Source organism: Planococcus sp. 1R117A (assembly GCF_051417975.1).
Classification (GTDB): Bacteria; Bacillota; Bacilli; order Bacillales_A; family Planococcaceae; genus Planococcus; species Planococcus shenhongbingii.
Map to the genome: position 1 here is coordinate 288,063 of NZ_JBPRLO010000002.1, position 114,559 is coordinate 402,621.

General features: G+C 41.6%; 119 protein-coding genes, 2 pseudogenes and 2 riboswitches (2 of these 123 only partly in view). Of the genes and pseudogenes, 33 read left to right on the top strand and 88 right to left on the bottom strand.

Annotation, left to right across the window (positions count from 1 at the left end):
- Positions 1-353, top strand: partial view of an HAD-IA family hydrolase gene (locus tag ACSFXN_RS06835; protein ID WP_437149427.1) — the 3' portion only. It extends 277 nt beyond the left edge of the window; only the last 353 of its 630 coding nucleotides appear in the window; its start codon lies off the left edge, out of view; its stop codon occupies positions 351-353.
- Positions 354-480: 127 nt separating this feature from the next.
- On the opposite strand, the gene ACSFXN_RS06840 is transcribed toward ACSFXN_RS06835, so the two are convergent.
- The 13 genes and pseudogenes from ACSFXN_RS06840 to ACSFXN_RS06900 form a co-directional block, all read right to left on the bottom strand.
- The gene (locus ACSFXN_RS06840) at positions 481-4,659 is read right to left on the bottom strand and encodes a tetratricopeptide repeat protein (protein ID WP_437149428.1); all 4,179 of its coding nucleotides are present in this window, start codon (positions 4,657-4,659) and stop codon (positions 481-483) included.
- 77 nt (positions 4,660-4,736) lie between these two features.
- Entirely contained in the window at positions 4,737-4,889 is a 153-nt protein-coding gene (locus ACSFXN_RS06845; RefSeq protein WP_437149429.1) for a hypothetical protein, read from the bottom strand.
- Positions 4,890-5,025: 136 nt separating this feature from the next.
- The gene (locus ACSFXN_RS06850) at positions 5,026-5,586 is read right to left on the bottom strand and encodes a hypothetical protein (protein ID WP_437149430.1); all 561 of its coding nucleotides are present in this window, start codon (positions 5,584-5,586) and stop codon (positions 5,026-5,028) included.
- A 234-nt stretch (positions 5,587-5,820) separates the two neighbouring features.
- Positions 5,821-6,240 (bottom strand): annotated as a pseudogene (locus ACSFXN_RS06855) (diguanylate cyclase domain-containing protein); the annotation flags it as partial.
- Between the two features lie 70 nt (positions 6,241-6,310).
- Entirely contained in the window at positions 6,311-6,499 is a 189-nt protein-coding gene (locus ACSFXN_RS06860) for a hypothetical protein (RefSeq protein ID WP_437149431.1), read from the bottom strand.
- 119 nt (positions 6,500-6,618) lie between these two features.
- Entirely contained in the window at positions 6,619-6,993 is a 375-nt protein-coding gene (locus tag ACSFXN_RS06865; RefSeq protein ID WP_437149432.1) for a DMT family transporter, read from the bottom strand.
- Positions 6,994-7,410: 417 nt separating this feature from the next.
- Positions 7,411-8,004 carry an NADPH-dependent FMN reductase gene (locus tag ACSFXN_RS06870; protein ID WP_437149433.1) on the bottom strand — a complete coding sequence of 198 codons (594 nt, stop codon included), beginning with the start codon at positions 8,002-8,004 and terminating at the stop codon, positions 7,411-7,413.
- Between the two features lie 14 nt (positions 8,005-8,018).
- Entirely contained in the window at positions 8,019-9,002 is a 984-nt protein-coding gene (locus ACSFXN_RS06875) for a ring-cleaving dioxygenase (RefSeq protein ID WP_437149434.1), read from the bottom strand.
- 333 nt (positions 9,003-9,335) lie between these two features.
- On the bottom strand, positions 9,336-9,899 hold the full coding sequence (locus tag ACSFXN_RS06880; RefSeq protein WP_437149435.1) for an NADPH-dependent FMN reductase: 564 nt from the start codon (positions 9,897-9,899) through the stop codon (positions 9,336-9,338).
- Positions 9,900-10,112: 213 nt separating this feature from the next.
- Positions 10,113-10,955, bottom strand: coding sequence for an ABC transporter permease (locus ACSFXN_RS06885; RefSeq protein ID WP_437149436.1), 843 nt, complete (start codon positions 10,953-10,955; stop codon positions 10,113-10,115).
- Positions 10,952-11,959 carry an ATP-binding cassette domain-containing protein gene (locus ACSFXN_RS06890; RefSeq protein ID WP_437149437.1) on the bottom strand — a complete coding sequence of 336 codons (1,008 nt, stop codon included), beginning with the start codon at positions 11,957-11,959 and terminating at the stop codon, positions 10,952-10,954. The genes ACSFXN_RS06885 and ACSFXN_RS06890 overlap by 4 nt, the downstream gene beginning before the upstream one ends.
- A gap of 397 nt (positions 11,960-12,356) precedes the next feature.
- Positions 12,357-13,835 (bottom strand): cardiolipin synthase, encoded by a 1,479-nt coding sequence (cls, locus tag ACSFXN_RS06895; protein ID WP_437149903.1) that lies wholly within the window; start codon positions 13,833-13,835, stop codon positions 12,357-12,359.
- Positions 13,836-13,937: 102 nt separating this feature from the next.
- Entirely contained in the window at positions 13,938-14,312 is a 375-nt protein-coding gene (locus tag ACSFXN_RS06900; RefSeq protein WP_437149438.1) for an enoyl-CoA hydratase, read from the bottom strand.
- 203 nt (positions 14,313-14,515) lie between these two features.
- On the opposite strand from ACSFXN_RS06900, the gene ACSFXN_RS06905 reads away from it, so the two are divergent.
- Both ACSFXN_RS06905 and ACSFXN_RS06910 read left to right on the top strand, forming a co-directional pair.
- Positions 14,516-15,025, top strand: coding sequence for a cysteine hydrolase family protein (locus ACSFXN_RS06905; protein ID WP_437149439.1), 510 nt, complete (start codon positions 14,516-14,518; stop codon positions 15,023-15,025).
- A complete protein-coding gene (locus ACSFXN_RS06910; protein ID WP_437149440.1) occupies positions 15,025-15,768 on the top strand; it encodes an alpha/beta hydrolase in 744 nt (247 codons plus the stop codon). The genes ACSFXN_RS06905 and ACSFXN_RS06910 overlap by 1 nt, the downstream gene beginning before the upstream one ends.
- A 775-nt stretch (positions 15,769-16,543) precedes the next feature.
- On the opposite strand, the gene ACSFXN_RS06915 is transcribed toward ACSFXN_RS06910, so the two are convergent.
- The 5 genes from ACSFXN_RS06915 to ACSFXN_RS06935 all read right to left on the bottom strand — a co-directional run bounded on the left by ACSFXN_RS06915 (position 16,544) and on the right by ACSFXN_RS06935 (position 22,000).
- A complete protein-coding gene (locus ACSFXN_RS06915) occupies positions 16,544-16,909 on the bottom strand; it encodes a hypothetical protein (protein WP_437149441.1) in 366 nt (121 codons plus the stop codon).
- 40 nt (positions 16,910-16,949) lie between these two features.
- Entirely contained in the window at positions 16,950-17,411 is a 462-nt protein-coding gene (locus ACSFXN_RS06920) for a hypothetical protein (protein WP_437149442.1), read from the bottom strand.
- A gap of 301 nt (positions 17,412-17,712) precedes the next feature.
- The gene (locus tag ACSFXN_RS06925) at positions 17,713-19,008 is read right to left on the bottom strand and encodes a M48 family metallopeptidase (RefSeq protein ID WP_437149443.1); all 1,296 of its coding nucleotides are present in this window, start codon (positions 19,006-19,008) and stop codon (positions 17,713-17,715) included.
- Positions 19,009-19,500: 492 nt separating this feature from the next.
- The gene (locus ACSFXN_RS06930; RefSeq protein WP_437149444.1) at positions 19,501-20,772 is read right to left on the bottom strand and encodes a hypothetical protein; all 1,272 of its coding nucleotides are present in this window, start codon (positions 20,770-20,772) and stop codon (positions 19,501-19,503) included.
- A 799-nt stretch (positions 20,773-21,571) separates the two neighbouring features.
- The gene (locus tag ACSFXN_RS06935) at positions 21,572-22,000 is read right to left on the bottom strand and encodes an OsmC family protein (RefSeq protein WP_437149445.1); all 429 of its coding nucleotides are present in this window, start codon (positions 21,998-22,000) and stop codon (positions 21,572-21,574) included.
- A 114-nt stretch (positions 22,001-22,114) separates the two neighbouring features.
- On the opposite strand from ACSFXN_RS06935, the gene ACSFXN_RS06940 reads away from it, so the two are divergent.
- Together ACSFXN_RS06940 and ACSFXN_RS06945 are read left to right on the top strand one after the other, a co-directional pair.
- The gene (locus ACSFXN_RS06940; protein ID WP_437149446.1) at positions 22,115-22,312 is read left to right on the top strand and encodes a hypothetical protein; all 198 of its coding nucleotides are present in this window, start codon (positions 22,115-22,117) and stop codon (positions 22,310-22,312) included.
- A gap of 355 nt (positions 22,313-22,667) precedes the next feature.
- On the top strand, positions 22,668-23,579 hold the full coding sequence (locus ACSFXN_RS06945; RefSeq protein WP_437149447.1) for a 1,4-dihydroxy-2-naphthoate polyprenyltransferase: 912 nt from the start codon (positions 22,668-22,670) through the stop codon (positions 23,577-23,579).
- 119 nt (positions 23,580-23,698) lie between these two features.
- Here ACSFXN_RS06945 and ACSFXN_RS06950 read toward each other — a convergent pair whose 3' ends face one another.
- On the bottom strand, positions 23,699-24,457 hold the full coding sequence (locus ACSFXN_RS06950; protein WP_437149448.1) for a hypothetical protein: 759 nt from the start codon (positions 24,455-24,457) through the stop codon (positions 23,699-23,701).
- Between the two features lie 253 nt (positions 24,458-24,710).
- On the opposite strand from ACSFXN_RS06950, the gene ACSFXN_RS06955 reads away from it, so the two are divergent.
- Complete coding sequence (locus ACSFXN_RS06955) at positions 24,711-25,577, top strand: STAS domain-containing protein (RefSeq protein ID WP_437149449.1); 867 nt, start codon at positions 24,711-24,713, stop codon at positions 25,575-25,577.
- A gap of 112 nt (positions 25,578-25,689) precedes the next feature.
- On the opposite strand, the gene ACSFXN_RS06960 is transcribed toward ACSFXN_RS06955, so the two are convergent.
- Positions 25,690-27,624: a fructose-1,6-bisphosphatase gene (locus tag ACSFXN_RS06960; protein ID WP_437149450.1), complete on the bottom strand. Its 1,935-nt coding sequence runs from the start codon at positions 27,622-27,624 to the stop codon at positions 25,690-25,692.
- Positions 27,625-27,907: 283 nt separating this feature from the next.
- Here ACSFXN_RS06960 and ACSFXN_RS06965 point away from each other — a divergent pair, with 283 nt between their 5' ends.
- Together ACSFXN_RS06965 and ACSFXN_RS06970 are read left to right on the top strand one after the other, a co-directional pair.
- A complete protein-coding gene (locus tag ACSFXN_RS06965) occupies positions 27,908-28,483 on the top strand; it encodes a TetR/AcrR family transcriptional regulator (RefSeq protein ID WP_437149451.1) in 576 nt (191 codons plus the stop codon).
- 61 nt (positions 28,484-28,544) lie between these two features.
- On the top strand, positions 28,545-29,723 hold the full coding sequence (locus ACSFXN_RS06970) for an MFS transporter (RefSeq protein WP_437149452.1): 1,179 nt from the start codon (positions 28,545-28,547) through the stop codon (positions 29,721-29,723).
- A gap of 79 nt (positions 29,724-29,802) precedes the next feature.
- Here the strand turns inward: ACSFXN_RS06970 and ACSFXN_RS06975 are convergent, their stop codons facing one another.
- The 3 genes from ACSFXN_RS06975 to ACSFXN_RS06985 all read right to left on the bottom strand — a co-directional run bounded on the left by ACSFXN_RS06975 (position 29,803) and on the right by ACSFXN_RS06985 (position 33,013).
- Positions 29,803-30,516 carry a S26 family signal peptidase gene (locus ACSFXN_RS06975; protein WP_437149453.1) on the bottom strand — a complete coding sequence of 238 codons (714 nt, stop codon included), beginning with the start codon at positions 30,514-30,516 and terminating at the stop codon, positions 29,803-29,805.
- 488 nt (positions 30,517-31,004) lie between these two features.
- Complete coding sequence (locus tag ACSFXN_RS06980) at positions 31,005-31,439, bottom strand: hypothetical protein (protein WP_300993180.1); 435 nt, start codon at positions 31,437-31,439, stop codon at positions 31,005-31,007.
- A 188-nt stretch (positions 31,440-31,627) separates the two neighbouring features.
- Positions 31,628-33,013: an LLM class flavin-dependent oxidoreductase gene (locus tag ACSFXN_RS06985; protein ID WP_437149454.1), complete on the bottom strand. Its 1,386-nt coding sequence runs from the start codon at positions 33,011-33,013 to the stop codon at positions 31,628-31,630.
- A gap of 193 nt (positions 33,014-33,206) precedes the next feature.
- A riboswitch (SAM riboswitch) is annotated at positions 33,207-33,315 on the bottom strand.
- A gap of 363 nt (positions 33,316-33,678) precedes the next feature.
- Between ACSFXN_RS06985 and ACSFXN_RS06990 the strand changes: the two genes are divergently transcribed.
- Complete coding sequence (locus ACSFXN_RS06990) at positions 33,679-34,257, top strand: YkuS family protein (RefSeq protein WP_437149455.1); 579 nt, start codon at positions 33,679-33,681, stop codon at positions 34,255-34,257.
- 89 nt (positions 34,258-34,346) lie between these two features.
- Here the strand turns inward: ACSFXN_RS06990 and nikE are convergent, their stop codons facing one another.
- From nikE to ACSFXN_RS07020, 6 genes are all read right to left on the bottom strand, one after another.
- Positions 34,347-35,168 carry a nickel import ATP-binding protein NikE gene (nikE, locus tag ACSFXN_RS06995; protein ID WP_437149456.1) on the bottom strand — a complete coding sequence of 274 codons (822 nt, stop codon included), beginning with the start codon at positions 35,166-35,168 and terminating at the stop codon, positions 34,347-34,349.
- 34 nt (positions 35,169-35,202) lie between these two features.
- Positions 35,203-36,030: a nickel import ATP-binding protein NikD gene (gene nikD / locus ACSFXN_RS07000; protein ID WP_437149457.1), complete on the bottom strand. Its 828-nt coding sequence runs from the start codon at positions 36,028-36,030 to the stop codon at positions 35,203-35,205.
- 15 nt (positions 36,031-36,045) lie between these two features.
- Positions 36,046-36,879 carry a nickel ABC transporter permease subunit NikC gene (nikC, locus tag ACSFXN_RS07005; protein WP_437149458.1) on the bottom strand — a complete coding sequence of 278 codons (834 nt, stop codon included), beginning with the start codon at positions 36,877-36,879 and terminating at the stop codon, positions 36,046-36,048.
- Positions 36,876-37,820: a nickel ABC transporter permease subunit NikB gene (gene nikB, locus ACSFXN_RS07010; protein WP_437149459.1), complete on the bottom strand. Its 945-nt coding sequence runs from the start codon at positions 37,818-37,820 to the stop codon at positions 36,876-36,878. The genes nikC and nikB overlap by 4 nt, the downstream gene beginning before the upstream one ends.
- A 19-nt stretch (positions 37,821-37,839) precedes the next feature.
- On the bottom strand, positions 37,840-39,459 hold the full coding sequence (gene nikA, locus ACSFXN_RS07015; RefSeq protein WP_437149904.1) for a nickel ABC transporter substrate-binding protein: 1,620 nt from the start codon (positions 39,457-39,459) through the stop codon (positions 37,840-37,842).
- A 620-nt stretch (positions 39,460-40,079) separates the two neighbouring features.
- Positions 40,080-40,463, bottom strand: coding sequence for a DUF302 domain-containing protein (locus ACSFXN_RS07020; RefSeq protein WP_437149460.1), 384 nt, complete (start codon positions 40,461-40,463; stop codon positions 40,080-40,082).
- Between the two features lie 293 nt (positions 40,464-40,756).
- Between ACSFXN_RS07020 and ACSFXN_RS07025 the strand changes: the two genes are divergently transcribed.
- The gene (locus tag ACSFXN_RS07025; protein ID WP_437149461.1) at positions 40,757-41,050 is read left to right on the top strand and encodes a hypothetical protein; all 294 of its coding nucleotides are present in this window, start codon (positions 40,757-40,759) and stop codon (positions 41,048-41,050) included.
- Positions 41,051-41,147: 97 nt separating this feature from the next.
- Here ACSFXN_RS07025 and ACSFXN_RS07030 read toward each other — a convergent pair whose 3' ends face one another.
- The gene (locus ACSFXN_RS07030; RefSeq protein WP_437149462.1) at positions 41,148-41,963 is read right to left on the bottom strand and encodes an undecaprenyl-diphosphate phosphatase; all 816 of its coding nucleotides are present in this window, start codon (positions 41,961-41,963) and stop codon (positions 41,148-41,150) included.
- A 381-nt stretch (positions 41,964-42,344) separates the two neighbouring features.
- Here ACSFXN_RS07030 and ACSFXN_RS07035 point away from each other — a divergent pair, with 381 nt between their 5' ends.
- The gene (locus ACSFXN_RS07035) at positions 42,345-42,617 is read left to right on the top strand and encodes an AbrB/MazE/SpoVT family DNA-binding domain-containing protein (protein WP_437149463.1); all 273 of its coding nucleotides are present in this window, start codon (positions 42,345-42,347) and stop codon (positions 42,615-42,617) included.
- Positions 42,618-43,020: 403 nt separating this feature from the next.
- Positions 43,021-43,242, top strand: coding sequence for a hypothetical protein (locus ACSFXN_RS07040; protein ID WP_437149464.1), 222 nt, complete (start codon positions 43,021-43,023; stop codon positions 43,240-43,242).
- 158 nt (positions 43,243-43,400) lie between these two features.
- Here the strand turns inward: ACSFXN_RS07040 and ACSFXN_RS07045 are convergent, their stop codons facing one another.
- Positions 43,401-46,448, bottom strand: a complete 3,048-nt coding sequence (locus ACSFXN_RS07045) for a cell wall-binding repeat-containing protein (protein ID WP_437149465.1) — start codon at positions 46,446-46,448, stop codon at positions 43,401-43,403.
- A 367-nt stretch (positions 46,449-46,815) separates the two neighbouring features.
- On the bottom strand, positions 46,816-46,941 hold the full coding sequence (locus tag ACSFXN_RS07050; RefSeq protein WP_437149466.1) for a hypothetical protein: 126 nt from the start codon (positions 46,939-46,941) through the stop codon (positions 46,816-46,818).
- Between the two features lie 141 nt (positions 46,942-47,082).
- Here ACSFXN_RS07050 and ACSFXN_RS07055 point away from each other — a divergent pair, with 141 nt between their 5' ends.
- Complete coding sequence (locus ACSFXN_RS07055; RefSeq protein ID WP_437149467.1) at positions 47,083-47,745, top strand: class I SAM-dependent methyltransferase; 663 nt, start codon at positions 47,083-47,085, stop codon at positions 47,743-47,745.
- A 321-nt stretch (positions 47,746-48,066) separates the two neighbouring features.
- Here ACSFXN_RS07055 and ACSFXN_RS07060 read toward each other — a convergent pair whose 3' ends face one another.
- The gene (locus ACSFXN_RS07060) at positions 48,067-48,372 is read right to left on the bottom strand and encodes a hypothetical protein (protein WP_437149468.1); all 306 of its coding nucleotides are present in this window, start codon (positions 48,370-48,372) and stop codon (positions 48,067-48,069) included.
- Positions 48,373-48,498: 126 nt separating this feature from the next.
- Positions 48,499-48,948, bottom strand: a complete 450-nt coding sequence (locus ACSFXN_RS07065; RefSeq protein ID WP_437149469.1) for a DUF5063 domain-containing protein — start codon at positions 48,946-48,948, stop codon at positions 48,499-48,501.
- A gap of 824 nt (positions 48,949-49,772) precedes the next feature.
- Here ACSFXN_RS07065 and ACSFXN_RS07070 point away from each other — a divergent pair.
- Positions 49,773-50,021, top strand: a complete 249-nt coding sequence (locus ACSFXN_RS07070; protein WP_437149470.1) for a hypothetical protein — start codon at positions 49,773-49,775, stop codon at positions 50,019-50,021.
- Between the two features lie 630 nt (positions 50,022-50,651).
- On the opposite strand, the gene ACSFXN_RS07075 is transcribed toward ACSFXN_RS07070, so the two are convergent.
- Positions 50,652-50,993: a hypothetical protein gene (locus ACSFXN_RS07075; protein ID WP_437149471.1), complete on the bottom strand. Its 342-nt coding sequence runs from the start codon at positions 50,991-50,993 to the stop codon at positions 50,652-50,654.
- Between the two features lie 216 nt (positions 50,994-51,209).
- On the opposite strand from ACSFXN_RS07075, the gene ACSFXN_RS07080 reads away from it, so the two are divergent.
- Positions 51,210-51,677, top strand: a complete 468-nt coding sequence (locus ACSFXN_RS07080; protein WP_437149472.1) for a DUF4288 domain-containing protein — start codon at positions 51,210-51,212, stop codon at positions 51,675-51,677.
- 70 nt (positions 51,678-51,747) lie between these two features.
- Here ACSFXN_RS07080 and ACSFXN_RS07085 read toward each other — a convergent pair whose 3' ends face one another.
- Positions 51,748-52,203, bottom strand: coding sequence for a hypothetical protein (locus ACSFXN_RS07085; RefSeq protein ID WP_437149473.1), 456 nt, complete (start codon positions 52,201-52,203; stop codon positions 51,748-51,750).
- A 307-nt stretch (positions 52,204-52,510) separates the two neighbouring features.
- On the opposite strand from ACSFXN_RS07085, the gene ACSFXN_RS07090 reads away from it, so the two are divergent.
- Positions 52,511-52,921, top strand: coding sequence for a hypothetical protein (locus ACSFXN_RS07090; protein WP_437149474.1), 411 nt, complete (start codon positions 52,511-52,513; stop codon positions 52,919-52,921).
- Positions 52,922-53,459: 538 nt separating this feature from the next.
- On the opposite strand, the gene ACSFXN_RS07095 is transcribed toward ACSFXN_RS07090, so the two are convergent.
- Entirely contained in the window at positions 53,460-53,738 is a 279-nt protein-coding gene (locus ACSFXN_RS07095; RefSeq protein ID WP_437149475.1) for a hypothetical protein, read from the bottom strand.
- A 164-nt stretch (positions 53,739-53,902) separates the two neighbouring features.
- Here ACSFXN_RS07095 and ACSFXN_RS07100 point away from each other — a divergent pair, with 164 nt between their 5' ends.
- A complete protein-coding gene (locus ACSFXN_RS07100) occupies positions 53,903-54,541 on the top strand; it encodes a hypothetical protein (protein ID WP_437149476.1) in 639 nt (212 codons plus the stop codon).
- Between the two features lie 137 nt (positions 54,542-54,678).
- Here the strand turns inward: ACSFXN_RS07100 and ACSFXN_RS07105 are convergent, their stop codons facing one another.
- The 9 genes from ACSFXN_RS07105 to ACSFXN_RS07145 form a co-directional block, all read right to left on the bottom strand.
- Positions 54,679-54,966 (bottom strand): hypothetical protein, encoded by a 288-nt coding sequence (locus ACSFXN_RS07105; RefSeq protein ID WP_437149477.1) that lies wholly within the window; start codon positions 54,964-54,966, stop codon positions 54,679-54,681.
- A 95-nt stretch (positions 54,967-55,061) separates the two neighbouring features.
- Positions 55,062-55,574 carry an ankyrin repeat domain-containing protein gene (locus ACSFXN_RS07110; RefSeq protein WP_437149478.1) on the bottom strand — a complete coding sequence of 171 codons (513 nt, stop codon included), beginning with the start codon at positions 55,572-55,574 and terminating at the stop codon, positions 55,062-55,064.
- 221 nt (positions 55,575-55,795) lie between these two features.
- The gene (locus ACSFXN_RS07115) at positions 55,796-56,578 is read right to left on the bottom strand and encodes a hypothetical protein (protein WP_437149479.1); all 783 of its coding nucleotides are present in this window, start codon (positions 56,576-56,578) and stop codon (positions 55,796-55,798) included.
- Between the two features lie 141 nt (positions 56,579-56,719).
- Positions 56,720-57,226 (bottom strand): hypothetical protein, encoded by a 507-nt coding sequence (locus ACSFXN_RS07120; protein ID WP_437149480.1) that lies wholly within the window; start codon positions 57,224-57,226, stop codon positions 56,720-56,722.
- Between the two features lie 82 nt (positions 57,227-57,308).
- Positions 57,309-58,226: a tetratricopeptide repeat protein gene (locus tag ACSFXN_RS07125; RefSeq protein ID WP_437149481.1), complete on the bottom strand. Its 918-nt coding sequence runs from the start codon at positions 58,224-58,226 to the stop codon at positions 57,309-57,311.
- Positions 58,227-58,504: 278 nt separating this feature from the next.
- Positions 58,505-58,972, bottom strand: a complete 468-nt coding sequence (locus ACSFXN_RS07130) for a hypothetical protein (RefSeq protein ID WP_437149482.1) — start codon at positions 58,970-58,972, stop codon at positions 58,505-58,507.
- A gap of 24 nt (positions 58,973-58,996) precedes the next feature.
- Positions 58,997-59,428: a DUF4304 domain-containing protein gene (locus ACSFXN_RS07135; RefSeq protein ID WP_437149483.1), complete on the bottom strand. Its 432-nt coding sequence runs from the start codon at positions 59,426-59,428 to the stop codon at positions 58,997-58,999.
- Positions 59,429-59,766: 338 nt separating this feature from the next.
- Positions 59,767-60,453 (bottom strand): ankyrin repeat domain-containing protein, encoded by a 687-nt coding sequence (locus ACSFXN_RS07140; protein WP_437149484.1) that lies wholly within the window; start codon positions 60,451-60,453, stop codon positions 59,767-59,769.
- Between the two features lie 283 nt (positions 60,454-60,736).
- Positions 60,737-61,222, bottom strand: a complete 486-nt coding sequence (locus ACSFXN_RS07145; protein ID WP_437149485.1) for a hypothetical protein — start codon at positions 61,220-61,222, stop codon at positions 60,737-60,739.
- Positions 61,223-61,609: 387 nt separating this feature from the next.
- On the opposite strand from ACSFXN_RS07145, the gene ACSFXN_RS07150 reads away from it, so the two are divergent.
- Positions 61,610-62,815 (top strand): SAP domain-containing protein, encoded by a 1,206-nt coding sequence (locus ACSFXN_RS07150; RefSeq protein WP_437149486.1) that lies wholly within the window; start codon positions 61,610-61,612, stop codon positions 62,813-62,815.
- Between the two features lie 292 nt (positions 62,816-63,107).
- Positions 63,108-63,998: an AlbA family DNA-binding domain-containing protein gene (locus ACSFXN_RS07155; protein WP_437149487.1), complete on the top strand. Its 891-nt coding sequence runs from the start codon at positions 63,108-63,110 to the stop codon at positions 63,996-63,998.
- Between the two features lie 48 nt (positions 63,999-64,046).
- On the opposite strand, the gene ACSFXN_RS07160 is transcribed toward ACSFXN_RS07155, so the two are convergent.
- The 3 genes from ACSFXN_RS07160 to ACSFXN_RS07170 all read right to left on the bottom strand — a co-directional run bounded on the left by ACSFXN_RS07160 (position 64,047) and on the right by ACSFXN_RS07170 (position 65,952).
- The gene (locus ACSFXN_RS07160; RefSeq protein ID WP_437149488.1) at positions 64,047-64,172 is read right to left on the bottom strand and encodes a hypothetical protein; all 126 of its coding nucleotides are present in this window, start codon (positions 64,170-64,172) and stop codon (positions 64,047-64,049) included.
- A 605-nt stretch (positions 64,173-64,777) separates the two neighbouring features.
- Entirely contained in the window at positions 64,778-65,032 is a 255-nt protein-coding gene (locus ACSFXN_RS07165) for a hypothetical protein (protein WP_301724939.1), read from the bottom strand.
- Positions 65,033-65,055: 23 nt separating this feature from the next.
- Positions 65,056-65,952, bottom strand: coding sequence for an acyl-ACP desaturase (locus tag ACSFXN_RS07170; protein ID WP_437149489.1), 897 nt, complete (start codon positions 65,950-65,952; stop codon positions 65,056-65,058).
- A 324-nt stretch (positions 65,953-66,276) separates the two neighbouring features.
- On the opposite strand from ACSFXN_RS07170, the gene ACSFXN_RS07175 reads away from it, so the two are divergent.
- Positions 66,277-66,705 (top strand): hypothetical protein, encoded by a 429-nt coding sequence (locus ACSFXN_RS07175; RefSeq protein ID WP_437149490.1) that lies wholly within the window; start codon positions 66,277-66,279, stop codon positions 66,703-66,705.
- A gap of 239 nt (positions 66,706-66,944) precedes the next feature.
- Here ACSFXN_RS07175 and ACSFXN_RS07180 read toward each other — a convergent pair whose 3' ends face one another.
- The 11 genes from ACSFXN_RS07180 to ACSFXN_RS07230 form a co-directional block, all read right to left on the bottom strand.
- The gene (locus tag ACSFXN_RS07180; RefSeq protein WP_437149491.1) at positions 66,945-67,271 is read right to left on the bottom strand and encodes a hypothetical protein; all 327 of its coding nucleotides are present in this window, start codon (positions 67,269-67,271) and stop codon (positions 66,945-66,947) included.
- A gap of 309 nt (positions 67,272-67,580) precedes the next feature.
- A complete protein-coding gene (locus ACSFXN_RS07185) occupies positions 67,581-67,847 on the bottom strand; it encodes a hypothetical protein (protein ID WP_437149492.1) in 267 nt (88 codons plus the stop codon).
- A gap of 288 nt (positions 67,848-68,135) precedes the next feature.
- A complete protein-coding gene (locus ACSFXN_RS07190) occupies positions 68,136-68,603 on the bottom strand; it encodes a hypothetical protein (protein ID WP_437149493.1) in 468 nt (155 codons plus the stop codon).
- Positions 68,604-68,803: 200 nt separating this feature from the next.
- A complete protein-coding gene (locus ACSFXN_RS07195; protein WP_437149494.1) occupies positions 68,804-70,036 on the bottom strand; it encodes an MFS transporter in 1,233 nt (410 codons plus the stop codon).
- Between the two features lie 137 nt (positions 70,037-70,173).
- Positions 70,174-70,482 carry an ArsR/SmtB family transcription factor gene (locus ACSFXN_RS07200; RefSeq protein ID WP_437149495.1) on the bottom strand — a complete coding sequence of 103 codons (309 nt, stop codon included), beginning with the start codon at positions 70,480-70,482 and terminating at the stop codon, positions 70,174-70,176.
- 263 nt (positions 70,483-70,745) lie between these two features.
- The gene (locus ACSFXN_RS07205; RefSeq protein ID WP_437149496.1) at positions 70,746-71,123 is read right to left on the bottom strand and encodes a hypothetical protein; all 378 of its coding nucleotides are present in this window, start codon (positions 71,121-71,123) and stop codon (positions 70,746-70,748) included.
- Between the two features lie 903 nt (positions 71,124-72,026).
- Entirely contained in the window at positions 72,027-72,395 is a 369-nt protein-coding gene (locus ACSFXN_RS07210; RefSeq protein ID WP_437149497.1) for a hypothetical protein, read from the bottom strand.
- Positions 72,396-72,650: 255 nt separating this feature from the next.
- Positions 72,651-73,160: a hypothetical protein gene (locus tag ACSFXN_RS07215; protein ID WP_437149498.1), complete on the bottom strand. Its 510-nt coding sequence runs from the start codon at positions 73,158-73,160 to the stop codon at positions 72,651-72,653.
- 283 nt (positions 73,161-73,443) lie between these two features.
- A complete protein-coding gene (locus ACSFXN_RS07220) occupies positions 73,444-73,944 on the bottom strand; it encodes a HEAT repeat domain-containing protein (RefSeq protein ID WP_437149499.1) in 501 nt (166 codons plus the stop codon).
- A gap of 93 nt (positions 73,945-74,037) precedes the next feature.
- The gene (locus ACSFXN_RS07225) at positions 74,038-74,400 is read right to left on the bottom strand and encodes a hypothetical protein (RefSeq protein ID WP_437149500.1); all 363 of its coding nucleotides are present in this window, start codon (positions 74,398-74,400) and stop codon (positions 74,038-74,040) included.
- 58 nt (positions 74,401-74,458) lie between these two features.
- Positions 74,459-74,890 (bottom strand): SMI1/KNR4 family protein, encoded by a 432-nt coding sequence (locus tag ACSFXN_RS07230; protein WP_437149501.1) that lies wholly within the window; start codon positions 74,888-74,890, stop codon positions 74,459-74,461.
- Between the two features lie 180 nt (positions 74,891-75,070).
- Here ACSFXN_RS07230 and ACSFXN_RS07235 point away from each other — a divergent pair, with 180 nt between their 5' ends.
- The gene (locus ACSFXN_RS07235) at positions 75,071-75,481 is read left to right on the top strand and encodes a hypothetical protein (RefSeq protein WP_437149502.1); all 411 of its coding nucleotides are present in this window, start codon (positions 75,071-75,073) and stop codon (positions 75,479-75,481) included.
- A 14-nt stretch (positions 75,482-75,495) separates the two neighbouring features.
- Here ACSFXN_RS07235 and ACSFXN_RS07240 read toward each other — a convergent pair whose 3' ends face one another.
- The 6 genes from ACSFXN_RS07240 to ACSFXN_RS07265 form a co-directional block, all read right to left on the bottom strand.
- Positions 75,496-75,999 carry a HEAT repeat domain-containing protein gene (locus tag ACSFXN_RS07240; RefSeq protein WP_437149503.1) on the bottom strand — a complete coding sequence of 168 codons (504 nt, stop codon included), beginning with the start codon at positions 75,997-75,999 and terminating at the stop codon, positions 75,496-75,498.
- A 180-nt stretch (positions 76,000-76,179) separates the two neighbouring features.
- Positions 76,180-76,650, bottom strand: a complete 471-nt coding sequence (locus ACSFXN_RS07245; RefSeq protein ID WP_437149504.1) for a DUF4288 domain-containing protein — start codon at positions 76,648-76,650, stop codon at positions 76,180-76,182.
- 686 nt (positions 76,651-77,336) lie between these two features.
- Entirely contained in the window at positions 77,337-79,055 is a 1,719-nt protein-coding gene (acsA, locus tag ACSFXN_RS07250; RefSeq protein ID WP_437149505.1) for an acetate--CoA ligase, read from the bottom strand.
- 1 nt (position 79,056) lies between these two features.
- On the bottom strand, positions 79,057-79,770 hold the full coding sequence (locus tag ACSFXN_RS07255) for an ABC transporter ATP-binding protein (protein WP_437149506.1): 714 nt from the start codon (positions 79,768-79,770) through the stop codon (positions 79,057-79,059).
- Positions 79,771-79,784: 14 nt separating this feature from the next.
- Entirely contained in the window at positions 79,785-80,624 is an 840-nt protein-coding gene (locus tag ACSFXN_RS07260) for an ABC transporter permease (protein ID WP_437149507.1), read from the bottom strand.
- Positions 80,625-80,636: 12 nt separating this feature from the next.
- Positions 80,637-81,626: an aliphatic sulfonate ABC transporter substrate-binding protein gene (locus ACSFXN_RS07265; protein WP_437149508.1), complete on the bottom strand. Its 990-nt coding sequence runs from the start codon at positions 81,624-81,626 to the stop codon at positions 80,637-80,639.
- Positions 81,627-81,783: 157 nt separating this feature from the next.
- Positions 81,784-81,896: riboswitch (SAM riboswitch) on the bottom strand.
- Positions 81,897-82,107: 211 nt separating this feature from the next.
- Here ACSFXN_RS07265 and ACSFXN_RS07270 point away from each other — a divergent pair.
- On the top strand, positions 82,108-82,737 hold the full coding sequence (locus ACSFXN_RS07270) for a homoserine/threonine efflux transporter (protein ID WP_437149509.1): 630 nt from the start codon (positions 82,108-82,110) through the stop codon (positions 82,735-82,737).
- Between the two features lie 213 nt (positions 82,738-82,950).
- On the opposite strand, the gene ACSFXN_RS07275 is transcribed toward ACSFXN_RS07270, so the two are convergent.
- Complete coding sequence (locus ACSFXN_RS07275; RefSeq protein WP_437149510.1) at positions 82,951-83,295, bottom strand: CPCC family cysteine-rich protein; 345 nt, start codon at positions 83,293-83,295, stop codon at positions 82,951-82,953.
- A gap of 162 nt (positions 83,296-83,457) precedes the next feature.
- Between ACSFXN_RS07275 and ACSFXN_RS07280 the strand changes: the two genes are divergently transcribed.
- A complete protein-coding gene (locus tag ACSFXN_RS07280; RefSeq protein WP_437149511.1) occupies positions 83,458-84,126 on the top strand; it encodes a DNA alkylation repair protein in 669 nt (222 codons plus the stop codon).
- 163 nt (positions 84,127-84,289) lie between these two features.
- Here the strand turns inward: ACSFXN_RS07280 and ACSFXN_RS07285 are convergent, their stop codons facing one another.
- The 3 genes from ACSFXN_RS07285 to ACSFXN_RS07295 all read right to left on the bottom strand — a co-directional run bounded on the left by ACSFXN_RS07285 (position 84,290) and on the right by ACSFXN_RS07295 (position 86,371).
- A complete protein-coding gene (locus ACSFXN_RS07285; protein ID WP_437149512.1) occupies positions 84,290-84,973 on the bottom strand; it encodes a hypothetical protein in 684 nt (227 codons plus the stop codon).
- Positions 84,974-85,096: 123 nt separating this feature from the next.
- The gene (locus ACSFXN_RS07290) at positions 85,097-85,402 is read right to left on the bottom strand and encodes a hypothetical protein (RefSeq protein WP_437149513.1); all 306 of its coding nucleotides are present in this window, start codon (positions 85,400-85,402) and stop codon (positions 85,097-85,099) included.
- A gap of 213 nt (positions 85,403-85,615) precedes the next feature.
- Positions 85,616-86,371 carry a hypothetical protein gene (locus ACSFXN_RS07295; protein ID WP_437149514.1) on the bottom strand — a complete coding sequence of 252 codons (756 nt, stop codon included), beginning with the start codon at positions 86,369-86,371 and terminating at the stop codon, positions 85,616-85,618.
- Positions 86,372-86,698: 327 nt separating this feature from the next.
- Here ACSFXN_RS07295 and ACSFXN_RS07300 point away from each other — a divergent pair, with 327 nt between their 5' ends.
- Positions 86,699-87,262, top strand: a complete 564-nt coding sequence (locus tag ACSFXN_RS07300; RefSeq protein WP_437149515.1) for a hypothetical protein — start codon at positions 86,699-86,701, stop codon at positions 87,260-87,262.
- A gap of 125 nt (positions 87,263-87,387) precedes the next feature.
- Here ACSFXN_RS07300 and ACSFXN_RS07305 read toward each other — a convergent pair whose 3' ends face one another.
- Together ACSFXN_RS07305 and ACSFXN_RS07310 are read right to left on the bottom strand one after the other, a co-directional pair.
- Positions 87,388-87,885 (bottom strand): N-acetyltransferase family protein, encoded by a 498-nt coding sequence (locus ACSFXN_RS07305; protein ID WP_437149516.1) that lies wholly within the window; start codon positions 87,883-87,885, stop codon positions 87,388-87,390.
- A gap of 89 nt (positions 87,886-87,974) precedes the next feature.
- On the bottom strand, positions 87,975-88,196 hold the full coding sequence (locus ACSFXN_RS07310; RefSeq protein WP_437149517.1) for a hypothetical protein: 222 nt from the start codon (positions 88,194-88,196) through the stop codon (positions 87,975-87,977).
- 306 nt (positions 88,197-88,502) lie between these two features.
- Between ACSFXN_RS07310 and ACSFXN_RS07315 the strand changes: the two genes are divergently transcribed.
- Complete coding sequence (locus ACSFXN_RS07315; RefSeq protein ID WP_437149518.1) at positions 88,503-88,904, top strand: YidH family protein; 402 nt, start codon at positions 88,503-88,505, stop codon at positions 88,902-88,904.
- Positions 88,905-89,371: 467 nt separating this feature from the next.
- Here the strand turns inward: ACSFXN_RS07315 and ACSFXN_RS07320 are convergent, their stop codons facing one another.
- Positions 89,372-90,574 (bottom strand): PLP-dependent aminotransferase family protein, encoded by a 1,203-nt coding sequence (locus tag ACSFXN_RS07320; protein ID WP_437149519.1) that lies wholly within the window; start codon positions 90,572-90,574, stop codon positions 89,372-89,374.
- A gap of 441 nt (positions 90,575-91,015) precedes the next feature.
- Here ACSFXN_RS07320 and ACSFXN_RS07325 point away from each other — a divergent pair, with 441 nt between their 5' ends.
- Positions 91,016-92,014 carry a TRM11 family SAM-dependent methyltransferase gene (locus ACSFXN_RS07325; RefSeq protein ID WP_437149520.1) on the top strand — a complete coding sequence of 333 codons (999 nt, stop codon included), beginning with the start codon at positions 91,016-91,018 and terminating at the stop codon, positions 92,012-92,014.
- A 139-nt stretch (positions 92,015-92,153) separates the two neighbouring features.
- Here ACSFXN_RS07325 and ACSFXN_RS07330 read toward each other — a convergent pair whose 3' ends face one another.
- The 4 genes from ACSFXN_RS07330 to ACSFXN_RS07345 form a co-directional block, all read right to left on the bottom strand.
- Positions 92,154-93,266 (bottom strand): glycosyltransferase, encoded by a 1,113-nt coding sequence (locus ACSFXN_RS07330; protein ID WP_437149521.1) that lies wholly within the window; start codon positions 93,264-93,266, stop codon positions 92,154-92,156.
- Positions 93,267-93,305: 39 nt separating this feature from the next.
- Positions 93,306-94,832 (bottom strand): phytoene desaturase family protein, encoded by a 1,527-nt coding sequence (locus tag ACSFXN_RS07335; protein WP_437149522.1) that lies wholly within the window; start codon positions 94,830-94,832, stop codon positions 93,306-93,308.
- The gene (locus ACSFXN_RS07340) at positions 94,829-94,936 is read right to left on the bottom strand and encodes a hypothetical protein (protein WP_437149523.1); all 108 of its coding nucleotides are present in this window, start codon (positions 94,934-94,936) and stop codon (positions 94,829-94,831) included. Before ACSFXN_RS07340 ends, ACSFXN_RS07335 begins: the two co-directional genes overlap by 4 nt.
- 217 nt (positions 94,937-95,153) lie before the next feature.
- Entirely contained in the window at positions 95,154-96,653 is a 1,500-nt protein-coding gene (locus tag ACSFXN_RS07345; RefSeq protein ID WP_437149905.1) for a phytoene desaturase family protein, read from the bottom strand.
- 339 nt (positions 96,654-96,992) lie between these two features.
- On the opposite strand from ACSFXN_RS07345, the gene ACSFXN_RS07350 reads away from it, so the two are divergent.
- A complete protein-coding gene (locus tag ACSFXN_RS07350) occupies positions 96,993-97,814 on the top strand; it encodes an alpha/beta hydrolase (protein WP_437149524.1) in 822 nt (273 codons plus the stop codon).
- Between the two features lie 1,168 nt (positions 97,815-98,982).
- On the opposite strand, the gene ACSFXN_RS07355 is transcribed toward ACSFXN_RS07350, so the two are convergent.
- The 3 genes from ACSFXN_RS07355 to ACSFXN_RS07365 all read right to left on the bottom strand — a co-directional run bounded on the left by ACSFXN_RS07355 (position 98,983) and on the right by ACSFXN_RS07365 (position 102,035).
- On the bottom strand, positions 98,983-99,411 hold the full coding sequence (locus ACSFXN_RS07355) for a hypothetical protein (RefSeq protein ID WP_437149525.1): 429 nt from the start codon (positions 99,409-99,411) through the stop codon (positions 98,983-98,985).
- 804 nt (positions 99,412-100,215) lie between these two features.
- On the bottom strand, positions 100,216-100,623 hold the full coding sequence (locus ACSFXN_RS07360) for a hypothetical protein (protein ID WP_437149526.1): 408 nt from the start codon (positions 100,621-100,623) through the stop codon (positions 100,216-100,218).
- Between the two features lie 1,112 nt (positions 100,624-101,735).
- Positions 101,736-102,035 (bottom strand): sodium:solute symporter family transporter, encoded by a 300-nt coding sequence (locus ACSFXN_RS07365; RefSeq protein ID WP_437149906.1) that lies wholly within the window; start codon positions 102,033-102,035, stop codon positions 101,736-101,738.
- On the opposite strand from ACSFXN_RS07365, the gene ACSFXN_RS07370 reads away from it, so the two are divergent.
- Positions 101,974-102,405 carry a hypothetical protein gene (locus ACSFXN_RS07370; protein WP_437149921.1) on the top strand — a complete coding sequence of 144 codons (432 nt, stop codon included), beginning with the start codon at positions 101,974-101,976 and terminating at the stop codon, positions 102,403-102,405. The genes ACSFXN_RS07365 and ACSFXN_RS07370 overlap by 62 nt on opposite strands.
- Before the next feature lie 73 nt (positions 102,406-102,478).
- Here ACSFXN_RS07370 and ACSFXN_RS07375 read toward each other — a convergent pair whose 3' ends face one another.
- Positions 102,479-102,727, bottom strand: coding sequence for a hypothetical protein (locus ACSFXN_RS07375; protein ID WP_437149527.1), 249 nt, complete (start codon positions 102,725-102,727; stop codon positions 102,479-102,481).
- Positions 102,728-103,332: 605 nt separating this feature from the next.
- Here ACSFXN_RS07375 and ACSFXN_RS07380 point away from each other — a divergent pair.
- Positions 103,333-103,989: a GntR family transcriptional regulator gene (locus ACSFXN_RS07380; protein WP_437149528.1), complete on the top strand. Its 657-nt coding sequence runs from the start codon at positions 103,333-103,335 to the stop codon at positions 103,987-103,989.
- 132 nt (positions 103,990-104,121) lie between these two features.
- Here the strand turns inward: ACSFXN_RS07380 and ACSFXN_RS07385 are convergent, their stop codons facing one another.
- Positions 104,122-104,886: an SDR family NAD(P)-dependent oxidoreductase gene (locus ACSFXN_RS07385; RefSeq protein WP_437149529.1), complete on the bottom strand. Its 765-nt coding sequence runs from the start codon at positions 104,884-104,886 to the stop codon at positions 104,122-104,124.
- 655 nt (positions 104,887-105,541) lie between these two features.
- Here ACSFXN_RS07385 and ACSFXN_RS07390 point away from each other — a divergent pair.
- Positions 105,542-106,012 (top strand): DinB family protein, encoded by a 471-nt coding sequence (locus tag ACSFXN_RS07390; RefSeq protein ID WP_437149530.1) that lies wholly within the window; start codon positions 105,542-105,544, stop codon positions 106,010-106,012.
- A 119-nt stretch (positions 106,013-106,131) separates the two neighbouring features.
- Here ACSFXN_RS07390 and ACSFXN_RS07395 read toward each other — a convergent pair whose 3' ends face one another.
- The gene (locus ACSFXN_RS07395) at positions 106,132-106,878 is read right to left on the bottom strand and encodes an alpha/beta hydrolase (RefSeq protein WP_437149531.1); all 747 of its coding nucleotides are present in this window, start codon (positions 106,876-106,878) and stop codon (positions 106,132-106,134) included.
- A 698-nt stretch (positions 106,879-107,576) separates the two neighbouring features.
- Here ACSFXN_RS07395 and ACSFXN_RS07400 point away from each other — a divergent pair.
- Positions 107,577-108,038: a MarR family winged helix-turn-helix transcriptional regulator gene (locus ACSFXN_RS07400; RefSeq protein WP_437149532.1), complete on the top strand. Its 462-nt coding sequence runs from the start codon at positions 107,577-107,579 to the stop codon at positions 108,036-108,038.
- A 43-nt stretch (positions 108,039-108,081) separates the two neighbouring features.
- Entirely contained in the window at positions 108,082-108,774 is a 693-nt protein-coding gene (locus tag ACSFXN_RS07405; RefSeq protein WP_437149533.1) for a GAP family protein, read from the top strand.
- 697 nt (positions 108,775-109,471) lie between these two features.
- Here the strand turns inward: ACSFXN_RS07405 and ACSFXN_RS07410 are convergent.
- Together ACSFXN_RS07410 and ACSFXN_RS07415 are read right to left on the bottom strand one after the other, a co-directional pair.
- The gene (locus ACSFXN_RS07410) at positions 109,472-109,612 is read right to left on the bottom strand and encodes a hypothetical protein (protein WP_437149534.1); all 141 of its coding nucleotides are present in this window, start codon (positions 109,610-109,612) and stop codon (positions 109,472-109,474) included.
- 242 nt (positions 109,613-109,854) lie between these two features.
- Positions 109,855-110,190 carry a hypothetical protein gene (locus tag ACSFXN_RS07415; protein WP_437149535.1) on the bottom strand — a complete coding sequence of 112 codons (336 nt, stop codon included), beginning with the start codon at positions 110,188-110,190 and terminating at the stop codon, positions 109,855-109,857.
- Between ACSFXN_RS07415 and ACSFXN_RS07420 the strand changes: the two genes are divergently transcribed.
- Positions 110,130-111,119: a hypothetical protein gene (locus tag ACSFXN_RS07420; protein WP_437149922.1), complete on the top strand. Its 990-nt coding sequence runs from the start codon at positions 110,130-110,132 to the stop codon at positions 111,117-111,119. The two genes, ACSFXN_RS07415 and ACSFXN_RS07420, sit on opposite strands and share 61 nt — an antisense overlap.
- 245 nt (positions 111,120-111,364) lie before the next feature.
- Here ACSFXN_RS07420 and ACSFXN_RS07425 read toward each other — a convergent pair whose 3' ends face one another.
- From ACSFXN_RS07425 to ACSFXN_RS07435, 3 genes and pseudogenes are all read right to left on the bottom strand, one after another.
- Entirely contained in the window at positions 111,365-112,312 is a 948-nt protein-coding gene (locus tag ACSFXN_RS07425; RefSeq protein ID WP_437149907.1) for an LLM class oxidoreductase, read from the bottom strand.
- Between the two features lie 82 nt (positions 112,313-112,394).
- Positions 112,395-113,386: pseudogene (locus tag ACSFXN_RS07430) on the bottom strand (LLM class flavin-dependent oxidoreductase).
- A gap of 57 nt (positions 113,387-113,443) precedes the next feature.
- Positions 113,444-114,559: the 3' portion of an NtaA/DmoA family FMN-dependent monooxygenase gene (locus ACSFXN_RS07435; RefSeq protein WP_437149536.1), read on the bottom strand. It continues 15 nt past the right edge of the window; the window shows 1,116 of its 1,131 coding nt (coding positions 16-1,131); its start codon lies off the right edge, out of view — the gene reads right to left on this strand; the stop codon is at positions 113,444-113,446.

The window sequence follows — 114,559 nt, forward strand, 5'->3', positions numbered from 1 at the left end:
TGGCGCGCAACGGCTATAAAATTGTCATCATTTCTTCGAATGCGCAAGAGAACATTGAGTTGTTTCTGCGGCAGGAAGGGATTGACACGGTATCGCAAGTATTGACTTCAAGCCGGATTTTCGGCAAAGATACCGTCATCCGGAAATTTATGAAGCAGCAGAATCTGACGGCCGACCAATTATTGTACGTCGGCGACGAAGTACGGGACATTCTCGCCTGCAACAAAGTTTCTGTGCCTTTTGCCTGGGTCAGCTGGGGACTTGATGGCTATGAATTGATCGAAAAAGAAAAACCGAGATTCGTCGTCCATTCGCCGCAGGAACTGATGTCGGCATTGAAGCTGGAAGGCTGATTTAAACTGCATCATCCAATAAAAGTGTCCGCTTTTTCCGGCAGACAGCCAAAAAGAGCAAGGGCCGGCAAATGCTGGCCCTTGCTCTTTTCCATTTATTTACAAAAGACTTCCCTTGAATTTCCGATCAGGCATACTCGCCGATTAAGGCTTCCAGTTCATCGAGAATCGGTTCGAACAGCGGTTCTTCAGCTGCTGTGTGGATGTAATGTGCCCCTTCTTCCATCCTGAACAAATGCTGGAGATGATTTTTCGCCGCTTGTTGATCGCCTAGCAGCATTTCACTGCGGGCCAGTTCATAATAGCCAGGCAAGTAGTCAGGTTCTTCTTGGATTAAAGAACTTAAAATGCCGCGTGCCATTTTCCCTTCATTCGCTTCAATATACACCATCCCAAGAGAAAGCCGGATCCATTCATGGTCTTTCAGCTCTTCCGGCAGACGGTTTTCAAATCCTTTCACTTCTTTCGGGCGCCGGTCAGCCAAAAGATGCATCAAGTGAATATAGCCTTCCGCATGGTAAGGTTCAAGGTGGGTGACATGTTCATATTGCTCCAGCGCTTTCTCGGTTTCGTCTATTGCCGCCAGCGCTTCCCCTCTCAACAGCAGAACCCGGGCATCGAACGGCTGTTGCTCATGGAGTTTTCGCGCCTGGACAGCGGCTGCACGGGCAAGCTTATAAGACTCTTTTTCTTCCGCCAATTGAAGATTCGCTTGGATCTGCATCACCGCCGCTGCGTAATTGCCGGTCCGTTCGATAAAAGGCTTTAGTTCATCAAGAGCTTCTTTTGCCATTCCCCTCGACAAGTAGAGGCTAGCCAGCTGCATGACCGGCCGATCGTTTTCCGGTAGGCGTTTGATCGCTTCTTCATACAAAGAGATGATGTGGCTGATGGTGCGCAATGCCCGCGAATTATGCCGGAACTTTGAAATAAAGCCTTTGGGCTCTTCTTGCTCAAATTCTTCGTACCAAAGCGCCAGATAATCGGCGCAATACATTTTAGCGATGGCCAGTTCTTCACCGGACAGTTTTTGTTTCAGTCTTTTATCGATTTCGTTCGTTTTGCCGATTTTACTGAGCATGAAGACATACTTCTCGTATAGCCCTTTCAAATTTGGATATTCGACCATCATGTCTTCCAATAAAGCAGCAGCCCGTTTAAAATTGCCTCTGCGTTCGCAAAACTCCACATGCTCAAAATGAGAGGTATAAGCTCCGCTTACTGCTTTCGCTTGTTCAAAAAGACGGTCTGCGTCTTTTAATCGGCCTTCTTTTTCCGCACAATGGGCTTTGGCAGATAGCAGCCATTCTTCCGGCACTTTCTCAGAGATTTTCACTAGGGCTTTCGAGATGATTCGAACAGCTTCTTCACTATCGACAAGCGAGAAAAATTCTTCGAAATCAAGTTCCAACGGATCATTTTCAAAAATAGTCATGGCTGCCGTAAACGCGTGTGCCTGATTGTCCAAAGCCATATAGGCGCGCATCAAGGCGCCGCGGGCAGCAGTGAATGCCGGGTCCAACTCTGTACAGCGGATATAGTTCACAATGGCTTCTTCATATTTGCCTCTGTTTGCTTCCAACAGCCCCAAGCGATAATAAGCTTGCGGGTATTCCGCTTTTTCGATGGCTTGCTGGTACAAACGGCGGGCATAGCGATGGTTCTCGGCATGTTCATGCAGCTGCCCTTCCAGGCAAAGCAGGATTGCGTCTGATTCAGTGCCTCTGATTTCTTTGATTTTTTGCAGCACCCGCGTCCGGAAAAGAGCTTCTTCCCCGCAGTCCGCATATTTTTCTGCCAGGTCGTGGAACCTTTCACGGTCCCGGTTTTCCAGGCCTTTTTCAAGCAGAGACAAGGCTTGTTGTTTCCCTGAGAATTCTGGCCACTCTTCCCAAAGCATCGAAGCGGTTCGGATGAAATAGCTGGTATCTTCTGTGTCGGCATGCGCCATCATCCACTCACTGGCTTCCATAAACCGCTGTTGTTTGATTAGTGCATGGGCGATATGCGTCACTGCCAAGAAATCCTCCGGATCAAGTTCCAGCGCTTTCCGGTATTCCGTTTCCGCTACGTTGAACTTTTGCTGCTCCATCGAAACGTGGCCCCGGTACACATGCAGTACATCAGGCGTTTCGACCATTTCGATTCCTTTATCGAGGATTTTCAAGGCTCTTGGCCATGCTTCAGCATCCATATGGATCTCCGCTATCCTCAAATAAGGATACGGCTGATTGGGATCCATCTGGATGGATTGTTCAAAAGACTTGATCGCCTCTTCATCTTTTCCAAGCTGTTGCTGGCAGCAGCCCATTTGGTAGACAAAAAATTCATCATCAGGCTCTTCCTCAGCCAGTTTCCGAAAACGCTCCAGCGCTTTTTCATAAGCTCCGGTTTCATACTGGATCAAGCCATGGGTGATTTGGACGGGAATATCGGACGACAGCTGATCTAAGGCGATTTTCGACCATTTATAGGCCTGATAGGTCTTTCCAATCTCAAGGTAGCAGCGGGCGAGGCGGCTATACGCTGCCGGCTGGTAATGGTCCATTTCGATGGATTGCTTTAACAGTGGAATCGCTTGCTGGTAAGTATCTTGTTTCATGAAAATAGCGCCTTTTAAATACAAGGCATACGGACTCTTTTTTCCATTCACATGGACTAGCCTTGCAAGCGCCTCCGGCAGCTGGTCTTTCAAATAATGCATATGGGCAGCCAAAAGCGCCACTTCTTCGTCTGTTTCCCCAAACTCTTTCTGCAGGCGTTCCAGCCACTGTTCGTGCATTGCTTTGGCTTCTTCTGAAAACAGTGAAGCCAGTCCGATGACAGCCGCATAACGCTCTTCAATATGGGCATTCAAAAAAGCGATAAAAGCCGGGCTTTCTTCTTCTGATTCCTCTTCTTCATCCAAGTATCTGTAAAGCTCACTAAAGAAGCGGTGCTCGTTTTCATCAAGCAGCGGCAACAGGTGCTTTTGTTCCGCTTTTAGAAAAACCATGCTAAGGGAATCGGACATTTTATAAGTTGCTTTCAACTCCGAGTAGGGCAGCAGAAACGGCGCCATATCGTTTGGATCTTGGATGATCAGGCCTTGTAAACGGTCATCGTAGCCGATGACCGTTTGGACATGGGCGCTGTTCTCGACCATCATGCTGAGGAGGACCGGAAGACCATTGTCTATAAACTGCTTATACACTTCCAATGAGCCTTTGAAATACCGTGCTTCCAATCCGAGCGACTCCATATAAGACATGGTAGTGCAAAGTTTCGTGCCGGTCACATCAAAAATATGCGAGGCGATTTCGTCCTGGCCGATTTCTTTGCCGAAAGCTTCCAATATAAGGGCCAGCGCAGCCGGTACACAATAATTCATTTTTTGAACCTTTGGCGTCAAGTTAAGCCTTGCTATTTTTTCATCTTTGCGGATAACGTTCTTGCCGTAAATGGTGTCTTTTAACGTTTCCTGATGGGCAGTGACCCAGGATGCCAATTCATCCCATTGTTCCAGCTTGTACAGACAGGCCGCTGTCAAATAAACAAAATAATTTCGGTGCACGTGAAACGGATTGTTTTTATTGATGGCCCTCATCTGGCGAATCGCGTCTTCGTAGCGTTCAAGAAGGAAATAGCTTCTGACAAGTTCTGCCCGGTATGTCCAATCTTCAGGATCCTGCGCATCTCCTTCCTCCAGCACGGCCAACGATTCAGCTCTTCTGCCTGTCATTGCCAGCACATCGGCATAACCCAGCCGCACAAAACGGTGGCGTTTCGAATTTCTTTCTTCCATAGCTTGTTTCAATAACCATTCAGCTTTTTCCCATTCGCCGCTGTGCACATAGTAAAAGGCTTCTAAGTCCGGCCAGATCATCCCTTTTATTTCTTTGATCTGTTCCAGCTGTTCTTCGGCTTCCGGCAGCCGGTTCAGTTGGCTGAATACCCGCAGCAGCAATTGATGCGCAGAAGCCAACTCATCAGGGGAGTAACTGTCATTTCCAATCGCTTGCAGCCGCCCGAGCATCCGCTCTTCGGCTTCCAGGCTTTTGCCTGTTTCCATGAGCCTGCCGCAATGCCAGCCAAATGACCGAAGCGTGCCAAACCGCTTATAGGCTTGGGTTGCCAGTATATTGCTGTATTTAAAAAGATCCGCTTGGTCCCCCAACTGGATCAACCGGTAAAAATCGTCTTCCGTCTCTATTTCCGCTATCCATTCGCGCAAGCTGTTAATTGACCGCTCCGTCCATAATTCGCGAATCGCTTCAATCAAATGATCCGCCGTCCTTATGTCTTTCGGCTTTAAATTGATCCCCATGCTTTTTCTCCCCTTGTTCCCCAAATTTTGTGGTTGATTAATTATATGTTGGAAAATTATAGGTTTCAAGAGCTTTTTTAGTTCCAAGAACCGAATTCTCTAATGATGCTGTTTTCTTCAAAATCCCTTTTCAACTGCTTGTATGCCGGTGGCAAATTAAAATCAGCAAGCAGCAATAAAAACAACGGCGACCAAGTTCTTCTTGATGGGGACATAAGCCCAGCGTTCACCACTTACTCTCTAACTGTTTTTTCATAGGCAAAGCTTAATCTCCAGAGAAAACTGATATAAAAGCTAAAAAACCCTTTCCTTGCAATGAGGAAAGGGTTTATCATTTCTATTCTATATAATTTTTACTACTTTTTCTTATGAGTTTACTAAATCTTCAGCTGGTTCTTCGCCTGGTTCTTCAACTGGCACTTCAACTACGGGTTCTTCTACATCAGGCACTTCAACTTCAGGTACTTCTTCAATAACATCAATGGACTCTAACAGACTTTGGGTTTCCACTGCGGATTCAAATGCCGAGTTCAAATCTAATTTTACTGCAATTATTTCTGACGCATTATCATCGAATTTTTTTGTTACTGCTTCCAGCTGATTAGTCGAAGCTCCGAGCGTTCCAAATACAGCATTAATTTGTTCTTGATACTTAAGATATTCTTCATAACTCAATGCCTCAGCATCTTTCAGCTCTGAAGTGATTTCAGAAACTTGGGAAGTTGCTTTAGAAATTCGTTTTTCAACGGGATTCAGTCGATGACTTACATCTGCTCCGCCTTTGAATGCTTTGCCTTGTTCCACTTTTACTTCTGCTTTGGCATTTACATCAGCGTGTGGACTTGCAGCTAATACACTACCTTGAGCTGATACAGTTAATCCGATGGCTAATGCTGGTGCTGTGAATTTTAAAAGTGATTTTTTCATCTGGTATCTTCCTCCCTATTAAAAAATATCTTACAGGGACTGTATACCTCGTGGTTATGGGAATATGCATGATTAGTATATTTTTAACAATTATAAAAAGGTTTTGTAATAAAAAGTAATATAATTAATGTACTTGCCTCGCTTCAGTTTACTTTTTGGCAATGTCATTAGATAGGTAATTTCCTGCTTTTCCACCAACCAACTAAAAACAGGCGTGCATTGAATGCAATGAATCTATATAAGCTCAAAGTTAGACTCGACGTAAAAACAACTTTCAATTTCCATTTTGCAAATCTTTTTGATTCTTGCAGATTCTGCCACTATATCCTCGACACTGGTAAATAACTCTGGATTTTTTTTAACGACAGCGATGGAAATTGACACCAAGGCTACATTTTCAAACACAGCGGATCGATTCTCGACATAAACCGCTCTTTTAAGTAAATGCTCTTCCGAATAGAAAGAGGGAATTTCACTGTCAAAGGCTCTGATGATAGTTTCGCAAATGGATTCGAAACTGTAATCGTGAAGAATGATGATAAAATCATACCCACCGATATGGCCAAGAAAACTATCCGTATTGATAAGACAATTCTTTAGGATATCGGCCGTGGTTTGAAGCAGCTCATCTCCTTTTTTAAAGCCATAAGAATCATTGTAAAATTTAACACTTTTTCGTTCGACCTTCTATTACTATATTAGAGTTGCTTTCTGCGCATCTGGATCAAGGAATCTTTTCAACATCCGGTTTTTGATCAAGTGAACTTGCACACAAATAAATTTGATCAGGTTGAGTAACGTAAAAATCACTTGTTAAAAACCAATAAAGTTCAAAAAAACTGGCCGCCAATTGCTGGTTAATCCAGCAATGGGTGGCCAGTTCATATTTCCGACTCGCTTCTTTTTTGCTCACATTTTATATATCTTCTAAAACAATGCTTTTTCAACCAATCATATTGTAGAAATATCCATTTGAACAAAGTGATTTTTCACTTCCTAGTCTTGCCTTCTCCATTACTCCTTTTACAATTATTATGCAGGCTCACTCGAAGCAGTTTCAGCATTCGTTTCAGATTTAGCTTCGCCATGTCCCGGCCCAAAAAGATTTAAAATCACAACTCCTATAAGTATGAGAATGATGCCGGTAACACTGGCAAAGTTTATTTTCTCTTTCCAGATCAGAACGGATATCACAGTAGTAGCCACCACCCCTAATCCCGACCAGATTGCGTAAGCGGCGTTCAAAGGAATGGTCTTTAAAGCCAATGATAAAAAGAAAAACGAAAATACGAATGCTGCCAGCATGCCTATTGTCGGGAACATTTTTGAAAATCCTTCAGAAGCTTTTAGTAATGATGATCCAATTAATTCTCCGATAATTGCTAGAGACAGATAAAGATATGACATTTAAAATGAACCTCCTGAACTGATTAAGAATTTCTTGGTAAAAATATAAAGACAACGATATTGAGCAACATATTTCATTTATCCTTTGTTCAAAGGTTCTAATTAATAACTTCAAAAAAAGACTGCTGTGGAAATACTATTTTTCTTATATATAAGAACTTATTATAGCTTACTATATGATGATACGCTGATAGATACTGATGGTAAATAAAAATGAGAAAGAGTGAAAGCCATTAATTGAACTTCCAGTCTTTCCCTCAATATAAAGACAGCGAACCCAGCGATACATTACGGTTTATGACAAGTACTAGAGTGCAACAAAGTTTAGACAATACAAAAAAAGAGATGCCGATTGGCAATCTCTTTTTTCATTTTCACTATAAACATTCTTTGATAATTTGTTTTAAAAGCTTTATATTAGCGAATTGTTTTCAACGCTGCAGACCAAGGGATGACCTGATCGAGCATCTGGTTGACCGATTCCGCTTGGACCGGAGCCGCTTTCAATTCCGCACCGTTCTCAAAATCCGTGAACAGGGACAATGCCGGGTGGACGCGGACGTCCGCTACCGACAATTCACCCAGAATGCCGCGCAAATGCTCCGCTGCACGCGCACCGCCGACCGAACCGTACGACACGATGCCGGCCGCTTTGTTGTTCCACTCTTCGCGCAGGTAATCGAGTGCGTTTTTCAAAGATCCTGTGATCGAGTGGTTGTATTCCTGAGCGATGAAGACGAATCCGTCCTGTGCTGCCACCGCTTCAGACCATGCGGCTGCGCCTGATGCGTCGCTACCATTTTCACCTAGTAACGGCAATTTGTATTCCGCGATGTCGATGATTGTGTAGTTTGCGTCGCCGCGCTTGTCTGCCAATTCCTTGACCCAGTTCCCTACTTGCGGGCTTAAGCGCCCTTCACGTGTTGATCCCAAAATGATGCCGATGTTTAGTTTTGTCATAGTTTTTTCCTCCTGTTGTTTTGATCCGAAAAATTTATCAAATATACCCATATGTTTTCTTCTCCTCACAAATACTCTTTTTCGAACGTACGCATACTGCGCACGGTGTCGATTGGCCGTACCATTTTTTCAATTTGTTCGCGTTTCGGTTCCAAGAATGGCGGCAGCGACAATTTTTCCCCTACCGTTTCGTAAGGCTCATCACCCATAAAGCCTGGACCGTCTGTAGCCCACTCGAATAGAATTCCTGGCGCTACTCGTGCATATAACGATTCGAAGAAGAAGCGATCCACATAGCCGGAAGTGCCGAAGCCAAACCCTTCCATGCGCTCAATCCACTCTTTCAAGACGTTCGTATCTTCCACACGGAATGCTGCGTGGTGAACGGTGCCAAAGCCTTGTCGCCCGGCTGGCAAAATCACGTTGTGCTCGACAATCACTTGCGCACCGTTTCCGCCTTCGCCGACTTCAAACAAATGCAGCGATCCTTCTTTGGCCACTTCGCGCATCAGCATCGCTTTTTCCAGCACTTCTTTCAAATAATCAAATTCAGCGATCCGCACGTGGATCGGGCCTAAGCCGGTGATGGCGAATTCCAATGGCACCGGGCCATTCTGCCAAGGAGTGCCGGATGCAACGCCTTCGTTGTGCTCGTCCGACACCAGCATGTATTGCTGGTCATCAAAATCAACAAACGTCAAGGTTTTCTTGCCGAACAATTCCTGGATGCCGTTATGTTTCACTTCGTATTTATCGAAACGCTTGATCCAGTAATTTAATGCTTCATCTGTTGGCACACGGAAAGCAGTTTTGTAGATTTCGTTCGTTCCGTGTGTCCCTTTCGGAATGCCCGGGAAATCGAAGAATGTCATGTCCGTTCCGGCAGACCCTTTGTCATCCGCAAAGAATAAATGATAGGTCTGAATATCGTCCTGGTTGACCGTTTTCTTCACCAGGCGCATGCCTAGTACATATGTGAAGAACTCATAGTTCTTTTCCGCACTGCTGGTAATCGCAGTGACGTGGTGGATTCCTTTTATCTCGTTCATATTCTTCTCTCCTTTAAATTTTTGCTATCAGTTATCTCGAAATCAAGATATACAATTAAAAAAATTTAACGGTTGATAGGCAATTTTCAAATGTCATTTTCATCCGAAACTTTTAAAATAGAGCGTGCTGTTTCAAATTATTACCACGAAATTATTTATCTTTAATTCAAGATAATCTTAACATGCCTAATGTCGCACGTCAACTAATTAAATTGAATCGACATTATATCCGGAGAACAATAAATTCTTAAACATAATGTCCTTTGGCCAATAAAACAAAAAGACAGCCAGTGTTTTCTGGCAGTCTTCTGAACTGAATGGTATCTGTTTTTATTATTTATTTCGTAATGGCTGCAACGCATTGGTCCAGGCATTGACTTGCTTCAGCATGACATTGACCGCTTTCTCATGGACCGCTGCCGGTTTGAACTCGCTCATCTTCACGAAGTCTGTAAATAAAGACATCGAAGGATGTGCCCGGACTGTCGCCACTTGCAATTCTGCCATAATGATTCGCAATGCCTCTGTTGCCCGGACGCCGCCTGCCGTGCCGTAACTGACAATGCCCGCGGCTTTATTGTTCCACTCGGGATATAAATAATCAATGGCATTCTTCAAAGCTGATGTCACCCCTCGGTTGTATTCAGGGCAAATAAAGACATAACCATCCAATTCGGCAATTTTTTTTGACCAGGGAATCGCTTCCGGTGTTTGATAATTTTGGCTAGCGGCGGCAGAGACCGGCTCCGCGTACATCGGCAGGTTATATTCCGCCAAATCCACGATTTCGTAGTCTGCGTCTCCCCGTTGGTCCGCAATTCCTTTTACCCATTGGGCCACTTGCAGGCTGTTGCGTCCCGGCCGCGTGCTTCCAGTAATAATGCCGATTTTTGTCATGATCTCCATTCCTCCTCAATTTTAATAAGGTGAACCGAAAGAAAGGTGTTGGTTGATACGCTTTCATCATATCGGAAGAATGATTGAAGTTCAACAGCATTTCTGAATATTCAGTTCTTGTGTTCTGGCAAAAGCCTACTGGTAAAATGGACTTTTCTCTCCGTACTCAAAAAGAAGTCGAAAACAACTCTTCAACTTCTCTTTGCTTTCTTTTCATTGTTTGTTTCGGTAAAGATGAATCGTAATGGGAGCGAAAATACCCGTCATGATCAAAGAGACGATGAGCACCCAGACTACTTGTTCCATCGTAGCAGTTCCGTGCATCGCCCCGCGGACAGCCGTCGCCAGTATCGAAATTGGATTGATTTCAACGAAACCTTGCAGCCAAGTCGGCAAAGTTTTCGGGTCTACAAATACATTGCTGACAAAAGTAAGCGGGAACAAAAACAAAAAACTGATCATCATCAATGATTTCTCAGAGCGGACGATCAACCCGAATACCGTCCAAATCCATGACAAGCTGAAAGAGAAAATTAAAATCAAAATGATGGCGCCCAGAATACCCACAATTCCTCCTTCTGGACGGAATCCAAGCATGAACCCGAGGCCGATCATGATAAGAGAAGCCATGGAATAACGAATCACATCGACAAGAAGTGAACCGATCAAAGCGGATGGCAACCAAATGGGCAAAGTGCGGAAGCGGTCAAAGATGCCTTTGCGAATATCATTATTCAAATCGATGCCTGTATACATTGTAATTTGGGCCACAGTCATAACCAGTATGCCGGGAAGCAGGAACTGAAGGTATTCAGCAGTTGAACCGGAAATCGCTCCACCGAATAAATAAGTAAACATCAATAGGAAAATTACCGGAAAAACAGTTACGTCAAACATTTGTTCAGGAACATGTTTGATGCGCAACAACGCCCGGGTAGCAAAAGTGAGCGTCGAAGAGATGGCGCTTGGCGGTTTTGGCCGATTGTTTGAGGCAATAGAATCTGCAAGCTGTACATCACTTGATTCTTTTTCTCTTTGCTCGATATAGTCGGTCATGGTGCACCCTCCTCGGGTTTTGTTTCCTGAGTGGCCGTATGTCCAGTTAATGTAAGAAACACTTCGTCGAGGCTCGGCCGGCCGAATGAAAAGTCACTGATGGCAATATCTTCTCTGGCCACTTCCCCCAGAGCATCCGCTACACGTGCAGGATCATTTATTTGAGCTGTCAGCCCATTGGCTTCTGATAAAAAATAGACCGGTACAGAGAGAGTACTTTCAAGTATCTGAGCGGCCCTTCTTCTTTGGGCAGCATCAACAAGTTGTACATTCAAGGTGCCGCTGCCAACAGATGCCTTCAATTCGCTGCTCGTTCCTTCCGCAATGATCTTGCCTTGGTTGATGACAGCAATACGGTCAGCCAGCTGGTCTGCTTCTTCCAAGTACTGAGTGGTCAGCAGAACGGTGGTTCCAGCGCTGACCAATGCCCGAATAATGTCCCATACTTGGTTGCGGCTTCTCGGGTCCAGCCCGGATGTAGGTTCATCAAGAAACAGCAAGTCCGGAGTCACAACAATGCTTGCGGCTATATCAATGCGGCGGCGCATGCCACCTGAATAATTTTTCACTTGGCGTTTCGCTGCATCCTCCAATCCAAAAGCTCTCAATAATTCTTGTGCTCGCTGTTTTGCCTCTCTTCGGCCATATCCCATCAGTTTGGCCATCATGGTGAGGTTTTCCATGCCAGTCAAATCTTCATCAATTGATGCATATTGGCCAGTCAAACTGATCCGGCTTCTGATGGCATTGCCTTCTTTGCTCAAATCATGGCCAAAAATCCGTGCGTACCCTTCGTCTGGCTTCATTAAAGTAGCAAGTATTCGAATGGTCGTCGTCTTGCCTGCTCCGTTCGGCCCTAAAAAGCCATAAACCGTTCCTTTCTGAATCGCCAAATCCACTCCGTCCACAGCCCGGTGCTTTCCAAACACTTTGACGAGCCCTTTTGCTTCAATAGCCAAGTCATTTGCTATTGGCCGCACTTCTAAACTTCCCACAATTTTCACCCTTTCCGTTCAAATGGCTGAGCAGCATTTTCACGCTATTGCCGCATAAATTGGATAAACAAAAGTTTCGGGCTGAAGTTTAAATTTTAACCATATGCCAAGTGAGTTGTTTGTCTCGAGTCTAAGAACTGGCTTCCATCACCTATGTACAGCCACAATCAAGAACATACGTTCCTACCTTTACTAGTTTCCCTTTCTTCTTTTAACTTAAACTATAATGCCTTAATTTTCTGTTATTATTTAAACGTCTTTGAAGACCTAGGTAGAAGTATCTTAAAATGCAATGGAGGCTTTTCCTCTGCCAACATAAAACCGCTTCAACCACTAAAGGAAATTCACGGTAAAAAGGAAGACGGAATAAATTTCCCGCCTTCCTTTTTTGAACAGATTACGTATCTTATAAAATTGGTGCCACCAATTGGGCAATCTGCAGTCTGAAGCGATTGATAAGCGAAAGCTCCTGGAAATACTCTTTTGTGAGCTCTTTGGAAAGCTTTAAATCATTGAAATACAGCAAAATCATTTCTTCAGCCGCTTTCACATCGTATACGAAAGCATTCGCTTCGTAATTGAGGGAAAAACTCCGGACATCCATATTGGCAGAGCCGATGGAAAAGACTTTGCCGTCCACTACTATGGTTTTGGCATGGAGAAAGCCGTTGCCGTAGGTATACACTTTTACGCCGGTGTTCACCAAATCTTTGGCATACGACAAGCTGGCGCTGAACACAAAGATATGGTCTGCTTTACTGGGAATCATTACCCGGACATCTATGCCGCTAAGAGCTGCCGTACTGAGTGCATCTAAAATCGCCAAATCCGGAATTAAATACGGAGTTTGAATATAAATCGACTTGCGCGCTTGGGCAATCATCCGCAAATAGCCATTTTTGATCTGATCGAGCGATTCATCCGGTCCACTGGCAATCACTTGCATTCCCGCCCCTGTGGAAACTTCCACAGCAGGGAAATAACTTTCTTCATATTTGACGGGAAGGTTCTCAGAAGTCTGATTCCAGTCGCTTAAAAAACGATGCTGCAGAAAATGGACAGCTTCCCCTTCAAAGCGCAGATGCGTGTCCCGCCAGTAGCCGAACTTTTCGTCTCTCCCCAAATATTCATCCCCGATATTAAAACCGCCGATAAAACCCACTTTCCCGTCGAGAATGGCAATTTTCCTGTGATTGCGGTAATTGACCCGCGGATTGCCGAAAGGCAGTCTGGATCGAAGCGAAGCAGCCGCTCGGCCTCCTGCTTCTAAAAAAGCATCGAAGAAATTCTTGGGTAATGAATTTGAACCGATATCATCATACAGGAAAAGGACTTCGATGCCTTGCTGGGCTTTTTCCGTCAGGAGCTCGATCAGTTTTTTGCCGATCGCATCATTTTTCACCATATAGTATTCCAAATGGATATGGGAGTTAGCCGCTTCAATATCTTTGAATAGCGCTTCGAATTTCCGTTTTCCATCCGTGTAAATTTCGAGCTGATTATTTTGAGTGAATGGCGCCACTCCGCTTTTCAAGTTCATCCGGATAAGATGCTGCCATTCTTCAGCGACTTCTGACGGATAGCTAAAGGAACCTTCATCAATTGCAGTTAATTGCTGGTCTGAGAGATTTAAGATTTTCGGATTTGAATAAGCAGTTGAATGCTTGCCTTTATTCTTTCGATGTGGCTTGCCAAATAATAAATAAAGCAGCAAGCCTAGATAGGGCAAGAAAAACAACACCATGAACCATGCCCATTTAGAAGTTGCTCTTTTCCGTTCAATAAAAAGGATAGAGACAGCTAAAACTGTATTGGTCAGAAATAAAATATTGCTGATCGTGTTCCACCACTGAAAAGAATTCCACCATTCGGAAGTAATAGCGATTACCTCCTTTCATTTTTCATCTTCTTTTCTTTACCCTAAAGAGCAGCTGGCTAGTCTCTTGAATGACGGCGGATCTTGCACGTGAGTCAGCCTTAGGAAGTTTTATAAAATCACTCCGGAGAAGCCGCCTTTCAGCACTTCTTTGCCATGCTGGTTTTCGCAAGAAAAGGAAGCAGCAATTCGTGTCCGTTGCTCTTCCTTTTCGAACGTATTGATCGTCACTTCACATCGTATGGTATCTCCTGTAAAAACCAGCCTCAAAAATTCGAAATCCATATGGCGAGCGAGCACGTTATGGTCTCCCCCCACTTTGGTCGGCAAAGTCGCTGTCAGCAGCCCTTGGACGACCAGCCTCCCTTGTTCATCGGGCTGAAGGTGGTGAATTCCTTCATCGCCAGATATCCTCGAGAACAGCTCAACATCTTCCTTTACGAAAGAACGCTCAAATGTAATTACATCTCCTATAGTTATGGTCAATTTGGTTCCTCCTTTGATTTCCGTGAGTCTGGATCTAGATTTTATTGCTCTTTTTAAACTTCGCTGTCTCCAGCTCAAACTCCTGTCTTCAAATACCAGCAGGCCAACAGCGGATTTGGCCAAATTGTTAGGAATGATCGAAAGGATTCTAAAATAAAATACCGAATATTCTATGGAGATATGAATAATTGGAGGTGTTGACTATGCAAAAAACTGCTTTATTGGTTATTGATGCGCAAAATGAGATGCTGGCAGGAGCCAATCCGGTGTTCAATAAAGAGGAGCTGCTTGAAAATCTTCAGTATCTAATTGAAAAAGCCCGTTCAGCAGATGTTCCAGTTGTTTTTGTCCAACATAATGACAAGGCGCTTGTGGCTGGCACTCACGACTGGCAGATCCATCGGTCCATCCGCCCCCAAGAAGGAGAACCCATTGTTCAAAAGCGGACTCCTGATTCGTTCCACGAAACCGATCTTGAAAAAGCTTTGAAAACAAGGGCAATCGAAAATCTTATTGTTGCCGGCAACCAGACAGAGTATTGTGTAGATACAACATGCCGCCGTGCATTCAGCCTGGGCTATACCGTTACGCTGGTCAAAGATGGACATGGCACTTGGGATTCCGATTTATTAAATGCGAAACAAATCATCGACCATCACAACGAAGTGCTGGGTTACTTTGCCAATGTTAAAAATACCAAGGAGGTTTTTTGATGACCGCAAATTTTGAAGTTTTGTCAGGAGCAGAACCGTTTAACGTCGAAGGCGGACGCATTGGAGTATTGGTTTCACATGGTTTTACAGGAACCGTACAAAGCATGCGGCCACTTGGCGAGGCGTTTGCCAAGGAAGGGTTTACCGTGACAGTCCCGCGGCTGAAAGGGCACGGCACTCATCACGAAGAAATGGAAGAAACCACTTACCACGACTGGATTGCTTCCATCGAAGAAGCATATAGCTGGCTGAATGGACGTTGCGATGCGATTTTTATGGTCGGGTTGTCAATGGGCGGCACGCTGGCGCTCTACATGGCACAGCAGCATCCCGAAATCCGAGCGATTTCGCTGATCAACGCTGCAGTAGAGGTTCCGTCGATGGCTGCTGTACATGACATGCAGGACGTCCGATTCCTTGAGTCCATTGGATCCGACATCAAAAAGGCAGGCATTACAGAACTTGCCTATGAAAAGACGCCGGTTGCGTCAGTGAAACAATTGCTGATTTTCATGGATGGAGTGCGCAAAGATTTATCACACATCCAGTGCCCGGCACTTATTTTTGTGTCGCCGGAAGATCATGTTGTTCCGCCCCATAACTCTCAACTAATCTATGCTGGAATTTCTTCAGAAGAAAAACGGTTAATCGAAATGCCTGACAGCTACCACGTTGCCACTCTCGACAATGACCAGCAGCGCATCATCGATGAGACGATAGCGTTCTTCAAAAAATTCGAATAAGGACAAGCAGAACATTCATATACTTAACCGAAAAAAGAGCAGCGGTTTGTTGTAATAGTTGAAATTGTGATATTTATATCATTCCATAACCGATATTCCGCCAACCAGCTCCGCTTGCCGCGGGCGAGCGTCAAGCCTCCTCGGACTGCGTCCTGTGGGGTCTCGGCTGTCTCGCTATCCCGCAGGCGTCTCCGCTGGTTGGCTTCATATCTGGAGAGCAGGAACAAATAAGAGAAGAGTTTCTCAAACAATCACTGTTTTAGAGAATCACAAAAGGTGATAAAACGAAGTGGAATGCAGCGGAAGGTGGTGAAGGGCAAAGATGTGCTCCTGTTTCTGCATCACTCCGCTAGCTTAGAAACATGAAAGTGCGTTGCAGCGCCAGGCGCTTCGTCGCAAAGGCACCACCCAACTATGGTTGGCTGATGCCTTTCCTGTGGGAATAGGGCGAGTCCTGAGACCCCAGAGGGAGCGCTAGCGAAAGAGGAAGCTCAGGCCGTCCCCCCATGGAAAGCGTCCCACCTGGAGCGAAATGAGAAAAGCTATCGATATATCTCGACAGCCTGAGAGCAGTGGTTTGATTTAACCCGCTGCTCTTTTGGTTACATAGTGAATCAGAACTCTTTAAAGCCAAAACAGCGGCAAAATCAATAGCAGAAAAAAATTTCCAGAAAGAATCGAGAACGCATTTTCCAGCAAACGATCACCTCTATTGTTTCAAAACTTTTAGTTCTGGTGCGCTATACATGTTTTAATGATTCCTGGCAAGGGGAAATCATTTATTTGCCAGATCATTGATGGCTTGAACAGCCAGTTCCAGCGCTTTCATTCTTCTTTCTAAAAGTGTTTTTTGAGGACTGCCGGCTTTAGACTTGGCATAGCTGCTTTCAAGTGACGGGAACAAACCAGTCAGGACATGGCGGGCTTCCGCTAAATCTTTCTGCGTGTAATGATGTGGCTTTTGATTCCAAGCGGTCTCCAATACGGCTAAGCCAATGTATAAAGCATGGAGGCGCTTTTTTATTAAGGTAGTGCTAGCGCTTTTTTTAGCCATATTCGCTAAAGCATTTTCGGATTTACGGATGGTTGATTCGAATGCTTTGATCGCCTCTACTCTTTCTTCCTGTGATGCGTTTTCCATTAATAATTGACCTCTCTTTGCTGTATTAAAGGATTCAAATTCAATTTTCCTTACGTGGCATTCCCCTTGTTTTCCCGTTGATTATAGCTTCGCTTAAACCTGTCAATGTACCTCCTCTAGTTCTATTCAAGAGGTATTTCGCATTGATTGAATTGATAAATTCATCTTCGTGTTGATCAAGCTCACCCGTTATATATACGAATATCCTTGTGGTATCCAAAGCTTTAAAACTGTCGATTGGTAAAACGGAATTTTCTTTACTTCCGAATATTAATCGATCAAATTCCTTTTGTTTGTTCCAATGGCTTTGAATGCGGTGTTTGATATTTTGGCTTCTACCTACATAGACTTGTGAATATTCATCCGGCACCATCAGGTAATATCCCGGAACATCTTTTAATCCAACGAGGTCGGTAATTTCTTTAAAAACTTCAGTTTTATTGAGAAAGTTTTTGAGTTCTTCATTAAACTCGTGTTCAAGCAACGCTCGGCAATAATTCATATTCAAATCATAATTATAAAAACTGTCTTCTATATGTTTCTCTATGAATGATTCAGAGTAAACTTTTCCTTTAATAAACGAACTTTGTTATAATCCACTGGATTTTTCGCGAATATTCACCCCGAAATGTTTAATCAACTTATAGCTCTCCTTGTGAATCCTTTTTTCTTATTATACCAAGCAGTTTTCTGCATGGTGCCCCGACTCCCTCTTTTGCCTTGAATAAAAGAAAAAACAGGAGAAACTCGCCAGAGCATCTCCTGTTTTTAAAAGTTGAAGTTATATTGTTGAAAAGGAATTTTTAATAGGCACCGGATTGTACTAATGTGATGAATTCCGTTTCGGAGGTTGTTCCCATGAAGTCCATCGCAGACATTCCGTCTGAGCCAGCCAGAGTTGGATCGGCACCTTTTTCCATCAGCAATTTCGCACTTTCATATTCCCCGTACAGCACTGCTGCGCCCAATCCCGTTGAATAATCATCAGCTGTATTCACATCAGCGCCAGCTTCCAGCAAATATGAAATGATTGCCGTATCCCCTGAATAGATGGCATGCATCAAAGCATCCGCACCTTCCGAATCTTTTTCGTTCACATCTGCACCGTCCGCGACAAGCTGCTCCACTTCAGCAAGGTCACCGTCTGAAACAGCAGTCATCAACGGTGTCTGTCCTTCTACTGTGAAATCATCCGAGTAAAGGGACTCCGTAAAACTTTCCGGCATGAACTGCGAATATACCATCGTCCCACCGGCAAATATAGCGATGGTGAGGAAATAAACGCCTATTGCTGCCGCGAACAGCAGAGAGGCACTCAATGCTATTTTGCCATGATTCGGCGTATAGACAGGAGTGCTGCTGTTTTCAAATTGCTGGATGGCCTGGATGCGCTTAGGCAAGTTGGGATGTGAAGAGAGCACTTCGCTCAACCAAACAAAGCTGTTCGACTCTGAGGCAATCTGTTCTCTATAGGCCTCCTCATTCACTTCCGTATACATTTTCTTGCCGATGCCAAGAAGCGTCAGCGCCCGTTTTGCAGCGGCTGCGTTTTGAATGGTGTACGCAGCGTGGCGGTCACAAGTATATTCGCAGGAGCGGCTGTAGGCCTGGCTTAAGAATGGAATAAATCCGGCTGGCATGATCAGTATGTTTTTCCAGACATGCCGGCGTTTCACGTGAGCCAATTCATGGGCAATAACAAAGTTCAACTCCTCTTGCCCCTGCTCGCGTGCCAATTCAAATACCTCCGAATACAACACGACCATATTGCGTCCGAAAAAACGGGTGGCAAATGCGTTCAAAGCTCCCTCAGACTGGACAACAAATACATCCGGAACCTTTTTCAATCCCATTTCTTTTGATAATGCTTGGACGCTCTCATAGACATCTGGAAATTGCTTTTCATGAATTCTTACGCCATTTCCGCGCACAGAACCAAGCATTAAGGCATTGGTGAAAAGCAGCATCACGAAAATCGGAAGGGCAATAGCAATGCCGACTATAGAAACGATTGCCAATAAATACACGAAAATACTGAATGCCAGACTGATGATGAAGTACACGGTCTCTCTGTTTGATTGAATAGATGCGTTGTTCATTTTTTCTCCCCTTTAACATGAAATATCTTACATATATTAGCACATAATACCTAATATAGGATATATAAATTTAAATATTCGAGGAGAGCTTTATTAACTATCGACAAATCCAGAGATTTTTCAATGCGAAGTTATGTAAATTTAACCAAAAATTTATTGGATGATTGTGCTTCCTTTAGTGACTTTCATAGTCCTGATCTACTGTTTCGGGACTATTGCAGAAAAATTATCCAAGAAACCGCTATCGGCATTTGAAAGCCGAAAAGTGAAACAGCAAAAAGACAATCCGGTGTTACTGCCTTCTTTCACTGGAATAGAGAGTTCGAAAATTAAGGATGACGTTAATTAGTAGAGGCGCTTTAGTCATTAAAAAAAGGAAAGATTACAAGGCTCTTCTGCAGAGTCCTTTAATCCTTCCTTTTTATTTCTTTCTGCTTCTCAAAAGCAGCATTGTGAAAATATTCTGTTTTAAGCTTTTCTTCATTAATGCAATTAAAGCAGCTGCTCCGCTTGAGGTGATGTCGAATATTTTGCAATAATCATATCTTTGCCTTCTGTAGAAATGACTTGCAAAGTGTTATTTATTTCTTCAATCGTTTGATTGAACTCTTCAAGACTTGCAGCGACAATATTAAACCGGCCTAACATTTGTGCGTAAGTGCCGGTCAATAGCACTTCGTCCCCTGTTTCTTGGACCGGTATATAAGAAATGACCGAAGGCATTTCTTTTATCCGTTCCAAGCCCTTTATTTCTTTGATGGTCCCTGTTCCGAGGAGGATCGATAGATTGCATGCCGGAAACTTCGAATATCCCCGGTCATATTGCTCGACAGGATAGTGATCCAGGTTTCCGCCGGTTGCGAAATCCAGCATCATTTCGAGCAAATTAATGCCCATCTGTTTCTCTAGGATTGTGTAATATTGCGTGCCGCTCAGCCGGAACCCCATTTCATAAAAATAGAACTCTCCGTCATCAAAAAGCGATTGAATGAATAAAACGCCGTTTTCAATTTCCATTCCACTGATCATCGCTTTGACTCTCAAATCGAGTGTGGTTATGTAATGGTCCAAATGCTGCGAAGGGAAAATTGTCGCTGTCGGCAACGGTGGATGTTCCTTATATGCTTTATGGACATGGCGGTCTGTCATGGCCGACAGGACCACCTGGCCATTCTTCACCGTGTAGAACATCATGACGCCGTAGGCATTATCCACAAACCGTTCCACAATCACCTGCCTTGATTTGGAATAACGCAGTGCCTTCGCATAGCCTTCTTTTAAGTCCTCTAGGCTGTAGCAAACCATTATGCCTTGGCTGGCATAACTGTCAACGGGTTTGATGATTACAGGAAATTTAAACTTTTCAGTTTGGCCATCGGTAAGCAGTTCATCCATCTTATATTCTTCAATTACCGGGACCCCATAACTTCTGCAAAATGCTTTGAACCGCTCTTTGTCCGAACAAATTTCCAGCTGTTCGTATGTGGCATAATGCGGCAAATTCAGCTTTTCGCATAACTCAACGGCCTTCCACGTATTAAAGTCATCAAAACCATTAAAGACGCCGTCTATTTCTTCCATTTCAGCAATCTCCACTAAGCGGTCAATTTCATCCGTGCTGAGATCATATGACTTGTCCGCAAAGGCTTTAGCAGGAGATGCTGGTTCCCTATCCACTACAATGGTAAAAAGCCCCATCTGTTTTGCCTTCATGACCACATCGATCATATGTGTATAGCCGCCTAAAATTAAAACTTTTTTCACAAGCTTCGCCTCTTTTCTTACTTTTTTTAGTATAAATGAATTATTATGCGTAATTATATCTTCTTTTTTTCATTTGTCCTGTATATTCACCTATTATGCAGCTTGAAAATGAAAATTGAGTGAAATTTCTTTTTACAAATGCATAATAAATTCTTTTTTGAGAACTAAAGAAAAGAGGCAGTAATTTTCACTAGTTTTCCAGAGAGATGCAAGCGAGCTGAAATGAAAAGAACCTATTTTGAAACGGCTTGATTTTCAATAAATGATGCTTAAAATACTTAAGGTGGATACGGTTTAATAACCATACCCACCTTAAGTGTTTTTCAGCTTGTTGAGAAAGTTTAACTTGTAATAGCGACTATTCCTTAACCGATATTCCGCCAACCAGCTGCGAAGACATTGGCCTAGGTTTATGAGGCAAAGTCTTTGCGACGAGCTTGCGCAGGAGCAGTTTGTTTTCCTCCGCTGTTTGGCTCCATATCTGGAGAGCAGGTACAAACATAGAGAGCTTTCCGAATCAGCTCCCTATTCCAGAGAATCTCTAAAGGTAACAAAAGGAAGTTAAATGCAGCGGAAGGTGGGCGACTCCAGCGGAAATAACATGAGCTGAAGGCCCCGCAGGAAAGACATTGGCCCAAACTTGTGAGGCCAATGTCTTAGCGACGAAGCTAGCGCAGCGATGCAGGAGCACAAGGTTTTCGAAGCGACGAGGAGACTGAAGCCATGTCCGCGGAAAGCGTCCCACCTGGAGTGCAATGAAAAAAGAGCATAAGAGTTTCTCGACAGCCATAAGTGTTTTTCAATTGCTCAATGTTTTACTTGGTTCTCCATTTAAAACATATTTAAACTGAATAGAAGCATTGATAGAATGGACGACTGAGCAGTAAGTGTCACGTGATAACTTGATGGCTCGAACGACTTTGTCTTCGGGCAAATCACCTTTTATATGATAGCTAATAGCAATCTCGGAAAACCGTCTTGGATGGTTTTCCGCCCGTGTCCCTTCAATTTCGATAAAAAATTCATCAATACCTAAACGCATTTTTTCCAGGATCATGACAATATCCATGCCGGTACAAACTGCGGCAGCATGCAATAAGACTTCCGTCGGACGAGGACCGGAGTTTGAGCCGCCGCTTTCAGCACCGGCATCCAGTAAGATTTTGTGTCCGGATTCCGTCATCCCGCTAAAAGCCATTCCGCCATCCCAATTTAATGTTGCTTTCATCTTCATCTCTCCCTTTCCTGTCATCCCTTTTTTAAGCAGTTGAATCTTTGAAATGCTCGTTGCTTATAATTCACTATACCCAATCTTTAACTTATTAAAATACAATGTGGTACGGTGCTATTCTCTCCGGTTACAGCGCGGGGAGCGCTATGGGCGATGAGATTTGAATTCATGCCTGAAATCCAGTGGAAATTCGGCTATCCTTTTTCGGTTCTGGTTATTCTTTTGTCAACGGGTGCGCTTTATTATTATTTGAAAAAGAAAGACTGGATTGGCAGCGTGCTGAAAAATCCTAAAGACAAAAAGTTCTGAGGAATGGCAGCGATAGCATGTGCTCCTTCGGCACAAAACTGGAAAATCGCTTCTAAATCTCTACGTTTCAATCATTGGCAAACCCATCCCGTAACATCTCCATACCAACGATTGCTTTAGCCATAACTGTCTTCCTTCATTTCTCTTATTTAGCTGTCTGGATTTGACCCTCAGTCCATGAAAGTGAACGTTTTTCAACAAACATCTATAAACTCATGCAGATGACGCAAATTGTTGAACCGCAATGAATAATAAAGGGCATTTATTTGCTATAATAAGATATTGTAGAGAAGAAATATCATAATAGAGTTAGCAGGAAATTACGATTAAAAATGCAGGGAGATAAGACAACGTTATGGAAAACACAATGGAAATCAGTTCTGCCAAATTAATGTGGACAATGACGCGTCCGCATACGTTGACGGCGACTTTTGCACCGGTGATACTCGGGACGGTGGCAGCACTTTATGCAACGGAGATTGATTGGCTTTTATTTATCGCGATGATGGCAGCCTGCTTGGCTTTGCAGATTGCGACGAATTTGTTCAACGAATACTATGATTTTAAACGCGGCCTAGATACGGCTGATTCTGTAGGCATCGGCGGCGGCATAGTGCGGCACGGGCTGCAGCCTAAAAATGTATTGGCCGTTGCGATTTTGTTATACATCGTGGCCGCGTTTATCGGTCTGTATATTTGCATGAACAGCAGCTGGTGGTTAGTGGTTATCGGTTTTGTTGGCATGGCAATCGGCTTTTTATATACAGGTGGACCCCTTCCAATCGCGTATACCCCATTTGGTGAATTGTTTTCAGGTTTAGCGATGGGAACCGGCTTTGTTTTGATTGCGTTCTTCATTCAAACCAATGCGATTACGGTTGAAAGTGTATTGATTTCCATCCCTGTCGGAATTTTGGTAGGCGCCATCAACATGTCGAATAACATCCGCGATATCGATGAAGACACAAAAGGCGGAAGAAAAACGCTGCCGATTCTTCTTGGACGAGACAAGGCTGTTATCGGTTTGGCCATCGCCTTTGCCGTTGCCTATCTTTGGATTGTCGCCATCGTATTGATGGGTTATGTCAGCCCTTGGGCTTTAGTCGTTTTCCTTAGTTTCAAAAAACCGGTTGCCGCTATCAAAGGGTTCCGAAAAGGGGCAACCGAACCAAAGTATATGAGATTCGCCATGAAATCGACGGCTATGACCAATACGATTTTCGGTTTTCTGTTATCCGCCGGCTTATTGATCAGTTATTTGTTTTAAGCTAAATATTTTTTATAGAACTGAACTTCGAGTGAGAGGACTTTTTTATCTTCCATTCGAAGTTTTTTTGTTGCTTCAAATTTTCGGCAAACTGCCCGGTTCTTATCTAAAGCGGTTTCCTACCTTATCTTTTCAACAAACAACCGTTTCTTATGCTCAGCTGCATTCACTGAAAGTTCCTTTCCATTTTCCAATTGAATCGCAACGACTTCCCCTTTAAAATTCTCATCAATATGGACAAATACATGTCCTTCCCATTCCATAGAAGCAAACCCGCCTTTTTTTCCTTGTTCTATCCCCAAAAGGCCGTATCCTTGCGGGGAATACTCGTATACAGCGATTGCTGGAGATTCGTCGATGGCCAGTGCGAAAGCCGTGAGTTCTCCGTCAATCCACTCATCTTGTTTGGTTATGGCTGGAAGATCTTTTTCTAATGAATACTCTTCTCCGTAGGAAAACTCCAATTCTTTCCAAAGATCTTGCTGCGCTGGATACTCCTGTTTGGTCCATGTGCTTGGTTGGCTCACTTCCCCTGACTGATCAACATATAGAGTGACGCCAAACAACGGAGATTCAATTTTATTAACTTCAAAAGAACCAACTGAATACCCCTGTTCATATCGTTCCGGGACGATGTCGAATTCATTTTCAGGATAGTGTTTGGATAAGTGGTCCACCAGGATTCCATATCGCTCTTCATGTTCATTTATCTTTAACACGGGAAAATAAAGATAATACCCGACAAATCCGAGGACCAGTATACTCGTTAACAATAATGCCCATCTTTTTCTTTTCCTAAAAATTAGCCAAATAAAGATGATGGCAGCCATCACGCCGATCCCAATCAAACCGAAAAAAATAGTTTCAGCAGGGTTCATGCATTCACTCCTTCTTGTCGAGTATTTACTTATCAATTCCATTCGAATTCTCTGTTTGTGACTGTTTTCTTTTAATATACTAAGAAGCTAAAAGGATAGCTAGATAAATTTGGAAGAGGAAATCCCCTTCGTTATCTTTTGAGTTCAAGTCAATCTGAAAAAGAACGAATGGTCGAAATGTGCATATCATCCAATACTCATATAGTATAGTTATATGGAACAAGTAATTTCAGTTAAACGAGGAGTAGGAATCATGTTAAAAGAACAATTGACATTAAAAAATAAGAAACTACATGAATTTTTATGTGAAAAAAATAAAGAGCTTACAGAACAATGGTTTGATACATTGGATAAAAGTGCCATAGGTGTATACGCATCTTCAAATCCGGAAACCATTGAAAAGTTAAAGCAGCAAAACTTTGAGTTCCATGAACGGTTTTGCCATATGTTTGATAGAGATGACAACGAATGCATAAAAGAATTTCAGGACTGGATTCTACGCGTGGCAAAAGATGAAGGTCATTTAGCCACGCCTCTTGACGCCATCTTGAAAGAATTTTTCAGAACGCAGAAACAATACCTGCAGCTTATTGAAGAATTTGCGGAGGCACAGGAAGAAAAAATTTCTTCAGAACAGGTAAATGCTTGGAACAAGGCAGTCGTTGATACCATCAATGACATCATTCTAGAATTTACCGTTCAAAATACGAAAGCAGCAGAATCCCGGTTGAACGCCCAGCAAGAAATGATTATTGAAATGAGTGCACCTGTGATTCTATTGACAAAGGAATTCGGCTTATTGCCTTTGGTCGGAGAAATCCATACATACCGGGCACAGATCATTTTTGAAAAAGTTTTAAAACAATGCCACCAAAATTCCATTGAACGGTTGTTTATTGATTTATCCGGTGTGCCGATTGTTGATACGATGGTTGCCCATCAAATCTTCCAATTGATTGAAGGGCTGAAAATTATTGGAGTTAAGACCGCTATTGCCGGCATTAGCCCTGATATTGCCCAAACTGCTATTCAGTTAGGCATCAATTTTGGTGATGTTAAAGTATTCAGTAAGCTGGAACAAGCGATGAAATTCAACAACTTGCAAGTTTCCCATAAATAAAATCGCTTTTTAAAAACGATTCTTTTGTTTCTATAATTAAGTTTAATAAAAAGCGGACGTTTCGAGATTAAAATCATCTCGAAACATCCGCTTTTTGTTGTTTGTCAGGATATCAGTTCATATATCGGTATTCCCGCAAATTATTTAAGTTGTTAATTTCTTGTATTAACTCCTCACCGATATTGGTCTCTCTGACCTTTTTTCGTTCCAATTCTTCATCGACCAGTCTCTTTACAGACAATACATCGGTTTCATTGCTTAATACTTCATCTTTTGAATTGAAAAGCTGATGGGCGACCAGCTGCATGCCGTAGGAATTGTATAGGAGTGTGTACCCTGCAATCCCCGTGGTCGATTGGTAAGCCTTCGAAAATCCGCCGTCAATAACCAGCATCTTGCCGTTTGCTTTGATTGGGTTTTCCCCGTCAATTTCTTTTACCGGCGTGTGGCCATTGATGATGCGGCCATGGTCCGGATTCAAATCAAATTCTGCGAGCATCTTTCGGCACATTTCTTCGTCTTCGCGCAAATAATAATAAGGGTTTTTTCTTTCCTTATGCGTTTCTTTTTCTTTAATAAAATAGCGTTCGAACGTGGTCATTTCCCTTTTTCCAAAAAGCGATGATTTCTCACCGGTCCATAGGTACCAGACCATATCGGTCGCAAAGTCATCCGTTTCTTCTGGACGGGCAAAGGAATATCGGAGATAGTGCTCAAAGACATCCAGCAGCTCACGTCCTGCATATTCTTTGCCTTCGATTTCCATTTTTTCCATATCGCCGTTTTCATCCAGTGGAATACAGCCGTGTATCAGCAAGTTGCCATTGTACTTCAAATAAAGGCTGCCTTTTTTCATGATGAAATTCATATGCCTCGCCAGCTTTTCCGAATGCTGGAAAGAGAACAGCAATTTATCCATTACTTGCTGTTCTTCTTCCAACAGTTCATCCGGCTGCTCTGGATTGATCGTCGCAAAACAAGTGTTTTCCAGTCTATAGTTTATGCCATAAAGGGTGGCTTCGTTTTTGCCATAATTGACTTTCTCAAGCAAGAGCCGGTCCGTCATGTCAAAACAAGGCCGCCGTTTGATGATCGGGCTTTCCAGTTTGAATTGAATGATTGAAATGGCCTGATGGATTTTGGTGATTTGCATCTGTTCTTGCTCTGTAAGTTGTTCTCCAGAAATCCGTTTTGGATGAAAAGCAGGGTTGTCGTCATAGTATTTCTCTGCCAGGTTCAGCAGCGGCCGCAGATTGATGCCATACACATCTTCAATGATATCCAGGTTGTTGTATCGCGCACAGATCCGGATGATATTCGCCAGGCAAACCTTTGATCCGGCAAAAGCGCCTAACCACAAGACATCGTGATTCCCCCATTGAATATCAACTGAATGATAATCGATGAGCGTATCGACGATTTTATGCGGATCGGGCCCACGGTCATAAATATCGCCCACAACGTGGAGATGGTCGACAACCAAACGCTGCGTGGTATAAGCCAGACCGATAATCAGTTTATCGGCTTGGCCGAGTGCAATGATTTGCTCGACCATTTTTGCATAATACTCTTTCTTGTTTTTGAACTCATCTGTCTTGTACAGCAGCTCTTCAATGATGTACACAAATTGTTTCGGCAAAGCTTTGCGCAGCTTCGAACGGGTGTATTTCGAAGACGCATAAGCAACCAGCTTCAACATGCACTCGATCATTTCTATGTACCAGTCATGCAATTCCTGTTTGGTACTGAAATGGCTTTTGATCAGTTTGATTTTCTCTTCGGGATAATAGACCAATGTCGCAAACCCGTTCAATTCTTTTTCATCCAACACATCTTCAAAAAGGTCTCTGATTTTCACTTTTACATTCCCTGAACCATTCCGCAGCACATGCTGAAAAGCTTGGTACTCGCCGTGCAAATCACTCACAAAATGTTCCGTGCCTTTAGGCAGATCCAGAATGGCTTCAAGATTGATGATTTCAGTGGCCACTTTTTCTTCACTGTCGTATTTTTGAGCCAGCAAATCCAGGTATTTTAAATTTTTCATGATGCACCCCTCCAAATCTCAATAGTCATTCTTCAGTTAATCCAGTCGTACTTCCATTATAAAGGAAATCCGTCGAACATTTCTCTTTTAATTGAAAAAGCTGTCTATTCTGATGCAATTCTTTTAATTTACTGTCATATCACGGCCTGTTCTTGTCCCATCAATTTTGTTTTTCGGCTAAGCACTTCGAAAAATCAACAACTTAATAACTGACATTTGAAACAATTGACCTTTAAAATCTTTTATGCAATATTAGACTAACGACCGTTAGGAAGGTGAAAAAATGAAAGACGAAATATTGCATACTGCTCTCAGCTATTTTGCGAACGAAGGCTATGAAGGAGCTTCTCTTGGAAAAATAGCGGAAGCCGTGGGCATTAAGAAACCTTCAATTTACGCTCATTATTCCGGCAAGGACGATTTGTTCTTTTCTGCAATGGAATATGCATTGAAAAGCGAAAGGCGCCATTTGGCCACTTATTTCACTGACATGAAAAATGAGCCGCTGGAGGTTTTATTACTTGGCTATTTCGAGTGGTTTATCAAGGATTTGGAAGGCAATGAGCATATGAAGTTTATCCTCAGAACCATGTACTTCCCACCCGCTCGGCTTGAGAAAGAAATAGCTGAAGTGATCAATCCCTTGTTCGATCAGATGCATCGGCATTTAACACGGGTTTTTAGAGAACGCGAACGCCGGGAAAAAATCCTCTATTCCGATGATTTTTCCAGCTGCTCCCTGGCATTTATCACGGTCATCGAAGGAACGATCACGGAGTTGGTTTATAGCGGCACGGCCGCGTACCGGAAACGCTTTGAAGCGGTGTGGCCGATTTTTTGGCGCGGCTTGGTTAAATAGTAAAGCTTTATAAAGGTTGATTGGCATTAATAATGAAGAAAATTGCAAACGAGGTTCATATATGAAGAACTACAAATTGGTTTTATCGATCTTGCTGTTAAATTTATTTATCGCTTTTCTGGGAATTGGGTTAGTCATCCCGGTAACCCCAACGATTATGAACGAATTGAATATCTCGGGAACAGTGGTCGGCTATATGGTCTCGGCATTTGCGCTGGCACAACTGATTGTCTCTCCGCTGGCCGGACGGGCAGTTGACAAATACGGCCGAAAACCTTTAATCATTCTGGGGCTATTTGTCTTTAGTGTTTCTGAGCTGTTATTCGGGCTTGGACAAACGGTTGAAGTGCTGTTCATTTCGCGTGTTTTAGGAGGCGTCAGTGCCGCTTTTATCATGCCGGCTGTTACTGCCTACATTGCGGACATCACGACGCTCAAAACACGGCCGAAAGCGCTCGGCTATATGTCTGCAGCTATTTCGACCGGTTTTATCATCGGGCCTGGCATTGGCGGTTTCCTGGCAGAAATCGGCACGCGGCTTCCCTTCTTTTTTGCGGCAGGCTTCGGGCTGTTTGCGATGCTGTTATCGCTCCTGCTATTGAAAGAACCGGAACGCCAAAACGAGGTACAGCATTTATATGGAGAACAGAAAACCGGATTTGGACGTATTTTGTCTCCGCTTTATTTTGTCGCGTTTATGGTGATCTTAATTTCTTCTTTCGGCCTCGCTTCTTTTGAATCGTTTTTTGCTTTGTTTGTGGACCATAAATTCGGCTTTTCACCACAGGATATCGCGATTGTCATTTCCCTTGGAGCCGTTGTAGGCGTCATTGTACAAGTCGGCTTTTTTGACCGTTTCACGCGCTGGTGGGGTGAAATCCGGCTGATCCGCTACAGCTTGATCGTTTCCACGCTGCTTGTCCTTTTGTTAACTTATGTGACGAGTTACTGGGCCATCTTATTGGTAACGATGGTGGTCTTTGTTGGATTCGACTTGATGCGGCCGGCAGTGACCACTTATCTTTCAAGGATTGCCGGTAATGAACAAGGATTTGTCGGCGGAATGAATTCGATGTTTACGAGCATCGGCAACATTATCGGGCCAATTGCCGGAGGCATTCTGTTTGATATCGACCTTAACTACCCTTTCTATTTTGCGACTGTCGTACTGGCAATCGGCATCGCTTTAACGTATTTCTGGAAAACACCTAAACAAGCAATTCCAAGAGCAGGGGATTAACTTCCCTGCTCTTTTTTATCCGGCTTTCCCAAGACCCTTAGCTTGAAAAAAGCAGCGTTGGACTCGGTGCCAGTGTTTATTAGCTGCCTTGATAATATCCTAGCACTTCAGCTTGAACTTCAGAAACAGTCAACCTATGCTGACTGCCTCGAAACCAATCGTCTCCAGCAACAAAGATTTCGTCTTCAGCCAACTGGAATTCTCTTGTAGTTTGTGAAAAAATTTCCTTCATCGAATCAATATTTTGAGTTGCTCCATTTTCTATCAGTACCTTATTGTATTCAGCGTTTGAGCTTATACCTACTCGATGTGCACGGCCATAAAAAGTGTCCAATTTCCGGCCGTTGATATAGATTTGGCCATCGATGATTTCTACCGTTTCCCCCGGCAAACCAATCACTCTCCCCACAGTTCGCTGCATCCCATTAAAAAATTCCGCTTCATAGACGATGACATCTCCTCTGGCAATCTCTTTTTCCGTGTAGGGTTGAGGGTCAATCAATAATGGATATTCTGTATAATCATGATTTCCTCTGTCCATTGAATCGTATTTAAAGTCGAATACTTCTAGTGGTTCTTCATACTCTGTAAATAGCTGAATAATCGCCTCCGTTCCAGCGTCTGTAAGAACCGGATTTTCCTGTGTGGAGGTGGAAGGAACCGAAATATTTTCGTTCAAAGCGAGCAAGGAGAACAACGTTCCAACTGCCATGAGCAACACCAACATAGCCGCATATTTGAATGGTCCGATCCCTTTTCCACCAGATGCCTTATCCTCTTTTTTCATCTTCATTAAAAATTTTCTTTTTATTGGTTCCTTGAAGAGAGGGTAATTCCCGATAAACTTGTCCAATTTTTGTTTAAATTTGTTCATCTTGTAATCCTCACATTCTCTTGGGCCGACCTTATCTCTCAATAGCTTTTTTGCTCTTCTAATTCTGGTTTTGATGGTATTTTCAAAGCAGTTTAGGAGATTGATGTTTTTTTGGTGGTACTTGGCATTTATGGATGGTAGGTTTGGAAAGGTAGGTTTTTAAGGAAGATCGGTGTTCAGACTGGCTGGATTTCTGGTGAAAACTGACGAAAACTTCCTCCATGACTCTCCGTGATGTTTTTCATCTGTTCATCATTGGATGTCTTGGTCTCAAAACCTCTCTGCACCGACTTAACACCCGTCCTTTCCGGAACACCCCATAGACGGCAAATGAATCAAATTAGGTTCAATCATTAAAAATCCCCAACCAAAGAGAAGACGGTGTCCAGGCCGACATCAGCCTTCCCTCAAGTTCTTGTCGCTTCTTTCATAGTTCTGTTATTAAAACTATCCAGCAATACGTAACCAAAAACCAGTCCAGCAACTGTCGGTACAGTCGTTCCGCCTATTAAGATGATTTCCGGAATGGCAATCCATCCTATTATGAACGGCATGAAAGGCAAAAAAGACATCAATACCAGAAAAAGTGATGGCAAACCAATTGCAGCAAAAATGGGCCAGTCGAACTTTCGAGACTTGTTCTCTTTCGCTTCAAGAAGAAATTTCGGAGTACGCAGCAGCAACCCCAATGCTACAGGGAAAAGTGCAATAAACACTCTCAGCGCAGCTGGCTCAAATGTTTGTTGCGCCATCTCATTCAACTGCTCTTGAAGCTGCATGCCAAAATACAATACAAATCCCAGAACTATTGTCCAGGCGAAATAATATAGAAATCGTTTCAAAACCATCTCCTCCTTCATAGGGATTGCACGGGAACTATTCATTGTATGCTTATATACGATGGGAAAAGAAAGATGGTTTCATTAACTTGAAATAATTTCCTGTTAGCTTGTTTAAAAGTCGTTTGCAATCAAAAAAGAAAGAAGAAGCGCTTTTTTAAGCACTTCTCCTCCCTGCTGATCGAGTAATTTTAATTGTTTGCCGTTACTGGCACACGTGTATATTGTTTTCCAGGATGGACAGGCGATAAATGAGCGCCTTCTCCAAATAAAGCATCACGCAAAGAATTTCCTTCGTATTCTTTTTGCACAAGTCCCCGCTCTTGAAGAATCGGCACAACGAGTTCAATGAAATCTTCAAAAGTTCCAGGTGTGATAGCGTAAGCGATATTGAAGCCATCGATGCCTGTTTCATTTACCCATTTTTCAAGCGTATCGGCAACCTGCTCTGGAGATCCGACAGTGAATGGCCCAAGTCCGCCAATGCCGACATATTCTTTAATGTCATTGACCGTCGGTTTTCTGCCCGGCAGGATTTTGGTGAAGTTTTCCAAAGCGGACTGAATGGCATCATTTTCAATGTATTCAAGCGGCTGATCCGGTGCATAGCCGGACAAATCAATGCCGGTCCAACCTCCGAACAAGGCGAGAGCCCCTTCATGGCTGATATGCTTCTTATAGTCATTGTATTTTTCAATCGCTTCTTCTTCAGTTTTGCCGACAATCGGCGTCAGCAAAGCAAGAATCTTCACATCATCTTTCTTCCGCCCGGAACTCTCAACTTCCGCATGTATTTTATCTACCGTTTTTTTGGCCAGTTCAATATTCGGCGGACCGATGAAGACACATTCAGCATGTTTTCCGGCAAAAGCCACACCTTTTTTAGAAGCGCCAGCCTGGTAAAGGACAGGTGTCCGCTGTCTGGAAGGTTCCGTTAAATGGGCACCGGGCACTTTATAATATTTCCCTTCATGCTGGATATCATGCACTTTTTCAGGATCTGTATAAATGCCATTCACTTTATCCAGCAGCACGGCATCTTCTTCCCAACTGGATTCCCATAATTTATAGCACACTTCCAAATACTCCTCGGCAATGTCATACCGCTCGTCATGCTTGATCTGGTCGTCTAACCCGATATTGACAGCCGCGCTCTTGAGATAAGAAGTCACAATGTTCCAGCCGATGCGGCCTTTTGTTAAATGATCCAGCGTAGAAATCCGGCGGGCAAAAGTGTATGGATGTTCATGGGTAACGGAAGCTGTGACACCGAACCCCAAATGTTTCGTGACTGCTGACATAAGCGGCACGACCAGCAGCGGATCGTTGACAGGAGACTGCGCCCCTTGCCGGACGGCGGCATCTCTGGAGCCATTATAGACATCATATGTACCGAGGACATCCGCGATAAAGATGGCATCGAACTTTCCTTTTTCCAATAGCTTCGCCAATTCGATCCAATACTCGCTGTCTTTGTATTTATGCGATTGATCTTCGGGGTGCGTCCAGAGCCCAGGTGATTGGTGGCCTGCACAGTTCATATCAAATGCATTTAAATAAATCCGTTTGTTTGTCATAAAAATCCGCTCCTTTGTGTGCACCGTTTTTGGTGTTTCAACTAACCTTTTTAACACAATGATTGATTTGAGGATTTACTATTGCCTTTTCTTTATATACTTGCCGTATTTAAATTTGAGGACAATGAACAAAATAAAAAACCTCCTTTTCTCGATAAAAGAGAAAAGAAGGCTGTATATGTACACAATCCCGCTCTTATCTCCCAAGAATAAAATTCTTGCTGGATTTAGCACCTTTCTGACAAATGTCAGAGGTTGCTGAAGCGTCAACGGGCCAGTCCCTCGGCTTCTCTGGATAAGATTATTAAATTAAAAATAATCATAATATTAAATCAATGGAAAGTCAACGTAATTTGTGAAAATTTTATTTATCCTATAAGTCTTATTGTTTAACTTGGATTAATTGTATGAAGAAGAACTTTATTTTGATGGTAGCTCCATGAAATTCCTTTGCACTTCAAAAAAACAACTGATGCTTTTTTTTGATTCTTGGTTACTGCCATCAAATAATGTCCTCTGCTTTCTAGCGTTCTTCTCTAGTTCTCACATCTATACATTCTATTTTCTTACAAAATTTCATAGAAGTTATCGTGCATATGTTTAACTAATGGACCAGATAGGGAAAGACACTAGAATAACGATAATAAAGAAAGAGGTTTGATAATATGCCAAGAATCGCAGTAGAACATCCGTTTACAGACATCCAACTCGCATTAGGGAAAAGAGGATATCAGGCAGACATGCTTGACCAGAAAGAAAAAGCAGCCAAATACGATGTCCTGGTCGTCCGCAATTCTGAAAGCTACGACCACCTTCGCTTCAAGGGCTCCTTAGTGGAAGTAAGCGGAAGCACGGTTAACGAAATTGTTGACGAAGTGGAAGAACGTTTGCAGCGCGCTGGGAAAATCCCAGGCCAGCCGGATGCAGCGAAAAGTGAATCCGGCAGCGGGTTTTTCGCAGGCCTCTTAAGCGGAGCAGCGATCGGCTCGGTAGTGGCCCTTCTTTTAGCACCGAAAAGCGGCAAAGAACTCCAAGTTACCGTCAAAGAAAAATTAGCCAGCAGCAATTCGAGCGGTGATGGAAGCGGAAAATTGAGCCAAGTGAAAGAAAAAGCAACTGACTTGGCCAACCAGGCTAAAGAAAAAGCCACGGAAGCCACGACTCAAGTGAAAGAGAAAGTTTCCAGCTCGTCTAAAGACCCGCAAGGCACTGAAACTTCAAGAGATTCTTCATCATTGAATTAAAATAACGAGGATAAAAAAAGCCGAAGCGCCCACTTCCCAGTGGATTCTTCGGCTTTTTATATATGGCAGCTTGCCTGCTTGATCCTGCATCAAACAAAACTTTTGTCAGAAGCAATCGTTCGGTTGCGGGGATGTTCCGAAAGAATAGAAGAGACTAGTTTCTTTACAATAGGTTGCTGTGAAGAAAAAATTTCATTTTTGTCTTGGCTGGTTGCGATCAACCTGCCTTTTTCCATGACTGCTAAAGCATCCGAAATGGAATAGGCAGCTCTGATATCATGGGTGATAAATAGATAAGAAAGGCCATAGACCGATTTCAATTCCTTTAACAAGTTCAGGATATTTGTTTGGTTCACCATATCGAGACTGCTGACGGATTCATCCAGGACCATCAATTTCGGCTTTAAAGCGATCGCTCTGGCAATATTGATCCGCTGCAATTGCCCTCCGCTGAACTGCCGGGGGTATTTTTTCATATCTTCCGCATCCAGCCCTACCATATCCAATAAATGCGCAATCGTCCGTTTCATCTCGGATGCCGACAGCCTTTCGTAATTTTCCAAGGGCTCCCCGATAATCTTTTCCGCCGTCATGCGCGGATTCACCGATGAATAACTATCCTGAAAGACCACTTGAAGATTTCTTCTGAGACGTTTTCGGGTAATGGAATCCATTGTATAAATGTCTTGGCCTTGGAAAATGACTTTGCCTTCTTCCGGCTTCTCCATCCCCAGAATGACTTTGCCTAACGTGCTCTTGCCTGCCCCACTTGTTCCAAGAAGCCCCAAACACGTCCCTTCTTCGATAGTAAGAGACACATCGGAAAGAACCGGTGATTCTCTTTCCTTGCGCCAAAAAGAACGGTTCGGGCCGTAGGCATGTGTAACGCTTTTGACTTCCAGTAAACTCATAGACTCCCGCCTTTCCGCTCGTTGCCTGCCGATTCTAGATAACCAGTTTTTTCATCTGTTCGTTTATTGGCAAAACAGGTCTGGCTTGGAGCAGTCTTTTTGTATAGACATGCTGAGGGTGATCGAATAGTTGGAAGACATCTGCTTTTTCCACAATCCGTCCCTTTTGCATCACGGCCACTTCGTCGGCCAGTTCCGAAATTACCCCTAAGTCATGTGAAATCAGCAAGATTGAAGTGCCGCATTCCGTCCGGAGCCGATCCAGTTCCTTAAGCACTTGCATCTGGGTGGTCACATCAAGGGCTGTTGTCGGCTCGTCGGCAATCACGACAGATGGGCGCAGGCACATCGAAATTGCGATCATGACGCGCTGGAGCATCCCGCCGCTCAGCTGAAAAGGATATTTCCGCATAATCTTGGCCGGTTCTTGCAGATTCATCGCTTCCAGAGAAGAAACCGCCAATTCGTTTGCCTGTTTCTTGGTCAGGACCGTATGGCTCCGGATGGTTTCAACAAATTGGTTGCCGATGGTGAATACAGGCGTAAAAGCGTTCATCGGATTTTGCATGATGTATCCGATCTCTTTTCCAAGAACGCTCCGCATCTCTTTCGGCTTTAGTCCATTGAGTTCACGGCCATTCAATTGGATGCTGCCTTCTACTTGTGATGTTTTCAGATTTAACAACTGGAGCAGCGCCATGCAAGTGATTGATTTCCCGCTCCCGCTTTCTCCGATAAGGCCCAGCACTTTCCCGGGTTTCATGTCCAATTGGAGATTGTGAACCAGAGAAAGCATGCCTTGCTCCGATTTTACAGCGACATTCAAGTCGCTCACCTGCAAAACATTGCGATGTTTTTCCATCAGCCACATTCCTTTTCAATAATGTTTTTTCACGCCAAACCGTTCCGATAATGACTCGCCCAGCACATTAAATGAAATGACAACAAACAAAATCATCAAGCCCGGATAAAGCATCAATTCAGGCTGGCTTCGTATAAAGCCTTTTCCTTCATGGATCATAGCGCCCCACTCAGGAGTCGGAGGCTGGATGCCCAGGCCAAGGAACGAAAGCGCTGAGATGTCCATGATTGCCCATCCCATTTCAAGCGTTCCCATAACCAGAATTGGAGGCAGCACATTTGGAATCATATGCCGCCGGATGATTTTCCCCGTCGTAGACCCGCTGATCCGTGCTGCCAGTATGAAATTCTGCTGTTTCATGCCGACGATCATATTGCGGATCATTCTGGCATAATAGACCCACTGGACCATCATCAATGCTAAAACCACTTGCCATAACCCGGGTCCAAGCAAACCGACGATTCCAAGAACAAGGACTAGATTTGGAAACGCCATGACGCCTTCGCAAAACCTCATCAGGATGCTATCGACCAAGCCGCCTCTGTAACCGGCAACCGTTCCGACCAGCAGCCCGAATCCCAAGGAAGCAATAAAAATCAGCGATGCAAAACCTAAGGAGACACGTGAACCATAGAGAAGGCGCGACAAATTGCAGCGGCCAAGATGATCGGTGCCTAATGGATAATCCAGTGAAGGAGGAATCAGTTTGAGTGCCAAATTCACTTGTATGGGATCATGCGGCGAAATCCACGGCGCCAAAATAGCGGCAAGGAAAAAGGCCAATAAAATGACAGAGCATAGGATGATGGCCGGCTGTTTTTTTGCGGCAATTCGAATGCTTGAAATCAAGATGGGATCCTCCCCTTCATCGAAATGCGCGGGTCCATGTACAATTGCACAATATCCACGATAAGGTTGCACAGGATAAATAGGCAAGCGGCCATAACCACATAGCATTGTATAACGGGGATGTCGCGGTTAAAAATCGCTTCTACAAAAAACCGGCCAAAGCCTGGCCAGGAAAAAACTTGCTCAACAATGATTGTACCCGTCAGCAGTTTCCCTAAATTCATGCCAAGACCTGTCATCATAGGCAAAATGGCAATTTTCAATACGTGTTTCACCATAATGGCTCTTTCTTTGATTCCTCGTGTCCTTGCATATAATACATAAACCTGTTCCAGTTCTTCCAACACACTCGCCCGGAGCAGGCGGGTATAGATCGCAATTAATGCCAGCGACAATGTCATGCTCGGCAGTACAAAATGCTGCCAGGATCCTCTCCCTTCTACCGGAAACAAATCCAATTTGACAGAGAAGAAAAAGATCAGCAGATAGCCTAGCCAAAATTGCGGAATGGATGCGCCTAAAAAAGAAAGCAGCCTGCTAAAATGATCAATCAGGCTGTTTTTGTATAGGGCTGACAAGAATCCGAGCGGAATGCTGATAGCAATGGCGAGTAGAATGCTGCAGACGGCAAGTTGTAGCGTTGCGGGCATTCTTGCTGCCACTTCCTGCCAGACAGGTGTGTTGGTTACAAAAGAGTTGCCAAAATCGAGTTGAGCAATCTCTTTAACCGTATGGAAATATTGCATCAATAATGGCTGATCCAAGCCGAACTCCTGTCTTTTCTCAGCCAGAACCTCCTCGGTCGGATGGATATGGGCTGCCGCTAAATAAGCTTCCGCCGGGTCGACCGGCGAGAGGCGTATAAGGGAAAACATCAGGAAAATCGCAAAAAGAATAATGGGAATGGCAGCAAGGAGCCGTTTTGAAATATAGGTTGCCATGACTTGTCCTCCATGTGATTTACTGGCTCATTTCAATTTTGTTGAAAGGATGTTCATCCCGGTTTGCCGGGAAATTGAACTGTTTCACATCATCCTGGTAAATGACGGTCTTTTTAATATAGGAAATCGGCACGAAAACCGACTGTTCCTGCAAAGTCCCTAAAATGGACCTGTAAAGTTGTTGGCGCTTCTTCTCATCCGTAGACGCAAGGGCTTCTCTGATTTGTAGATCCAATTCTGCTTTCATCTGCAGGCGGGAATGGGCTTCTGAAACTCCCCATCCTTTTTCTGCCACAACATTGATAAACGAATGCGGATCATAAGGCGCTCCGTAGTTGTACCAAAAATCAACATCAAAGTCGCCAGCTTTCCGCCGCTCAATTTGGCTGGTCAATTCCAGACCCGTAATGTTCAGCTTGACTCCGATTGCGGACCATTCAGCCTGAAGGGTTTCTGCCATCGCTTTTTGAATGGGATCAGTTTTGTCATAGATCAGTTCAAGCTCAAGCGGCTGCCCGTCTTTTTCACGGACCGCTTTTCCAGAAGGCAGCTTCCATCCCGCTTCTTCAAGATAGGCAGCAGCTTTTTCCGCATCATATTCGAAGGGTTCCACTTCAATATCGGTATATGGGAAATTTTTAGATAAGATGCTGTCGGCTTTCTCTTCCAGCCCCAATGTGATGCCTTCAACCATCGCCTGTTTGTTGAAGCCGTGCTGCAGCGCTTTACGCACCCGCAAATCAGCCAATTTTTCATTTGTTGTATTTAACAGCAAGCTTCTTGTTCCGACTGGTTCTGAAAGTTCTGTGTGATAGTCACCGGCTTCTTTTAACTGATTAAAGGAATCCATACTGATTACGCCTTCCCCGTATATCAAATCGAGATCCCCTTTTTCAAAAGCCATGACCCGCGTTTCAGCATCCGGTATTATCTTTATCGTAACTTTTTCCAGTTTGGGACTCTCACCCCAATAATCCGGATTGCGGGTGAAAACGGCATACTCGTCTTTTTTATAATCTGAAAGCATCCAGGGGCCTGTACCTACAGGCTTAGCGATGCCTTTGGACGTGTCTCCATCCTCGGGAAATCCGGATTCCGCCAAGAAGCGGACAGGACGTACTACAGCCAGGTCCTGAAGTGCCGGGTAATAAGGTTCCTTTAAAACCATTTTAAATGTCAGTTCATCAACTGCCTCTGTTTTTTCCAAAACATTGATTACGCCAAGCCAACTATGGGAATTTGCGTTTTTCATGACAGCGTCAAAGTTCTTTTTAACGGCGGCCGCATTAAGCGGCGTTCCATCGGTAAACTTCACGTTTTCACGCAGCTTAAACGTATACTCGAGGCCATTGTCTGAAATCGACCAGGACTCTGCCAAATGAGGCTGGATCTCCCCCCCTTCCTTATAGCTGACCAACGGCTCAAAAATCATCGATTGAGCTATCAATTGTGAAGGGTTATAGACATGTGGATTCATAGAACCGATGTCTCTTGGCCAAGATAAGGTGATTGAATTTGCTTCTTTCGCTGTTCCTTCCGATGAAGATCCAGTTTCACTATTGGCACATCCCATTAACATAATGGAAATAATTAGGATGACTGCTATAAATAAAGTCCGCCGAGCTTTAAGTTTATACATGTTCATTTAATTCCTCTCTGACTAAATCTATTGATAATGATTCTCAATATCACTATTGCAACTATAATTATCTAAGACCTCTTTGTCAACATAATTTCAAAATAAAAAAGTAAATGTCATTAGTAATTTTTGTTTCTTATGAATTTATTTTGATTGTTTTTTAATAAAAAAATATAAAATCATGCAATATATTGGGTATAAAGATTATCAATAATTCTTTTTAGAATACTTATAAATATTATTAAAAGAATAATATTTGCGGAAATAGACAGGTCATCGTTGAAGTTAAGTGATACAAAAAAGCACAGTTAAAAGGAGACAGCTGCCGACTGTCTCCTTTTGTATATATTTTTGATTCTTAGACGAAACGCGACAAGCGGCTACACCGGTAGATGTTGCATCATCAAGAAGTTCTTCCCGTTTCAATCATAGAAGGTCCATCGTCATGGTACAGGCCAAAAAATTTATTTTCTGTTCCGTTTCCGTTTTGCCGATGGATTGTCTTTTTTCGATGCATTCATTCCTGGAAACGAATGGAAAATTGTGACCTCATGTTCATAAGCAACTGCACCACATTACTTTATAGGAATCTGGAATATAAAAAATAAAAAGATATCCTGTTACACCGATTTATCAATACATCCAATTAATCTCTCTTCAATATCCACTGCGATTTTCTTGATCGACTCGTTCTGTATCATTTCAATCAATGCACTCGGTTTGGGCATCCCGATTTTTGTTGTATCGTCTTCAGCATATACGACAATTTTGCAAGGGAGAAAATAGCCGACCAGCAGATCTTCAGACAGCACCCGATTCGCTTCCTGCGGATTGCAAACTTCCAGTATAGTAAATGGTGTGTCAAAGTCCGTTCCTTTTTCCTGAAGTTTTGCAGTCAGATCGAAATTCCACAAAATGCCGAACTGTTCTTCCTTTAAATTCTCCTCAAGTGCACGCACAGCTTCATCCTTACTTTTAGAAGTTTCTACAGTGTAATTAAACATGATGTTACTCCTCTCTTTTTAAAACAGAATCCTTCTTTTGAAAAATTGCCTTTATTAACTCGACTAAAATATCACATTCCAGGAATAGGCAAATGGAGATGTGCTGTAATGTTTTAAAGTTAAGCGAGCGATGATACACTTGTTGTTTAGGACTAATTCCCACTGAAAGATAAAGCGAAAATGGGTATTGTCCTTAATATGGCTTTATTGAGCTGGAAACAGGAAAGATTTAACGTTCTTCATACTTTATAATGAGAGCAATGAACAATTAAAACCGGAAAGCAGGTACTTGGATGAAATTTTGGAAATACATCGAACTCGATGATCGAATTAGTCATGGACTCACTGAAAACGGACTGCCTTTTTGGGAAAAGGAAATCCACGGCTGGAACGATAACGATACTTACTCGGATTTAACAAATCTCGTTATTATACGAGCGATTGAATTAAACTCCGATTCAGAAATTGAAATGACCGCCGACTACACCCGTGAAGATTTAAAACAAGATTTGATGATCGACAAACTCGTGGATGAAGCAAAATCAGACTTGCAAACAGCAGCATCTGACTTCCGGCAGTCAAATTAGCCGATTTTCATTTGTTGAAACTAAAAGCAGTCTAAAAGAAAAAAGCGGAAAGGACACTTTATGGGTGCTCTTTCCGCTTTTAATTTTGTTAACTACTTTAAAAGAATACGAGAAGGAGTATCCCCACAAGGAAACAATAATAAGTGAAATACACCAATTTCCCACTCTTCATAATTCCCATAAACCACCGCAAGGCAAAGTAAGTCATAAACAGCGTGGCAACGAATGCCGCTGTATACGGAATTGCTAATGCAGCTTTATTGGGTTCATCTAAAAAATCCGTAAACCCTAGAACTACTCCGCCTAAACTTACAGGGATGTAAAGCATAAAAGAAAACCTTAAAGCCGTTTCCTGATTCAAGCCAACGGCAATAGCCGAAATGATCGTTGCTCCTGAACGGCTGATGCCTGGCGTTAGCGCAACTGCTTGCCCTAATCCGACGAGGAATGCATCTTTTCCAGTCATAGTACTTTCGTTTTTAGAACCGTTCTTATTCCGGATTAGCCAAAGGGCTATCCCGGTCACAAACAACATAAATGCAATAGTGGTCATGCTGACGCTCTCCGCTATAAAATCACTTAACAAGACCCCCAGCAACCCCGCTGGAATCGTACCAATGATGATGTAACAGACAAAACGAAAATCACTTTTGTAGGCCGAATCCTTGGTTTTTATGTATCGGATAGAGTTAACAGCCAGCCTCGCAATATCCTGTCGGTAAATATACAGAATTGCCAGCAGCGAAGCCGTATTGGTTAATATGGCAAAAGTAAAACCTTGTTCGCCTAATCCTAAGATTTCGCTTGCGATCATGACATGGCCGCTTGACGAGACTGGAATCGGTTCAGTCAACCCTTGGACTAATCCGATAACGATCATTTTGATAATTAAAATTACATCTAAATTTTCCATACATCCTCCTTAATCCCTTCACTACTTTATCGAACGAATTCAAGCAATATATGTTCCTTATTTTTCAATTTCAAATATGCATCATACCAAAAACAATAACTTTCTATAAAGATTTTCCGTTACTGCTTTGGGTCGTATTGGCCTTCAATGGAATGGTTCCTGAGAATTTTATAAAAAACATTATAATTCCTCCTAGTTAAAGCATTTAAATGAAGTGATGAATTTAAGATTGCTATATCTGGTATATTTTGTAATACTAAAAGTAGACTGAATAGTTGCAAACTAAACAATTCACAATTGGAAAACAAAGCTTTCAATTGACGCGCAACAAAAAGCAAAAGCAATAATGTAAAGACAAAATGGATTCTCAGGAGGCAGATCATGAAAAGTACAGGTATTGTCAGAAAAGTAGACGAGTTAGGTCGCATAGTTATGCCGATTGAATTAAGAAGGTCATTAGAAATAGCCGAAGCGGATGCAGTCGAGATATTCATCGAAGAAGACAAGATTATTCTGAAGAAATACGAACCTTACCGCGCATGTCTGATCACCGGTGAAGTGAAAAAAGAAAACGTGGAATACGCTCCGGGGATATTCTTAAGTCCAGAAGGCGCCGAAATATTACTTCAGCAAATCCAGACTCAAAGTAGTTAATTAAAATCGATGATTCAAGTTTCTCTCAGGCTTTTTTTAAATGGCATTAAATGCTTTTTAAAAACCTGAAAATTAGCAGGCCAATATAATGCTATGAGCCAATAGAAACATTGAACTCCTTAAAATAAAATGACAAAAAAGGTGCTTTCTCTCGGTGTTTTTAATCCGCTGGAAAGCACTTTTTACTTATATTGAAAGATTAAAGAAATTACAGTTCTGCTTTTTTTATATTTCATTCAACAGTCACCTTTTTCTAATTCTTGCTGCATTATATTTAAAAGTTGCTATTTATGAAGGAAAATTAGCATTTCCAAAGAAAGTAGTAGTTAAAGCAATTGCCCTGATGGCGAGACAACTTAATCTGCGCTTTTAAATTTCAGAAAGCGATAAGGGGTTCAACGAAATGGACACAATATCATTATTAAATTTTAGCTTAATCGCATTCGTCAGTTTTGGAGCTTTAAGTTTAATTTACATCATAAAACTTTGTGTGTTCTTATACAAAGCGGAAGAACAAGAAATGGTATCTAAAGAGGAATGGATGAAGATGCAGACGGTGCCGCTCATCATTTATGCTGCTTTTATCTTTTTCGGCGTGCTAAGCATGATTTTGATCGGACAATGATGGCTTCTTTTGAACAGCATTTTATCTTCCCTTGTTTTTCAATTCGGATAGTCGGGCTGAAACAGAAAAACCCCGAATGAGGAACCTTTTTAAAGTGTCCTTCATTCGGGGCCAGTGCAGCATTACGCCTGCTTCTTTATTTTCTTTTCGATTATCGCTTACTCAAACAGCTGCTTGATGCTGCTGGTCGGCATTGCGCCTTCCCCGCCGAGGATGTAGATTTCGTTTGCGGATTCCAGCTGGGTTTGGACAGTTTTAACGGTTGCCGGATTCAGCGCTTTCGGCGATGTCAGAATAAGTGGTGCCTTCTGTCTCGCTGCCATCACGGAACCTGCCAAAGCATCCGGAAAATTGGTGCCGTTCGAAAGGTACATCTTCGTAGAGTCCAATGAGCCTTTGAAGTACTCAATAACGGCACTATTCGTTTCGTATCTTGAAGAACCTGCAATGCGCACCGAATTCGGGATCCCTTTTGCCGTGGCATCGGAAATTGCACCTTTTCCGCCGATAATATAAGTCTTTTTATAGGCTTTTGACGAAAGATGTGCTTTCACTTCGGATGGCAATGCGTTCGATTTCGTCAATAAAATCGGCATCTTTTTATTTCCTGCAATCGATGCCATGGACAAGGCATCCGCAAAATTTGCACCGTTGGCAATCACAGCCTCCGTAGTGCCAGTCATTGCTTTGGCGATGTTGGCTGATGTTGCATAGCGGTTGGTGCCGCTGATTCGTTTGATTTTCGATTGTGCAATGCCGAGGTTCACGAGTTCTTTTTCCACCAGTGGACTGATTGCAGAGTTCCCGCCAACGAGAATCACTTCTTTTGCTTTCAACCGCTTCAACTCATCTTTTACTGCTGCTGGCAACGCAGCTGTTTTCGTCAATAATAGCGGCGCATCGTAATAAGCTGCGAGCGGTGCTGCACTTAAAGCATCCGGGAAATCTCCACCGGCCGCAAGTACCACTTTTTCAGAAGAAAGCCAGCCTTTTTTCGAGACATTGACGGCCGTTTCATAGCGGCTCGCTCCACTGATTCTGCTAGTCGAATTCCATTTGTCGGATAGGGCATGTATCGATTCTTCTGCATTTAATCGACCCCACCCGGAAACCAGGTCAAAGCCTGGAGCGAGTTCCTCCGGGGCATATGGATATTCTTCATCCAAATACGGATCCTCTAGTAGATAATCAGGATGATCTTCTTCTGTAAATGCGACATCATCTGCAGAAGCTGTAACAATTGTCCGGATTTGTTCCGGTGACAGGGATGGATTGAGTGATTTCAATAAGCCGGCAACTCCTGTGACGTGTGGAGCAGCCATGGACGTTCCAGACATTAATGTCATATTCCCGTTCGGGACAAGGCTTGGAATATCCGTACCAGGTGCCACCAAGTCGAGCGCTTTTCCGTAATTCGAATAATCGGATACCAGGTCCAGACGGTTTGTTGCACCAACGGAGATTGTATATTTTGATGACGCCGGATAAGCAACTTCTTCGGATCCTTCGTTTCCAGAAGAGACAATAATGGTGACGCCGCGATCATGGGCATATTTCAAGGCATACTCGATCATCCGGCTGTAGCCGCCTCCAAGGCTCATATTAATAATATCCGCTCCCTGGTCGGCCGCGTAGATGATGCCATATGCAATTTTCTCAGTATCTCCACTGCCGCCTGCATCCAGCACTTTCACCGGAAGAATTTTAGTGAACTGGTTGATGCCGGTCATGGAATAATCATTGCCTGACTCGGCCGCAATGATCCCCGCAACATGGGTTCCGTGTCCTTCATCATCAAGCGCTTCCCGATCGTCGTTGATGAAATCATAGCCTGTATCCACAACTTGATGCTGAAGATCAGCGAGAGTATAATCCACCCCTGTATCGAGAACAGCTGTTACCGTTTCCGTCATTTCTTTTTTCTGAATGAGGTCCAGCATTGGTTTGTAGCGAATATCCGCGCCCTTTATGCCGAATCCTTCTCCGGTATTCGAAAGTGACCATTGTTCAGTTTTATAAATATCCGTTGATTGCAATGTATATTCCTGGACCGGTTCAATGAATTCCACTTCCGGCATTGACTCCAGCACTTGAACGGTTTGGTTCACTTTAGACGCTGACATCCCTGCTGTTAAATCCATTACATGGAACTGGTCAAATTTCGGTGAAGACGTCTCAAATTCAGATACCGAATGGATGCCAATTGATGAAGTTTCTACCTTAGTAAGTGATGTTCCTTCTTTCAATTTAACGATTACACGATTTGAATTGGTTTCCTGTTTAACAAAATTTGTTTTCACCATTACGGATAAAACCGAACGATTTGCCAGTGAATAAATGCCGATGGCGTCTCCCGCTTGTTTAATCTCGCTTCGAAGTTTCTCAGGAGCTGCTTTCAATGACAGCTCATATAATTCGATGATGGCTTTCTGTTCAGCTGCTGTGATGACGGCCGAACTGTAGAAACCGTCTTTTGCGATCTTTCCTACAAGTCCCTCGAGCTGTTTCAGATTGCGTGAAAGGCTTTCTTTCACTGAGGCATTTGTGATTGTCTGATAGCCGATAAACGGAGCAACTTTGTAATAAAGCTTGGTCAGCTCTTTGCCGCTTTCTGTCTGGGAAAGCACGCCGCTGCGGATCGCTCTCAAGTTATCGAGTAAATCTTTTTCTGTTACACTCTTCCCGTCCAGCACAAGCTCTGCAGGACATTGCTCGTTGCTGATCATTTTAGAAGCTTTTAATTTTTTTCCTTTGAATGAAAGAGTATAGTCAATATCCGTTTTCTCTTGCGTTTCATCCGCTGGTTCTTCTGAATACGAGGAGACTTTCACGTAATAAGGCCCTTCCCAGGAAATTGGGAACTGAATGGATGCAGCTTGATCCTTGAATGAATAGTTTCTGTAGAAGTCAAATGTCTGATCGCTTGTAGCGCGCTCGGCACTTGAATACACGGAAAACGTCAATTCCTTAGTTGATTGGAGAGAAATTTCAAAATGCGAATGCTGCTCGATCTGGTCGGGCTGGACTTCTATTTTGTACCAGCGTTCCACAGCGTCTGCAGAAAACGTATCCGTCACTTCCATTTCTTCTTCTAAAACTGCAGCTTCCAGCACTTCTTCTGCTTTCGCCGTATTAACTGCAGGTAAAACGCCAAAAATTGATATGGCCATCATAAAACTAATCATCATCTTTAATGCGCGATCCATTCCATCATCCTCGTTTCAATATATTTACAATTCAATTAAAGCACACAAAGATACAGAAAAATAGTTATTTTTTACAATTATTTTCATGATAGCATTTTTGCTTGCTGACAGTAGCCTGGGCCTCTTTATAGAAGTAATAAAGCATATCAAAAGAAGAGTATTTTACATATAAAAAAGGAAGAGAGTTGCGTATTGAGCCGCATTCTTTCTTCCTTTAATAAGACAGCAGAAAATTGTTCTATGACATATTGCTTTCTCATTTATCAGCAACAGCTCTCTTTCATTGAACTGTTCATCTATATCCAACATCATATGCCGAACGCCTTGATGCTATGAATTCATTAAGAAACAGCTAATTGAAGTTCTTCTAAATCACTGGTTCAAGACTCTTGCTTCCTTCCATCGATTCACCTGTTAAACCTTCCTCAATTTGATAAACTGTAACTAAATCAGGGCTTAAATCTGCTTCCTGCATCTTACGCTTCCATACCATTTAATTGGAATCTCCATTTTTCTTGCTTGGTTTTTCATCTCCATGGACTTATAGAAACTAATTGCATCTTCATTAAATTCCTAGACGCCCAGTTCCAATGTTGCTGCTCCATAATAAGCTTAATAAGAGGAGGCGCCTTTCATGAAAAAAGACAATCCAAAAGCTTATATACCGGCACTCAAATACCACTGGCTGACCCGCTTCTATGATCCGTTAGTCGCATCCGGCTTGCAGGAAAAAAAGATGAAAATGCATTTGATCAACCAAGCTTCCATCCGCTCTGGCGAACTTATATTGGATTTGGCATGCGGCACTGGGACACTCGGCTTTTTACTTCAGCAAACCCATTCCAGCATCCAAGTGACAGGAATCGATGCTGATCCGCAAATACTAGCCATCGCTAAAGAAAAGATGAAAGAAAATCGAGCCAAAGGGATCGTCTTTAAAGAAGGTTATTCTGATAATCTTCCTTTTTCTGTTAACCAGTTTCATCATGTCTTTACAAGCCTGTTTGTTCATCATTTGACGCTTGAGAAAAAGAAGGAAACATTTGAAGAAGTTTGCCGAGTTCTCAAACCAGGGGGCCAATTTCATATCCTTGATTTTGAGAAACCGCAAAACGGATTGATGCGCGCTGCATTTCTCCCTGTCCAGTTCTTGGACGGCTTCGAAACCACTTCACCGCATGTCAGAGGCATTATTCCGGCTCTGTTAAAAGAAACCGGATTTGCGGCCATTGAAGAAACCAGACATTTCTCGACCATCCTCGGAACATTGCGGGCATATAAAGCTTATAAGCCTTGAATTATTCAATTTTATTAAGCAGTTTTTTTGATATCTTATTGTAAAGAATGCAAATAAAAAAGGGAGAAAACATGCTGATAAAGTGCATGATTTCTCCCTAGTTTACTCATGGATATATAAATAGAAGACCACTTGTTTCTTCTTCATTCTCTGCTTGAAAACTATTGGTATTGAATGAACTCCGTGAAATTAGAAAAAAAGACTTCAAGTCCAGCTTTTGAATAAACTGCCGGATCCAGATTTATTAAGTTCAAGAAATCAACCCATTCTCCTCCATCTGCTTCTCCTCGACATATTACCAGCTGGCAAGAAATTAGAAAGTCATTTTTCATCCTTTGGCCAAACATGGAAAATTGCAGAAACTCCATCTTCTAAAGCTCGATCGAAATACTCGAGTAAATCCAAACGTTCTGGGTCTCCTTCATACCGTTCCCGTTTTGCAATAAACTGCTCTTCAATCTGCAGTATCTTCCACCCTTCACTTTTGATGTACCTGGAAGCTTCAGTTAAGGCGGATGTCATATCCGCTGAATCTACCCAGCAGCTTATGAATGCTCCTTCAAACTCTTCCTTTTCCGGGTTATCAGGTCTCGGTAATGCTTCCATCATAAAATAGTAGATCGCCATGGTATCCTCCCAGTTTATTAAAGAATTTGTCCATTCTGCACTTTATACGCGCTTTCTTCTTTCCGTATTTCGTAGCCTTTTCACTCCATTAAAAGGAGTTATAACTCTGCTTCGCTTTAAATGGAGTTATTGATAGTTTATAGAATGCAATGCCCAGATGGCGCTTGTGGCATGCTCTCCCCAATGCACTTCAAAGCTAAACTTCCACTCCCATACCGCTTCGATGCCATGGCCCTGCTCATATAAAATCAGCCCTTTCTTGATGTCGCGGTAGATGTCTGTAATATCGTCGTCCAGACAACCGTTCACGGGAGTTGTATCGTGATAAGGATTGAATATTTCCTTGTAGACATTATGCTTCTGAAAAATGACTTCCGGCAAGGAAAAATCCACATCGACCGCATGCCCTTCTTCCAATTCTACTTCCGGCAACTCAAAAGCTTCAGTATAAAGCCGGGAGGCAATGCTCAGCAATGTGATCAAGGTTTCCTTTTCATCAAAAGAACTGCATGAATCGATAAATTCACAATAAGCGGCAGCGGCAATTCGAAACCCTTCCACTTCTTTGCTTTCCATTGTCTCCCTCTTCTCCCATATGTTTTGATTTCGCTCTTTAGTAAGCACATTATTCTCATTAATATTTAGTTCGCTTAAATTTCTCGTACTCCTCTTTAATGACTTACCCTGCTCTTTTCAAAACTTTCGTAATAGTACACTTAAACGGACAAAAGAAGGAAAGAAGCTATATCTACCGCTTCTTTCCTTCCAATAAGTCATGGTATGTCCTGCAGTTTTATTTTCTAAATAAGTTGTCAAAATTTAGTTGATCATAAGCTATAATAACTTTAGATATGGCTGAAAAATCGAATGATATCGAGGATAAGAATTCATTAAAAAGGCGATAGCGGTTTGGGGATTTTTTATAGTGTGATATTCGGGCTTTCAGTTTTGTTTTCAATTGCTGCTTTGTTCTACGTGTTGATTGCGCATAATTGGAAAAGTTTTTTAGCTCTAGGTATTGTGGCTTTACCAATTTCGCTGTATTTATTCTCGGAAGAGCCGCCGATCCAATATGCCGGGTTCTTCTCTGTGATTTGTTTTTTTGTTGCCACTCTTTTGTGTTTAAACAAAAAGAAAAGGAATGCCTATAAGAATTTATAAAATTTAGGAAAAAACTAAGTCTCTCATTTCTTTCCTTCCGTTAAGTCTTGATACGTAAACTCGTATCCATTCAAAATGCGATGTTAAAACCACACGGAGCAGACTAATGAATATAACTTTTTTTAGAATATTCACTTTCTCTATTTAGTTAATAACCTCATTATTGATTAAACTCGCACAGTATTATTGGTAGTGAATTAGATAGAACCATCAGAAAGATTCGTGAAAGGGTGAAAAAAATGACTAAAGCCTACGATTTCAAAGTGGCTTGGTGCAAAATCTGCGAACAAGGCTGGGTTACGATTGTAAAAGATAGCGTCACAGCCCAATACAGCGTTTTGTGTGAAGAGTGTGAAACGGAGTGGGCCCATCCGCTGCATGCTCAATGCAACATAAACCTAAAAGAGCATAACGAGCACCTGGTTGTGGACCCTTTATCAGAAGAGATTCAGAAAATAGGATGGGATGAATACATTATCCGTAAATGATAGCGTCGAACGCTTGATTTAGTGACACTCTCGAAATCTTCCTCTTAGTATTTTGCCATTAGCATACCTGCTGATATGTAAAGTTGTATCTATTCGAAATTTTATTTTTAGGGCCTTATCGAACATCCTATTGATATTTTAAAATTCGCCTACTTTTTTATCCGTCAACTGAACAACAAGAGGTGAAAAAATAGAAAGCAATATCGTAGCAATTTTAATATAATTTGTTAAGCCCCAAGCAAGTCCTTATTTTTGTAAGACAGGTACTGTTTGGTGCCGCAATTAGCACATTCTCTGAAAAATGAAGCAACCATAAATTTCTTGCTTTCCCTTTAGAGTGCAACGTGCCACTGAATAACCCCCTTTTCCCTTTTAATTTCTTCCTCCAAAATCGAAGAAGTCTAAGACGACTGCAAGTCCAATCAACGCACCAAATAGGACAATCAGTTCAACTAAGTGTCTTTTCTTCCGTTAAGTGCTGATATGTAAACTGAGATTAAAACAAGCATTGGGGCTTCATCTTTATTGTTGAAGCACTAAACTGCTTCTCATTCCCAATTCGAGCATTACTAGTACTGAATGGGTATTTTAACTAGTGGTCGATTACATCCTAGACTCCTCGTGTTAAAGTTATTTCATATTACGTACGGTTAATAACTCTGTCTGAGAAATTACATCGATTTGCGTGTCTTCTTTTGAGTAGATTACAGACGCCCCTTCTCTCGCCTGTTCTTCCCATCCATTAAATTTTAGAACGACTTGATACCCATAAGGAATTCCATTTTCTTCAGATGCCGAAGCCCAACTATAAACGCTAGCATGTCGGTTTACTTCTATTAATTCAGCTTTTTTAGGAATTGGAAAACTCGACAATTCCTCAGAAGGCTGGTAAGAGAAAAAAGTTGTATAATAAAAAATTCCGCTAGTTAGCAGTAGTAAGGCTATAAGTGGTATTGTCTTTTTTCTTTTCATTTCTTCAGTCCTTTCAAAACTGCTGCTTTTGAACAATTCACTAGTATGGATAAATGAGTCTCATGGCAATTCGGCGAATTAAAGGATGTCTGTCTCTGGAAAGACTGTACTGTGCATCCCCTTAATTTTTACAAAGGCTGATAAAAACTCGTGAAGTAAAGATCGAGGGGTTGATTTGAATAGTTTGATGTACAAATACGGTTGTGGAGGGAGAACATGAAAAAAAGGCTTCAGAAAAAAATGACTAAGGACTGGGACTGGTATGCCGTCAAGGTTTTGTATGAATGCCTCATTTCAGGAGAGGCTGCTCCAGAACTAATGATGGATGATAATCCCCCCGATGACCATAAAATGTTTGAAGAAAGCATCCTTCTCGTTAAGGCTCCTTCTATTGATCAGGCTAATGCCTTTGGTGAAAAGGAAGCTAGAAAACAGGAACATGACTACTTGAATCCCTACGGTGAAAAAGTGGAATGGAAATTCGTGGAGTTGATTCATTGTGTGTGGTTATCTGCTCCGAAAATTCAAATTGGCACAGAGGTGTATGCACGATTTTTAATTGTTCCTCCAGATATCTCCACTAAAGAAGTCATTTCACATTACTATCCTGAAACAGTCACAGAAGAACTAGTCGATAAGAATTTACTTAAAAAAATGAGGACTTTGACATCTGACCAGTCTTAAATTACTGCAATGTAAAGTGGTGATTGGAAGAGGAAAAGAGAAGTGCTGTTTGTATCCCAATTGGATGATTTCATTCTTCTATATGCAGATATAGAACTTCGTTCGCATCAGGCGTTTTCAATAACAAATGAGTGTATTTAGCCAAATATAAACCAATGGCTTCTTCTTCACCTTCGACATCAACTTTCATATCGATACCTTTTGGCAGAAATAAAATATAATCTCCAGCAATGCCTTCCCATAATTTTTGTAAAAACTCCATATCGTTTTTGCTGATCATTCGGGTGTGGGGTTTGCCAGTGTTTTTCAGATTGTAAGGAAGACCAAAATAAAACGAATCATACCACCACAGAATGGTACAACCTTCAGAACCGAAAATTCTAGTTATGTGTTCGAATAGACTACGCAGCAATTCTGTTTTTGGTTCTCCTAAAGGGAAGTTCATCAGTATGTCCAACTGAGTCTTCTTACGTATTTTAGGCTCTAATCCTATTATATCCAGCAAATCTTCCCAAGAATCCGACATAACATGCCTCCCTCATTCTTTTCTTATTTTTTGTTAATGGATTATACCTACGGCTTCAAAGTTAAAAACAAGCTTCCTGTTTACATTTACCAAAAGGAGGCTGCATAAGACGACAAACTATTTAAATTGCCAGAAGATAGTTGTAGTTCTTGCCCTTATTCAGCTTTTTAAAAAATAGAAAAGGAAATAATCATGAATTTTCAAAGAACATTATCTTCAAGCATTAATGTACCTTGGCACAAAATTTCCTCTTACTCTTTGATCCGCATGTATTTGCATCAATTTATGGATAAAGGGGATGAAGCCTATGCAAATCAGAAAATATCGTGAGGTGAATCCGCACGAAACGTACCCAGTCACCAAAAAGCAGTTGAAACATGTTTTATCCTCTGTCCAAGAAGTAACCGCTATTTATGGTTTGAGTCGGAAATTTGAATTTGACAGCAGGCAGCCTGGTAAACCTGATATCAACGGAGTGATCGTAGCCAGCGCATCCTGTCATAGAGACAAGACGATTCATTTTTATCTTTTTCCAATAAGTAAAGCAGATTATCCAGAAAAAGCGAATAATGATTTTGTACAATTTGTATTGCCGCATGTAAAAGCATGGATGGAGCAACAAGTGGCAAAACCAGAAACAGCCATTTTAGGGATTGAAGAACTGATCATTGAATGGAACGGCGAAAAGCATACATTCCATTATTCCAAGTTTTTGTAACGCAAATGGCCCTTGGCGAGCCCGAAACCGAACACCGCTTAAATGCATGGGCACGGTTGTCGGAAATGGTTTGAAATGGTATATAGGCCCATCAGAAGATGACGACTATGATGAAAAAACCGACAATCTTTTCATGACCTCGGTTGTGGGCAAGCAGCTTTCCCTATTTTTCTTACCGTTGAACCACACACTAATCAAACAGAACAACTGGAAAGGCTATTCGAAGAAAATGGCATTCCCATTCCTTGCGATGTGAAAGTGAACAAGCCAGGACATTCCTTGTTATCAAATAACACTGGAAGACTCGCATTACTCAAAACTCGTGTTAAAAGAAATATTTTGGATGGCCGCTTCCAATTAATATCTTGCATTATCCTTTCCGGATAATGCAAGATATTAATTAAAGGCTATGTCATATAATATTGTTGATTTTTCATAAAAAAAGAAAAAGACCTATTTAAAATCTTTTTCGATTTATTATTATTTATCTACCTCACCCGCAAGTTGAATAGGGCATCATTTATATACCAGTTACGTTTTATTTCCCAAAGGTCATTATCCAAAGATTCAATACTGCTAACGGTGCGCAAGTAATAAAAAAGACGGCATTTAAGGCGAGAGTAATCAGTCTAAGGTTTCCTCTTTTTCCGTATAACCCTAAAACAATCCCAATAATTGGACATCCTACAATTACCAGTAAGGCCAGTTGGAGAAAGTGATGATAGTAATAATCAGATCCACCCATTTTAAAATCGATAATTTGTGTAGTCAATGCGATAAAGAAAAAGACATACGAAAAAGTAATAAGTTTACTCATTCTTGACCTCCTATTGTAATTACCGATATGCAACATGGAAAAGGTTGAGCAGTCACTTGCCGACAGGAATAATTTTAGAAAACAAATAAACTATTGGAGGGGATTGAAATGAAAAACCCTGCATTAGACTTTAGAAATTACGCATTTGCAAAGGGGCGTGCGAGATGATTGAAAAAATGATGCAAGCCATTGACTACGGCTATTCTGAAACAGATATTTATTTGCAATTCACCAGCTTCCACCAACAAGCGGACTGTGTGAGGCTCACTTGTTCCCTTTATACAGAAGATGAAGAAGAAAAGGTAATGGATCAATGGCTAATTGAGTGCTGGAACTTTCAGGAATACCGACTGGATTCTCTAGACTCTTACGACCGAGAGGAGTTTGAGGTCACAGATGACCACCCCTATCTATGGGACTATCAAAAACCGTTTACCGAGTTGTACTTTAGAGGCGAAATGACGGATGCCAAAGCGCTCATCGGGGATTTATATTTGGAACACAATCGCCTGACCAACAGGCTGATTCCTTTTGGTCGATATTTGAACGATGAGGAAACTGGATATGGTGGTAACTTGGAATGGTTGTTGACAAGAAAGGAAGGTTTGTTTTCGACGGCGCCCGCGTTGTTAAACGAAGCTTATCATGCGCTGTTATCGCAATACGGATTTGCGACCTCTTTGCTGACGCGGAAAGCAGAACCCCCGTGTAAGGAATGCCGACTTCTTCGTTTAGGAAAGTCCTTCGTGATTGCCGAAAAGTTTGACGCCATCCGAATTGAGGCTGGAAATTGGTTTCTTTAAAGCCGTAAGGTTATCAACTAAAGTGTTTCCTATTGCTTCATTTCGTTTTTTTGCGAAATATCCCAGTAACGTTTAACAAAACCAGTATTTAAGTCGACAATTGAGGTTTTTGTACCGCTCAACTGGACGGGATGCTCTCAGAAATAGACCGTTTTCTTCACCTTGCCCTGAGGGTTTTGAAGCAACCTCGCCTTCGCCACCCCCTTTGTGAATTTCACATGGTTTAGCCAATCGATAATCGCATCGGCATCGTAATTCAGACAATGCCTTTTCCCGTCTTTATACGCCCAGTACTTTTTATTCTTCTCTTCATCAAAAATCCAATCGAAAAATTCTCGTTGGATTTTGTTAATCCTTCTTCCCACCTTAGTGGAACACGAGATGTACTGGACGTAGTCGTTGCCAAAATCAAATTTGATGATCATGTAAGGGTCTTCCTTCCCGCTGATTACTACTTTTAGTCAGCTTTGGTCCACCTAAGGAAATCTTAAATGGAAGCACGGCGCCGTTTGCCCTGAAATCAGCTGGCACCCTGCTCTTTCAGGAAACTGGCCACATCGTCGATCCCGTATTCCTCTGCATAAAAGAGGGCGGTCTGCCCCTCGTTGTCCTTTGCGTGGATATCTGCGCCTCTTTCGACGAGCAATTTGACGGTTTCCAATTGATCAGGAAAACAGCTGGCAATGATCAGAGGCGTCACTCCGCCATCCGAAAGCTCAATATCGGCCCCGTTGTCCAACAAGTATTCTACAAGCTCTTTATTTCCTTCAGCAGCCGCTTGATATAAGGGAGTCTGGCCCTCCTCATCTGTTGCATTGATGTCGGCACCGTGAGATAAAAGCAGTTGGATGATGTCCAGATGGTCTTCCTGCACCGCCCATCGGAGAGGTGTAAATCCAGAATTGTCGACTTCATTCACATCGGCTCCTTTTCTAAGCAGCTTTCGCACCTTTTCCGTTTGCCCATACGCAACAGCCCATGCGAATTCCCCGCGATATTTCTTCAGCTTTTTCAGGATGGCCCTCTTTTTCATGTGTATTCCTCCCTGCTTTCTTTTAGTTTCATTGGACACTCCCACTCAGCTGGACTACGTGGAAAAGCAACATTCTTTACCTATATATCGACCCCACTGCTTTCAAGGCACCCTAGTTCCAGCATTCTTGATTTGTAATCGTACGTTTTTTCAATGTATCTAATCATACCCTGATTCGCTTGGTTACTGACTCCCGAGACCAAGGGATTGCTGATACGATTTCATTTTGCTGATTCCAGCATGTCATAGGGCGGCATGGCGCCTTCTTCATCATGCAGCGTCACGGTCCCGAGTGCCACTTCATACGAAAGCATCCATTCCCCTTTTTCCGTCCCTTTTTGCCATGTCTCCGTAAAAATCACCAGAAAAAGGCCTTCTTCCAGTTGTTCGACCGCCGTTGTCCGTTCCACTTGGTAGCCGTCCACCTCCCCTTTCCATGTCCCAGCTTCATTCGGGGAAACGTCAGTGACTGTGCCATCATCTTGGGTGGCAGTTTCAACCGCCTCGTCCGCTGTAAGAAGTGGAAGAGATGGCGAGGTGAGAAGAAAGTACCCAAACAGCAAGAAAAAGGCAATAATCGAACCGATGAAGAACGCTTGATTCCCTTTGCCCCGCTGCCATCTGGCAAGCAGCCATTTATCGATAACGCCGTACAGGACCGCCACCACCACACCAGACAGAATGAAGACTTGGAATGGGAACAGCAGCCCGATGGCCGAACCCGCCACCCCCAGCAGCAGGACATACAGCCAATCCGCCCGTTCAAACCATTTTTGTTGGAACGATTCAATGATGATGGAAACCGCATTGCCATAGGTCAGGACAAAAAGCCCGATGTAGAAAAAGGAAGTCAACGTCATGGCGTAAAAATCGGTTCCCAAGTGATAGACGGTTTCTTCGGCGGTCTGGATATCCCATATGCTCCCTGCCATGGCAAAAAGAAAAGTGGCAAGGACCGTGGTTTTCAGTTTTCGTGCCATCCGTTCCGCTAGTGTTTCTCCCATCATGCGCCCCTTCTCGTTTTTGTCTTTCTCTATTGCTCCATGTTTATGCCATAATAGCCACATCTAAAAATACAACTGTCTTCTCTTCTCAGTTAAGGGGACAAACGAGATGCAACCCTTATTTCCCTTTTATCAAGCGGGTTATCCACTGTGAATTTCAAAGCAGAAGTAGCCGAAAGGAAGGTCTTCTTCTTTCAACTTCATTTCCATCTTTGCAATGTCAAACATCTGAAGCAGCATTTCGCTTAATGCCTTTTTATAGGCCAGTAGCGCCTTCTTATAACATTCCGTATCGTTAAATGTACACAAAGGATACAAGATGGCCCCTAATTCAAAATCTTCCAAGGCTCTCGGGGAGTCCACGGGATCGAGGCATTCTTTGATATGCCATACTTGAATTTTTTCATCCACCGATTCTCGACACTCAAGATAAAACATATATTCTTCAAACTCAACTTGCATATTGGTTTGTTCGTTTATATAAAAAGGTGTAAACCGAATGTAATCAGTCGTTGCATTTGACTCAATGATTTCATCTATTATTCCATTCAAACCTGAAATGGTAGGATAATATCTGTATCGTCCGTTGTAATAAGCCGTGTTATTGTAAATGATTTCGTTAATTTTCCCTGTGGTTCTTTTTATCATTCTAATCGCCTACTTTTCCACACCTATCCATCCCTTAGACACGAATCGAAGATGATAATAATTGGACATTGTATTGATCAACTTAATCCCCTTTGTATTCTTCATGATGATGTCGCGTACAACCGAAAAAGTAGCAAGCCGATTGGTAATAAGGTTCAAACTCCATTTCAGGAACATGTCCTGAAAGAAGAAGGTTCCATGTTTCCCTATACGCTTTCTGTTGTTGGAGATGTTCTTCAATCACTTCCTGTTTGTCAGCAATCGTCCAGTTCTCGTCAACTTCTTGATCCGTGATCTCATCAAGATCGACCGCGTTCAACGCAATTGCTTGTTTGATAATTTCCAGCGCATCTTGAAGCCGCTCCAGTTTGAACAAGGCATACACATAGCGCTTGATCCAATTCGGTTCTCTATGGTAGCTGTCCCATCCTTTTTCAAACCACTTGACCGCCAGTTCGTAATGGCCTGCTTCAAGATACAGATCTGCCACTTCTACTTCGCCTACGAACTCCTCATCTTCCTCAGAAAACGTATCAAGAACCTTGATGGCTTCTGCTTTTTCACCTAGTTCGATCAGGCATTTCACATGGCTGTATAGGGAAGTGTCGGATTCTTCCGAAGCCAGCAGGAAACAGCCTGCCGCGTCTTCTATGTTGCCTAACTGGAAACTGGCAACCGCTAGATTTTGGTAGATCGCTTTCGTCGGTTCGATGGCAAGCGCTTTCAGCAATGCTTCTTTCGCCTTAGACCATTGCCCTTGCTTTGTATAGATTTCCCCTATCAAACTGTACGGGAAATGTGAAGCAGGACGCAATTCGATGGTTTCTTCCAGCAAGACTAGGGCTTGTTCATCGTCCTCTTCTTCCGCCCATAAAAAACAGGCCAGATTATTCAGGGATTGAACATCTCTGAATTCCCGCACAGCTTCTTGGAATAACGACAACGCCTTTTCATATTCATAACTCTCATACGCTTCAATCGCTTGTTGATTTATGTTCAAAGATTTCCCCTCTTTTTCAATAAGATTCAAAGCAGAACATAAGTGTCAGTTCGGTTCCCCAAAACCGTCGTTGCTAATCGCTTCGACCACTTGTTCAAAGTCTTTGTAGCTTCTTTCACGCTGTCGCCATGAGACACAATCATTGAAGCGGGGATCGTGATTGCCGCACCTCTCTCAGAAGAATCGTTGTCATGGATTGAACCCAGACTCCCCTTTCATTAAACCCTTAGCACATATTGATGATAAAACTTCCACAACCTCGCATTCAGGGCGTTTTTTCAATGCCATCTTGCAACTGTGCATTCCCGATCTTCAATCCAGAAGCTATAAAGTTCGTTTCGGCTCATATTCACCAGCTTTATGCTTTCGTGACTCGTTTTGGGCAACTCATACTGCAACTGTCGGACATCCTGGACCAAAAAAAACGTTAAGGAATTGGCATGCTCCATTAAACATTCTTCAATGGCGGCCTGGTAATCTTGATGCGGTATTCTCAAGAAGCGGAAAGAATGATTCGCACTCAGCACCTCGGCTTGCTTGAATGCTTTCACCACTGGAAGATGCGGAATGCATACCAGCAAAGAAAAACCGTCGTTGACCAACTGGCGGGTGATTGCAGCGAAGGAAACCTCTTTCATCTCCACCAGCTGGTCAGGCGTCGTCTTCGTCTCATACGGAACTGGAAATAAAAACTCATACCGATCTTCTAAATCCGCTAACTCTCTTTTTGTATAGACCCTTTCCATAAAATCCTCCTTAGCTGCTCTTGTTTATTGCATAGTATCGTCATGCTCCCCCCAATTTGGATATGACGCCCACCACTCTTCTGCTTCCTCTAAAGATTCTTTGATCTGAAGGGCAACGTGATCTGTGTTTTCTTTATTGAACTCGAACATGTCCTTAACACCATCTCCTACCCGATGCCGATGCCAACCACGAGAAGGATCGCCAATGTAATAAACTTTCATTTTATTAGGCTGCCGAAATTCACCCGAAATATCGGTATACCCTTCTGGAGGGCACTTGGAGATTTCTACGTACAAAACACCGCCCCACATGCTGAATTGAAACATCAGCAAATCAGCACGCTCTTTTTCTTTTCTATAAAAGTGAGGAAATGAACCTTTGAATCCTTTCTCTCTCAAGAAGGGGATGACGTTTTTTTTCAATGAACTGATCATGGCATCTCTTTCTAAAGACAATTAGTCTACACCTCCGTATTCTCAAACGAAACTTCTTGGAAATTCCCAGGGAATGAGACTTCTTTGGACTTGTGTTATAGTCCTACCTTCTGACCCCTTATTGAAAGAGCTTCCTCTTGCAACTTTATTTCTGACATTCAACGATACAATAAACGTCTAAAAATCTTCAGCGTTAGTTAACATAGCCTAATCATAAGGTATTTCATTTAGCAACAAAGGCAATTCTCAAAATCCCCAATCACTTATTCGGCTCCATTCTCTTTTAGGAAATTGGCGGTTTCATCAATCCCATATTCCTGCGCATAAAAAAGGGCGGTTTGGCCATCGTTATCTTTCGCTTAGATATCCGCCCCTCTTTGGACGAGCAGTTTCACGGTTTCAAATTGATCGGAGTAGAAGTAACAGCTCGCAATGATCAAAGGCGTCACACCGTCATTCGCTGCGCTATCGATTTCGGCTCCGTGATCCAGGAGGTATGCCACAATTTCCGTATTCCCATCGGCCGCAGCTTGATAGAGAGGAGTCATGCCAGAGTCGTCTTTCGCATTGACATCGGCCCCGTGAGCCAGCAACAGTTGGATCACATCCAAATGGCCTTTCTGCACGGCCCAGCGCAAGGCGGTATAGTCTTCCCGCAAGGGATCCAATTGATCCACCGCCCAATTCCGCTCCAACAAGAGCCGGATGCTCCCCGTTTGCCCATTGGCGGCCGCGACATGGAGCAAGGAAAGTTCCCGGTAGCTTTCCGGTTCCAGGGTATCCAAGAAAAACTCCACCACTTCCACACGCCCTTCGGCCACCGCCACATCCATCGGCGTATAGAGCTGGTCGTCCTGCTTCAGCGGATCCGCCCCCCGTTCCAGGAGAAAGGCGACGGTCTCCAGCTGCCCTTCCTGCGCGGCCCAATGCAGGACCGTATAGCCCCCATCATCGCCTTGATTGATGTCAAATCCGGTGGAAAGAAGTTCGTTCAATTTCTCAAGGTCACCCTTCGCCGCATCTTGATAGATGTCATTTTCCGCCATAAGTATTCCCCCCTGTTCAATTCGAATACGCCAATCTTCTTCTGCTACAACATAGATGAATTTTAACTAAATGTGAATGTAACTTAACTGCACTTTTGTTACATTCGTTTTCCAGCAACAGCCGCTCCTCTGTTCTTCTGTTTTGCGCTGATGCCGAGGCTGATAGGTGTTTCATCTCAAATTCATTCGCTTAAACCAAAAAGTGGACAACCCGTTTTTATCTGCCATCTACTGCCAGACAACTTTTAGGAGCCATTCCCTATATTCTTCAAAACTTCTCCCTTCATTCCTCAAGATAGGGCAAACGCACATCTTCCACGTACAAGCCGTCCATCTTTCTAAGTTCCTCGATAATATCATTCGTCAGGCTTTCTCCCACAAAATACATATAGTAATCCCAGCCGAAATGGATCTCAAACTGATTTTTAGCAGCCAGTCTCCCCCAGACCTTTTCCCTGAGAATCATCTTGACCAACTCCCTGACCAAGCTGATGGGAATGGTCTTGCCTTCGCATAAGTTTAATGCGGTTTCATGTGAATGATTTTCCAGATCCAGCAGTTTCAGATGGTTGACGCTAGTTTTGTGCATGAGCAATTCAACAGCTTGGATGTATTTTTCTTCGGTCGCCAGGTATTGCTCCATCGTGAAAATTTGGCTATGATACATCTTCCCAACATCAGATATACTGGTCCATTCATCCACTAAAGTGTAGAGGCCCTTCTCATCCCTGTTTTGAGGATTGTACTTTGTGACACGTATGGATTTCATTCTCTTCCTTCCCTCCCATACTAATCCTTCTTGTTTTTCTAGTAACAAGCCGATAATGAGAAAAACGATTTCTTTACTTCTGTTATATCCTGTATTTTTTAATTCTTTATTTCATTATAGATTAGCACATCGTACAGATACTATTGGTAGATTATTGAATTTGCTGTGTTAACATTAAAAACCGTTCGTAAAAGTACACTTTCGCAAACAAAAAAAGAATGGAACTTTATACGAAGTTCCTACTCTTTCGATAACTCATTGAGGTGTAAACCAGAACTGTATAGAACGTGAATACGGAATCTAAGAAAATGTTATTATTTATAATATGCAATCAGCACGTTGTGAATTACGAAAGCCTGCGATCAAAAAATATTAAGGAGTGTTGTCATGACGAAATTTAACCCGCCTGCAATAAACAACAAGAATAGTATATATAAAGTTGAAGATATTCTAGTGTTACATGAGTTAAATAAAAGACCTACTTTTGTAAATGCTCCTTTAGAAACCTTTTCTGGTCATACACACTCGATAGACTCGTTTAAAGCGAGAAATATATTTCTTGATTTTCTTAAAGTTGTTTCAAATTTACAAGAAAATGAATTGATAAGAGAGAATCTGCCCAGAGAAATATTAAAGCATTTAACAGTTGTCGAAATGAAAGTTATTCTTAAGGCAATATCTAAGCCCGTTAAAGGTACAAAAGATGTATTAATTAATAGAATAGAGACACATGCAAGTGATGAAGATATTAGTAATCATACAGATAAGAGTTGTTTCGTTCTTACAGAACTCGGTTTAGAGGTACTGGAAAAGTATAAGAATGTCCTATGGATACATAAAAATAAAAGGGATATTTTTAGGTATCCATTATTTTACGAGAGTAAGTTTGATGAATATTATTTTATGAATCATTGGGATTTAGACCCGCCAAATACAATAATCGATTATTATGAATCAGAAAATAGCGGAATAGTAGCACGTATATATCAGATAGAAAACAATCCGGAAAAATCATTTCTTTATGGGATTAGGAAATTAACAGAAGAAATTAATTTGCAATTAGAAAAATGTAAAGAAGTTGGTTGGTTTAACACAAGTGCGGGATTAGGCGAATTTCTCTCTCTTTACGCAAGTCCGGTATTAGGCGAACCTCTGTCCCTTAAACCAATCTTCAAGGGTTTGAATATTAGTGATGAAAATTTTGAGGACATTTTAAAATATATCTACGACTTTGCAATAAAAGACCCTTCATTGGTAACCTTTAACAACTTTCATGAAATCATTACCGCTTTATTGACTAATCCTGGTCATGGACTATATAGAGAATTACTTGGAAACTTATATCAGAGTCTTAGAGAAAAATTTGGTCATGAACATTATCAAGAAGATATAAATAACTATCATCAGAAAGGCTTTGATGATGAAGAAAAAGAAGAGGAAGAAGAGGAAGAAGAGAGCTTAATGGACATATTAGATTTACTTATTGATGATGAAAATAGAAAGTTAGAAATGGTGTTTGAGCTGATAGATATTCTTGATTTAGAAGTAATAAAGGAAATTAAAGTGAAAATTGACAATAGACTTACGAATTAAATATTACCTAAAACTAGAAGGGTAGAAGTTTTTATAATATGGAGGAAAAATTAAAAGACCAGTAGCCTCTGCATTAAGGTTACTGGTCTTTTAAAACCCTATGCAAAATAAAGCTTAAAATTGATGCAAATTATCTCTTAAAGTGACAAAAAGAAGAAGATTTTCATCTTCTTCTTGAACCTGTCAAAAACCATCGTTTTTGAGAAGAGAAATTTAGAGAAATATTTCAAATTACCAGTCAAATTATTAAATTTATAATAATAAACTTAGATAACTGTAAAGGAGGAATAGTATGGATATCAGTTTACTAACGGATTTACTTAACCAATCAGAAACAGACTACTTAGATTTCAAAAAAGGATTGTATGTCAAAGCGAATTATGAGGAATTGATAAAAGATGTATTAGCAATGGCAAATGCTAAAGTAAATGGATCCCGCTATATCATATTCGGTGTAAAGGAAAAAGCTGGACAAGAGAAGGAACTGTTTGACGTTAAAGAACCAGTTGACGCAGCTACCTATCAAGAATTGATATTCGAAAACATCGAACCTCAACTGACTTGTCACTTGAATTATCTTACCTATAATAATCGTTTGTTAGCGGTACTTGAAATCGCAGAACCTAAGGCACAACCTTATCTGCTTAAAAAGAAATATGGTAATTTGCATAAAGGGCTATGCTATATTCGCCGAGGAAGCAAAAATGATTTCGCCATGCGTGCAGATTTTGATTATTTCTACAAACAAGGACAGTTCGAAATTCATATACTTGACCATTTTTTGAGTGCCACAGATGTTAAAAGTGGATGCGCAACCCTAGAGTGTTCCTTTAGAAACTGTACAGACTTTCCGATTACTATTTACAAAGGTTACTTAGAAGTATGGGATTCACAAAAAATGCGTACACAGCACCGGTTGTTTGGACATTCTCGTCATATCCCTGGTGCGGATTTCCGTTTGCCTATATCCCCTAAAGAAGAAGTAACTAACTATTTCGCATTTGGCTTTGAATCAAGTGACTGTTTACGGTTAGAAATGGATGAATACGGTCATTCTGATTTAGATCTAAATTTCAGATTGTATTTGATCGATACATTAGGGAATGAATATCTAGGGACAGCAGATAATGGGATGGTGTTTGCTAAAGGTGACTTCTTATGGAAGGTTAAAGCGAGGAAATAGTAAAAGTTATAATATAGTAGAAACTCAAAAAAGGAGATTTCAAAGTTATTAATGTTTCTTATCTTGATGTTTTTTTAGAACTTTTGCTGCCGCACTCTTTTGTTTAGGCGATGAAGATTTACTGCCTAAGGTTGCTCCTGCCTTACCCACTTTTCCACCGGAATGAGTTGCCATGTGTTTTTCCCCCTTTCTTTATTTGTCTAGAAATAGTCTATGGAACGTGAATTCCACCTATTCATTACAGAGAGAAAGGATTAATATAATGTAAGAGAAACTTTTTCTTTAACCCCTTAAGATGTTCCAGCATCTAAGGGGATTTTTTTTACTTTCATAATGCATTTTATTAAATTAAAAATATTTTCCTTTTATTTCTCTCTCTGTAATTTAATTATACATTTAAATCAATATTTGTACAATATATAGTTTTTTTATTTTTATATAACACAATATATAGATTTTTTTATATTTAATAAGTACAGATAATCCTCTGTTGTCTATATCAATATTTTAGAACGTAAAAAGCCACCCTCCAAAGAAGATGGCTTTTTTTTTCCGACTCCTGTATCCCCGGTTCCTCATATACAATGAAGCAATTATTTATTCTTGCCGTGTTAATATCATTGGAACCTAGTTGGATTTTCTTTTCACCAATCCAAATTTTATCTATTTCACTAAAGTGATGCATCTTTAATACATGACGTACTTGTAATACTGTTTTAAGAGATTCAATTTATTGCTCATCTGCTTTCAACTTAGGCTCAATAAATATAGTTGAGTAATTAATTTTCGATTTCAAGAATAGCCTCGATTTCTTCTTGGATCTCTCTATTCACCAAAAGAGAACGTTTTTTTCTCAATTCAAGATCCATTTCTTTGTCAATGAAATTATTCGTATGTTTGTCAAAACAATTAAAACAAATAGAGTAAAAGTCTTTTTTCTCTTTCTTTAAAAAATTAAATTCCCACGTTTCAAGTTCCAAATAACTTACTTTATCTTTCGTTTCTTTTTCACATAATTCGCAAGTTGTTTTCATTATAAAAAATCCCTTTCATACATCTACCTTTTATTTTTTTCTAGCTGGCGATCTTTAATTCTTTTTAAGCGCCCATGATATTTCAATATATTCGCTTGTGATTGTTTGGCCTCTTCGCTAGTAGGTTGCAAGTTGGCAATATCCCAGTATTTAACAACTACATCTAATACTTGGTCAAAGTATTGGAGGGGTCCATAATTCGTATCTATTGCAATGGTTTTCATTCTATCGTTAAAGTCTGGCATAACGGCACCTGGCATAGAAAAATTAATAATTACATTCTCAAAATAAACAATGAAATTCGGATCAAGTTCAAGATGTGCTTTCACTGTGTCGCGATAGAATGCATAATGAAGTGCTTCGTCTTTCGCTAAACGTCGAAGTAATGTTGCTAAATCTTTGTCGTAAAGACCCGCTACCCTAGCTACATTATTATAAAAAACTAGTGTAGCTAACTCTTGCAAAGAAGTATAGGCCATTGTTGCTAGAGGATTAGTGAAATCTGGAAACCAACCACTTTCAACTACTCGTTTTCTTAATTCATGCAATCTTGCGGGATTTACGTTTCGTGTCACCAATAAATACGTTTCAAGTAAGTTAGAGTGCTGGTCTTCTTCAGCCGTCCAAGTGCGTACGAAATCATTTATTACTTCCATTGAATTTTTAAATGTATAATCCAAATGCGAAGTATACCAAGGTAAATTTACTTCTGTAAGTAATGCTGTTTCTACCGCAATAATTACACCTTCTGGAAGAGTTACTTGACTCTCATCCCAAGGAACTCGTTGAAAGGACATGGCCTTGTCCCATGGAATAAATTCGTGATAGCTCCAGTCAATATTTGCAGAACGTTCCTTATGTAATTGATATAATTCTTTAATGCGCGGTTCTAAGCGTATATCCAAATCTGAATTTAACATTATCTTTTCTCCTTTAGGGGTTTTTCTAACTTTAAACCATTTGAACTTTTTTAACAATTATAATGTTAGAACGTTGGTGTAACCGTCAAGTAGGATAGATCAATTTTTCACAAATTCGGTTTTTTAACTTTTATTATTAAATATAGACATTCCTTTAATTTCTATACTTAAATGGTATATTTATAGAAAGAAAGCACGAATGAGGCTGTTGATGTTATGGCTTATTGGCGTGTCAGGTTAACCAATTATGTAATTAAGAAAGGTTAATCTTCAACAAACGGACCAGATTATGAACCAACAAAATGTTAATAAAGGAATGAGACGATGGAAGTGCCTATGAATTTAGACCAAGCAACTTTTCATGTAGAAAAAACAAAATCACTGAAACTAAAAGAAGTAAATTTTAAGATTAAACCTAACATTAAAGAACAAAAAAGATTGTTTAGAACCTCATTATATAAATTAACAATTATCGCAGAAGTAAATAATCAAGTGTATGAATTTGCAGGTTATAATCTCAACCATAAGTTGATTTCACAGCTGGAAAAAGACCCTTCAAGATTTTTAGTTGGAGCAGAGCCACCCTTTTTGTGTGGAACTAACTGGCCGGCTAGTGGAATAGCTGAAGTTGTAGAGGCAAACAATATACCTTTGAATTCCCTGATCATAACAGATGGAAATAAAGTCATTGCTACAGTCTATAATGATGAGATACCTATATTGACCAACTGGTTTAAAAATTTAATTAATTAGAATAGTAGCCATTTAAAGAACCCATTAAAAGCTTTTAATAATGGAGGGATAAAATCCCATGGTTCAGTTGCTCCTCATAATGTTTTGGCAAGTAAAAAGCAGGCAGTGAACTCCGTTATAATAGCAGTTCCCCCTTACGCTTTCCATTTTCTTTAAACGCCTTTTATTAAACGTAGAATGCCAAGTATGGGGTGGTTTGAACCATTAAACCCCTCTATCGGACTGGCAGAGGGATTGATTTATTGGACGATAGATCCGGATGGTGTCTTGCTTTGATGCCCATTCATTCGTATCAGAATATCGATGGCAGACAGATTTGGTAAGTCAGAAACAAATTTATCCGCACTGTCTATGTCACTAAAAGCAAAGGCCTGCAGTTCCGCTTCAATCACCCACTCTTCCTCTTCCATCGTGATTAAGTAAATGCGCACAATTGGCTGGATAGACGTTTCTTCATAATTCTCTCCCGCAATAATCACGCCCGTATTTGGTTGCATCGGACTGATCAATGTCTCGAGTAGAACCAGTCCATCCAGTTCTTCCAGCAAGTTCATTTGTTTTTTCATCTCGTTCTCCCTTTCTTTGCTGCATATGTTTTTTACAGATTACCGAATCAATTAGCCATTTTTGACGTTTCAAACAGGTATATTTGCATGTTTGAGCGTTTTAAAGAGCTTATTTGCGAAGAAAAATCGGTTTTATTGCTAATTTATCTACATGTTTTTTCTATCGATAATCCTCTATTACTAGAAAACAATAATGTTAGAAGCAGTTGATCAGGAGTATATAAAGGCGGCAACAAAAAAGAAACCGTTAGGATTATGACGGCCCTATTGATACTGGTTATTGATGAAAGGACCATTGCTCTCTAAACTTTAAAATAATAAAAATTCATTCCAGTCTATTTTTTGCTCTGTTAAGAACTTCAAAATATTTATGGTAACTGCCCCATCCTTTTTCAAATCACTTGACCGCCAGTTATAATAGCCAGCTTCTAGATATAGATCTGCCAAGTCCACTTCGCCTGCGAACTCCTCATCCTCCTTAGAAAAATTATCAAGGACCTTGATAGCTTCTGCTTTTTTACGTAGCTCGACCTGGCATTTCACATGGCTGTATAAGGAGGTGTCGGATTCTTTCAATAAGCTTCATAACAGATCGCAGGTGTTAATTCGGTTCCCAAAACCGTCGTTCCAGATCGCTTCGACCACTTGTTCGAAGTCTTTAGTATTCTCTTTCACGCTGTCGCCATGAGACACAACCATTGAAGCGGGATGGTGATTGCCGTGCCTCCCTTTTTTCTGTCCTATGAATATTTTTGCACCCTCAGAAGAATCGTTGTCATGGACTGAAACAAGACTCCCCTTTTATTAAACCGTTAGCACATATTGATGATAAAACTTCCACAACCTCGCATTCAGGGCGTTTTTTCAATGCCATCTTGCAACTGTGCATTCCCGATCTTCAATCCAGAAGCTATAAAGTTCGTTTCGGCTCATATTCACCAGCTTTATGCTTTCGTGACTCGTTTTGGGCAACTCATACTGCAACTGTCGGACATCCTGGACCAAAAAAAACGTTAAGGAATTGGCATGCTCCATTAAACATTCTTCAATGGCGGCCTGGTAATCTTGATGCGGTATTCTCAAGAAGCGGAAAGAATGATTCGCACTCAGCACCTCGGCTTGCTTGAATGCTTTCACCACTGGAAGATGCGGAATGCATACCAGCAAAGAAAAACCGTCGTTGACCAACTGGCGGGTGATTGCAGCGAAGGAAACCTCTTTCATCTCCACCAGCTGGTCTGGCGTCGTCTTCGTCTCATACGGAACTGGAAATAAAAACTCATACCGATCTTCCAGGTTTTCCAAATCCCTCTTTGTATAGATGTTTTCCATGAAATCCTCCTATATTCATTTTTCGACTGTAATTAGTTGCTAAATAGTCGAATGCAACAAAATTACCTCTAAGTTACATTCATATGCAATAAGAATGTACTTGTTTTCATTAGGAGCATTCTCTTTCAAAAGGGGAGATCTTGAAAGCTGTATTAAAAAACTAAAAAACACCCCACTAGTTGCAGGGTGTTCAATATCTTTTATAAACCTGATCCCTCATATGCTTCAGAACCGGAAAAGCTTTCTTTCCGATCCAACCGATAGCTGGCAAATGCCAGGACGGAGGCAATCAATGCGCATAATGCACCGACCCATGAAAGCTGGGCGAGGCTGCCGTTTGCGACAACATATCCTCCAAGTGTGGCACCGAGTGCGATGCCGACGTTAACCGCTACAGGCGTTAAGGATGAAGCAAAATCTTTGGCTGCCGGAAAATGGACCGTGGCCAAGTTCATCAAATACAATTGAATGGTTGCATTCATGGCATAGATCATCACCGCCATCAACATGAGGCTAACAAGTCCGGCATATGTCGACTCCATGGTGAAATACAAAGAACCTAAAATAACTGCCTGGACGATAAATACATAACGAAGTTTGCTTACACCGTTGCGGCTAGCGATTTTCCCCGCCAACACATTACTGAAGATTGAAAACGCTCCGTAAGCCAGCAAGATGGCACTCACATAACTTGTTGGAATCGCCAGTCCTTCTTCCAAAATCGGCGTAATGTATGTGTAGATCGTATACGTTCCCGCGATTGAAAATGTCGGGATAAAGAATGCCAGAATCATGCGTGGGTTCGTCAGCAAACCGAGCTGTTCTTTCGCCGATGCTTTCTCCACTTTCAAGCCTTTTGGCAAGATAAAGATGCTCATGACCAAACTGATGACGCCCAATAGCGTTGTAAACCAGAAGGTCAATTGCCAGTTGCCGAGCTGCCCAATAAGTGTCCCCAAAGGAACTCCTATGACATTGGATATCGTGAATCCGGCGAAAATCAACGCGATAATGGGTCCTTTCTTGCTGTCCGGCATAATGTCACTCGCAATGCTCATCGACAAAGCCACCAATACGCCGCTGACCACTGCAGTAAGAATTCTGGAAACGATTAAAAGTTCATAGGTTCCGGATAAAGCACTGATGACATTTCCGACAATGAATAGAGAAATTAATATCAGCATTAATGGATATTTGGGAAAACGGCTGACATAAGCCGTCATTACGGGCGTTCCGATTGCGTAGGCGATGGCAAAACCGGATACCAGCGTGCCAGCGACAGCAAGGCTGATGTTCAAATCTGAAGAAACTTCGGTTAAAAGGCCGACGATTACAAATTCACTGGTCCCCATGACAAAAGTTAAAAGCGTCAGCGTAAAGGCCAATACTTTTTGTTTTGTAGTCAATAAATCTTTTTTTACACTTGTGGGCACGAAAAATTCACTCCTAGTTGTTGATTTTACTTATCATACGAATGAATAGTTTCATTCCCATTGAAAGCTTGTTTTTTCGGATATAGATATATCTAAAAATATCGATATGACAAATTAAAAAAAGACATGGCAATGTCTCAAATTTCTTCGTTGATGAATTGTGCAATTTTCGCCAATGTCTCTTCGTTTCGTCTGTAATAGGTCCATTGCCCATAACGCACCGCTTCCAGCAAACCTGCTTTTTGCATGAGCGACAGATAATGGGAAACAGTTGATTGAGATAAATTAACTTTTTCTTGAATATCGCCGACACAAACGCCGCCTGCAATGCTTACTTCCTTCGACAAATGCGCTTGCTGTGCCGGGAAATTCTTCTCCGGTTCCCTTAGCCATTTCAAAATATTCAAGCGGGTTTCGTTTGACAATGCTTTAAAAATATCTAACATATTTAAATTATCCATGTAAGCATCTTATATCGATTTAATTCGATATGTCAATGCATTTGAATTAAAACCAACTTCTTGGATCTTAAAAAATCAGGATGATTATTGAAACAAGTATCCTAGATTTCTGAAACTTAATGTTTATTTTAAATTAGCTTCTAATAACTGATGATATGTAAATTTGTCTTCTTTCGAAATTCCGGCTTTAAAACCTTATAGAATAGTCCTTTGAATGTAACATAATTTAGAATAAGTTACATTCAGATTTAGCTTTTAACTATCGCTATCGATTTGCAAGTAAGTTGACAATCCATCATGGGAATAACCATTTTACATTGATAAAGATGGACACCGTTTATTTCAATTCCTCTGATGGATATGTTATGAAACCAGAAATCCAAGTCGGAAGGTGATTGGGGGACATCCCCTTCCATGCCTTCTAGCCAGGTATGGAAGCTCACTGAAAAACAATCCTTGAACACAATGGTATACTCACTTTCCTCTATTCCCCCTTCACTTTGGCCCATATATTTCATTGTCACTAGGTGTTTGCTATGATCATAGGTTAAATCTTTTAATTTTGAATCAATGTAGCCTGTAGCCATTAATTTCTCTTCGACTTCTTGACCACTTACTCTCACCATTTATAAACCTCCACTTCTAAACTTCAGATGAAAAATTCCGTAAAATTTCTAGATTGAAAGTAACTTAATTACCAATAAGTTACTTTCGGAAGCTTATTTTATAACTCTAACTTAAGTCTTTTCAAAAGTTGTTTAGGTTGAGATTCAACTTCTTATTCGCCTTGAAAAGAGCTCTTTATATACTGATGAGAAACATCATGGTTACTATTGCGGTGAATAAAGAACCGAAAAAATATAGGTTTTTTGTTCTTTCTCCGAATTCGGTATATTTGGATGGTGGATCTCGTAGTAACAACGTATAGGAGAGTAGAATTAGAAAGATTACGATACCTCTTACGATGTCAGCGGCATTCAAATTAGTAAAAGATTCTTGGAAGTTTTCAGTCATATAAACTATACAAAGAAAAAATATAGAATTTAAAAAGTAAAGATATAAAAAGTATTTTAAATTTGTCATATCGTAAATAACTCCCTTAGTTAAAACCCATTTTCAATTTTCTATAATCTCTTCTTCTTTGATAAAAAATTATGCTTTCTCAATCTTAATAAAAAGTGAAGGTAACTTATCTGCCTTTTTGTTACATTCAAATTCCCATTCCAATAATTTTTTGTGCAATTGTAAAAATATGAAGGCATCCCTTCACTGGATGATTTCTTAATTTGCATTTCTATTTCTTCAACTGTTTGAAGGTGCGGGTATTCCAAAGATAGTTATAGCTTCGCTTCTTAGGAATACTCACAAATTTTGACTAGCGACACACTGGTTCATCCACTTTTTTCGTCAATGGGGATACATTGGCAGGTATTCTTCCCCTTCAGTCAGGAAATCTTCCTATCGTCTGAAACCTTCTGGCGAATCGGCCTGTTTATATTTCAAAAACCGCTTACCAAAGAACGGCTTCTTTAGCGAACCGTTTCTTTCATGATCACTTTAAATTTGGGTTTAAAGGTGATTTCCACCACTGTCATTAAATCGGTTCGGTCATATTCCAGGAATAAACGCAGCGACGAATCGTTCTGGCGGTCTGAAATAACTTCAATTTTACTGACGGTTTGAAAATTGTAGTAAGCGATGTCTTCATTGTCTACCGCATCTCGTGCCAGAAGTGAAAATCGATCGTAAAACGGCGAAATCATAACTTCAAAAGCTATGTTTTCAAGGGGGAAGACGAAACTGGTCTCATCGTATTCAAACATTTCTTTTTCATCCTTTTTTCTTGGCAAGCATTCAAATAAAGAGATGAAATCAAGTTCAGCTGGATAGGATTCCATGCAATTCACCCGCCTTCTTAGTTTTAGGCAGTCCTTTTCATTCCATGATCTTTCACTTAGTTTGTTGAGTGCCTGGCAGCTGGACAGAAACTGCAAGGGAACCCGCACGGCTCATCGTGCTAGTGCTCTGAAAGAAATTCTTCAACGGTTTCCTTTAGCTCCTGTTGGATCTCCTCGAAGAATGGTTGCCGATTCCTTTCTGGGGGTTCCCATTCTGCACCCGCTTCTCTTTAGGGAGTTTGAAGCGATGATTCACTACCCTCGAACAGACCGTACAGACAACTTAATCCTTGAAGGAATGATTATACCTTCTGTACAACAGGTTTTTTCTCTTGTTCTGGGGTTCAAGATAGTGGTCTCTAAAACTATTGCCAAAAGCCATACTGACAAGTCCTTTGCATACGCCAAAAGTGTATCTTCCTGGGTCAAACGCGTATTCCTCCACTTTCCATTTCGCATCCTCATTATTCCGTACCACCACTTCTCCAAAGTACATCGCCAATACTGTTTCAAAGTCATTCGGTTCATTCCCAATTGTTCGAATTCATCAGATTCGATTAAATGGAAATACCATTTTTCCAAAGCTTTTAAGCTTTCCACTTTATAGTCAGTGGTGAAGAATCTCGATTCACCAGCTACTAAATCGAATTGGCCCAATACCGTGTCTTTGAAATTCAAAAAATAGCTTTCCGCTTCTTTTAAGCTTTCACACTTACGAAGCTTTTTCCCCTTCTCTATCGCAACTCTTAAACTCTGTTTGGACATCTCCGTTCATTCCTTCCAGATTGATCTATCGTATGTAATTGCAAGCGAAAAAGCGTATTCGAGTCCAGCAGGATCTCATGCGCTTCTTTTCCTCGTTTGGGCGGTCTTTTTTCTTCTTCAGGTTATATGCCTTGAAATGTAAGACTACATTTGATCTGATTTTCGGTTTCAATGCATTCAGAAACACTCTTTTGAATGGAACACTTCAGTAAATAAATCCGCATTCTTTCATTCCTCTTCAAAGTTCAATAGTACGGCGTTTTCAACTATTACTTACTTCAGATTAGGTTACTTTCAACTCAAAAAGAATGTCTAGTACATCGGAGTGCACTTCTTGTTGTCTTTCAATTTCATTCAGTCGTTCTTTTACCTTTTGGAGGGACTTCAGCAATGCATCGGCAGGCACTTTTCCGTCCATGGATTCCAGGAGCTGATGAGCCATCGCCTGCACCTCAAAGTTTCCAGTTAAAAAATGATGGACGAGGGTTTCCAGATGCCCTGTACAATCGAAGGGTTCCAAAGCGTATAACAACGTCCCTCTGTTTCTAAGTGTCTTGGGATTATTGATCAAGTCAATCAGCGGTAAAACCGCTTCTTCATTCCCGATATCCCGCAATGCCATGGCCAAAGCATTTCTTATCCCTGGATTTGGGGTTTGAGTGATGTGTTTGAGCAGTACCGGCACTGCCGCGTGATCTTGGTCAGGAGAAACCTCCCTTAATAATCTCACAGCATCTTCCACATCGTTATTTTCAATTGCGCGTTCTAACCGATGAATGTCCATTTACTTTCTCCTCCTTGTCACATAAAAAGTACTTTACAGAAAGATTTGAATGTAACTTAATTAGACATATGTTACATTCAGATTCTCGGTTGGTTACCACATTTTCTCTCGGTCGGGTTCTTTCAAAAAAGCATCTTCACCTTCATCGAATCCTTCAGGTTTCCAATGATTTTCCGGCAATCCACTCTCCTCAAACAATTTCCGAAGCTTTCTAATGGCTTCATCCCAGGACGAAAATACTTCAAAAGCGTATGGTGGTTCTGCCTCATCATCATTCCATACAGCCCATTTTTTATCAGGAAGCTGAGTAGCATGGTACCAAGTATCTCCTTCCATTTCATAGATGCCAAAAGTATTTTCCAAAGCAATATTCCAATCCGGATAACCTAATTCCTCCGCAAACTGATCGTATTTTTCAAAGAACAGTTTATGCAAAAACTTTTTTAAACGCCCCATATCTTCACTTCCTATTTTCGTCATGATTGAATGTAACTTACTTTAGATTAAGTTACATTCAATCTTCGTCAAAATCTTCTAGTTCTTCCTGAGCGATGATAATAAAATCTTTTAAAGTAGGAGCTAGCTCTTCCGTTTCATCTGTTTCATGAAGCCATAAAAAAATTGGATCATCTGCTTTTCCACCTTCTACTTTCAGGCACAAGTAATCGCCAGTCCCATCTCCAGCAATCGCAATAAGATCTTCAGAAATTACATCAGCTAAAACTTCCTTGTTTTGTCTGACTACATCGTCCCACGTCTTTTTTAGATTCTTAGAATCTTTGATGGGGAATAAACTCCATTCCCCTACCTCAGGACCGTTGGCCAATTTAAACAATTGAACATACTGATTCGGGAAACATAGGTTTAACTTTTGTTCCGTTTCTCTTATCGCTGACTCCTCTACACCTTTTTTATTTGTCTCCAACAACTTAATAATCTCTTGCATAATTTAACCTCCATTCTTTAATCTAGCTGCCATTCTGAATGTAACTTAATTAGTATTATGTTACATTCAAAAAATGTTTTTTAAAACACCGGATTGAGCATTCAAGTCTTTTAAGAGGAATTTACTTCTAGTTTAAAGAATAACCAATTTATCCTAATTTCAAAAGGCAGTGATTTTATTATGAAATACCAGCAGAAGGATTTTACCTCACAGCTAAAGACAAAGATTCAAGAGATGGAATCGGCCTTAAAAAAACACAGTGAAATTCTATCAAGAGAAAACAAATCTGTTTTTGAAAATAGAAACCTTAGGTTTTACGCTGAATTCGATGTTGATGGTTCGGACCATTTTCAGCCAGGCTACAGATCTGCTGTTTACCTCGGGATAGCCGACAAAACCGATCCAGATGGAGAACTGATTAACTTGCATGTTATTACAATCTGGAAATGCGAACGACTTATGTTAGGCTTGCCTGTTTCGAAAAATATACCGGGGAGCAAAATTATTGGAGAACTTGTGGATGAGTCTCTTAAAGAAATAAAAGAGGAATTAAAGGAGTACATCGAAGAATTTTTAAGCGAAGAGTACTAGGGTTTGAATGTAACTTAATTCACATTAAGTTCAAACAGAAAATCTAATACATCGGCATGTATTTCTCGTTGTCTTTCAATTTCATTCAGCTGCTCTTTTACCTTTTGAAGGGATTTTAGTAAGGCATCAGCAGGTACTTTTCCATCCATGGATTCCAGGAGTTGATAAGCCATCGCCTGCACTTCAAAATTTCCAGTTAAGAATTGCTGAACGATGGACTCTAAATGCTCCGTGCAATCAAAAGGTGCCAAAGCGTATAACAAAGTCCCTCTACTTCCGAGTGTCTTCGGATCATTGATTAAGTCAATCAGGGGAGAAATCGCTTTTTCATTCCCGATATCCCGCAAAGCAATGGCTAGTGCATTTCTTATCCCTGGGTTTTGGGTTATGGTAATGTGCTTTATCAGTATGGGGACTGCCTCGTCATGTTGTTCAGGGGAAATTTCACCTACTAACCTTTCTACTTCTTCCATATCGTTTTTCTCAAGTGCAGTTTCGAGCCGATTGATGTCTATCATTCTCTCCTCCCTCTAAGTTTAAAAGTGTTTTTGAGCAAATGCGAATGTAACATAAATACCAATAAGTTACATTCGACTTTTATATTCTAGACTGTACTAAGGACGCAGATGCCCTTCACTATGCAGCTTCTTTTACAAAGGATTATGCTAGTTGAAGAAGCGTAAATGATTAACAAGTCTTCAATCGAAATTTGGTCTTGCATTAAAATCTTTGTTTCTTAGGATGAAATTTTTGTCTACCAGTTCTTCTACGACTGTCTCGGGATAATACTGAGCAATAACTTGTTCATTCGTTATCCCTTTAGGGACGTGCAATAACCGGGAATACAATTCAGTGCCTATTTGAAGTTTTCTATCGAACATTTGAAAGCAGTCGATCGATTCTACGAATTTCCATACGACCTTTTCGTCATAAGGATTAAGGTAATCAATCTCATGTTGTTTGGCTTCCTTTTCGGCCAGGTCATAAGCCTGATCAAATGAAGAAGCCTTGATGAGAAGAATACTTTCCTCAAATGTCTTTTCGGTGTTGGAGTAATTTCTATCAAGTGTTTCTGATGCTGGGTCGCCTGAAATGATGCATTCATACAACACCTTCACGGCATACCACTCCCAATCCTTGCTCATTTTTTTCCGCAGCCTTTTTCTCATGTTCTCCCACCTCCGAAAATTAGAATAGTGTATAAAAGCTCTTCTAATTTAAACTCGTATTGAACTAAACGGTGCAGATGAAACTTTGCAAATCTCCCTAACTTAAACGAATGCGTCTTTTTGAAATAAGATTAGAAATAGATTCTATAGAACCACTGGAATATCCTTCCTAACCGAATTGTTAGATAGCTCTTTAAGAGATTATTTATAGTGATAGTTCATCTTGAATCAAATGACGTAGTCCTTAATGAAGCGTTCGTAAAAGTACACGTTTACGAACGCATTAAAACAGCTGAAAAAAGCTAAAAAGAACGTTCGTAAAAGTGCCAAAACACTTTACGAACGTTCCCTTCTTCACCTAAACGTTTACGAACAAAAATATGCCCCTGCTTTTAAATCATTCTTTCTCCTCGCCCTGTAATATTTTTTCGTCTAATGCTAAAAGTTTAATTTCTAAACAGGCAAAGACTTTTCTCCGGGCTGGTTATTGACTGGGAATGATCCCCATAAGCATCTTTTTGCACATACGGACTGTCCTCTTCTAATTCGCTCTGCCATTACCACTAATATAATATTGGGCAATTGGAATGCATTCTTTCTTGCAGCAGGCATTACTGTATAGACGACCTCCACTCAATGTGTCTCATATATTTCGATTTTTCATTATTGAATCATTGGTCAGTTCTTTACTTATTAACCAATAGATCTGAGTTTTTCTTAGCTTCCCTAGCTTTTAATTCGCGGCGAAGCACTTTTCCGCTAATCGGAGTTTTGGGCAACTCTTCAAGAAATTCAATTTCTCTTGGAGCTGCATGTGCAGCAAGCCCGCTGCGCACAAATAAGCGCAATTCTTCTAATAAGTCCTGGCTTTCCTGATACTCTTTGTTTAAGACAATAAAGGCCTTCACAATTTCCCCTCTTACGGCATCCGGCTTACCGATAACGCCCACTTCGGCAACCGCAGGATGTTCAATCAGCTTACTTTCAACTTCAAATGGCCCGATTCTTTCCCCCGAAGAGTTGATCATGTCGTCACTTCTTCCTTGGAAAAAGACATATCCAGTCTCGTCGATCGTTGCCAAATCACCGGATAAATACCATCCATCAAAAGGGAAATACGTGGAGTATTTAGCTGGGTCTTTCCAGACTTCCCGCATAAGAGAAGGCCAGTTTGCTTTTAAAGCCAATTGGCCGATTGCTCCAGCTTCCAGAATTTCTCCATTTTCGCCTAAAATAGCCGCTTCAATTCCTGGGAACGGTTTTCCCATTGATCCGGGCTTGATCGCTTCAGAAGGTAAATTGACGATTAACTGGGCTCCGGTTTCCGTCATCCACCATGTATCGTGGATGCGGTTTGAAAGTGTCTCTATTCCCCACCTCACAATTTCCGGGTTCAATGGTTCTCCCACGCTTAAAATATGCCGGATTTTTGAAAGATCGTAGTTGTTAATCAGTTCATCCCCTTGTGCCATCAGCATTCTAAAAGCCGTCGGCGCGCTGTACCAGACCGTTACACCCGTCCGCTCCAAGATGTCATACCATTCTTTCGCGCCAAATCTGCCCCCGTGAATGACAGTCGTCGTGCGGTTCAGCAATGGGGCAAAAACTCCGTAGACTGTCCCTGTCACCCATCCCGGATGTGCCGTGCACCAATAGATATCATCTTCTTTTAAATCCAATACCCATCTCCCGGTGATGTATTGCTGGATCATCGCCCGATGTGCATGGATGATCCCTTTCGGTTTACCGGTCGAACCGCTTGTATAATGGATATTCAATCCATGATCGAGGTCCACCCATTCAATTATATTTTCTTCTGTTTCAACATTTCTTGCTTCTTCAAACAAAGAAATTTCATCGCCTGTACAGTGTGGCAGTTCAGCGGTAATAAAAACGGTTGTCAAAGACGGCAATTGGTCCCGCTGGACCCGTTTCACCAGGTCAGGTGATGCGATCAAAAAAGTGCCTCCGCAATCCTGGATTCTTTCTTTAACGGCATCTTCCATAAATGCCTCAAAAAGAGGCCCGACGACAGCGCCAAGTTTAATGGCTGCAAGCATGGCAATATGGCAATCGGGGTGTTTCGGCAAAAAAACGAATACGAAGTCTCCTTTTTTCACCCCGCGTTTTTTCAGCACCGTCGCCCATAGATCAGATTTTTCTTTCAAGTCACGATATGTAAGTTTGTATTCTTCTTGTTCTCCAATATAATGAAGAGCAGTTTTTTCCCCAAATCCTGCTTCGACATGGCGATCTACACATTCATATGCCATGTTTACTTTTCCTGTTTGGGACCAGCTGAAATTCGACTCTATATCTTTCCAGGAGAAATCTTCCCAAGATGGTAATTCATCCGCGATATTGTAATGCCCTTTATTCGGTTGGATAATTGTACTGTTTGCCATTTCACTCGCCTACCTTTTTAGTCTGTAGTAGATTAAGGATTTCTGATTTCTTTTGCGCAAGAAGTGCACTCCCGCGATTTCTCGGTTTTGCAGCTTCCACTGTCAATTCCGCTTGCAGATAACCCGGCTGTCCGCCAAGGATGAAGATGCGGTCACATAAATACAGGGCTTCGTCTATGTCATGCGTCACAACTACCATCGTGGATAATTGCTTTTTTTGAATTTCCAATAATAAATCCTGCAATTGCATTTTTGTGAATGCATCCAGCGCGCTAAAAGGTTCATCTAAAAGCAGCACAGCCGGCTGCCCAATCAACGCACGGGCAATAGCGGTTCTTTGAGCCATTCCCCCTGATAAATCTTTCGGATAATAATCGCCGAAATCGCTTAGCCCTACCAGCTCCAAATAATCCCGCACCTCTACATTTTTTACATCTTTGTTTCCAAATAAAATATTGTCTTTGACCGACAGCCATGGCATAAGCCGGGGTTCCTGAAATATCATGCCAATTGGCTGTTCGCCTGCTTCAGCTATTTTTATTTCTCCGTCGAATTCCTTATCCAGCCCGGACAACACCCGGAGAAGCGTGCTTTTCCCGCATCCACTCGTTCCCAGAATTCCAACCGTCTCACCTTCTTGAATGGAAAACGATAGGTTCTTAAATCCTGCCAGTCCGTTATTGAATGTCCTTGAAGCTTCTTTCACTTCCAGCATATTGACACCTCCTCTTATTGTTGGTTCTGTAAATTATCCTGCCATCTCAAGGCACGCTCTTCCAGCGCTTTCAATAAAGCGTCTGTCAGCTTGCCGAGTATGGCAAACAGGATGATGCTTGCCATGATGAGCTCTGGCGAATATGTATTCTGGCCAACAACCAGTAAATAACCGAGCCCTTGTCCTGCGCCCATCAGTTCTGCAGCGACAACGAACATCCAGCCCAAACCGACGCCGCTGCGCAAGCCGACAAGAAAAGATGGCAGAGATGCCGGTAAAATGATCCGGCGCACAATCTGGAACGAAGTAAAGTGATAAATTTTTCCGACCTCAATCAGCTTGCGGTCTACACCTTGAATACCGGAGACGATATTCAAATACACTGGAAAGAAAACACCGACCGCAATGAGCAGCACTTTGGATGGTTCTCCAATACCCATCCACAAGATGAATAAGGGCACCCAGGCAAGGGAAGGAATCGATCTGAATGCTTGGATCAGTGGATCCACCAACTGTTCAAACCACTTGAAATAGCCCACAAAAGAACCCAATACGAGCGCCAGCAAAGTCCCGGCAAAAAATCCGATCAGTACACGAAGAAAAGTAATGCCGATATGCCCCCAAAGGGTTCCGTCTTGAGACATCTCTACAATCTTTTGAAAAATAGTGGTAGGGGCTGGAAAAACATAGGTGTCTATCAAGCCGAAACGTGCGGCTGCTTCCCAAGAGACCAAAAGAACGATCGGCAATATCCACCCGAGTACCAGGCCTCTAAATTTATTTGAATCCGTTCGGGATTTCGGCTTACTACTTTTCTCTATCGGAAAATCATCAGTTTTAGCGTTGATCGTCATCCAATTCGCCCCCTATTCTGTTGCGATCACTTTTTTCGCAAATCGGTCAATAATTAATTCATTTACTGTTTTTTCGATATCTGCATCGCCTTTAATCACGTTTTCCGACTTCAAGACAGCGCCAGCCTCTTCAAGTGCCTCGATTTGCTTATCGCCGGGAATAGGATCTGAGAAATCATTTCGCTCGATGCTTTTCTTAGCCACGTCCAACTCCATGTCTGCTTCTTTTGCCAAAATTTCTGCTGCTTCATCCGGATTTTCTACAACCCATTTCCGCGCTTTCTCATATACCTCAATTACTTTTTCTACAGCTTCCGGATTCTGTTCTGCAAATTCCGACCGTACATTCAACGTGCCATATGTATTTTTGTCATGGTCACGCAAGAATAAGTTTGCGCCGGAATCAACTTCAACTCTTGCCATATGTGGATCAAGGCCCGCCCACGCATCAACTTGACCAGTTAACAAGGCATTGGCGCCATCCGCATGCTGCAAGTTCACAATTTCCAAATCCTTCGATGAAAGGCCTGCTTCCTGAAGTGAACGCAGAAGGAAGATATATGGATCCGTTCCTAAAGTGGCGGCAACTTTCTTGCCTTTCAAGTCTTCGACTGTTTTGATCGGTGAATCTCCTGTCGCTACCAGCGCAGTCCATTCTGGTTTCGAATAAATATAGACTGACTCGATGGGTGAGCCATTCGATTTTGCGATTAACGCAGCTGCTCCCGCAGTAGATCCGAAATCTACGCTTTTCGAATTCAAAAACTCCAATGCCTTATTGCTTCCTTGGCTCAAAACCCATTCCACTTCGATGCCTTCTTTTTCAAAAACTTCTTCTGCCCATCCGAACTCCTTTAAAGCCAAACTTGTTGGCGAGTAATACGCATAATCCAGCACTACCTTTTTCAACTCGCCTTGCTCTTTTCCTTGTGCATTTGAACAAGCCCCCAAGATAAACGACGCACCTACTAGCAACAACACAACTGCAATAATTTTCTTCATTCTAAATTCCTCCCGACATAATTTTTAATAAATGTTTTTACAATTTCATTTACTTAACTGATATGTTTACTAGGTTTTACGCATATAACTGCTCTCCTTTCTTGAACCCAAAATACAAAAAAGCCCCCTTCAATTAAGAAGAGGGCAGAAAATCCTCCTCTTATCTTTCCGATTCAATCGAATCAGTAGGATTTAGCACCTTTTCAGAATATGATTCTGTTGGTTGCCGGGCTTCACAGGGCCTATTCCCTCCGCCGCTCTTGATAAGAGTGCTATTCACTTTTAAATGTACAAATTTTCAATCAGTCGAACCATTAGGAATTATCATACAATAGGCTCGAATTAAAAGTCAACCAGTTTTGAATTTTTTTCCTTCTGAACTTTTTTCATATAAAGTTTTTTTAGTCAGATTGCTTTAAATTTTCAAACCATGTAAAATTACTGGAATTACTTTTTTCATTTTCTATTAGGGGGAATTGCTGTGGACAATTTGTTTGCCTATATTTCAATAGCTGCCATGATGGTGATCATACCCGGGGCGGACACGATGCTGCTGATGAAAAATACGCTTCGGTACGGACCTAAGGCCGGCTATTATACGACGCTCGGAATGGCAGCCGGTCTTTCTTTTTGGACTTTGATTGCGGTTCTGGGCTTAGCGGTAGTGATTGCCCAATCGATTGTTCTCTTCACTTTGATCAAATATTTAGGAGCAGCTTACTTGGTCTATTTAGGAATCAGAAGCTTCTTCTCGAAAAGCGGATTTTCTTTAGGGGAAATTCAGGAACAAGCACGCAAGCCGGCTGCCTCTTCCGTTCGGCACAATAAAGAATCCTTCAGGCAAGCGTTGCTGAGCAATGTTCTTAATCCCAAGACCGTGTTGGTCTATATCACGGTTATGCCCCAATTCATCGACATAAGCGGGAATGTAAACCAGCAATTGATGGTGTTGGCATTCATCTTAACTCTGCTGGCTGTCACTTGGTTCTTGTTCCTGGTGAACCTCATGGATTTAGCGAAAAAATGGCTGAATGACCCGAAATTCCAAAAGGTTTTCCAAAAAACGGCAGGTGCAGTGCTGGTCGGTTTTGGAATAAAAACCGCGATTTGACCAATCGATTAACCGTTCAAGTGAAATGTCCAAAGCCGTTCAGGAAACTGAACGGCTTTTTGACGTTTGCTATTAATCATTTTTCTTTTATCCAGTTTCCGAAATCGATTGTCTCAGCACATGGGGCAACCAAGAATGAAAAGTTGTGCCTGAATCGGCCTCGGTTCGCTTTTTGGATGCCAGCAGCTTTTTCAATTTCGTCATACGTAAAATTCAAGAAAGCAACTTCAGCTCATTTTCTAACTTGCGGATCTCATTCCACTTTTCTTTTTTATTTGCCTGCTTGTCTTTCTCCCACTCTTCATAAGCTTTTATTAGTTTTTTCTTCCCGGCTGTAATCGCATCAAAATCATTCTTCTCTCTATACATAGTAAAGTTCTTTTGAAAATTATTTCTTGCTTCTTCGAGCGAATAATCTCCATTGGGTCCTCCGAATACTTCCGCTGTAGAAAGTTCATCATGGTTTTCGTCTTCCCAATCACAAAGTAAACAAATTTCAAAATCTCCTCTTGTCTGTAAAGTAGGATACCCGCAGCAAGGGCATTTTTCTCTTCTCATTAAAAACCTCCCTTTCCAAATTTCACTATTCATTCAAACAGTTTCTTTACAAAGGAATGCTCTTTTCGCATCCAATTAAAAGGAAGTAAATGTTATGATTATATTAAAGACATTGTTTTTGTATTAGGGGTGGGAAAAGCTTTGATAAAGGAGTTTTATAAAATGAATGAAAATAAAGGTACTGAAATAAAAATCTCTTCAAAAGCAGAAGGCATTCTCTCTCAAATCACCAGTAACACTAAGCTAGGCGACTTGCGGAAAATCGCGAAGGACATAAAAAAAGACCACGAACTCGCGATGGAACTTTGGTCAACCGAAGAGTTTTTGCCCCGACTATTAGCAATCTTAATCATGGACAAAAAACTTCTTTCACCAGAGGTGCTGAATGAGCTTGATCAGGACATGCAGACGCACACATTTGATGAGCGAAACAACTTAATGGATTGGTTAATGGCCAATCAGCTCACCAAAGACAAGAAGAACATTGCATTGATGGAGTCGTGGAAAAATAGTCCTTCTGCTCTTCAAAGACGAACTTTCTGGTATTATCAAGGGCGATTGAGATGGACTGGACAAACACCGCCTGATAACACCGCGGACTTGCTAGCTGCAATGGAAGCTACTATTACACAGGAAGAACCGGAAGTTCAATGGGCTATGAATTTCACCGCAGGCTGGATAGGCGTTTATGATGAAAAGAATCGCGCACGTTGCATTAAGCTGGGTGAGAAAACGGGTCTTTACAAAGACGAAATCGTTGCAAAAGGATGCACTACCAACTATTTGCCGGAGTTCATCACGATTGAAGTTAACAAACGGCATAATAATTAGTTGCCTCTGAAAATTTTTTCAGGGGTTTTTTACTAACCTGCTCTTATTTTTTAATCTACATGCGTTGAATACATGTAGTTAAAGTGTAGGATTTTATCATTAATCGGAAACGCCCTTAAAGCTTCAGTGGCTGTCCATTTCACTAAGGGGCTTTAGATAGGCACTATTCTTCTTCGGAATTTTGGTTAGTTACCAGCGTATCATTTATCTGTGTGATCACTGTGCCTTTCGGCAAGTTTGAAATGAGTTTCTCCAGAGGGAAATATGTCTCCTCGTTCGAGAACAAGTAGAACCCTGCCCCGTCGTGAAAAATGGTCATAAAGGTGGTTCCCAGCCCGATTTTGAAACTTGCAATCGACCGTTTTCTTTTTCTCTTCCACTCAACCACTTCTCTTAATTCGAACAGTAAATTGTCGGAAAAAGAAATTGAGAAAAACTCATTCTCGGCGGCCAGCCAGTATGTTTTATTCAGCAAAAGAGCTAAAGAATCCGAATCAGTGATCCTTGCAGTAAAGCAAGGCGGGTGATATTGGTGCTTCCCAGAGAAATCATAATAAGTCCTTTTTTCTTCAAGGCTGCTTAACGTGAAATCAATTTTATTTTCATGTAAAAAAGCCCGATATTCGCCAGTTTGTTCCTCGTACACAATAAAAGTAATGAACAAAGGATACCTGTTTTGACAAAGTAGAAACTCCAGTAAAAAATTTTTGTTTTGTTCTACATAACCTTCTCCATCAGCACCGATGAAATATGCAGATTCTAATTCTCCGTTGAACCTTATATAATGGCCTAACTCTTCTAAAAACTTGTTTGAAACTTTTTCTTCTGCAATCCATATTTCAGCCATATTTTCCCCTTCTCACTTTTTCTATAATAATGCAGGTTTACTAACACTTTCCTATAGAGATGAATTAAAGCCATGCAAATGCTTAATGACGCAGCCAGTTTTCACTAAGCGGCTGACTGAACTCTATCCCCACCACATGACCGTCACAAAAAAAGACCAAATGGATGCACTAGGTGCTACTGTGAATAAAATCAACAAATAAAACTCGCGATTTTTTGAAACAGCTTCCTGTTTCGTGAATAAACGAAATAGCAAAAAACCGGATGCCAGGTATAGAAGGATGCCAAAAATAGTCAACCCTGTTAAGTAATAAATTGGCGAAAGCGATACAAAGTATTCACTCAAAAAGTATGCGATTCCTTGTCCAAATACACAAAAAATGGTTGCTAGTAGAAAGCTGCCAATCAAAATTGCATAAAATTTTTTCATCAAAGCCCCCGTTTCTTCTAATCCTCAACCAACATTTTTCAATTACTGTGACAAAACAGAACTTTTCTGCTCTATTACTCCATTCGAGCGAAGGCCCGATTAAAAAGAATCATCGCATTTTAACTAAAAAGGCTCGTTGCCATAACAAACTATTTTAGGCAGCGTTTTGAGAATGCTTTCCTTAACCAAATCCTTTAAGGGCTCCCCTTTTTACTAACTGTTAACGAATGGTTTAAAAGCACGCACCTCATAATCCGAAATGGTAAGAAACAAAAAATCATGGCGCTGGAAAATCGCCCTTGTCGCATAGGGGAACGCTCTCAGGGATTCCGAAACATGTCCCGTGGTCTGGAATTCCCAACACCACAGCTTGCTCTCTTCAATAAACACCCCGAATTCATGAGTTAAGGCAAAGGCCATGACATTGCCAGGATTAAAAGGGATTTCCAGCGTATTTTCTTTTTCAAGCTGCTCGTTCATAAAGAGCAGTTCCCGGGTTTCCCAGCTCAGACATGCATAAGGCTTATAACGTGCAAAAAGAACTTCGTATAATAGTTTGTTTTGGAGTGCAATGTCAATAAAAGATTCGGGCTTATGGAATGGTGCTGCGTAATTTAATCTGTTTTTACCAAGCTTCTTACCGAACACACCTTCATCGCCATAAACACAAAGAACTCCTTCTCTATAGGGAAATAGCTCAAAGATATCGTTGCCGACATCGCATTCGGAAACCAATTCCCCTCTCAGTGTGTAAAAAGAGAGGGTTGAATCGTTCAAGAGACAAAAATGGTCTTTTACAAAACGAATCTTCGAATATCCTGTGCGCCCGGTCAGAATCTTGTTGCCGTTTAACTCGACGATATTTTCGCCTCTGCCTTTCAATAAAACGATGACCTGATCTTTTTTACAGTCCGCATCGAGAATGACCAGCTGGTCACTTGTATAAATTACCTCTTCCTTTATAAACATTATGTTAAGTCTCCTTCTGCTAAGTTGTGATATGTAAATCAAATATTAAAGCCTTTCAGAACAGCCTATGAACGTAACATTCTTTCTAATGAACTTGTTGGAACTTGTTGGAATTCATTGTAATGAAGTTTCGGATATAACTTAGTTGCCAATAATTTAATTTCGGAATTAATGTAAACAGTAAAGAACCAATTAAAAAATGGAATATCACTGGAAATAAATTGCTATAATGAGTGGAGAAAATAAAATTGAAGAACGAAACAGAAACTATATATACAGAACGTAGAAATAATACTTCTTAATTAAAATTCCAAAGGGGCATTAAAAATGAGAAAAAAAGTAGTGTTTGCTGTTTCATTTATTCTGATTCTAGGCGTGGCTTATACGTTGTTTTATATGAATCAATATGCCATTGAACCAGAAGAAGATGCGATTCATACTGGTTTGGCAGATTGGCAAACTAGTGGAGAACAGACGGGTTTTGAGTTTAACATATTAGGAATCACCCCAATCAACCAAACGAATACTCATATTGTGTTATTTGAAACTGATGATCATAATATTGGCTACGCCCGATTGCTGAAAGGATGGAACGGAAAGTACAAAATCACGAATTCGGGCTGGGGCACTAATCTTGTTAAATACGTCGATATCCAGACGAATGAGGGAATGTACGGCATCCTCGTCGGCAAAAATCCCGGGTTGGAAATTGACCATATCGTTGCGGAATCTCCAGATAAAGAATTTGGTTTTACAGCTGCCGTGTCCAATGCCGAAACCTTCGTCCGGTATAAGAAATTGCCAAGTGGATTAAAAGAGGCATATCCTGCTGATATAACCCTTTATGATGACAGTGGAAAAATCCTTAATCCGCTGCGCAAAGAGTGGTAACGTAATTAATGAAAATTACATGCAGAACGAAAGCTTATAAATGATTTAAAGAGAGCAGGTAAAACAAAAAAGCCCATTTATACATTTGATAAGATACATCCGAAATCTTTCACTTTTGATGCAGATTAAATCAACTTTGACATGTAGTATTCATCCACATAGTGGTTGTTGATTACGAGAGAATCTCTTTTTACCCCTTCAATTTCGAAACCCATTTTCTTGTACAAGGAAACAGCCGCCTCGTTTTCAGCAACCACGGTCAAATCCAGCCGATGGAGGTTCACTTTTTTGGCCCAAGCCAGCATATGCAAAAACAGGGCTTTTCCGATGCCCTTTCCACGGCTATCGCTATGGATGCCGATCACAAGATATGCCCGGTGTGAAATACGCTTCGGCTTCTCGCTTTGAGCGATCAAGTAACCTAAAATGAGTTCCTTTTCACAGGCGATAAAGATTCTTGATTTTTCCTGCTGGTTCGTCGCTTCGATGAATGCAGCAAACGATTCAAGCGCAATTTCCCTTTCGCCCGGATCAAACAGCATATACCCGGATTCCTCTGCATTCCTCATTACTTCCGCTAGTTGTTCCGCATCATTCCCGACCGCTTCTCGGATTTCAATCATCTTAAGCACTCCTTTTTCTTGAAGATTTATATTTATATAAAACTGCATTTTTAAATGTTGCATAATGACTCATAAGCTGAATTCAGTTTTCATATTTCAAAATGATAGAGATGGGGGTTCTCTCCTTCCAACCTTTTAATCAATAATAGCAGCCTTTCCAATAACTTAACTACATCATTTCTGCGAAATACTAAGCATTCTTGTCCGCCTAGCGCTTTTTTGTTGGAAGAATGCACCAATACCCTTGTCAACTTCAGTTTTTCAGGGATATTGGTAAATAAGGAGTGCCAAGCCGCAATAATACTTTTCATGTTTATCTCCTTACTGGATACGAACCTAAAAGATTGCCCGCGTTTATTAGAAAAAGAGAAGGGTAAAGAATGAGAGTCGGTAAGGATAAAGAGACCCCGAGACGAATAACCCGAGTGATTCAACGTTTTTAGAAATTAATCAAAGAACGAGAAGATGGCGAAGGGCTATTTCGTGATGGAACTGTAAATCCCTTCTGGATGGATGCCAATGCATTAACAAATGAAAAATTCATAAAATTACTGAAGACTTCTCTTAAGATTTTTGTTCTTATGAAATAACTTCTTAATCTAGGTGGTTTAAAATGTATGGAAAACGAAAATAAGAAAAAAGAATACGAAGAAAATCAACTAAAATTTGCTCAGCAGCATATGGCCAATGAACGCACATATTTAGCTTGGTTGCGGACCGCAATCGCAATCATAGGAATTGGCTTTTTAACAGTCTCGTTGCATTTAACCATCGGGAAAAGTCATCGGATAAGTGATTTTCTGGCTATTCTGCTTACTATCCTATCCAGCGTGGCTGGTTTTGGTGTAATCATAAATGCAGCGGTTCAATATTTTAGGAAACGAAAACAAATTCAGGAGCAGCGCTTTCATTCCACCCATGTATCCATACTAGTGGGGTTACTGGCTTTGCTTATTGTGCTTCTGGTCGCCGTTATGTATATTTTTGTTCAATTTATGCATATTGAAGAGAACCTGTAAGGAGAGTTTAGTGAAGATGCCGCCTTCACTAAACTCTCCTTTTTCTGACCATTCGTAAAAACACATCTTTTAAGACGAAAGGGAAAGAAAAAGCTATTCAAAACGTATTTACATCTGTTTCGATTGATGAAATTCCCATACGCTCCTAGCAGTTCGCTGTTGCGGCTGCGGCGATATACGCCGAATGCAACGACCCGTTCGCATACGGCCATGCTCCTCCAATAAGTACACTCATACGATCCAATCCCCTATAGAAATATAAAAAACCCCGCCTTTATCCGAAATCGATAAAGACGAGGTTGATTCGTGGTTCCACTTTAATTTACTGCTAACTTACATTACCAGTCTTATTCAGTTCATAGCCGCTGCTTTTATACTGCGGTTTTGATAACAAGCAACAACTCTTGTCGCATTTTACTGATTCCAAACCGGAACGTTCAAACCGAAGCTCTCTGGAAAAAGACGGATTATTTCACCGCAGCTTCTATTCTTAATTCTTGATGAAGTACTTCTCCGATGCGTTTCATGCCTTCAATGATTCGCTCTTCTGAAGTATTGGAGAAGTTTAGCCGAAGCGCATTTCTTTTTGAGCCGGTTGCGAAAAAGGCATCTCCCGACAGCACAGCCACACCTTTTTCAAGGCCGGTTACCGAGACTTTTCTGGAGTCGACGGTGTCGGGAAGTTCCACCCAAATAAATAATCCGCCTGCAGGTTTCACACAGGAAACAGCTTCTGGGAAGTACTGATTTACGCATTCATACATCGTCTGGCATCTGTCGCGATAAGCGGCGTTGATCTTCTCAATATGCACATCGATATCATTCTGTTCAATATATTTCGAAGTGATTCGCTGCGCAAAGCCATCGGAATGCATATCCGCGGATTCCTTGAATCCCATGTATTTTTCGATGATCGCTTCATCGGCACAAATCCAGCCAAGACGGAGTCCTGGTGCGAATATTTTAGAGAAAGAACTCATGTAAATGACACGGCCCTCTTTATCAAAATGCTTGATCGGCGGAATTGGTGTTCCGGAAAAACGGATGGCACCGTACGGATTATCTTCCAAAATCAATACGTCATATTGTTGAGCCAGCTCCAGCATCCGCTTTCTTCGATCCAGGCTCAGCGTGCGGCCCGTGGGGTTCTGGAAATCAGGAATCGTATAGATGAATTTTGCTTGGGGATTTTCTTGAAGCCTTTTTTCCAACATTTCCATAATCATGCCGTTCTCATCCATCTCAACGTCTACAATATGGGCGTTGCAGAGGTTGAAAACGTTAAGCGCCGCCAGATAAGTCGGGCTTTCGCAGATGACCGTATCTCCTTCATCCAGAAAAAGGCGTCCCGTCAAGTCAATCGCCTGCTGGGAACCGGATGTGATCATGACTTGGTTCAAATTCGCCTGAATGCCGATCGCTTCCATTCGCTCAAGTGTTTTTCTGCGGAGCGGGGCATGACCCTCGGTCGGGCTGTATTGAAGGGCAACCGGTCCATCTTCAGTCAGAACAGCTTCACTTGCTTTTTTCAGGGCCTCCATAGGAAACAGTTCTGGGGCCGGAAGACCACCGGCAAAAGAAATCAAATCCGGTTGTTCTCCAGCTGTTAAGATGATCCGCATATCCGAAGGTTTCATCTGGTTGGCTCTCTTGGTGAATTTATGAATCATTGTCTGATCCTCCTAGGTACTGTAAATTGTAAAAATCGACTTTATTATCATCTCGTCCACTCCACATTTTTGAATGAACAGCTAAAACGAGTGCAATAAACTTTTTCGCAAATAACTTAGGCCTGTGGCTCATGTGACAGGTAACAGAATTTCATCCTATTTCCTTAAGAAAACATTTTACACTAATTTCACCGTCAATAGGTGTTTGATGTTTGGCAATGATGCTTTAATTGCTCAATGCAAACACATTCTTCTTTAAACTTCATCTTCATTCCGCTTTTCAATTTACCGAGTTCAGCCAATCAACTCGTGGGTTTTTTTATTACATTCATTATCGACTCAGTCATCTTTTTGATGCTCCATGTGCCTTATTCTTCTGCTGTTATTGGTATACTTGTTCCATGCAGTCAGAACAAGACGCATAAAGAAGGACGGGATGAATTGAAACGATTAACTCCAACAGGTGAATTTATCTATACATATGCATATCATCAAGACGAGGAAGAATTATGCCATTTGGAGATGCGCGCTTTTTTCGGAAAAGACACCGAAGAGAAAGTCATCAAAAGCAAGCGCGGCATAGATCCGAGCAGAAGCCCATTCATCAAGGAGCGGATTGAATTGCTGTTTGAGGGCGCGGAACTAGCGGATATTTTGGAACAAGCGGCTAAAGTGGATATGGAAAGTTCTACGTTTAAAGTCATTTTCCCGAAAATCAATGGATTGGCTTTGGCGAACAAAGTGGATTACGCGGCAAAACGTGAGATTGAACGCCAGATCGGCTTTGTGATCACAGGGAAAGCAGATGTCCATAACCCGGATGTCACTTTTGGAATAATTCTGTTCGGGGGCCGTTGGTATTTTGGCAAATACCTGCAAAGTGAGTCTGTCTGGTTCAAGCATCAGCGAAAACCGCGTGAATATTCCACTGCCTTGAGTACAAGAGTGGCGCGTGCCATCGCCAATATTGCAGTTCCTGACCCAGCGGGAGTCAAAGCGATCGATCCGTGTTGCGGTATTGGAACCGTGCTGGTCGAAGCCCTGTCAATGGGAATCGACATTGTCGGCCGGGACATCAATCCGCTGGTCGTTGATGGTTCGCGGGAAAATATTGCGCATTTCGGTTTGTCTGGAACAGTCGACTTGGGAGCGATCGCCGATATCAGACAGCAATATGACGTGGCAATCATTGATATGCCTTATAACCTTTATACGCACGCGACGCCTGATGAACAGCAGGAAATTCTCAAGCACGCATTGCCATTCACCAAAAAACTGCTTGTCGTGACCATCGATCCCATCGATTACATGATAGAAGATGCCGGCTTCACTGTAACCGATCGCTGCATTGCAAAAAAAGGATTATTCCTGCGGGAAATTCTAGTGTGTGAGAGAACAATTGAACCATCCCTAGTTGTTAAGGAATTGCAGGAAGCGTAAAATTTAAGGCATGGCTGCAAGAACGAAAGCGGATTTTAGGGACATCTGCAAAAAATCACCCGGCATATTTGTCCGGATGATTTTTGTTGGATTGTTACTTTCAATTGTTTAGGCGTTTGATCAGATTACGGAATGGCACTCAAACGTTTATCTTCCGCCCTTTCCAAGTTACCGTATGCAGGACATTCACCCGAAACAGAGAGTACAGATAGATACCGGTGAAAAATAAAAACAGAACGGGATAGAACAAGAAAATGAACCGTGGGAAATCACCGCATCTGCGCGCAAACAGTCCGGTTTGAACCGCATAAATCAGATACAAAAGACCACTGATTAAGATTGCAGAAGCGTCTGCTGACGCAATGGCGGAGATTAAGGCAATCGCACTGGTGAAGCTGCCGGCAATCCAAATGATGGTCATCCCCATAACAAGCGGATGAGTGGATTTTGAACCAATGGCAAAGCTTTTACACCAGCCTTCGATCAGGCTTTTAAGACCTTCCGGATACATCCGGGACGAGATGATCCCTTTTCCGCCGAGGCAGTGGACGGGAAGGCTTTTTTCGAGAAACGCCTCCCCGAGCGCCAAATCATCCATAAGGGCGCCTTCGATTTTTTGATGGCCTCCTGTTAAAAAATAATCCTCTTTATTGCATAAGATGCACGGACCGAACGAGCCAGCCGTCTTAAAACGGTCTCCCCAAACGGTAAAACCATTCATCCCGACAACCACGATCACGTTGAATATGGCAGAGAGGTTTTCATACAGCTGGTGAACAGTATGGAACGGCTGCAAAGCCAGAATCCCTTTGGCGCCTTTTTCTTTGTAGGAAAGAAGCAAATTTCGGATGCCGTCAGCGTCTGTGAAATGGGTGTCCGCATCCAAGAATAATAGCCACTCCCCTTTTGCTTGATTCGCGCCGTACCAGCAGGCTGCCGACTTTCCTGCCCCCAGCCGTTCCTCCTTCTTCTGAAGAACCGTTGCGCCTAACGCTTCCGCGACTTCAGCTGTATTGTCCGATGAATCATCATCCACCACCAAGATTTCAAATGACCGATGATTTTGGTCATTTAATGACTCCAATAACGGCGTGATCCGGTTGCTTTCATTTCGGGCAGGAATGATGACGGACAGGAACGGCAAATCTGATTGTTCTCGCGGCTTAGGCCTCGGCAACGACTTGAACATGATGAAGCCGACCCCGACCGCAGCGAAACCGATTGCCAGGTTGATGATGTTTGAAGCTTCCATTTGAACACCCCCTAACTGAATTTGGCTATCGCCGGCAAATTAATTATCGTGAGCCATGACACCTTGGTCATCATCGATCAATTCCTGCACGGCAATCTTTGCGGATAAAAGGACGATTGGAACCCCTGCTCCGGGATGTGTACTGCTCCCGGTAAAATACAAATTCGAACAATGCGTGGCCTTACTTTGCGGCCGCAGGTGATTACTTTGAGACAAAGTCGGCTGCAGGCCGAAAGCGGCACCTTTATAGGCATTGAACTTCGTCTCGAAATCCAGCGGCGTTATGCAGGTTTCCGCAACAATTTCTTCCTCGACGTGCTCAAAGCCCGGAATCTTTTTCAACGCGTTCAGGATATAGCCGCGGTAATACGCGACGGTTTCCTCGTTCCAGTCGTAAAGGGCTGTCGCCGCGTTTGAAACCGGCATCAAGATATACAAGCCGTCTTTTCCTTCGGGCGCAAGAGTTGGATCCATTTTCGAAGCAAGGTAAACATAAAAAGAGGCATCCGTCAGTTTTTCCCCTGAGAAAATGTCTTCCAAATTTTTGTCCAGCTTTTCATTGAAAATGAAATTATGAACCCTCTCGACTTCCGTGTATTTTCTGTCCATGCCCAAATACAATAAAAAACAAGAACAGGTATACTTCATTTTATCGATTTTTTTGTCGGTAAACTTTCCTTTGGCGGCCGGTTCTTTGACCAGGTGTTTCATGGCATACGGGAAGTCCGCATTGCACACCACAAAATCTGCAGGAACCTTTTCGCCAGCCACAAGGATGCCGGTGGCTTTTTTATCTTCAATGCAGATTTCCTGCACGGCCTGATCATAGAAGATTTCGCCTCCCAATTCCTTGAAGAGCCGTTCCATCGAAGAGGCCATCGTGTACATGCCGCCTTTAATAAACCAGACGCCATATAAAAACTGGAGCATCGGGATCATCGTATAAAACGACGGACTCTTATACGGGGAAATGCCTATGTAGAGCGTTTGGAAACTGATGATCTGCTTTAAGCGTTCGTTTTTGATGTATCGGCCGATAAACTGGTCGGCTGTGTCCAGCACTCTTATTTTCGACCCCTTCCCTTTATTCATCATAGAACGGTTATAGAAATCCCGGTGTCTGCGGAATGGCTTCTGCAAAATATCAAACCTTGCAAACGCAAAAATCTTTTGCGCTTCCTGGAGATACTGAAGGAATCCCCCTGTATCCGATGGACTGAGCGTTTCCAACGTTTTGGTCAACCGTGGAAGGTCAGAGGACATATCAATGGGCTCAGTGGGTGCATCACTGAAATAAGCCCTGTACATCGGATCCAGTTTTTCCATCGGGATGTAATCATCGGGGTTGCGGCCACACAGCTCGAATATTTCCCGATACACTTCCGGCATCATGACAATACTCGGCCCCAGATCGAATTTATAGCCGTCGATTTCAATCCGGTTCATTTTTCCGCCGGGGGTGGATTGTTTTTCGTATAGGGTTACCTGGTAACCGGCATTTTGAAGTCTGATGGCGCTTGCCAGTCCCGCCACGCCTGCTCCGATAACAATCACTTTCTTTGTCACGCTGACCTCCTCCTTCCATTGGAAATGATGGCGTAAATGCGCCCGCGGTTGTACCGCTGGGCAATGATGAGCGGCAAATTAAATAAAACCGCGTATGCAATCATTGACCAGCCTAGTTAAAAAGGATTCCATAGAAAAGATAACGGTGCCGGTACACTGGAGAGCCAGTGGGTCAATTCTGCTCGTTTTGTTTCTGTGGCAAAGATTTCCCGCCTTTTGTCCGGCAATCGTTTTTTGCTGTAGCCGCTCTTTAGAATAACCGTCGACCAGCGATCTTTTCCATTGTTTCTTTTACTTATGGCTTTGCATGGATATCACTCTTCATTTGCCTTGATGCAAATCCCGTTCAACAATTTTCCTGCCGACTTGCTGGCCGCTCAAAGTGACCATCGGCATCCCGCCACCCGGGTTCACCGTCCCACCGACAAAATACAGATTGTCGTAGCGCTCACTTTGTTTCGGGTGCTTGAACCCTTTGTTATTGCTGCGGTCTGACAGCGTTCCGTAAATCGCGCCGCGGTCGGAGCCGTAGACCTGTCGGATATCGTCAGGCGTCCATATGTCCTCCGTCACGATGTTTTCCCGCAAGCCGTCCAGACCCATTCGTTCCAATTTGATCAAGACTTTCTCTGCGAATTGCGCGTAGTCCTGCTGCGTGAACGCTTTGTCCTGGATGTACGGAATGTGCGGAAGCACTTTTATGTTTTCGTGTCCGGGCGGCGCCTGGGTCGGGTCGGTCTTATTGACGTTCACTAAATAAATGACCGGGTCGTCCGGCAGTTTATGCTCGTGGAAAATCGTATTCATCTGTTCCTTCATATTTTCCGCAAAGAAGAAATTATGATGGCGGAGCTGCGGATAATTTTTTTTGACGCCCAGATGCATCACGAGCCCGGAACTGGCCGGTTCAAATTTCTTCTTCAGCTTTTTAACGTACTGCTTCTTTTCATCCAGCAGCTGCTCATAAAGCGGAATGACTTCCATATTGGAGATGTAATAATCCGCGGCCACCTTTGCACCGTCTTGCAGCAGAGCGCCGGTGATCTTGCCTTTTTCTTTGTAGAGGCGGGTGACTCCCACTCCCGTATAAATATTGACGCCAACTTCTCGAGCCAGCCGCACTAGTGCATCCGCAAGCCGATTCATGCCGCCGGGCACGTACCATGCACCTTGGTCATGCTGCATATAGATCATCATATTCAAGACGGCCGGCGCATCGTAAGGGGAAGAACCGACATATTTACTAAAATAGGAAAGCATATCCTTGAATTGCTTATTGCTGATCCGTTTATCAATGGCACTATGTACGGTCGAAAAAAGATCGAAGTTTTTGAGGGATTCAAGCGCACCGTGGTAATTTGCGATTTCTTCCGCGCTGTCCAGCCCCTGACTGAAATAGCCTTTCTCGGTCATATCGTACAGATTTTTGGAGTATTTCAGCAGATTTGCGTACTCGCGCATATCCCGCTTGCTCAATGACGGATTTTTCGCTTCCATTTCATTCAAGTCCTCATATAAGTCGATAATGTTCCCATCCGGAAAAAAGGAACGCCATTGATGATCCAGCCGGATGATCGGCACGTAGTCTTCCATCCGTTTTCCGCTGTCCGCAAATAATTTTGCGAAAATTTTTGGCATCGTCAGGATGGACGGGCCAAGGTCGAAGCCGAAACCATCCTGGTCAAGCCGGTTCAATTTCCCGCCGATATGGTTGTTTTTTTCGAATAAGGAAACTTTATAGCCGCGTTGCGCAAGGGAAATGGCGGCGGATATGCCGCCGAGTCCTCCCCCGATGATTAAAACTTTTTTATTTTCAGTCAATTTCACCAGCACCTTCCCGTAATTTAAGGGCAATCTTCAACAGCAGCGTCGATTTGTATTATTTCCACTAATACCCTCATCATCCTGTTTCAACACCTAGACGGCAACTCTTCCGGACAATAAATCAATCGAACCCCAGTGCCCGGATATCGGCTTGCTTCCGATCGCCTATAAAGACGGCGCGGCGCTGACTTCAGCAATTGACTATTTAACAGTCCTATGGATAAAATGGTGGAAAAAAGCGAGGTCCTTATGTTAACTACTATTGGCGCAAAGTTACTGCGACTCCTTCCCGATCCGTCATATAATTCGCCTACGATTCCTCCGCAGCCTGTAAAAATGAAAAAAGATTTCCTGGTTGATACATCGGTTCAGCCCACTTACCTATCTTTCTACTATCCGTTAGGGACAGAACGGGAAAATCTTCCGGTTTACGTTAATTTCCACGGCGGGGCATTCATTATGAATGATAAAGAGCTGGATGATCCGTACTGCCGCTTTCTGGCGAATCAGACAGGCTGCATAATCCTCAATGTCGGTTATGCAAAAGCTCCGGAATATCCGTTTCCGAAACCGATTGAACAGAGTTACGAGATTCTTCAATGGATGAAGAACCAGGCAGATGAGCTGGAAATCGATCCGAAACAATTCATGCTGGGCGGACAAAGTTCTGGTGCGAATATCGCCGCAGCCCTATGTCTTTACCTGGAAGAGAAACAGGAAAGCCAGCCCCTTCTCCAAGTATTATCCTGCCCGATGCTGGATTTTGTCACACCGCATGCAGATAAACCCGAACCGAAGCGGCTGCGTGCCCGCTTCCCACAATTTGCGAACTTTTTGAATAAATGCTACCTGCCTGACAAAACTCAAGCTGCCAATCCGCTCGCTTCCCCTGTCTTTGCGGAAATCGGGAAGGGTTTAGCCTCTGCCCTTATTATTATTGCCGAACACGACCCATTCAGGCCTGAAGCCGAAATCTATGTCGAAAAATTAAAAGCTGCCGGGATAAACGTCCACGATGAGGTTTTCGAAGACGTTTCTCATGCCTTTACACATTTAGGCCCACAAGATGCGGCCGAGAAAGCATGGACGCTGGTTGCGGAAAAAATCAAAGAAGCGGTTGCTTTAGCTGGGGATCAAAATAATAATATACGCAGTTGATTAATCGCCTGCTTCCTTTTATGGCTTTTTTAAAAATGCTGCTACCGCCTAAAAAGACCTAACAAGAAAATGTTAGGTCTTTTTAGTTGTTTCGCCGTAACTGATTTTTGATATTGAGCAAAATAAAAAAGAGTGGCTAAGAGACTTTTTTGCATCTGCTCCTGCATTGCTTAACTGCAATACCTGTGGCAAAAGAGTTTTGGGATTTTAAATTAAAATTATTAGCTCCGCCTTTTCTATCCTGAAACTTTTATAAGAAGAAGAAAATGCGTTTGCTATTGCAAAAATGACACTAAATAGAGAAAAAATTCGAAGCCATAGAACATAATAAAAAACATCACTATCCAAAATAGAATTTGCTTGAATTTCGATTGGTTCTTTAACGCTTTTGGATTATCACCAAGTCTTTTATTGAACTCCTTTTCTTTTTCCTTGAGCTCCAATTTTTTTCGTTCCTTTTCCGATTTGTCATCGTTATTCATTAACTCACCCTCCAAATTTGATTTTGATTGGTGAAACTGTAAATCTTCGATTCAAATGGATTATATTCTTTCCATACCCATTAACCTGTATTATTAACTAAATTTTCCGAACTCAATTCTTGAATAGAACAAAGGATTGAAGTGCCGCAGCAAGTTCGTTTCCTGCTGCTTTAAATCAACTACAAATCGAAGGAGACAGGAAAAAGAGGAATATTTTTTAAAATCAAAAAAGCCTCCAATCGCAATTGATGGACGCTTTTTTAAAATCATTACATTAATTCGTTTACATGCATTTGATCACTAATAACAATTCATTTTCCAGGAATCTTTTAGCTGCTAACTTACATTCTTTATTCGCACTCAGATCAGCTATAGCCAAAACCCAGCCAGATTCCAGATATTGAGCAAGCTCTTCTGCATTTTCATTGGCGACAATGAATTTATCACTTTCTTATCCATGTCTTCTAGGAATATCAATTTGCTAAAATCCCAGATACTTTAACTTGATTTCATTCCGTTTCAGCTGAATTATATAACCTGCATCCGTTCCGGAATCGTAGCGGCCCACCTCAAATTCCTGCAGTTTGATCAGGTGCCGGAAATAGGCAGGGACATCCGTCTCCCAATCGAGATTCGTCAGCATGAGAGGGAAAATAAATTCCTTCTTTTCTCCACTTACAGCAAAACTACTTACTTGTTTCCAGCAGTTCACGCGAATTGGCGTCGAAGATTTTATAGCCTATTTCAACCAGATGATCTTTTGAAACAGTCACCTCGCAATAGTAAGGGACGGATTTTCCATACGCGTCAAGCTCCGGGAGATCCGTAAATGAGAACCGCTCACCTTTATCCAGCATGTCAAAGGTTGCGTCCGCATAACGGCCATCTGCAGAAATCTCAATTCTGCATTCCCCTTCGACCACATCATATTCTTTCAGAAGCATGTATTTGAGACTTGGAAGAGTGACTAATAAACATAAACCACCTAATAATAAAACTCCAACAGCTTTGCCCACAACTAGAAATCCTAAACTCCTGTTTATGAACTTATGTACAAAGTAACCTGCACCGCCTGTCACAAAGAAAATTCCTAATACGAGTATGAAATAATACAACTTCGTCACTTCCTCTGTTATTCGTCTACTGCTATATACGTCGAGCCGTTTGCAAAGTTTCATTTCGAGCAAAACGGTACGCAGCATTTTCTAACATATGTATTACTCCTAATCCGTGGCAAGGCATCTTCGTTTCAAACATCCGAAAATGACATCCTATGCACTTTCTATGCAAACAAAAAAGAGTGCCTTGACTATCAAATCAATGAATCTGCTTTAAAATTCGTCTTCTTTTTTATCTGCCAATTGAACAACAAGAGGTGAAAAAAATGAAAAGCAATATCTTAGCAGTCTTAATATAATGTGTTAAACCCCAAAGCAAGTCTTTATTTTTGTAAGACAGGTACTGTTTGGTGCCGCATTTAGCACATTCTTTCCCCTCCTCTGAAAAATGAAGCAACCATAAATTTCTTGCTTTCCATTTAAATGTGCAGTTGGTGCAACGTGCCACTGAACAAACCCCTTTTCCTTGTATAGTGTTCTTTTTGAAATTGCATTTGTTAAGAATTGAATTTGAAAACAGATTCTTTTGCTTTCAATTTCTTCTTCCAAAATCGAGGAAGTCTTAGACCACTGCTGGTCCAATCAACGCACCAGGACAATCATTTCATTTAAGTGTCTTTTCTTCTGTTAAGTTCTGATATATACACCTATATCCTTTTAATATTCCGGCTTCAAACCCTTTAAACTAGCCTTCTGAATGTATCTTTTTTCTAGTAAAATCAGTTTTTCTCGATTTTATAGGTAAGTCATTGGAATCGTGAAACCGAAAGTAACTTAATTTGTATTAAGTTACTTTCAAATTTATTCAAGTAAGTCCAAAACAGTTTCTGACAACCTATGCCTTATTACCAATTGTGCTTTTCTTGCTTTGTTATTTAAACCTCTAAGATCTTCTGTCTGTAGTTCCCAAGACATCTTTGTTTCATTTTCCAATTTAATGACTTCCTCTTCCAACCACTTATGGTATTTCTCATAAATGCTTATAGCGATTTTCTCATTTTGGAATTCTTCCGGAACTCTAAAGTGCAAATTGTAAATCCATTTGCCAAACGCTTCCTTACCATGTTTTTCGATTCTTTCTTTGAATATCCCTAGTATTTCTTCTATAAATTCTTTATCAAAGTTCTCTTCATTCATCTTCATCTCTAACTGCTCTAAAGTAATTTCATTCCAATGTCTCTTCTTCAAATCCAGCACTTTCTTAAACACATTTTCATCTCCAATACTTGCTATTTTACTATCGATCGCAAAGAAGAAAGAAATGACTGATTGTCATTCCGGTTAAGTCACTTCAGTTCCTTGTACGTTACATCTCTCAAACGAATGGGTATCACTCTTGTCACCGCTTTTTTTACTGGAGGCATAAAGTGCTGTTTGCTCCTGCAAAAGAATGATATGCATTCCAAATAAAAAATGCACCTCAAAATGAGCCAGGAAATGCCTCTCCCAGCTCTCGATATGATGATATCCGTTCGTGAGCTCCCTCACACCGTTCATCCATTCAAAATATTCCACCTTGATCGCTACGTCCTGCCTCTCGTCGCGCCTCGGCTTCAGCTAAATTCTGGTTTAACGTCTTTTCCTGGTTGCTTAAGTTATATTTCCGCCGAGTCAAAACATCCACAAGACAACTGCCTAGAAATAAAGCGGCCAAGGAGCCCCAGAAAATCCACATCATCCAATGCATACATTTCCCGTCCTTTCATTTCATTTATCATTTCAATCATCCATTGCTTTTATATCTTATTATACGGTTTACTGCTTCAATGCGTTTCAATAATTTTACTTTTCAGAATTAAAATTCATATATTGTTTCGAGCCGATTACCTGTTTAAATGTAAGGGGGTGCTCAAGTAGCGATTCCACTAGCCTGTCTCGTCACTTTAAATGTAAATCTTCCTAAGCCCTTTCTAAATTCAACCTTTCCCATTGACATCGCCAATTTAAATAAAATAAATAACCATGCTATTAAACCATTCGTAAAAGTATACGATTACGAACAAAGAGAAGAGCAGCGGATTCTTATACCGCTGCTCTTCATTAGAGTTGAACTCTAGATTAATAAAGAGTCCACTAATTTGATATTTAGCGTAAAGTTAAAAATTTGCGGATGCTCTCTCCTCTTCTCCAATCCTTTTAAGAAGTTTGTTCGTTTGTTGTAATGAGCAAAAGGACAGACAGCTTCAGAAAGCTGTCTGTCCTTTCGATTTTTAAAAATTCACTTTGACGAATGCCCTTTTAACTGACTTGAGAATTTGACTTTACTGCAGGCACTTTTACACTTTTAGTATAAGCGGCTTTTGTATCTATCCATAGTTTTTCTACAAAAGCACTCGGTTTTTCATATATCCAGCAGTGATCATTACTGCAAAACTGAGAATTAGTCCATAAACTCCTGGCTGCCAGCCCCAGCCTTCAATGAACGATGGATTAAAGAATCGAAGAAACATGGATAATGCCGTACCTGCAATTAATCCTATGATTGCTCCTTCTTTATTAGCACGTTTCCAGTACAAGCCTAAAATGACAATTGGAAAAAGCAAAATGATTCCATCATAAGTGAATAACGCAAGAAAAACCATTAAGCCCAAATCGGCGGTACCAAAAAGCAGAGAAACCAATGAAATAACGATTACGGATATTCTTGCAATATTTACTGATTTCTTGTCCGAATCTGCGCAGGCCGCACAGAATACGGAACTAGGCCTTAGTGGAATTAGGATTATCATCCATTCCGATCAGGGAAGTGACGACTCGTTATATGTCTATCAGAATTTGATCAAAGAGAAACACGCGGTGATTGAATCGTTCCACTCGACTATCAAGTCGGAAGAATTTCAATATGTCAAATTCACTTCATTGAATAACTTTCAAGTCGTTGAGAAAGTAACCGGCTATTTGCATTATTACAACGAAGAGCGGATTCTCGAAAAGCAGGCTGCCCGGCACCCAAGGAATTTGGGACCAAGCAGCCTGCTAAAGTTTTTATAGGTGTCTCGAATCGCTATGGAAGTCTATGCGCATTCTCTTTTTGTCTTACATAAATCGTATAATGCTTTTAACGTCAATCTATCAATCCCCACATATTTGAAAAGATTCCAACAAAGATCAATGCCAATACGACGATTGTAAAAATGACCATACCGACTTCTAGCGGCACATATTCCTTGATTTTCGGTTCAACTAAGCCTTCATTATGGTACATAGAGTGATCATGCAGCAATGGTTCGACGGGTTCGATGGGTTCAATAGGTTCGGTGGAGTCTTGGATGGTTCGGAATTCCTCTTTATCCAAAGGTTCTTGTTGATTCATAATGAACGCCTCCCATTGTTCTTCTTGTCGACATAATATTAACACAAAAATCAGATAATTAACACTAGGGAGTTTTTCTCTGAAACAGAAAGGCGCTGAAGTTTATGACAATAAAAACTGAGTGTTTAAAAGCAATCAGCCGAAAAATCCCCAAATGTCGGAACTTATACCAGTAATAGCGATGATCAATAACAAGAAAACGAAAATGACGGTTTGAATCGGTTTGTATTTCTGCAACTTCCGATAGGTTTTGATATGTACACTCTAAATCTTTTTATTTTCAGCTATTTACTTCACTTTCATAATTCGCAATAGATTGTCCTGTCTATTTCTCTAAGAATAACCTGTCAGCTAATGGATTGTCTGCATTCATAACAGAATTTCTAGAACTTATTCGAATTCAGGTCTTTTTTTGTTGCGCAATAGAGAACACTTGGTTATAGAAGCGCAATCATCAGAGATGTAGAGTCTTAACCTGGAAATCACTGAGATTCCAAACGATACAGAGAATGTTTGAAAACTGGAGGGAAAACGTAAAATATAGTAAAATAAGTATAGAGTCTTACAATGACATTGATAAACAGAAGGGATAAATTGGATAGCTAATGGAAAATTTTAATTTCTCTTCGATAATAGAAGATAAGAAAAACTCTCTCCCTGAACAAATTGCTTATCATATTATGAAAAAGATCGTAATAGGTGAATTAGTTCAAGGGACGAGATTGATTGAATCAAATATAGCGAAAGAACTGAATGTTAGTAACATCCCTGTTAGGGAAGCTTTTTATATTTTACAAAGCACCGGCGTTATCGAAAGATCTCCGAGAAAAGGTGTACGTGTAAAATCATTTTCTATACAGGAGATGAATGACTACACGGATGCTTTAATTGAATTGTTTAACTTAGCTATAGATTATTCAAAATCTAAATGGGATGAAGAAAAGGTCAATTATTTGCAAAATTGTTTGAAGGAAGCAGAAGAACAATTAGCAGAAAAAAACATATTAGAGTATGTCGTGAAGGTTTCTGATTTATGCCAGCACATCTTCCAAGTTGCGGACAATAAGGCGTTTATTAAATTTTATTCGGATATCACCTTTATCACCAATGCCTATTCGCAAATGAAATGGGGCGATGTTGAAAAAACAGAAAGTCGCAGTATATACTTGCGTGCAATGGTTGATGCGCTAATTCATTCAGATTTTGAGCAGACAAAAAAATCCTTTGAAATTTTAACAAGAAAATCGCTGAATATTGAATAATAAGAGATTAAATTATTTCTGTGAAAATCTTAAAAAAATAAAAGCCAGCCAGCTGTTTAAAGAAGAGTACCCTCTTTAAAACTGCTGGCTGGCTTTTGCTTATCCATTGTTAAATTTACTAATCATTGATTTTTAGTTGGCCATAACTCCACCATCAACGATCAGTTCTGTACCCGTAATAAATTTAGACTCTTCAGAGGCAAGGAATAAGGCTGCATACGCAATATCAATCGGATCGCCAAAGTGACCAAGCGGTGTTTTGTTAATGTACGACTGTTTTGCTTCTTTGGCTGCTTCGTCTTCGAGAACTGCGGACATTGGTGTTTTGATTTGGCCCGGACAAATCACATTTGCTCGGACATTGTCTCTGCCATAATCAACAGCAATATTTTTAGTCATTCCAATTAATCCGGCTTTCGCAGCTCCGTAACCAGTGCCGCCTTGGCCGCCGATCAATCCACCGATGGAAGAAATGGTCACGATGGAACCACCACCCGCTTTAATCATTTCAGGAATGGAGTACTTACTTCCAAGGAATGCTCCTTTTAAATTAATTGCCAGCAGTTTGTCCCATTCTTCCACATCATGTTCAGCGGCTTTGGCGATAAACGGACCGGCAACTCCAGCAGTATTCACTAGCACATTTACTTGGCCATATGTATCTACCGCAGTCTTAACAGCACTTTCCCAATCTTCAGGAGAAGAGATGTTCAATTTAACAGCGATGGCATCACCGCCACCTGCTGTAATGTCGTCAACTACCGATTGAAGTGCTTCCATATTCATATCGCCGCCAACCACTTTGCCACCTTCTTTTGCGAACAAGCGAGCCTGTTCTGCCCCCATTCCACTGCCAGCCCCTGTGATAATAGCTACTTTACCTGATAATCTGCTCATTATATTTCCTCCTCATAACTTCTTTGAATAATATATAATATATTATTTTCTTATATTAATTATATATAATATATAATCCGTTTGCCAGTTATCTGTTTTGGCCGCTAATAAATTAACGAACTGAGTATTTTTCACTTAATGAGAAAGCATAAGGAAAGTCAGCAAAATCTAAAGATTAACTGTCTCATTCTTGAATCTTGTTAGCCTTTTTCTTTGGGAATCTCTAGCATGTTGCAGATACATATAAAAGCGTTCGTAAAAGTACACTTCTACGAACAAGAAAATGGCCTCCACAAAATCCTTTCCTTCGTTAAAAATTATAACTCGCTTCTTTTTCCAATCGCAGTTTGGTGTAGGTCTCTTGGGGAACCGCTCATACGCAGTGCAAAAATAAGAAAGAACAAAATGAGCAATCGCAAACCAGCTAGCCCATCAAACAAGAAAAGGAAGAGAAAAGCTCTAATGAGCGTTTTCTCTTCCTTTCAAAAAAGCATCGACTTGATATCAATTCGATGCTTTTTATTTAGATGCAGACTTTAAGAATTAAAAATCAAAAATTGATTTGATGTTTGTAATTCTCCATTATAATAAGGAAAGAAACTTCTGGGCACTTGCTGAATCAAAAAAGAAACTAAAAACGTTTGGAGTAGATGACATGACCGAGATGTTCTTGTATAACTGGCAGATTCGAGAAGAATGGCTGGGCTGGTGCGAGACCCTCTCACCAGAAGAATTAGAGAAAAAAAGAGCTGGCGGAATGGGCAGCATTTTACACAATTTATATCATGTGGTCTATTGCGAGCAATACTGGATCAACCACTTGCGCGGGACCCCGGTCCTTGGCAATGACATGAAGAATATCACCACTTTACAGGAGGTGAAGGCATTTTCGGCTCTTATCCAACCGCAAACCCATCAATTTCTCCAATCCTATCCACTCGAAGGAGCAAATCAGGTTTTGGAACATCAAAGAAAAGATGGTTCAATCAAGTTGTTGCCGTATGAGAAAGTGCTCAGGCATATTACGGCGCATGAAATCCATCATATCGGTCAGCTATCCGTCTGGTCTAGGGATATGGGATTGAAGCCCGTTTCTTCGGATCTGATTTATAGAGAATTTGTCTAATACTCTATAAAATACTCCGGATGCTTCACCACAAGAAAGAGAGGCTGCAGTTTTGCGCAGCCTCTCTTTCTTATTGTGGATTCCCATCTGAATGGCTATAACATCTGATGACAGGTAAACTACAGTTGCCAAGCCAACTCATTTAAGAAGGTCAGAACATCTTCGTTCACATCGTCCATGTCCGCGCCTAACGTCATCAAATGCTTGGAGTTCGGATAGCCCTTCATGGTTTTTCGATCCGACGCCACGCTTTGGAAAATCACCTCGGCACTTTCTTGATACAACGGCTCATCCAATTCCCCGTACAGTATCCGAATGGGCGAGGTTATTTGCGTTAAGTTGTCCCTCGTTCGGTCGATGAGCTGCTGGAACTCGACCAATGAATCGACCGGCAGATCGTGAAGATTGTCCATTTCCAGCCGGATTTGGTCCTCGTCTTTCCCTTCCAGTTGTTTGTATCGCTTCGCATAGTGAAAGACACGCTTTTGCAGAAAAGCCGCCTCCCGCTGGATCGGCACAGACATGGTCACCACGCCAGCCACTTCCAGCTCCTGCGCCGCTTTCAAGGCCAACACCCCGCCAAGCGACAGGCCGATCACCGCTATTTGGTCAAACCCTTTGTCCTTCAGCAACTGATAGCCGCCCAGTGCATCCTGCCACCAATCGGATGGGCCATATGTCAGAAGGTCTTCCGCGGGCAAGCCATGTCCGCTGTACACCGGGGCGTAGCAAGAATAGTTGTGTTTCTGCAAATGCCTGCCCAACTTTTTCATATCGCTCGGATTGCTTGTGAAAGAATGCAGGAGCAGAACGGCTTGCTCTCCGCCTTCATAATAAAAGGGCCTCGGGGGCAGCAGTTTCATCATATTATTAAATCCCTCATTCCCCATTTTTTCACGTTGATTAACTAAGCGTACATCGAATTTTTATCCTTCCGTTCCAGTGTAACATCCCTTTGATGTGAAACTCACCTGTCCACTTTACTTAAGTTCATGTCTTCATCATCTTCTTCTGACTTAGGATGCATCCCATTTCCCCACTATTGAAATAGCTGGAAAACCGTCTGTTAAAGGCACCCAAAACACCCGAATCAAAAACTTCCCTTCCCAATGAATTTATCGAACCAAAATTCATTCACAAAACCGATTGTAAAAGTACCTGCTACAGACCTAAAGGGAGAGAAAATGTTAATTTAAGCAACATCTTCTCTCCCTTTGTATTTCAACAACTTTTGATAATCCTCCATATGTAAACTAGAATTCCCAATTTTTTCATGCAAGTTGTCATACAACTCTTACTTCCTGTAAGTTTGATTGCTCCATTTCCTTGTTTTAAATGTATTTCAGTTCCAAAATTAAAAAGGATTTTTGGTTATTGTGCCTATCTTGACACTCCCGATTCATGATAATAAAGAATCTGACTCGTTTATTGACAAAAGAAATTACATGCGTTAAATTAGTAATTAATAATTACTATTAATGAAAATGACTAAATTGGTCTTGCCATTCCTGTTGAAAATGTTTTTGAGAAACAAATGATTTTAGAAAACAAAAGGAGGAGTAAGGTGGAAAACATTACGGTTAAAACAAAATTCGATCAGTTTTTTGAAAAATCCCAGTCTTTGGAGAGGATTTATGAGGAATACGCGCTTTCAAAGGGATTGAAGTATATGAGCTTTACGGTGCTGGGCATTATCTATGACAATCCCGAAAGCTGTACGCAAAAGTTGATAGTTGACCGCAGCTTATACACGAAGCAAAGCGTCAATCTGATCATTAAGTCCTTTTGGCAGGGTGGATATGTGGAATTGAAAGAAGATCCGGCCGATCGCCGCAACAAGAAGATTTATTTCACTGGAAAGGGACGGATATATGCCGACGAAGTCATTGGCAAGCTTCAGAATGTAGAAAAGCAGGCAATGGAACAGTTAAGCGATGACCAATGGGAACAACTCCTGCAAATGGTGGACGTGTTCGAGAAAAAATTTCTATCCGGCATGGCGGATCTTCTTTCTTCCAACGCATGACCCGGTTATCTACCCTTGCATGTTGAAAGGAGAATAAACAACCATGTGGCCACTCATAACGTCTGGAATCGGCTTAGGGATAATTGACAGTCTTAACCCATTTACCATATCAGCTCAGGCCGTCTTGCAGGCACTCGTGAAAAAAACGCATCATATTTGGTATTACATCTTGGGTACGTTCATCTCCTATTTCATTGGCGGGTTATTGGTCATTTATGGGATGGATAAAGTGTTCTCGGCCTTCTATCGTCACGTTATGGCTGCCTATAGCGGTGTAATCTTTTCCGTAGAAATAACAGTGGGGATAGGTCTTGTCTTTTTGGGCGCCTTCCTACTTTATAAGCGTAAAACGGTGTCACCAGCTAGTAAAACAAAAGAGAAAGAAATAGCTCCGCCTAAATCGGTGGCCCCCGTATTCCTGCTTATTCTCGGTGCATCAAATACCATAGGCGATTTGCCAACGGCCATACCGTACCTGATTTTTATTGCCCAACTTGTGGAAGCGAGCATTTCAATGGGGTCCGTGCTATTTTTACTCCTGGTCTACAATGTCATTTACATCCTTCCCCTCGTTCTCCTGTTCTTTCTGTATCTTTTCAATCGGGATAAGGTCGATAACTTCATCGGAAAATTCCGAAAAAAAGCTACGAAGATAAGTGAATGGGCGGCCATTGTTGTGCCGATAACTGCAGGCTTGTTTTTGGGAATTCATGGATACGTCAACTTATTCCTATAAGAGAAAATAATAGGCATAGCTGATGGTTAAGCTATGAGAGTTAAATATTAGCTTTGCGGCATGGCATGATCCAATCTCTGCCGATTCTTAAACTTTATATCTTTAAAACTTCTCAATTTTAGATTGAAACGCGCCCTGTACGCGTTTTGTTTCCCCTTTATCAATTTGATAAAGGGGATTCTCTTGTTAAGACTTAAGTGTTTGAAAAAGTACTTTTTTGCAGTCAACAGGGAAAGAAGATGTGCTTTGGTAAACCTCTTCTCTCTCTTCGTATTTAAGCAGCTTCTAATAATTTGCTGATATGTTAGCTAAAGCAGTTCATTTGGTATTAAAATACTGAAACCGTTAAAGGGTGATGAAAAGGTGAAACATTTCCCACTTTTTCTTCTAGGGCTTTATGGAATTCAAACAGAAAAATAAGCGTAAGCGAATAATGCAATATAAAATAAAAGGGGCAAAAAGCTAATCACTAATCCGATCTTCACCGTTTTTTTTTATGAATGAAAGAACAGCTCCAACCACCCAGACAGCAATTGGTATAAGCCAATATGGATATGGATAAGGATTATCCGTAAAATTTTCTCCAATTCCACCTGAGGCAAAAAAGGTTGAAAGAGAAATTACAAAAAAACCGGTCACCAACAGGTGACAAATTCGATATAGGTGAAAGCCCATTTTCATTCCCTTCTTTCGACATTCAGCTTTCTAAGTGCCAGTGCTGAAGCATCCATTCGTCATGTATTCCATCATCCGGAAGATGCTTCTTTATTGCCGTTAAACTCACATCTAATGCCACTTCTGTGAATCCCTTGCCTTCAGTTCCCTTCATAGCAATCAAAATAAATCCTCGGTTTAGCCCCGTGCTCTGTTTTTAACTATCTGTCCATTTCCTTAAATAGGTAATTCGCCAAATTCCCCCGTATTCCTTTTTACAAGGCCCCTGTTCTTTCCAAACCATTTTTAAAAGTACACTTAAACAAACAAAAAGAAAGTGAATTTCTATGAAGTCTCTTTACTACCAATAATCCATTATATGTAAAATAATAACAAACATGAATTAAGTAAGTTTACTTTGCTATATTACGCATTGCTTGGGCGAGTTGAATCAGCGTCTACGTCTATGAACCAAGATAAGACCGTCGTACTATCACGGACATTCTTTTCTTTGATTTCTTCTAACAAGGCTTGTACTCCTTGCTCATTCGAAAGGGTTTCAAATGGTTTCCCGACTTCATTCGGGTTCGAGAAGTTGGCATCTGGACATTCAACAAGCCCATCAGTGGTCAACAATATATGATTTTTCCCTCTCCTTAATTCTTTGGTTCCGACGCTGTAACAGGGAACCGGTAGGTCAAATGTATTCACTTGGCCAATCCATTCATAAAAGCTGCGGTGATTTTGTTGGGTTTTATTCAACGCTTTTAGTTCTGGATGGAACAGATAAAGAAGACAATCCCCGATGGATAACCACCAGAGAAAATAGAGTTAAAAATCCTATTATGAGAGTAATTAAGCCTGACTCCTACTATAGTCAAATGGAGTTTTTATTAGGATTTATATTTATGGGAAAATCCGTGGTCATTCCTCAATTGACGACTTACTTTGATCATCAATCAATTACTTATAAGTATCTAGCAGCAGATATAAATATCCCTTCTGTCGATGATTTACAAACTGAAATGAACGATAAACTTATACAGTTCTTAAAAAACAAAAATCGTAAATACAAGCTCGTCTCTATGCCATTTACTACAGACAAACTCTTTATTCATATAGGCTTCTATCAGAAAAATTGGTATGTCGCCACTTCCATGAAAGGGAAACCACCTTTAGACGTTTTGGCACATGAACTTTTGCCAAGTTTATATAAGTTAAAGGGACAATCAAAGAACCAAAAGACATTATCGAAGCTTCAATTTATAGAGAAAGTAAATTTTAAATTTGAAGACAGTTTAGAAATGGATTTCAAAAGCTTCTATTTCTTGTATTTGAAAACAGCATTCAATGCTTTGGCTTATTTTAATGGGGCATTATTTGTACTGAATAGTGTTTTTGATGAAATTAGAAAGAGTATCATTGAAGTTGGTGATTCAGGTAAATTTGCTCGTTTAAAAGAAAAACATGAACAACCGGAAATCGAGTCGTATATTGAAAAATTCCCCAACAAAGCTCATTACGTGATTATTTTTTCAAAAGACAATATATTAAGCGCTTATGTTTCTTTTTATGGGGAAACGCCAGCTGTCATTGCATTAGCAAGCGATTATGAAGGCGAATTCTTTATAGACGGTCTTATATGCGATTGGGAAAATGCAGAGGAAACGAGATTGGAGAAATGGATATGAAAAGAGGCTTGAAAGATACAAATTTATAGTAAGAAAAGCGTCTTCATAAAAACTGACTTTCCATTTTTGTTAGACACAACTAACCAAGAAGATGCGAGTATATCATTTACTGCAACCACAAATGAATGAAGTCCAAATTAAAAACATGAGCCCGGTGGAATACCGGGCTCATGTCCAATAAGCAATTTAAATTCAAAGTCTCATTTTGGGGGTGCAGCACCTTTTTGGTTTCTGGACCTCCCTTTTTAAAATTTATTTACAGGAAAATGCGGAAGCACATATTCCCTCAATTCCTCCATCACGTCTTCTGCAGGGCGTGTTCCGTGTTTCAAACCAAATATCACATGATTCACGCCCGCATCTTCATAGGCACGCAGGTAATCGATCAAAAATCGATAGCCCGACCTAAACCCGCCTTGTATCGGTTTAGGTGCTTCGTTTGGATTCTCGGATAAGTCGATAGCCAAAGCCTGTATAAACGGTTTGAATTCACCGGCCGCTTCTCGCCACTTATTCACCAGTTCACGCTGGTCATTGACGCCTTGCGAATAAAACAGCCAACCATCTGTATGCTCGGCTAACCACTCAATCGTTTGGCCGGAATACCCCGTTCCCAGAATGGGGATGCCGGATAAAGTGGGCTTGGGAACAATATCGCCTTGCTCCAAATCCACTCGCTCAGTCTTTATTTTCGGAAACGACTCTTTCCACACTTTTTTCATGACTTCTATAGACTCTCTAAATAATGCTGCACTTTCGGCAGGATCCACTTGGAATGCGGGAAATTCAATGGGCCGGTCACCGGTCGCAACTCCCAATAAGAAACGCTCTTTTGATATTTTGTCCAGGGAAGCCGCTGACTTCGCTACGTGAAGCGGGTGACGCAACGTCGTCACAATACTCGCCGTACCCAGTGCGATTCGATCCGTATGTGCCGAAACATACGCCAGAAATACCCATGGGTCATATAAAGCCCCTACATCGCCAAAGTCCGCATCGTAAAGGGGTGCATCTCTTACAAACAACGAAGCAAAACCCAGATTTTCTGCCTTTTTAGCCAGTAGCATCTGCTCTTCCAGATTAAAAGCCGGAAAACTTCCCGTATACGACTCTAACGGAAATGTGAGTCCGAGAGTTAATTGGCGGTCCGCAAATGTCCGTGCAAAGCCTTTATGTGATTGAAATTTATCCATCGCTTCATTCTCCTGCTGCACATGAGCCACATTTAGATCTTGTGCCATGTCAATTTGATTTCCTTTAATCACTCATTCAAACTCATAACAATTCCTTGGCCAACAACCGGTAAACTTCCAGGCGTTTTTCTTGGGCATGGGGAATACTGACAATCATCGCTTCATCAAATCCATATTGTTGTTGCTCTTTTTGTAAGAGCATCGCAATTTCTTTCGCAGCCCCCACCAAATGGATTTTGCGATTATCTAGAATGATCATGCGATCCATTTCCGTCAATGGATAATCACTTGCTTCCTCAGGTGTCAGAACCGGTGCTATTTTCCCCTTCGTAAACAGTAAACGCGAGATATCTTGAGACTTTGCTTCGAATTTAGCTTCCTCATTTGTTTCAGCGGTTGTCACCATATAGGAAACATTGATTTCCGGTTTTTCCATAAAAGCAGAAGGTTGAAAGTTTTTTTGTATGCATCCAATATCTCCTTGGACATTTGACCGTTGAAAAACTGGGCAAATGAATAACCAATCCCCCGGATCCCTGCCTGAATGGCACTGTTGCCAGTCGCACCCAGCAGCCAAGCTTCCGGCAAAACAACTTGGGACGGTGTTGCGATTGTTTGGGTATACAGATCATCTTCAGGTATTTCATCGTTGATCAATTGCAATGCCGTATCAAGTTTTTCATACATATTGTTTACCATTGGCTGGCGTCCTTCTGATAAAGCATAGATGGAACGCTGATCCCCGCCCGCAGCCCGGCCAACACCAAAATCGATCCTGCCTGGTGAAAATGCACTTAATGTTTTAAACACTTCGGCTAGTTTCAACGGGGAATAATGCATCATCATCACGCCCCCGGTACCGATTCGAATAGTTCTCGTTTTGGCAGCCAAATGAGCGGCGATGACTTCAGGAGCTGAGCTTGCCAAGATATTCATTCCGTGATGTTCCGCCATCCACATGCGATGATAGCCTAATTCATCGCCCAAAACGGCCAATTCTTCCGCATTTTTTAACGCATCTACTGCTGTATTTCCCTTCGTAACAGGGACTTGGTCTAGAATACTTAATCTCATTTTTACACCCTTCCAATCTTCTTCTGCTATCCCCTAATTCGGGACTTATTTTCTCCTCTAAAGTCGTGCGTATCTACTTTCTGGAATAGGCAATTCTAAATTACCTCGTAACGTATTTGATTCATATTCTGTACGGAAAATGCCTCTATCCTGTAAAATGGGAACGACTAAATCAGCGAAATCTTGTAGTCCTGTTGGATACTCTTGTTTTATTAAGAACAGATCCATCGCACCTGCTTCATACCATTCCTGAACTTGATCGGCTACTTTTTCTGCTGAACCGAAAAATCTAGGTTTTGGTATTCTATAATGGGGCATCAAGATTTCCAATTCTCTGAACTTTTCTTCTGCTTCTTTTTCAGTTCTACCTACGATTGGGTTTTCAAGCACTGCAACAATAAAGTCTTCCGGTGATCGCCCTTCTAAGGCTACTCGTCTTCTCAGCTCTGTCGCCATTTCCACGATTTCAGCAAGAGAATCATTATGAATAAGGGCTGCGTCCGTATACTTTGCAGCATTTTCCATCATATCGGTAGAAGTACCCGCTGTGAATAGTACCGGTCTTCCTTGGACTGAACGACTAATACTTAATGGACCATCTACCCAAAAGTAATTTCCTCGATAATTTAAAGTGTGCATCTTATTTGGATCAAAAAATACCCCACTTGCTTTATCGCGGATAAAAGCATCATCTTCATATGTATCCCATAATCCTAAGACAATTTCCATAAATTCCTTTTGCATGGGATATAAATCATTTTTTGACAAGTGCCCCCGGCTAAAGTTAACCAGGCCTCCGGGATTTGAAGTTATTAAATTTACAGAAGCCCGTCCTTTACTAATTTTATCCAGTGATAAAATTTGTCTTGCTGCTGTATATGGATCTCCATACGAACTAGCAATGGTCGCTGAAAGGCCAATGTTTTTAGTAGCCATACTAAGTGCCGACATAAGACTGACACCTTCAAAGAAACTCAAGTAATGCGGAATGTTCCCTGGTCCAACATGGCTGACATCGATTAAAAATAGCGTATCAAATTTTGCTTTTTCTGCTATCTCTGCCTGTTTTACATAGTGATCAATATTCTCACTCGCATCGGAAGGCATCTCTGGATGTCTCCATCCCATATAGTTCCAGCCAACACCTTCAAGCACAGCACCTAGTTTTAATTT

Excerpts from the sequence above, each read along its gene's own strand:
- ACSFXN_RS06840 (WP_437149428.1), bottom strand. The coding sequence starts at position 4,659 with ATGGGGATCAATTTAAAGCCGAAAGACATAAGGACGGCGGATCATTTG.
- ACSFXN_RS06850 (WP_437149430.1), bottom strand. The coding sequence starts at position 5,586 with ATGAAAAAATCACTTTTAAAATTCACAGCACCAGCATTAGCCATCGGA.
- ACSFXN_RS06865 (WP_437149432.1), bottom strand. The coding sequence starts at position 6,993 with ATGTCATATCTTTATCTGTCTCTAGCAATTATCGGAGAATTAATTGGA.
- ACSFXN_RS06870 (WP_437149433.1), bottom strand. The coding sequence starts at position 8,004 with ATGGGTATATTTGATAAATTTTTCGGATCAAAACAACAGGAGGAAAAA.
- ACSFXN_RS06875 (WP_437149434.1), bottom strand. The coding sequence starts at position 9,002 with ATGAACGAGATAAAAGGAATCCACCACGTCACTGCGATTACCAGCAGT.
- ACSFXN_RS06880 (WP_437149435.1), bottom strand. The coding sequence starts at position 9,899 with ATGACAAAAATCGGCATTATTACTGGAAGCACGCGGCCGGGACGCAAC.
- ACSFXN_RS06885 (WP_437149436.1), bottom strand. The coding sequence starts at position 10,955 with ATGACCGACTATATCGAGCAAAGAGAAAAAGAATCAAGTGATGTACAG.
- ACSFXN_RS06905 (WP_437149439.1), top strand. The coding sequence starts at position 14,516 with ATGCAAAAAACTGCTTTATTGGTTATTGATGCGCAAAATGAGATGCTG.
- ACSFXN_RS06910 (WP_437149440.1), top strand. The coding sequence starts at position 15,025 with ATGACCGCAAATTTTGAAGTTTTGTCAGGAGCAGAACCGTTTAACGTC.
- ACSFXN_RS06915 (WP_437149441.1), bottom strand. The coding sequence starts at position 16,909 with ATGGAAAACGCATCACAGGAAGAAAGAGTAGAGGCGATCAAAGCATTC.
- ACSFXN_RS06920 (WP_437149442.1), bottom strand. The coding sequence starts at position 17,411 with ATGAATTATTGCCGAGCGTTGCTTGAACACGAGTTTAATGAAGAACTC.
- ACSFXN_RS06925 (WP_437149443.1), bottom strand. The coding sequence starts at position 19,008 with ATGAACAACGCATCTATTCAATCAAACAGAGAGACCGTGTACTTCATC.
- ACSFXN_RS06935 (WP_437149445.1), bottom strand. The coding sequence starts at position 22,000 with ATGAAAGCAACATTAAATTGGGATGGCGGAATGGCTTTTAGCGGGATG.
- ACSFXN_RS06945 (WP_437149447.1), top strand. The coding sequence starts at position 22,668 with ATGGAAAACACAATGGAAATCAGTTCTGCCAAATTAATGTGGACAATG.
- ACSFXN_RS06950 (WP_437149448.1), bottom strand. The coding sequence starts at position 24,457 with ATGAACCCTGCTGAAACTATTTTTTTCGGTTTGATTGGGATCGGCGTG.
- ACSFXN_RS06955 (WP_437149449.1), top strand. The coding sequence starts at position 24,711 with ATGTTAAAAGAACAATTGACATTAAAAAATAAGAAACTACATGAATTT.
- ACSFXN_RS06960 (WP_437149450.1), bottom strand. The coding sequence starts at position 27,624 with ATGAAAAATTTAAAATACCTGGATTTGCTGGCTCAAAAATACGACAGT.
- ACSFXN_RS06965 (WP_437149451.1), top strand. The coding sequence starts at position 27,908 with ATGAAAGACGAAATATTGCATACTGCTCTCAGCTATTTTGCGAACGAA.
- ACSFXN_RS06970 (WP_437149452.1), top strand. The coding sequence starts at position 28,545 with ATGAAGAACTACAAATTGGTTTTATCGATCTTGCTGTTAAATTTATTT.
- ACSFXN_RS06975 (WP_437149453.1), bottom strand. The coding sequence starts at position 30,516 with ATGAAGATGAAAAAAGAGGATAAGGCATCTGGTGGAAAAGGGATCGGA.
- ACSFXN_RS06985 (WP_437149454.1), bottom strand. The coding sequence starts at position 33,013 with ATGACAAACAAACGGATTTATTTAAATGCATTTGATATGAACTGTGCA.
- ACSFXN_RS06990 (WP_437149455.1), top strand. The coding sequence starts at position 33,679 with ATGCCAAGAATCGCAGTAGAACATCCGTTTACAGACATCCAACTCGCA.
- nikE (WP_437149456.1), bottom strand. The coding sequence starts at position 35,168 with ATGAGTTTACTGGAAGTCAAAAGCGTTACACATGCCTACGGCCCGAAC.
- nikD (WP_437149457.1), bottom strand. The coding sequence starts at position 36,030 with ATGGAAAAACATCGCAATGTTTTGCAGGTGAGCGACTTGAATGTCGCT.
- nikB (WP_437149459.1), bottom strand. The coding sequence starts at position 37,820 with ATGGCAACCTATATTTCAAAACGGCTCCTTGCTGCCATTCCCATTATT.
- nikA (WP_437149904.1), bottom strand. The coding sequence starts at position 39,459 with ATGTATAAACTTAAAGCTCGGCGGACTTTATTTATAGCAGTCATCCTA.
- ACSFXN_RS07020 (WP_437149460.1), bottom strand. The coding sequence starts at position 40,463 with ATGTTTAATTACACTGTAGAAACTTCTAAAAGTAAGGATGAAGCTGTG.
- ACSFXN_RS07025 (WP_437149461.1), top strand. The coding sequence starts at position 40,757 with ATGAAATTTTGGAAATACATCGAACTCGATGATCGAATTAGTCATGGA.
- ACSFXN_RS07030 (WP_437149462.1), bottom strand. The coding sequence starts at position 41,963 with ATGGAAAATTTAGATGTAATTTTAATTATCAAAATGATCGTTATCGGA.
- ACSFXN_RS07035 (WP_437149463.1), top strand. The coding sequence starts at position 42,345 with ATGAAAAGTACAGGTATTGTCAGAAAAGTAGACGAGTTAGGTCGCATA.
- ACSFXN_RS07040 (WP_437149464.1), top strand. The coding sequence starts at position 43,021 with ATGGACACAATATCATTATTAAATTTTAGCTTAATCGCATTCGTCAGT.
- ACSFXN_RS07045 (WP_437149465.1), bottom strand. The coding sequence starts at position 46,448 with ATGGATCGCGCATTAAAGATGATGATTAGTTTTATGATGGCCATATCA.
- ACSFXN_RS07050 (WP_437149466.1), bottom strand. The coding sequence starts at position 46,941 with ATGGTATGGAAGCGTAAGATGCAGGAAGCAGATTTAAGCCCTGATTTA.
- ACSFXN_RS07055 (WP_437149467.1), top strand. The coding sequence starts at position 47,083 with ATGAAAAAAGACAATCCAAAAGCTTATATACCGGCACTCAAATACCAC.
- ACSFXN_RS07060 (WP_437149468.1), bottom strand. The coding sequence starts at position 48,372 with ATGGCGATCTACTATTTTATGATGGAAGCATTACCGAGACCTGATAAC.
- ACSFXN_RS07065 (WP_437149469.1), bottom strand. The coding sequence starts at position 48,948 with ATGGAAAGCAAAGAAGTGGAAGGGTTTCGAATTGCCGCTGCCGCTTAT.
- ACSFXN_RS07070 (WP_437149470.1), top strand. The coding sequence starts at position 49,773 with ATGACTAAAGCCTACGATTTCAAAGTGGCTTGGTGCAAAATCTGCGAA.
- ACSFXN_RS07075 (WP_437149471.1), bottom strand. The coding sequence starts at position 50,993 with ATGAAAAGAAAAAAGACAATACCACTTATAGCCTTACTACTGCTAACT.
- ACSFXN_RS07080 (WP_437149472.1), top strand. The coding sequence starts at position 51,210 with ATGAAAAAAAGGCTTCAGAAAAAAATGACTAAGGACTGGGACTGGTAT.
- ACSFXN_RS07085 (WP_437149473.1), bottom strand. The coding sequence starts at position 52,203 with ATGTCGGATTCTTGGGAAGATTTGCTGGATATAATAGGATTAGAGCCT.
- ACSFXN_RS07090 (WP_437149474.1), top strand. The coding sequence starts at position 52,511 with ATGCAAATCAGAAAATATCGTGAGGTGAATCCGCACGAAACGTACCCA.
- ACSFXN_RS07095 (WP_437149475.1), bottom strand. The coding sequence starts at position 53,738 with ATGAGTAAACTTATTACTTTTTCGTATGTCTTTTTCTTTATCGCATTG.
- ACSFXN_RS07100 (WP_437149476.1), top strand. The coding sequence starts at position 53,903 with ATGATTGAAAAAATGATGCAAGCCATTGACTACGGCTATTCTGAAACA.
- ACSFXN_RS07105 (WP_437149477.1), bottom strand. The coding sequence starts at position 54,966 with ATGATCATCAAATTTGATTTTGGCAACGACTACGTCCAGTACATCTCG.
- ACSFXN_RS07110 (WP_437149478.1), bottom strand. The coding sequence starts at position 55,574 with ATGAAAAAGAGGGCCATCCTGAAAAAGCTGAAGAAATATCGCGGGGAA.
- ACSFXN_RS07115 (WP_437149479.1), bottom strand. The coding sequence starts at position 56,578 with ATGGGAGAAACACTAGCGGAACGGATGGCACGAAAACTGAAAACCACG.
- ACSFXN_RS07120 (WP_437149480.1), bottom strand. The coding sequence starts at position 57,226 with ATGATAAAAAGAACCACAGGGAAAATTAACGAAATCATTTACAATAAC.
- ACSFXN_RS07130 (WP_437149482.1), bottom strand. The coding sequence starts at position 58,972 with ATGGAAAGGGTCTATACAAAAAGAGAGTTAGCGGATTTAGAAGATCGG.
- ACSFXN_RS07140 (WP_437149484.1), bottom strand. The coding sequence starts at position 60,453 with ATGGCGGAAAATGACATCTATCAAGATGCGGCGAAGGGTGACCTTGAG.
- ACSFXN_RS07145 (WP_437149485.1), bottom strand. The coding sequence starts at position 61,222 with ATGAAATCCATACGTGTCACAAAGTACAATCCTCAAAACAGGGATGAG.
- ACSFXN_RS07150 (WP_437149486.1), top strand. The coding sequence starts at position 61,610 with ATGACGAAATTTAACCCGCCTGCAATAAACAACAAGAATAGTATATAT.
- ACSFXN_RS07155 (WP_437149487.1), top strand. The coding sequence starts at position 63,108 with ATGGATATCAGTTTACTAACGGATTTACTTAACCAATCAGAAACAGAC.
- ACSFXN_RS07160 (WP_437149488.1), bottom strand. The coding sequence starts at position 64,172 with ATGGCAACTCATTCCGGTGGAAAAGTGGGTAAGGCAGGAGCAACCTTA.
- ACSFXN_RS07165 (WP_301724939.1), bottom strand. The coding sequence starts at position 65,032 with ATGAAAACAACTTGCGAATTATGTGAAAAAGAAACGAAAGATAAAGTA.
- ACSFXN_RS07170 (WP_437149489.1), bottom strand. The coding sequence starts at position 65,952 with ATGTTAAATTCAGATTTGGATATACGCTTAGAACCGCGCATTAAAGAA.
- ACSFXN_RS07175 (WP_437149490.1), top strand. The coding sequence starts at position 66,277 with ATGGAAGTGCCTATGAATTTAGACCAAGCAACTTTTCATGTAGAAAAA.
- ACSFXN_RS07180 (WP_437149491.1), bottom strand. The coding sequence starts at position 67,271 with ATGAAAAAACAAATGAACTTGCTGGAAGAACTGGATGGACTGGTTCTA.
- ACSFXN_RS07190 (WP_437149493.1), bottom strand. The coding sequence starts at position 68,603 with ATGGAAAACATCTATACAAAGAGGGATTTGGAAAACCTGGAAGATCGG.
- ACSFXN_RS07200 (WP_437149495.1), bottom strand. The coding sequence starts at position 70,482 with ATGTTAGATATTTTTAAAGCATTGTCAAACGAAACCCGCTTGAATATT.
- ACSFXN_RS07205 (WP_437149496.1), bottom strand. The coding sequence starts at position 71,123 with ATGGTGAGAGTAAGTGGTCAAGAAGTCGAAGAGAAATTAATGGCTACA.
- ACSFXN_RS07210 (WP_437149497.1), bottom strand. The coding sequence starts at position 72,395 with ATGGAATCCTATCCAGCTGAACTTGATTTCATCTCTTTATTTGAATGC.
- ACSFXN_RS07215 (WP_437149498.1), bottom strand. The coding sequence starts at position 73,160 with ATGTCCAAACAGAGTTTAAGAGTTGCGATAGAGAAGGGGAAAAAGCTT.
- ACSFXN_RS07220 (WP_437149499.1), bottom strand. The coding sequence starts at position 73,944 with ATGGACATTCATCGGTTAGAACGCGCAATTGAAAATAACGATGTGGAA.
- ACSFXN_RS07225 (WP_437149500.1), bottom strand. The coding sequence starts at position 74,400 with ATGGGGCGTTTAAAAAAGTTTTTGCATAAACTGTTCTTTGAAAAATAC.
- ACSFXN_RS07230 (WP_437149501.1), bottom strand. The coding sequence starts at position 74,890 with ATGCAAGAGATTATTAAGTTGTTGGAGACAAATAAAAAAGGTGTAGAG.
- ACSFXN_RS07235 (WP_437149502.1), top strand. The coding sequence starts at position 75,071 with ATGAAATACCAGCAGAAGGATTTTACCTCACAGCTAAAGACAAAGATT.
- ACSFXN_RS07240 (WP_437149503.1), bottom strand. The coding sequence starts at position 75,999 with ATGATAGACATCAATCGGCTCGAAACTGCACTTGAGAAAAACGATATG.
- ACSFXN_RS07245 (WP_437149504.1), bottom strand. The coding sequence starts at position 76,650 with ATGAGAAAAAGGCTGCGGAAAAAAATGAGCAAGGATTGGGAGTGGTAT.
- acsA (WP_437149505.1), bottom strand. The coding sequence starts at position 79,055 with ATGGCAAACAGTACAATTATCCAACCGAATAAAGGGCATTACAATATC.
- ACSFXN_RS07255 (WP_437149506.1), bottom strand. The coding sequence starts at position 79,770 with ATGCTGGAAGTGAAAGAAGCTTCAAGGACATTCAATAACGGACTGGCA.
- ACSFXN_RS07260 (WP_437149507.1), bottom strand. The coding sequence starts at position 80,624 with ATGACGATCAACGCTAAAACTGATGATTTTCCGATAGAGAAAAGTAGT.
- ACSFXN_RS07265 (WP_437149508.1), bottom strand. The coding sequence starts at position 81,626 with ATGAAGAAAATTATTGCAGTTGTGTTGTTGCTAGTAGGTGCGTCGTTT.
- ACSFXN_RS07275 (WP_437149510.1), bottom strand. The coding sequence starts at position 83,295 with ATGAGAAGAGAAAAATGCCCTTGCTGCGGGTATCCTACTTTACAGACA.
- ACSFXN_RS07280 (WP_437149511.1), top strand. The coding sequence starts at position 83,458 with ATGAATGAAAATAAAGGTACTGAAATAAAAATCTCTTCAAAAGCAGAA.
- ACSFXN_RS07285 (WP_437149512.1), bottom strand. The coding sequence starts at position 84,973 with ATGGCTGAAATATGGATTGCAGAAGAAAAAGTTTCAAACAAGTTTTTA.
- ACSFXN_RS07290 (WP_437149513.1), bottom strand. The coding sequence starts at position 85,402 with ATGAAAAAATTTTATGCAATTTTGATTGGCAGCTTTCTACTAGCAACC.
- ACSFXN_RS07295 (WP_437149514.1), bottom strand. The coding sequence starts at position 86,371 with ATGTTTATAAAGGAAGAGGTAATTTATACAAGTGACCAGCTGGTCATT.
- ACSFXN_RS07300 (WP_437149515.1), top strand. The coding sequence starts at position 86,699 with ATGAGAAAAAAAGTAGTGTTTGCTGTTTCATTTATTCTGATTCTAGGC.
- ACSFXN_RS07305 (WP_437149516.1), bottom strand. The coding sequence starts at position 87,885 with ATGATTGAAATCCGAGAAGCGGTCGGGAATGATGCGGAACAACTAGCG.
- ACSFXN_RS07310 (WP_437149517.1), bottom strand. The coding sequence starts at position 88,196 with ATGAAAAGTATTATTGCGGCTTGGCACTCCTTATTTACCAATATCCCT.
- ACSFXN_RS07315 (WP_437149518.1), top strand. The coding sequence starts at position 88,503 with ATGGAAAACGAAAATAAGAAAAAAGAATACGAAGAAAATCAACTAAAA.
- ACSFXN_RS07320 (WP_437149519.1), bottom strand. The coding sequence starts at position 90,574 with ATGATTCATAAATTCACCAAGAGAGCCAACCAGATGAAACCTTCGGAT.
- ACSFXN_RS07330 (WP_437149521.1), bottom strand. The coding sequence starts at position 93,266 with ATGGAAGCTTCAAACATCATCAACCTGGCAATCGGTTTCGCTGCGGTC.
- ACSFXN_RS07340 (WP_437149523.1), bottom strand. The coding sequence starts at position 94,936 with ATGATTGCATACGCGGTTTTATTTAATTTGCCGCTCATCATTGCCCAG.
- ACSFXN_RS07350 (WP_437149524.1), top strand. The coding sequence starts at position 96,993 with ATGAAAAAAGATTTCCTGGTTGATACATCGGTTCAGCCCACTTACCTA.
- ACSFXN_RS07375 (WP_437149527.1), bottom strand. The coding sequence starts at position 102,727 with ATGAATCAACAAGAACCTTTGGATAAAGAGGAATTCCGAACCATCCAA.
- ACSFXN_RS07380 (WP_437149528.1), top strand. The coding sequence starts at position 103,333 with ATGGAAAATTTTAATTTCTCTTCGATAATAGAAGATAAGAAAAACTCT.
- ACSFXN_RS07385 (WP_437149529.1), bottom strand. The coding sequence starts at position 104,886 with ATGAGCAGATTATCAGGTAAAGTAGCTATTATCACAGGGGCTGGCAGT.
- ACSFXN_RS07390 (WP_437149530.1), top strand. The coding sequence starts at position 105,542 with ATGACCGAGATGTTCTTGTATAACTGGCAGATTCGAGAAGAATGGCTG.
- ACSFXN_RS07395 (WP_437149531.1), bottom strand. The coding sequence starts at position 106,878 with ATGATGAAACTGCTGCCCCCGAGGCCCTTTTATTATGAAGGCGGAGAG.
- ACSFXN_RS07405 (WP_437149533.1), top strand. The coding sequence starts at position 108,082 with ATGTGGCCACTCATAACGTCTGGAATCGGCTTAGGGATAATTGACAGT.
- ACSFXN_RS07420 (WP_437149922.1), top strand. The coding sequence starts at position 110,130 with ATGTATTCACTTGGCCAATCCATTCATAAAAGCTGCGGTGATTTTGTT.
- ACSFXN_RS07425 (WP_437149907.1), bottom strand. The coding sequence starts at position 112,312 with ATGGATAAATTTCAATCACATAAAGGCTTTGCACGGACATTTGCGGAC.